The organism is Pseudoalteromonas sp. SG43-1 (assembly GCF_014164415.1).
Taxonomy (GTDB): Bacteria; Pseudomonadota; Gammaproteobacteria; order Enterobacterales; family Alteromonadaceae; genus Pseudoalteromonas; species Pseudoalteromonas distincta.
Genome location: NZ_JACJFD010000005.1, coordinates 1 through 115,343, shown reverse-complemented (window position 1 = coordinate 115,343; position 115,343 = coordinate 1). Strand labels below are relative to the sequence as shown.

Sequence of the window (115,343 nt, the reverse complement as noted above, 5' to 3'; positions counted from 1 at the left end):
ACCCGCCACTAAATCCATAGCACCTCCCATTCCTTTAATTAACTTCCCGGGGACCATGTAAGACGCAATATTACCATTCACATCTACTTCAAAGGCACCTAATACAGTTAAATCAACATGCCCGCCACGGATCATGGCAAACGACTCTGCACTATCAAAAATTGAGGCGCCGGTTGCCATAGTCACCGTTTGTTTGCCTGCATTGATTAAATCAGCATCAAGTTCATCTTCTGTTGGAAATTGCCCCATACCTAACAATCCGTTTTCTGATTGAAGCATCACTTCAATGCCTTCAGGCACATAGTTAGCAACAAGCGTCGGAATACCAATACCTAAGTTTACGTAGTATCCATCTTGTAGTTCTTGCGCAACACGCATTGCTAATTGTTCACGAGATAAAGCCATTGTTACACTCCTAAAACTTGTGAAGCACGAGTTGTGCGTTGTTCTATACGTTTTTCAAATGAACCTTTAATAACCCGATCCACATATATCCCAGGGGTATGAATTTCATCGGGATCTAATTGCCCTGCTTCAACAATTTCTTCAACTTCAACAACCGTAACTGTGCCAGCTGTTGCAACTAAAGGATTAAAATTACGTGCTGTTTTTCGATAAACTAAATTACCATATGTATCAGCTTTCCAAGCTTTAACAATGGCAAAATCACCTTTTATCGATTCTTCTAAGATGTAAGTTTTACCATTAAAGTTACGTTCTTCTTTTCCTTGTGCAACTGGAGTTCCATAACCCGTTGCGGTGAAAAAGGCAGGAATACCGGCACCACCGGCACGCATTTTTTCGGCTAATGTACCTTGAGGTGTCAATTCAACATCCAGTTCACCAGACATCATTTGTCGCTCAAACTCTGCATTTTCACCAACATAAGACGCAATGATCTTTTTGATTTGTCGTTTTTCTAGCAGCAACCCTAAACCAAAGTCATCAACACCACAGTTATTCGACACAAGCGTTAACCCCTTAGTACCTTTTTTTTGTATTTCCTTAATTAAATTCTCTGGTATACCGCATAAGCCAAAGCCACCAGCTAAAACGGTCATACCGTCTTCAAGTCCTTCAAGCGCTTGAGAATACGTAATTACTACTTTATTAAATCCAGCCATTGTTTAAGTCCAAATTAAGAATGTGTTTATTAGTTTGACAACAAAGCAAGATATAGTTAATTTTATAATTATGTTTTATTAATTAGTTTTTCTTATAAATGAATATAAAACAATTGAAGGCATTTACGCAGGTGGCTTCCAGCCTAAGCTTTGTAGAAGCCGCAGCTAAATTACACTTATCGCAACCCGCGCTTAGTTTAAGTATCAAAAATTTAGAAGAGAGCTTGGGCGGTAAATTATTAACTCGCACAACACGTACATTAGTACTCACCCAAGAAGGTAAAGCATTTTTACCTGTCGCTAAAAACTTATTAAACCAAATAGACGCAGCAGAACGAGAGATGAAAAAGCGATTTGCACTGGATCTTGGGCATACATCTATCGCAGCCATGCCCTCTTTTGCCAGTTCAATTTTGCCAAAAATAATTAAGCGTTTTCATACAAAGTACCCAAACATAAAACTCTCAGTGGACGATGTCTTATCTGATACGGTTATTGACTTGGTAAATGCTGACTTGGTGGAACTCGGTATTTCATTTGAGCCTAAACATAATGGTGACTTAGTATTTCATCCGCTGTATAACGATCAATTTATTGTGGTTTTACCTCAATTTCATCCGCTTGCTAAGTGCCATAGTATTAGTTGGTCGGAGCTACTAAAGTTTGAGTTAATTACTCTGCAAAGTCCCTCTTCTGTCAGAGGGCTAATTGAAGACACTCTCTCGCAGCATAACATTGCACTCAACCCTGCATTTGATGCGCACCAGTTAGCGACTGTTATAAGGATGGTGAGTAATGATTTAGGAGTGGCTGTTGTACCTGCACTTTGCAAAGAGCAAGCATTAGAAGCAGGCGTAATATGCAGAGAAATAAATTCCCCTATTATTGCAAGACGTGTAGGCGTTATTTCTAAACCTATCACGTCTTTATCTATCGCGGCTAAATCAATGCTTGAAACAATTAAGCTCTATTCATTGGAGTTAAGAGATTGAATTTAGGCCCATTGAATGTTCAAACAGGTGCCTTATTTGTATCATCACACTTTAAATCTCTTGCACCTTTACTTTTTAGTGCAGCGACCAGCGATGCAATTGCACAACAAATAGCAATTAGCACAAGCACAGCACTCAAAGAGTCCAATGTTTTTTGAAGTAAAGTTACAACAATAGGTGCTGTAAACTGACCTAAAAAGAACATACCCGTCCACATCCCAGTTCCTTTACCACGTACATTTTCAGGGAGTAGCTTTAATACCCATGTTAAAGTCGTTGGTAATAAAGAGCCAAAACCCAAGCAACCAATAAAAATAGCTATTGATGAAATTACAATTGAAGAAGACACTGCTGTTGCAAAGTAACCAAAGGCACTTAAACCAAAACCAACACATAATAAAAGTGGCCCTGAGATATGCTTAATTTTTCCGTAACAAAATGCACCTAATGCAACACCTATATTTGCTAAAGCTCCTATTCCGCCAATAATAGCAGGCGTCACTGCCTGACTAATCGACAGTACTTCACCTAGTTTTACAATCATAGAATAAAAAATAATACCAACAAATAGTGTTATAAATAATAGAGGCAGTACTTTTATTACAGGGAATCCCGTGAGTTGTTTGTCTTCATTTGCTCTTACTTTAGGTTCAAATAAGTTTAAAGCAACCAGCAAAGCAACAGGCAAGGCAAGTAAGTATAAAACAAATGGGCCTCTTGAACCCAATACTTCACCCAACATACCGCCAAGTGCAATGAGAAAAATAGCACTTAAGCTCACTGACGCTATTTGTATAGAAATCCATTTTTGTCTTTCTTTTCCTATGAAGTAGTCAGCAATTAATGCGGTAGCAATTGTCATAATAACCGCTTCTGTAATACCTAAAAAAATACGAGATACTATTATATGAGATAAACTTTCCAAGAAATAAGGTAATACCCCAACAGCGCTGTATATTAACAGAGCAAAAATAAGGAGCGACTTCCTGCCAAACTTATCAGAAAGAGAACCCGCAATTGGAGAGAATACAGCAACACAGAGTGCAGGAATAGTCATAGCAATAGGCACTAAAACCTCATAACCACTAATATGCTTAAACTCTTCAAGTAACATAGGCAGCACAGGAACAAGGGAGATGACTGCCATAACAGGCATAATAGCCGCTAAAATTAAAATAATACCGTGTTTAGTAGAAGCCACAGTGGGCGAGATAGTATTCATAAAAACTTCCTTTAATTATTGTGTGTTTTGCTTAGTGTGTTGTCGAGTCATTAAATACAAACCCGAAGGCTCCACTATGTGTTGAAAGTTTCCAATTGTAGAATTTAATATTTAGATAGAATGTATCACGTAAATAAATAGTTAATTGCAATTACCTTTTTTATCACCTTTCCTCGCTAGAGTGCCTAGTTCTCTCATGTATCTATGAAATAGGTAACTTCAATCATAAAAATCAATTAACTTGATATGCAGTTTTTACTTTATCTTTACTTTTGCGTTGCACACACATCGCAATCTCGTCACTTATATTAACAAGTGATTAGTAAAACGCTTTTACACACACAATTATAAGGATAGAACTATGAACAAATCGTATTTACGTTCATGTATTCTGACTGCATGTTTAGCACCTTTAGCTATTTCGGCTCAAACTGCCGAAAAAACTACAGAACCTAAAGCAGATAGTGGTATTGAGTTAATAACGGTTACAGCACTTAGAAAAACAGAAAGTTTACAAGATGTGGCTGTACCTATTGATGCCGCAACAGGTAAAGAACTATCACGCATCGGTGTTACCGATGCAACAGGGCTTAATAAAATATCACCTGCACTCAATGTTGTCTCTGGTGGCGGCTCTAATACTGTATTTTTTGTCAGAGGCGTTGGTAACTTTGCTGTAAATGCATACACAGATGCTGCTTTAGCATTTAACGTAGACGGTGTATTTTTAGGGCGCCCAACAGCCACAACGGCATCATTTTTAGATGTAGAACGTATAGAGGTTTTAAAGGGACCTCAGGGCACTCTTTATGGCCGAAATGCAACAGCGGGTGCGATCAATGTTATTTCAACAAAACCTGAACTTGGTGAGACATTTGGCAATATTTCTATTGGTGCTGCTAACTATGGAACAATAACAGCTTCTGGTGCTGTCAATTTACCAATAAGCGATGACTGGGCAGCTCGTTTTGCGATTGGCAAAACTAAAAATGACGGCTACAACGATGATGGTACAGCGGCAACAGATGATACCGCATTCCGCGCACGTTTATTTGGTGAGTTTTCAGAAGATGTAAACCTTACCGTCACTGCAGATTACTCAACAACAAAAGGCAATGGTAATTCACCTTCATTTGAAGGTAGTTACGGATTCCCACTCCAAGGAAGTAATAACCACCCAAAAAATATTCCAGGTTACAACTTCAATCCTGCTCCAGATAACGTATCAGCTCCTCATACAGGCCCAGGTACACCAGCTGCAGTTGAATACTACACAGGCCAAATAACCTCGCCAGCATTTACTTCTATCACTCCCCTATATGACCCTTATATAGACAACGAGTATATGGGGGTGTCGGCAGAGTTAAACGTTGCAACATCATTGGGTGATCTAACAATTATTCCGGCTTATAGAGAGAATACGGTTGACGTTTTATTTAATAATCCCGCTTTCCAAGCAGCTATTAATCAAGAAAATCACCAGCAATCTAGTTTAGAAGCTCGTTTCTCTACAACCGTAGGGGCGCTTGATTTAATTATGGGTGGCTTTTACTTTGATGAAAAAGTTGATGGTCTAGCCTCATTTAACCAATACAGCTTGCAATCAACGCAAGATATTGAAAACTCCAGTACAAAGTCAACCGCGTTTTTTGTTCATGGTAAATATCACATCTCTGATGATCTTAGACTCGTTGGTGCTGTGCGTTGGACCAAAGATAAAAAAGAATTTAAGGGACAAGCGGATGTATTTCTAAATTTATGTATTAGAGATTTACCAGCCTACCCTGGCGGACCAGAAATCCCTAATTGTGACGGTGCGCCAGTTATTCCTGTTGGTGCAACTGTTGCAGAAACAATTACATCTATTGATCCAGCGGATTTGCCAGAAGGAGCTCCTATAGCTAATCGAGGTCCTGTTCCGTATGGCCAAATTCCGTTGTTTCCTGGTGCGCCAGATAACCTGCGTGCAAACTTGCTTTTCATTAACCAAACACAAATTGACCGTGTTCAAGAAAATGACGAAATAACGTATCGAGCAGCAATAGAATACGATATTGCTGATAGTAATTTACTCTACACTAGTTACGAAACAGGCTATCGTTCAGGAGGGTTTAGTCCAACAGCAGGTCGTGAAGAGTTTTTACCTGAGTATATAAATGCATGGACATTTGGTTCTAAAAATAGATTTTTAGATAATTATTTACAAATCAATGCTGAGGCATTTATTTGGGATTATGAAGATCAACAGGCAAGTCACTTTGGTATTGATGGTAATGGTAATTCTGCATTCTTTACTGAAAATATAGGTCAATCAAGTATTAAAGGCGTTGAAGTTGATATTCTTTATCAACTGACTGAAGCAACACGAATCAAAGGTAATATTCAATACCTAAAAAATGAGATTGAAGAGTTTAGTTACCTTCAAAAAACGCCAGACGAAGCTGTAAATGTTGTGACTGGTTGTGACACAACGGTAATAAGCATGACTGATGGGGAGCCCACATATAATGTCAACTGTTCAGGTAAGGAAGGCAGAAACTCGCCATCACTTTCTTTAACTGCAAGTATTAACCATTACTTAGAGTTTAATAATGGTTATTCGGCATCGGTGTCTTTTGATGCTCGTTACCGCGACGAACGTTGGGTTGGCTTTGACTTCTTACCATCACAGCGTGCTGAAGATGTTATTACCTTAGACACTTCTATGCAATTATTTTCAGCAAATGATAAGTGGTCAATTCTCGCATATGTGAGAAACATAACTGACGAAGAGATAAAAGCAACATCACAGTTATTTGCAAATGGTGGCAACACCATGGTGTCAACCTATGAAAAACCAAGAACATACGGCATTACATTTAAATATGACTTCTATTAAGAGAGCACACACAATGAAAAAAAGTAGTATTTTATTTAATTTATTTCTATCTATAGGCTGTTTAGCATTTACGTTTAACGGTAACGCAAGCGAAACAAAAAATGAGTGGATAACTCTAGGTACGATGGCAGGCCCTATTCCTAATGCAAAACACTCTCAACCAGCTAATGCGATGCTTGTTAATGGTAATACCTATTTAGTAGATGCGGGTGATGGAACTGCAGGGCAATTAGCAAAAGCAGGACTTAATATAAAGGATGTGGATGCTATATTTTTAAGTCACCTTCACTTTGATCACACAGGTGGTTTGCCTGCAATTATTAGTTTAAGGTGGCAAACAAGTGCTAATAATGAGCTTGTTATATATGGCCCGCCAGGTACTCAGCAAACCGTTGATGGTATTTTTAAATACATGACTTACGGTGCATTAGGTCATTATGGTGTTCCTGGTCAAGTTCCAGCTCCTGCAAATAACAATATTAAAGTAATTGAGGTTCAAGATGGCTCAGATATTAAATTTGATGACTTTACTCTAAATGTAATTAGAAACACTCATTATAGCTGGCCAAAAGGCAGTGACGAATGGAACAAGTTTCAAGCTTTATCGTTTAAGTTTACACTGGATGATGGTTATACTGCTGTTTACACTGGTGACACGGGCCCTAGTAAGGCCGTAGAAAAACTCGCAAACGGCGTTGATTTATTAGTTAGTGAGATGATGGATATTGATCATACCGTTAATCAAATTAAGAAAACGAATCCTCGTATGCCAGAGAAAAAATTTAAAGGTATTCATAGGCACCTTTCAAAGCATCACTTATCTCCTCAGCAGGTCGGTGAGCTGGCTAAAGCAGCAGACGTAAAAAAACTCGTCATTACTCATATGGCGCCAGGGTTAGATACTCCAGAGGAAATCGACTTTTATACCAAGCAAGTGCAAGGTGAATACAAAGGGACGATATCAATAGCTCAAGATTTGAATCGGTATGAATTAAAGCACTGACCTAATTATATAAAACTATAAGTCGCCTATTAAGGCGACTTTTTTATAAGTTTTGTGCAGTAGAAATTACTTTTTCTCTTAACCACCGGTGTATAGGGTCGTTATCAAGTGTAGGGTGCCACATCATTGATTCAACTAAAAGGGGTGTATCAAAGGGAAATGAAACGACCTTTAAACCATGCTTTTGTGCGTGTATATTGGCAAACTTTTTGGGTAAAATAGCTACGCGTTGAGTCCCCTTCAAAGTATAAATCATAGTAGAAAAGTCATTTGTAATAATATCAACTTTTCGACTTCCTCCCATCGTCTCCGTTAACCATGTTTCAATACTTAAATGACTTGTTCGTGCAAAACCTACCGACACATGCCCCATACTGCCAACTTGTTCAGCTGAAATTACATCACCAGCAACTAACTTGTTATCCATATCGACTACACATGCAAGTTCATCAACCATAAGTAATGAACTAGGGTAACCACCAAGCATTACCGATTCCGGTGCTATAAATAAATCGGCTCCTCCTTTGGTAAGTATATTAACTTCATGCGAAAACGGCGATAAAAACTCAAACGTCAATAATGGAGCTAACGTAGCAAGCTCGGTTAAAATACTAGAAAACAGAACTTGAATAACATAATCCGATGCAACAATTTTGAAATGACGTTCACTTTTTAATGGATCATTAAATCGCTTACCAATAATCCCGCCTCTAATGGTTGTCAGTACTTCCGTAATTGGTACTTGAACTTCAAGCGCAAAAGGGGTCGGTTGCATAGTTTTACCAACTTGCACCAACAAGTCATCCTCGAAAAAGGCACGTGCTCTACCCAAAATACTGCTCATAGCAGACTGCGATAAATGCAGTCTCTTAGCGCTTTTGGTTATGTTTTTTTCTTCTAGTAAAACATCTAATGCAACCAGTAAATTTAAATCTAAATGCTCAAATCTCATAACATTGGTCCACTGCTGATTTTTAAATTTTGATTATTTTTAAGTATTAAAATTATTGATACAACCTATCTAAACATTCAATTTCATCAATTGCAAATGAAGTATTAATATGACTTAAACCAAAGTTTAACAACATCTGCGGACACACAATGAAATTTGCAACAATTAATAATTCAAAACCAGATGGTCAGCTTGTATTAGTCTCAAAGGATCTAACTGACTACGTAGACATTAGCGACCTAGCCGGCACGCTCCAAGAGGCACTAGATTTATGGCCTGCTATACAAGATAAGCTTTTACTTCGCTACGAGGCACTTAACGCACTTGAGCTAACAGGCATTAATAAAGTGTGTAACACTCAATTAATGGCCCCTTTACCACGTAGTTGGCAATGGTTAGACGGTTCACTTTTTTTAAATCATGGCGTGTTGATGCAGCAAGCATTTCATCTGGACCCAATCGAAGATGCTGATATTTATCCACTTGTTTATCAAGGTGCTGGCGATAGCTTTCTTAGCGCTAATGATAAAATTGCAGCTCCAAGTAACGAAGTTGGTCTTGATTTTGAGGGCGAATTTGGCGTGATGGTCGGTGACATCCCAATGGGGAGTAGTCCAGAGTTTGCACTTGAGAAAATACGTCTAATAGTCATGCTTAACGACATCAGCTATCGCGCACTCGGGCCAAGAGAAATGAAAACAGGTTTTGGCTTTGTACAAGCTAAAGGCCCTACCAGCTTCGCACCATTTGCTATTACCCCTGATGAGCTTGGTGAAAACTGGCGTAATGGTCGTATTTCACTGCCACTAGAAGTTTACCGTAACGACAAATGGTTTGGTGCGCCTGATGGCACAGAGATGTTTTTTGGTTTTCATGAATTAATTGCCCATGTCGCTAAAACTCGCCCTATTAAAGCGGGCACCGTGTTTGGCTCAGGTACTGTTTCTAACGCAGATATTAGTAAAGGACAAGCCTGTATCTCAGAGCTACGTGCTAAGGAAATGATTGCCACAGGCAAACCACAAACAGACTTTTTACAATCTGGCGAAACAGTTCATATGCGAGTACTAGATTCGCAGGGCAAGTCAATATTTGGAGATATAAAACAAGAAGCCATAATGGAGAATACACATGTTTAATCCATCACAATACACATTAATCGATTTATCGGTAACGCTTGAGAATAACCCCTATACCGATCCACCGCCATTATTACCAAAAATCGAGTATACCGACCACCAACAAGGTTGGCCAGAAATGTCATCAATGTTCCCTGGTTTAAAAAAAGATCAACTCCCAGGGAATGAATCGTGGGCGGCTGAACGTTTAGAGATCACCACTCATAGTGGCACTCACATGGACGCACCATGGCACTATGCCTCTACCACAGATGGTGGAAAACCAGCCTTTGGTATTGATGAGTTGCCCTTGGAGTGGTGTTTTCAACGCGGTGTTAAATTAGATTTTAGAGATTTCCCTGATGGTTATGTAATTACTGCCCTAGACGTTGAAAAAGAGCTAGCCCGAATTAATCACACCTTATCGCCGTTAGACATCGTTTTAGTCAATACCCGTGCAGGCTCTGTTTACGGTAAGCCTGGTTACCTTGATGCTGGTGTTGGTATGGGCCGCGAAGCCACCTTGTATCTTTTAGAGCGCGGTATAAAAGTTGTGGGTACCGACGCTTGGAGCTGGGATGCTCCTTTTAAATTCACTAAACAACGTTTCGAAGAAAGCGGCGACCCATCAATCATTTGGGAAGGCCATAAAGCGGGTCGCGACATTGGTTATGGGCAAATGGAAAAGCTAGCAAACTTAGCATCACTACCAAGTAGTGGTTTTTTAGTTTCATGTTTTCCTTACAAAATTAAACATGCCTCAGCAGGTTTTGTCAGAGCTGTCGCATTTCTAGAAAAGTAGTTGAGCACAACACATTAATTTATTAAGAGGTTATTATGTTTAAGTATTTCCCGACGAATTATGTATGGAATTTATCAGTAAATTTAGCTATCGAAATGGGCGCTCGCATTGGCGAAATCGAAGAAATGTGTGGCCCTTTACAAGAGGCTGCAAAATCACCAGATAAAGAAGGCGTTCAAGCATTTAGAGACACGTGGGCTAAAATGGCCGATAAACTATGTGGTCTTGCTGAAGAAGATCTAGAACGCGGCAGACTGCTTTCTGCAGGGTACAAATATAATCGCGCTGCAACCTACCTTATAACCTGTGAACGCATTCAAGCACATGGCGCCTCGGGAAGAACAGAGCTGTATAAACGTTCACTTTCGCTTTTTCAAAAATCAATCGAACTGGGTCACGAAAACTGTGAACGCGTGGAAATTCCTTATGAAGGCAAACACCTTAGTGCTCTTTATGTCAAAGCCAAAGGCGTTAAAGGCCCTGCCCCTATTCTTATACAAATAAACGGCCTAGATTCATCAAAGGAAATGAAATATCGCGTTGGTTTACCACAATGGTTAGCAGAACGTGGCGTTTCATCACTTGTTTTAGATCAACCAGGTACAGGTGAAGCGTTAAAGCTACAAGACTTCCATGCTCGTTTTGACACTGAGCATTGGGCAAGTGTTGTTGTTGATTGGTTAGAACAACATGATGAAGTAGATAGCAAGCTAATTGGCATGGAAGGTGTCTCTTTAGGTGGCTATTACTGCCCTCGTGCGGTAGCGAATGAACCGAGACTTGCCCTAGGCTGTGTATGGGGTGCAAACCACGATTGGCGTGACGTTCAAAAACGTCGCTTAGAAAAAGAAGGTGACTTCCCCGTACCTCATTACTGGGCACATGTGCAATGGGTTTGGGGTGCAAAAAATATGGATGATTTCATGGAAATTGCTGAAAACGTCCACCTTGATGGTCAAATTGAAAAAATTAAAGTGCCATTTTTAGTCACTCACGGCGCTAAAGATTCGCAAATTCCACTTAAATGGGCCGAGCGCACCTTTGAGCAACTAGTCAATAGCCCTAAGCGTGAGCTAAAAATCTTTACAGAACGAGAAGGTGGTGTACAGCACTCTAGCTTCGACAACAGTTCAAACGCGGGTCAGTACATAGCTGATTGGGTAGCTGAAACATTTAACGAATTAAAAAAACAATAAGGATCACACCATGAATATTATTGGCCCCGATACGCTTGTTTTTGGTGTTGAAGACACCGAGAGTTGTAAGCAGTTCGCACTAGATTATGGCTTAACACAAAAAACTGAAACACGATTTGTTGCTCTTGATGGCACAGGTATTGAGATTAAAAAAGCAGATGACAGCTCATTACCGAATCCTCTTGCTACTGGTTCAATGCTGCGTAAAACAATTTACGGTGTAAAAGATCAGCATACAATAGATGCTTTAAAAACAGAGCTTGAAAAAGACCGAACAGTAATAACTTTAGACGATGGCAGTATCGAATCTGTTGACGATTTAGGGTTTGTTATTGGTTTTCAAGTGACCATACGGCAATCGCTCGAGAATCTACCAGCAGAAAAAGTCAACGCGCCAGGGTGTGAAAACAACCGTGCTGTAAACAATATTGGTATTAATACAGACTTCAAGGCAAAGCCTCGTAGCCTTTCTCATGTTGTGTATTTTGTACCGGATGCCGTTAAAGCTGAAGCTTTTTACGCACAGCGTTTAGGCTTTATTACTACGGATCGTTTTACCCATGTAGGTCCTTTTATGCGCCCTGCCGGTACCAACGATCACCACACATTATTTTTTATAAATACCCCGCCACACATGCAAGGTATTGAGCATTTCACTTTTCATATGAGCGGACCAACAGAAGTTTCTCAGGCAGGTACTGCCTTAGTTAATAAAGGCTATCAAAGCTTTTGGGGGCCAGGTCGTCATATATTCGGATCAAACTGGTTTTGGTACTTCAAAAGTCCGTTTGGCTGCAACATTGAATATGATGCTGATATGGATTTACACGATGATGAATGGACTGCACGAGAAGCAATGCCGGGTGCTGATAATTCGCAAGCTTTCTTGCTTCAGTACCGCGAAAAGTGGGCACCAATGGGCCCACCTCCCGGTAAACCAGAGTAATCATGAGTAAAGTATTTATCGCCTATAAAAGCGATATTACAGAGGGTCAAGCTAAAGGCTTTGACCCTCTTAATCAAGGGCGCGACAGCCTCTTTATAGTTCATAAAAATGGGGAGTATTATGGCTATAAAGATATCTGTCCTCACTACGGTGATACCACATTACCTTGGAAAAAAGATAAATACTTAGATTCAAAAAGTGATCAAATAGTCTGTGCTGCTCACGGCGCTTTATTCGAAATTAGCACTGGTATTTGCACACAAGGGCCATGTAAAAATCAGGCCTTAACAAACATTGAATTAGATATTCACCAACACAATGAAATTTGGGTGGATATAACAACAATAAAGGAGTTCTAAAATGAACCCGTGTATTTCTAATGTATTAATAATTGGTGGTGGCTTCTCTGGTATGTCGGCAGCCATCGAACTTGAGAAAAAAAATATAGCTGTCGATTTGGTAGAAATTGATCCTAACTGGCGAGCAGAAGGGGCTGGGATCAGTTTAGGTGGAGCTACAATTCGAGCTTTTCAACAACTTGGAATTTTAGAAGAGTTTTTAGCAAAAGGCAGTGCCCATGAAGGGTTAGATATATATGCCCCACATGGTTTGCACCTGGCCCATATACCAACGCCATTAATGGCTAATGCTAATATTCCAAAAGCGGGCGCTATAATGCGACCAGCACTTGCACAAATTTTGGCAAATAAAACGAAACAAACCAATGCCAATGTTAGGCTTGGCTGTACATTTTCATCTATTGAACAAGACGAAAATGGGGCAACAGTAACCTTTACCGATGGCACAACAAAAACATATGACCTAATTATTGGTGCTGATGGCTTGTACTCAAAAGTACGACAAGTCACATTCCCTGAAGCTGAAAAGCCTAAATTTGTAGGCCAAGGTGTATGGCGAGCCGTACTGCCTCGCCTTGAAGGCATTGATAACACGGTAATGTGGGTAGGCGAACATATTAAAGTAGGGGTTAACCCTATGTCGAAAAACGAAATGTATATGTTTGTTACAGAGGATAAAATTGAAAATAATTATATTGAACCAAAAGACTTTTTACCTTTATTAAAAGCACTTGTAGCCAAATTTCCAGCACCGGTAGTACAAGAAATACATGCTCACCTAAATGAAAACTCTAAAATTGATTACCGACCACTTGAAGGGTTATTAGTTAAAGAAGCATGGCATAAAAACCGAATCGTACTTATTGGCGATGCAGTACATGCAACGACACCTCATTTAGCGTCGGGTGCATGTATAGGTATTGAAGACGCTATTGTACTGGCTGATGAACTAACTAAGCATGCTCAGTTAGAACACGCACTAACCGCTTTTAAAGAGCGTCGTTGGGAGCGTTGTAAGCTTGTTGTTGAAAACTCAGGTCGACTTGCTCAAATTGAAATAGAAGGAGGCGACAAAGCTGAGCATTCTGCAATTATGCGTGACTCCCATATTGCCTTAGCTAAAGCAATTTAACTTACCAGAACTTAGATTAAATAGGTTGTTAATATCCCTTCGCTGAAAATGAGTGACAGCGAGGGGGTATTATTTATATTATCTCTACTAATTATAAAAATAACGGACACCTTGCCATATCAAATGCAGAGATAAAAAGCTCAAAATAAGTCGTAATCCCTTTTTAAAATTAGATGTGGGAATCTTATTTAGTACATGTAAACCTATAAACGTTCCGAGCATACCACTGACAACCATACAAAAAATTAAAGGCAGCCAATTAAAAAATGCAAATCCAACAACACTAAAAACTCCCGCTTTTAATACATGCTGAAGTGCCATACAGCTTGAAAATGTTGCCGTAAATTTTAATTTTTCATACTCGTTTGTATACAAGTAACTGCTTACAATTGGGCCGCTAGCGCCAACAAATACAGAGAGAAAGGCAGTACTTAACCCTGCAATAAAGCGCACGCTTGGTGATGTGCCACTAAATTTAGGCTTTGGGCCCCACAACAAATAAAAAATAAATATTGCCAACACAATTTTCATCGGCTCAAGTGCTATTTGTGTTACTACAGTAGTCGATAGCACAGCACCAAACAGCCCTCCTACTGAAAAATAAGCCAACATATTCAGGTCAATGTATCTAAACGTTGCTATTGCTCGAGTCGCATTAGAGCCTAACTGAACAAGGCCATGAACGGGAATAACAATTGACATAGGCAGTATAGAGGCCATTGAAAGCAGTAGTAATAAGCCGCCTCCTGCGCCAAATGCGGCGGTAATAAATGATCCAAAAAAAGCGAATGCAATTAAAATCCCCGCATATAGCGGGGTGAGTAAATCATTTAGTAATAAGCTCAAAACGAAAAACCTTAATTGCTACATTTAAAACTCTTCGGTGTCTATTTCCGCTTGAGTTGCTTCAGGATAACGCGGACCACTAACTGAGAACGGTGAGAATAAAGCTGATAGTTGCGTTAACTGCTCTGCTGACAGTACAATTTTTTCAGCACTTACATTATCGGCTAAATGTGCATTATTCTGTGTGCCAGGGATAACATGAACATGCTCACCTTGATGAAGCACCCAGGCTAAACACAATTGAGCCAGTGTTAAATTTGTGCTTTGTGCGATAGATTTTAATGCACTTAACAATTGCTTGTTTTTGCTAAAATGAGGTTCATTAAAGCGTGGCATACCACGTCTAATATCACCTTCAACTAGTACCTCTAGACTGGTAACTTGCTCAGTTAAGAAGCCTCTCGCTAATGGTGAAAATGCAATAAAAGCAGCCCCTATATGCTTACATGTTTCGAGGACTGCAATTTCAGGATTACGTGTCCATAACGAATACTCTGATTGCACCGCTGCAATCGAATGAACATTATTTGCTCGCTTTATTGAGTCGGCTGATACCTCAGATAAGCCAATTGCTTTAATTTTTCCTTCACCAACTAAGCGCGAGAGCTCGCCAACACTCTCCTCAATCGGCACAGATTTATCCATACGATGTAAGTAATATAAATCTAGAACTTCTGTATTTAGACTAGTTAAAGACGCCTCTATTGTTGATCGAAGCGTTTGTGGACGCCCATCAATAACACGCTTGCCATTAACGCCCGCCATACCACATTTGCTCGCCAAAAAAATTTTATCTCGGTGTGGTGCTAAAGCTTTACCTAGTAGGGCTTCATTTTTACCAAATCCATACAAAGCGGCAGTATCAAAATGCTCAACACCTAAATCAATCGCTGCGTGTAATAAATTAATTGCAGCTTCATCTGAGGGAGGACTCCCATAGGCATGGCTCAAGTTCATACAGCCCAACCCAATTGGATTAACGCTATGACCATTAATTTTACGCTTATTCATACGTCCTCCTTTGCGATTAATTATTGATTATTTAATTGCTGCTCTAAGTCGTGAAGCACCCGATAACAATCAAGTACCTGCTCCACACTTGAATTAGGCTCGCGACCTTCTTTTATAGCAGTAAAAAACTCTCTATCTTGCAGCTCAATACCATTCATTGATACATCAACAGCGGAGACATCAATCGCATTTTCTTTGCCATCCACTAAATCATCATAGCGTGCTATGTATGTTCCTGTGTCACCAATATAGCGGAAAAATGTTCCTAAAGGCCCATCATTGTTAAACGATAATGATAAGGTACAAATTGCACCATTTTCAGCTAGTAATTGAATAGACATATCTAAAGCAATACCAAGCTCTGGGTGAATTGGTCCCTGAATAGCATTCGCTTTAACCACTTTAGCGCCTGCTTGATAAGCAAATAAATCAACAGTGTGCGCAGCGTGGTGCCATAAAAGGTGATCAGTCCACGACCGGGCCTCGCCTTTAGCATTGATATTTTTACGACGGAAAAAGTACGTTTGTACATCCATTTGCTGAATACTAAACTCATCAGCCGAAATTTTATTATTAACCCATTGATGTGATGGATTAAAGCGGCGAGTATGCCCAACCATACAGGTCAGCCCCGTGCGCTTTTGTACCTCAACTACTTTTAATGAATCTTCCCAGCTATCTGCTAATGGGATTTCAACTTGCACATGCTTACCCGCTTCCATACATTGGATAGATTGCGCAGCGTGTTGCTGAGTGGGTGTGCATAAAATCACTGCATCGGCATCAATTTTAAGCGCATCATTTAAGCTTATAAAAACCTGTGGAATGCCATACTCATCAGCCACTTTTTGAGTTTTTTCTAGCGTACGACCAACAAGTGCTACCACTTCAACACCCTCGATATTTTTAATACCGTCAAGGTGCTTAATTCCAAATGCGCCTGGTCCAACAACAATTACTTTCATAAAATTTCTCCAGGTTATTTATTTTCTAAAACAAGATGACCAACAGCAGTATTAGATGCGGGTACATGATAATGACGCTTCTTTAATTCAACCTCATCATTGAGCGCACCACGCATTACGAGCCACATAATAAGCTCAATGCCTTCAGAGCCAGCTAGGTTAATGTATTCAAGATGTGGTTTTAGGGCTAAGTTTTCAGCATCATCAACAATGTCATCTAAAAAAGCATTATCAAATTCTTTATTAATTAAACCTGCACGCGGTCCCTGTAATTGATGGCTCATGCCGCCCGTCCCCCAAATTTGTACATTCAGGTCTTCATCAAAACTTTCTACAGCTTTACGTAAGGCCTTACCTAAATTGTAACAACGCTGCCCAGATGGGGTTGGATAAAGCACTACATTTACTGCAATAGGAATAACTTTACACGGCCAATTTTCAGGCTGACCAAACATCAGTGATAACGGGACCGTTAAGCCATGATCAACATCTAAAGTATTGACGACAGTTAAGTCAAAATCGTCTTGAATAATAGATTGAGCAATATGTGAAGCAAATTCAGGATAGCCTTTTACATTTGGCACAGGACGTGGCCCCCATCCTTCATCGGCTGGCTTAAACTCTTCACCCGTTGCAATCGCAAAGGTAGGAACTAAATTAGAGTCAAACGCGGTTGCATGATCGTTATATACTAATAATACAACGTCTGGTTTTTGCTTTTTTATCCACTCTTTAGCGTAATCATAACCCTCAAATAATGGTTTCCAATACTCATTATCTGTTATGCCATTATCAATAGCAGCCCCAATAGCCGGAACATGTGATGTAGCAACACCTGCATTTATTTTGGCCATGATTAACTTCCTTTCTTTAATGTATTACTGCTGTCGGGTGCACGACCCCCTGATAGCATCATTTGCGCGTATTCATCTTGTGTCATCCCCGTCATCGTTGATGCTGCGGCTTGAAAACTAATACCGTCGCTAGAAAATATTTTTGCAAGAAAATAAATATTGCCGCCTAGGCTCATCATTCTGTTGTAATCACGTGCTATAACCGCTTCTTTTTGTGCTTCGCTCATTGGCCACTCATCAAGGTAGACTTTCTCACCTGCTTTAAATTTCTTCCGATTTGGCGCTTTCATCAACGACATGCAAAATTGATTTAAGTGAAAACCTAAACGCGCCATATCGGCGTCAAATATAATGGTACCTGGCACCTCTTTGTAAGGTTTATTAATAGCCATATGTATTCCTTATTTCGACCAATACAAACGCATTGGATTATCAATTAATAACTTTTTCTGTAATTCAGCAGTAGGTGCAAAAAGTGGAATCATGTCCACTAATTTACCATCGTCGGGCATGTGGCTTTTCATATTTGGGTGCGGCCAATCAGTGCCCCATAAAACACGATCAGGAAAACTTTCCACGACTTTACGCGCAAAAGGAACAACGTCTTGGTAGCCTTTATCAGGACCATCAGCAGAGATCCGTTCAGGGCAACTTACTTTAGACCACACATTTTCATTCTCACGCATAAACTGTAAAAACAACGCAAAGTTTTCGCCTTCAACAGGTTTAGTAACATCTGGGCGCCCCATATGGTCAACGACTAATGTCGTTGGCAAACTAGTGAAAAAATCATAAAGCTCGGGCAAATCTTGGCTTTCAAAATAGATAACAATGTGCCAATTACGTTTAACAATACGATCAGCTATACGTTTTAACGAGTCAAATGGCAAGGCATCAACTAGGCGCTTTACAAAATTAAAACGTACACCGCGTACACCTGCAGCATGTAATTTATCAAGCTCGGCTTCGCTAATATCTTCTTTAATAGTTGCAATACCACGTGCTAAACCATTTGATGCTAAAAGCGCATCTACCATCGCATTGTTGTCAGCTCCATGACAGGTTGCTTGCACAATAACATTTCGACTAAATCCTAAGTAATCGCGTAAATCCCAGAGCTGCTGTTTTGATGCATCGCACGGTGTGTATTTACGCTCGGGCGCAAAACCAAACTCATTGCCGGGGCCGAATACATGACAATGCGCATCAACCGCACCTTCGGGTAACTCAAAACCAGGTTTTGATGGCGATTGATGCCAATGAAGCCAATCGGCATCCATTATAAATTTACTCACAAACCCATCCCTTTTAATTTGACGTCCAAGCGTGGGTATACGCGACGCGCATTCTCTTCAAAAATCGCTTTTTTGTCTGCTGCCGATATTTCTAATGTGTCAATGTAACGTTTAGTATCATCAAAATAGTGTCCGGTTTGCGGATCAATACCACGCACAGCCCCAATCATTTCAGAGCCAAATAAAATATTTTTAGTATCAATAACGTCTACTAATAAATCTATGCCTGGTTGATGATAAACGCAGGTATCAAAATATACATTTTTCATAACATGCTCGTTAAGTGGTGGCTGCTTCATCATATCAGCCAATCCACGATAACGCCCCCAATGATAAGGCACCGCTCCACCACCATGGGGTATAATAAACCGTAAATCAGGAAACTCGTTAAACAAGTCACCTTGTAAAAATTGCATGAATGCGGTGGTATCAGCATTCATATAATGCGCACCCGTCGCATGAAAATTTGGATTACATGAGCCCGATACATGGATCATTGCAGGAACATCGAGCTCAACCATTTTTTCATAAAGTGGAAACCAACTCGGATCGGTTAACGGAGCTGAAGTCCAATGACCACCAGAAGGGTCAGGGTTTAAATTACAACCAACAAATCCTAATTCATTAACACAGCGCTCTAGCTCAGCAACTGAATTTTCAATTGGTACTCCCGGCGATTGTGGTAATTGGCACACTCCTATAAAACGCGTAGGGTATAAGTCAACAACTCGCGCTATTAAATCGTTACAGGCTGAGGTCCATTGTTTTGATACCTCCTCATTACCTACGTGATGAGCCATAGCCGATGCACGAGGTGAAAAAATAGTCATATCTAAGCCGCGTTCATCAAGTAATTTTAACTGATTTTTTTCAATACTTTCGCGAATTTCATCGTCCGAAATATAGGGAACGCCTGGAAGGGCTCTTCCCTCTTCAAATGCTTTAATTTGCGCTGTTCTAAAAAGCTGTAATGACTCTGGCGCTGTTGTGTAATGTCCGTGGCAGTCTATTATCATTGTGTGTCTCCTGCTGAGAGTATTATTGAAACTATCTTTTAGTAGTCGATCAAGCCATTGCTGAGCCGACCATTAATAAGCGCGCGGTTCTTAACAGCGCAGAACGATGTATTTTATAAGTGCTCAGTTGAGCGATACCTGATACCTGCATTTCAACAGTAAACTGACCCGTTGGATGCTCAACAACGATATCAAACTCCCCATCAATAAAGTTTTGGTTAGCATGCCTATAGGCTACTGTACCTTTTAAAACACATGCACTTGCTACGCTCACACTGCCTAACACCCCAATAGCCTCATGAACACGGTGGGGTATAAATGTTCGAGTGTTAATTACCCCACCATTTTTTGCAGGGCTTACTAAAGACATTTTTGGAATCGTTTTATTAGTTACATCCCCTAAATTCATCATCTTAGCCGCGATTAAACGAATAGCTTCAATCTTTTGCTTTAAATCGGTATTATCTTCGAGTGAATTAGGCGACTCATCACCCACTAAACCAAACTCGCTAGCATCTAAAATAACCACCGGCATGCCGTTATCAATACAGGTTATTGAATACCCATTAATTTCATCTATGGCATTACCCGTAGGAAAAAGTGCACCACAATTGGCACCCGCTATATCTAGAAAGTCGAGCGTGATAGGCGCTGCTGAACCTGGTACACCGTCGATTACGGCATCCCCTTTATAGCTTACTTTGCCATTAGGAGTTTGAACGCGTGCAACAGCTGAGGCTGCAGTATTTAGCATATGAATTCGTACATCGGTTGTTTTTTCTTTTGCATTCACTAAGCCCTGCTCAATTGCAAATGGCGCAACACCGGCGAGTAAATTGCCACAATTTTGTGTATCACTCACCACCGCTTTATCAACTACAACTTGTAAAAAAAGGTAATCCACATCAGTATTTGCTCGCATTGATTTTTCAACAATAGCCACTTTACTGGTGAGAGGATGCGCACCACCTAAACCATCAATTTGCCTTGTGTCAGGCGACCCCATTATGTGTAACAGTAATTCATCGCGCTTTGAGGAATCACTCGGAAGATCACTGGCTAAAAAATAAAGCCCTTTAGAGGTACCACCGCGCATAATTGAGCAAGGAATAGCCGCGTGCATTTACTTATCCTCACTTTGCTTTATATAAGTTAAGCCTTTAGCTGCTAAACGCTCGCGCATAGCATATATATCCAAACCTAACTCACCCGAAGCTAAACGCTTTCGCTTGTCTTCTTCGTTAGCAACACGTTTCAGGACTTTTTCATGAACCTCTTCACCACGACTTTGTTCAACAACAACAACGCCGTCATCATCAGCAACAATGATGTCTCCAGGTTTTATATAAGCCCCTGCGCACACAACTGGCACATTGACATTTGCAATGGTTTCTTTAACTGTACCTTGCGCATAAACATCTTTAGACCAAACCGGGAAGCCCATTTCAGTCAGTGTTGCGATATCGCGTACGCCACCATCAATAATTAAACCTTTAACGCCTCGCGCTTGTAATGAAGTTGCCAACAAGTCACCAAAAAAACCGTCAATACACCCGCTCGTAGGTGTAACAACAAGTACATCACCTGGCTGACATTGCTCTACAGCTACATGAATCATCCAGTTGTCGCCAGGAGCCACTTCACATGTTACTGCACTGCCAGCAATACGAGCAGAGCGATAAATAGGCTTCATATAGCTGGCTAATAAGCCAACGCGACCTTGTGCCTCATGTACCGTTGCAACTTCAGCATTTTGGTATTTTTCTAATATCTCTTTATTAGGGCGCGCTATATCTGTAATACACACAGCCATACTATTTACCTTATTTATAATTAAACGCTATTGATGCAATGAGTATATTGAAGTCAGCTATATAAAGAACTTTAAAAAGCTGTCAAAGGACATTAGTTTTTTCTATAGTGGTAGTAATCAAATATTAATGTGTGAGTTAAATAAAAATGAATTTTAACAATAGACATTTGTTAAGCGCCTTGTATATAAGGAACTTAATGTCGTTAAGCAAGGCAGCTAATACTGTTCACTTAACCCAGTCGGCACTCACCCAAGGCATTAAAAAACTTGAAAACGAACTTAATCAAGTCCTATTTATTCGGACCCACTCGGGGATGACACCGACGCCAAGCGGTATATTTTTTCTAAATCGGGTTGAACGTGCATTTGAGTATTTGGATGAATTTTCGAGGGTTATTTTTAATAATAAACATAAACAAGATGCCTTTAATCGCTCTGTCACTTCAAAGCAATTAGTAGCACTCATACACTTAGTACAAATGAAAAACTACACCGCTGCAGCCAATAAACTTAATTTGTCGCAACCCACCTTACACCGCAGCATCAAAGATTTAGAGCAACTATGTAAAAAGGAGCTAGCAGTGCGCTCTCCCACGGGCATTGAACCCACGTGGACGGCAAACTTGCTAAATCGTTTTGCAAAGCTGTTTTTCTCTGAATTACGCCAAGGTATTTATGAAATGAGGGAGTTTAATGGACAAATGGATGGTGCTCTAAAAGTAGGTAGCTTACCATTGGCACGCTCAGCTATTGTGCCATTGAGTATTATTGCTTTAAATAATGAATTTCCTGATGCCCAGCTAAGTATTATAGATGGTCCATACCAAGAGCAGCTAGCTAACTTACTTCATGGTGAAATTGACATCATTGTCGGTGCATTACGCATCCCTGCTCAACATAATGATATTGAACAAATTCCATTATTTAAAGATCAACTTTGTGTTGTAGTAAATGCTCAACACCCTTTGGCAAGCCGCCAAACAATATCAACAAAAGAGCTCCAACAACTTGATTGGGTAGCACCTAACAAAAGCACACCCGCGTGGCAGGTTTTTAGTAACATATTTGTTAGCCGAGGTTTACCACCACCAAGCCATGTAATAGAGTGCAGCTCGCAAGTTGCTGCGCGCGGTATTTTATTAAACAGTTCTCGAGCGGCCTTGTTACCAGCCAAGCAAGTTGAAATAGAAGTACAAACAGGAATATTAGCTATCTGCCCGATGACACTGCCCGATACTGACCGTAGTATAGGACTGACGATACGAAAAGACTGGCAGCCTACCCAAATGCAATCGCGTTTTTTAACAATAATTAAAAACAATACGCGCATGCTTTAATCGAGCTAGTTAATATTCGACTGTTGCTTGAATAATGTTGGGGTTGTATTAGTGGCTAACTTAAAAAAACGGCAAAAATACGCGCTATCTTTAAATCCTAAATGAAGCGCTATTTCGTCGATTGTTTGTGTAGTATAGATTAAACGTCGCTTTGCCTCAGTGATCAGACGTTGATGAGTAATTGCTTTGGGAGAATCATTTAATAAACTTTTACAAATACGGTTTAACTTTGAAGTAGATATATGTAGCTTCTCAGCGTAGTCAGGAATAGTCATATGTGAGGTATAATTTAGCTCAATTAAGCTTCTAAAATTAACGACTATTTCTGTTTCTCGACTGCGGGCGTTACTTGCCAAAAGAGTAGTGTTTTTTTGCCTAAAAATATTTAATAATATCAATTTTAGCAATTGCTCAACGGCAATAGGCGCACCTAATTCATTATAATTAATTTCATACATTAGCAGCTCTATGTAGTGCTTTAAATGCACTAAACGTGCTGCATTTTCAAACTCAACCGTTAATGGCTTTAATAACAATTGATTCAGGCTAGTCTCACCATAATTGCTTACTAAAAAACAGTCGTCTATTGAAATTACAAAGCCTTGTGTGCGTGGTTTAAAATGAAAGCCATGTACAACACCAGCCGGAATAATTACCCCCCAATCCCCATTCAGTTGATACTCTCTTTCATCTAACCTCGCAGCCCAAGAGTTATTAAAAACAATTACAATTTGAACTAACTTATTATGACGATGTGGTGATATCTCCCATTTAAGCTCACTGCTTCGATAAGCTATATCTTCAACATGAACAGCACCTGGCTCTTGGCGAATAAACGGCTCTCCGTATAGGTCATAAAATGGAATTTTTTTATTCATCTGCACGTGTACTCAAATTAACTTTGACTCAAAAGTACAACAGATGACATCAATTGTGAATGGTTTAAACATTAACTAATCAGCAATATAAAAGAACACGATGTTTTCAACGAGTATAAAAATGCAATCATTAAAAACTAAAATAGCAATCATTGGCGCTGGGCCCTCTGGATTGTTACTCGGTCAACTTCTAGCTAAAAAGGGGATCGATAACATAATTATAGAGCGCGCATCAGGCGAATATATTTTAGGTCGTATTCGTGCAGGTATTTTAGAACAAGGATTAGTGAGTCTACTAGCAGAAGCTGGTGTAGATGAGCGAATGAAAAAGGAAGGCCACATTCACGATGGCTTTGAAATAGCACATTATGGTCAACGTCATCGAATCGATATAAAGGCACTTACAAATGGCAGCACCGTTATGTGTTACGGGCAAACAGAAGTTACCCGTGATTTAATGCAAGCGCGCCAAAACATAGGGGCAACGACTTATTATGAGTCTAGTGATGTTGCCATTCATGAGCAAAGTTCAAACTCCCCATTTGTAACGTTTACACAAAATGGTATTGAATATAAATTAGACTGTGATTATATTGCTGGATGCGATGGCTTTCATGGCGTTTCTCGACAATCTATCCCTAAAGAAAAACGTAACGAATTTGAACGTATTTATCCTTTTGGCTGGCTTGGGTTACTTAGCGATACTCCCCCCGTTGCTGATGAGCTTATTTACTGTAAAACTAAACGAGGCTTTGCTTTAGCTAGTATGCGCTCTTCAACCCGTTCACGTTATTATTTACAGGTGCCATTAACTGATAAAATTGAAGATTGGTCTGATGATGAATTTTGGACTGAGCTTAAAAAACGCTTACCTGAAGACGTAGCTGAGATGCTGATTACCGGCCCCAGCATTGAAAAAAGTATTGCCCCTCTGCGTAGCTTTGTATGTGAACCAATGCAAGATGGACGCTTATTTTTAGTTGGCGATGCCGCTCACATTGTACCACCTACAGGCGCTAAAGGTCTTAATCTGGCAGCATCTGATGTATCCACCCTCAGCAAATTGCTAGATAAGACATACAATGGTGAGGAACCTGATGCGGTAGCCAAATACTCCGAAATAGCATTAAAAAGAGTATGGCACGCCGAGCGATTCTCATGGTGGATGTCAAACATGCTGCATGAATACGATGATGACAACATGAATGAAAACGAGACTAAAACGCTTGAACGATTCATGGCATCCGACCTTGATTTTCATCTAAATTATGAAGAAGGTAAAAAAGTAATAGCAATCCAATATGTGGGAATGCCATACGAGAAAATTTAAACAAGTTCCCTTAAAATAATAAGCTCATATGATATTAGTAACATGGGCTTTATTTATTAATATATAGGATTAGTTAACTAACTTAGTTATATCGTTTAAAAGCTTAACTATCTGATCGTTTTTGATAGCTTACCAAAACTGATTAAATTCAATAATTTCATTCTTTATCGCTGAAAGTAGTGGCAAATTTTGAGTAAAATAAGGTGATGGGTTGCCATATGTAACAAATTTAACCCAAACAACATACATTTCAGTGGCAACATTTTATCTGGAGGTGATTTGCTGCTGAAATTTAACTTTCACAGAATCAAAACAATTGAATTCAAATTGTATAATATGCCTCCTAAACTTTTCCTTTTAAGCTATAAGCTATGTATTTGAATCGTTAAGGCCATGTCTGCTACCCAATAAATACGGCTTACCTAGCTACAATTTTACTGAATCAATGAAATTTTTCGTAATAATTAAAAAGTAAACAGCAACGCTTTGGTCAGGGTTTGCGCCTTGATTTAATGCTATTGTGTGGTATTTGAGTTTAATTTAAATGGCACATATGCAGCTTTAGCATACTGAATCAGCCTAACAGACGGACCAAATGGTTAATACATTAAAATCTAATATCATGCTTAAAATGCACTAAACATGCTTTGTTTAATTTTTTAATAAACACATATCAACACGCTCTAAAAATATAAATTTTAGTTATGAAAATTTAATATTTATGCCAATAAAAGCCCGTATATATACGGGCTCTATAAATGTTTATTGGCTAATTAGATTGGTTATCTCATTTAAGCGATTCTCAAGTGGGTCTTGTTTTACCTCACTTCCGTTCTCGTTAAATTCAATTATTCTATTATCTTTAGCATTGTAATTAGGCCAAGCAATGCCTTGCTTAGGTGACGGGTTGCTGTATTTAGCAAACCTTACCCATGCAGCGTGCATTGCACTGGCAATTTTAAAATCGTTTTGCGATGTTAACGGATTTTGCGCAAGAGTATTAAATACAAAAGGTATTTCAGTGGCATGGTATGCGCCATCAACTTTGCCTTTTAAGTGGCTAGGGACGTAATTAAAACGATAAAGCCATGTAGGCTGTTCACTCATACTCGCTTTGCTTGCAATATAGCGCGCAGGTTCTACAAAACGCTTATCACCGAATATCATAGAGCCTAGCAGTGGATAATTTAACTCCCCATTTTTAGCTAGCACAAATGGCGCATACGCTCTAGTAAACTGAGCTTTATTGTTCACTGATTCGAGCGTTTCTGTGGCTATTGCAATAGCACCTTTCGGATTGTAGTCTTTTAAAAATCCCCACTTAAAATCCGTACTGCCAATAAAAAGTGGAACTTTTGTTTGTAGAGCTTGAGCAAACCCCTCCTCGTCACTTGTTAATACAATAGATGAGTCAATCATAGGCCCGCTGTAAGTAGGCGTATTTGCGTTCATCATATTCAAACCGCTCAATACCTTTTCTGCAGGTAAAGCACGTAGTTTTGCGAGTGCTTTTATATCATTGGTATTAATTCCCACACTTCTAGCAAATTGAATGCCAGCATCCTCAGTTGAAGGGTTACCTTTAGTGCCTTTTTTATTTAAGTATACGACCGTCTCTGTCGAATCACTTCTACCACCCCCTGATTGCACAATCGCTTTGTGAAAAAGCCCTTTAGATTGGGGCAATAACATATGAAAATTCACCGAGCGACCACCAGCTGACTCACCAAAAAGTGTTACATTATCAGCGTCTCCACCAAAATGGGTAATGTTATTTTTAACCCATTTTAGGGCCGCGATTTGATCCATTAAGCCGTAATTTCCAAGCGGTGTATTTTTGCTTTGTTCACTCAACCCAGGATGAGCAAAGAAACCAAAACGCCCTAACCTGTAGTTAAAACTAACAAATACAACGCCCGATTAGGCAAACGACTGACCACTATAAATAGCCGCTGACGAACCACCATTGACAAAGCCTCCACCGTGTATCCACACCATAACTGGGCGCTTTTGAGTGATATCTTGTGCTGGTGCCCATATATTTAAGTAAAGGCAGTCTTCACTCAATGAGCCTTTTAGGGGCGCCGAATCACCAGGAAATGTGGTTTGCATACAGTCAGGGGCATATTGAGTTGCATCAAGCACGTCTCGCCACTGAGTCGCACTTTTAGGTCCCTGCCAGCGTAAATTAGCAATAGGTGCTTGTGCATAAGGGATCCCCAAAAATTTATTAACTGGCATTTTTGTATCTAGTACAGACACCCTTTTAACAAGCCCTAATTGTGTTTTTGCAATCACATTATGTGTGGCTTTTGCTTGCTCATTAAGTTCAGCTGAGTCTTGCCCGTTCGCACAAATACTTATGCTCATAAACATTGCAATGATAAAGCGAATTCGTTTTAAGGTATTCATATTAAATTCCTGAATTAAGCAGGTTGCCTTATTAAGCAATTGCTTATTGATTAATGCAGCCACATGAAAAAGCCGCATTATATAAGTATTACTAACTTGGGTATCTCACACTGAAATAAAAAGAGCACTACTCTGTAGAGCAGGTTTAATTCGCTTTGTATTGGGTTAGCTGAATGTTCAGCTTTTATATCAACTTCGGCTATGTCCATGAGCGGTTATTACTAATTTTTTGTATGGAATCAAGATTTTGCTACTTTGGTTTTCTTGTAAAGGCCAACTTATATGTATTCTTTTTTAACCTTTAATGGAGTCCCGTAATGTGGGTAATGCTCGGCGAGATATTTCCAAATAGCATGAGAGGATTAGGCTTAGGAGTTGCAGGGCTTGCTCAATGGCTGGCTAATTTTTTAGTCACTATCACCTTTCCCATATTGCTAGCCGCTGGAGGGCTTGTACTCGCATATTCGCTCTATGCATTTTTCGCATTAATATCGGTGCTTTTTGTTATTTACTTAGTAACAGAAACCAAAGGAACGAAACTAGAAAACGTGTAACTTTATCGTCCTAAATAGCTAAATTTAGGACGATAATTTTTTAGTGCCTACCCAACTAATCTATAACCTACCGCAGGCTCAGTTAAGATATGAATAGGGCTTGCAGGGTTTACTTCAAGCTTTTGTCTTAGTTGCGCTACATGTACACGAATATACTCAGGTCTATTAATGTATTGCTCCCCCCATACCTGACTTAAAATAGCATTATGAGTAAGCACTTTATCTTTATTTTGAAATAACATAAGCAAAATTTTATATTCTTTATTAGTGAGCTTTACATCGCTACTGTTAAGCGTAACTGTGTGCTTATGCGGATCTATAATGATGCTACCGCATTGCAGTGCCAAACTCGGCTGTGTATTTACTCTTAGTAGCACACGCATTCTTGCCAGAAGTTCGTTTGCACTAAAAGGTTTGGTTATATAATCGTTTGCCCCATTATCAAGGGCTGTAACCTTTTCCACCTCGCCATCGCGAGCCGAAAGCACTAATATTGGTATTTGGCTCCATTGTCGTACTTCAAGTAACCAAGCTTGTCCATCCATATCAAGCAATCCCAAATCAAGTAACACTAAGTCAAAGCTTTGCACACTCATTAATGAAAAACCATCAAGCCCTTTCGCACTAATTGATACGTTATAGCCACTGGCACCTAGTAATGTTTTTAAAAAACTTTGCAATGCAGGTGAGTCTTCTAGCACCAATACATTAATCATTCTTTGCACTCCAGCTAAGTATTGCTGTGGCTACTTGGGTCAGCTCATCAATAGCTAATACAAATTCGCCTTGATGAAACTGAGCAACTACATCGCAAATTACGCTACCAAGCCCAACTCCTTCATCCGAACTGCTTGGATGAGTAACTATGAGATTGCTTACGGCTATTTTATAGTGTGTTATATTAGCAATTCGCTCAGTATTAAAGTCCACTGTCGCCGCTCCATCACCGTAACGTGCCGCGTTTTCGAATATATTCGCAAGCGCGATTTCTAAAAGTGTTATATCACCTATACAACAAGTAGCTTTATCAAAGACTAACACTAAGTTAAAACCACTTAATTGCTGCTGCCTGCGTGCTTTAGCCTCAGTAACAAGTGTATGTACGTTGATAGCTTGCCATGCTAGCTGCTCTCCTATTTTATTTACCCGGCTAAGCTCCATCACTTTGTTAAAATGCTGATTTAAGATTTCACTTTGCTCATAAATATTTTTTGCTTGTTCTGTAATTGATGCCTTACTCAGCTCAATATTTTCGTCAGCTAACATACTCGATGAGCCCATAATAGTAGCTAAAGGCGTGCGTAGATCATGAGATAAACTACGCAGCAATGCGTTTTTAGCACGTTCTAACTCTGCTTGTACTTTCATCGATGCAGACTGGTTTCTAAGATTTGAGTTTTCGTGGACCTGAAACAACAAAGACAGTGCCGTATCTATAAATGCACGGTTTTCAGGACTAAGTTTGGCATCTGAAATAAAGCCGCCCCATTGTGTGTTTTGTTCGATATTGAAGTACTCTCCATTATCCATTGTATTATTGTTCCAACGAAGTGTAATACCTAGATGGTTTTTAATCGATGTTGTAAATACTTGGCGCTGAGCGTTTATATCATCAAGCCCATTAAGCGCCTTAGCTAACTCATATAAACATCGTGTATTACTGGCATGTAACTGGGTATCACGAACGTTTTTACTTAGCTCGCCCGCCAATTTGCTTATCATCAAGCCAACTATAAGCATGACAGTAAAAGTGACTAAGTATTCAATTTTTTCGATATGAAATGTAAAATACGGCAGTACAAAAAACCAGTCGGTACATGCCACACTAACTAACGTTGTAATCCCCGCTAAGGCGGCATTTTGACGCACCGCAACCCATGCCACCCAAAGTAATTGCAACATCACAATGTCGGTGGTCGTTAGCCACTCTCGAACTGGAAAAATAGCCAGCACAATAAAAATAGGCGCAATTGTTGTTAATAAAAGCGGCTTAAGCCATTTATTAATACCCATTTGTGCACTCCCATAAAATTCTCTTTTTATAGGTTACTGCTTTTTAATACGTTGTGTATAAAGTTTTTATAAAGATTTTTGGCTGTAGTGTTAAATGTTTATAAAGCTTAATTGATATGGGGTGACTCTTTTCTAAAATTCCATAGTCTTTGCTATGTCGTATTTTTTAAATAGGAACGCACATGGCACAGTTTGCAGTAATTGGATTAGGTAGTTTTGGTGTTACCGCCTCGCTTGAGCTTGCTAATCAGGGGCATCACGTTTGCGCAGCCGATATAAGCGAAAGCACCATTAACACGTTTGCTAATCAGTTAAATTACACTGTCATTTTAGATGCTAGTGATGAAACACAGCTTGCTCGACTCGACTTAACCAGCTGCCAAGCTGTATTAGTTGCAATTGGTGAAAACATAGAAGCGAGTATTTTATGCGTGCTGCATTTAAAAAACCTTGGTGTTAAACAAATATGGGTTAAGGCGTGCTCTAAAAGTCACCATCAAATTTTAAGTAAACTTGGCGTATCCCGTATTATTCACCCCGAAGAAGAAATGGGTATCAGAGTAGCACATGCACTTAACTACCCTATGGTTAACCAGTATTTTGCGCTTACACAATCTACATTTATTGTTGAGCTTGCCATAGATTTACATTTATCAGGGCGCAATATTGGCTGGCTTTTAAAAGACCGTAACTCAGATATAAAACCGCTCACCTTACGCCGAGATGATAATTTTAATACAGACCTAACACTCGACACCGAGTTACGCCATGGTGATAGCCTTGTATTACTGGGCTCTAAACATTACCTAACAAAACTCACCAAACGGTTTAAAGCTTTATGATCAACTGGCAAGCACACGTACTTCCAAAGCAATTTAATCGCCGTTTAAAAAATTTCAAAAGGCCTGTTAACCCCCCTTTAATTTTAACTGCTGGTTTTTTTGCTCTCATTATTTTAGGCACTTGCTTATTACTATTACCTTTTGCAAGTGTTGAATCGCTTAGCTTTATTCAAGCTTTTTTTACTGCATCCTCTGCGGTTACAGTTACAGGCTTAGTTGTTATTGATACAGGTACTGCGCTAACCACATTTGGGCAATGTGTTGTTATGGTACTTATTCAAATTGGAGGAATCGGCTTTATGACCGTAGCCGTTATTTCATTTTTAAGTATTGGTAAAAACTTAGGATTAAAACAACGTTTACTTGCAAGCCAAGCATTCGATACAAGCGATTTAAATGGAGTGATCCATGTAGCTAGATGTGTAATAACTTACTCGCTAATAATTCAGACTATAGCATTTTGCTTACTTTTTATTAGCTGGGTAGATGACTATGGTATTGCGGGTAGCGCCTATCAAAGTCTATTTTATACTATTTCGGCTTTTAACAATGCCGGGTTTGCACTCGACAGTAATAGCTTAATGGCTTTTAAAAGTGATGTATCTGTTAATCTTATTATCAGTGCATTATTTATAATCGGTGGCTTAGGGTTTACCGTTTTAATAGATATATATCAACAACGTCGCTGGCATAAATTAGCAACTAATACACGTATTGTATTAATTGCAAGTGCTGTAATAAATTGCGGTGCATTTTTGCTTATTTTTTTATTTGAATATTCAAATCCAGCCACACTTGCCAACCTACCTATTAGCGAGCAAATAATTACTGCTTGGTTTCAAGCAGTTACACCACGTACTGCAGGCTTTAATACTTTACCTATTAGCCAGCTCAGTTCCGACTCGACATTGCTTACATTGTTATTAATGGTAATAGGTGGCGGTTCGGTAAGTACAGCAAGCGGCATTAAAATAGGAACTTTTGTTATTTTACTACTTGCTATGTATAGTTATTTACGTCAAAAACCACAGGTAACCATATTCAACAGAGAGCTAAGCGACAAACTTGTGATAAAAGCATTGAGTGTTGTAATTTTATACTTATTTACGGCTTTTTTAAGCATCATGATTATGAGTAAAATCGAGCAAGCGTCTCTTTTAGATATTACTTTTGAAGTAATTTCGGCATTGAGCACTGTAGGGCTATCTCGTGATTTTACTAGTAATTTAAGTATGCCAAGCCAGCTAATAATAATTTTACTTATGCTGATTGGCAGAGTAGGTCCACTGACATTTGCTTATTGTTTTGCAAAACCTAAATTACAACCTCTTAAATTTGCTAAAGCAACCATACAAATAGGGTAACTATTATTAAGGCCACTTAGCCTGCATAATTTATGTAAGGTATTATTGCGGTGCAAGTTAGAAAATTAATGACTCCTAAATATAACTTTATCTATTAGGGGTCTTTTATAGAAAAATAAAAATGAATATAAGCACTCTTTTTCATTGTAGGTATGAAAATAAATAAAATAAGCGCCAAACCATTACAATAGTTTTGGCGCTTATTAAAGGGGTAATATTTACCCTTTCATTTGTTCAAGCTCTTTGCCTTTGGTTTCGTGTAAAAACTTAAATACAAATATTTTTCATGATGTTGATATTGCCCCTGAAGGCAAAACACTACAAGAAAGCCTCGATTACGTAACGCACATAACTAACATTATCTAAAAAGAAATGCAGCGCACTGGTGTAAAGCCACTGTGGGGTACTGCTAACTTGTTCTCAAACAAACGTTTTTGTGCCGGTGGTGCAACAAACCCTAATCCTAATACGTATGCATATGCAGCAGCGCAAGTTAAACATGCAATGGAAATTACGCATCGTTTAGGCGGCGAAAACTACGTACTTTGGGGTGGTCGTGAAGGTTACGACACACTACTAAATACAGATCTTGCGCAAGAAAGCGAGCAGTACGCACGCTTTTTGAAAATGGTTGTAGAACACAAGAAAAAAATTGGTTTTAAAGGCACATTATTAATTGAGCCAAAACCACAAGAGCCAACTAAGCACCAGTACGATTACGATTACGATTACGATACAGCAACGGTTGCAGGCTTTTTACACAAGCACGGCTTACAAGACAAAATTAAAGTAAACATTGAAGCAAACCACGCAACACTTGCAGGTCATAGCTTCCACCACGAAATTGCCGTTGCTTGCGCTAAAGGTATTATGGGTAGTATTGATGCTAACCGTGGTGATATGCAAAACGGATGGGATACAGATCAATTCCCTAACGATGTAGCTGAGTGCACACTTGTCGTTTACGAAATTATAAAGAATGGCGGTTTTACAACCGGTGGCTTTAACTTTGATACTAAACTTCGTCGTCAATCGTGTGAACGCGATGATTTATTCATCGGTCACATTGGTGGTATGGATACGATGGCAAAAGCATTACTCAATGCAGCAGCAATGATTGAAGGCGGCGAGCTTTCTGACTTTGTAGAAAAACGTTACGCAGGCTGGAAAGGAGACCTAGGCCAAAGCATTTTAAAAGGTGAACAATCACTTGAGAGCCTTGCTACGTTAGTACACGAAAACGACATCTATCCTAAGCAAGTTTCTGGCCGACAAGAGCTGCTTGAGAATATTGTTATCCGCTACGTATAAGGACATCGTCTCGGTTTTAAAGCCGAGGCGTACATCATTATGAACTTGTTAGAACAACTCAAAAGTAACCACGGTCGTTGCCGACAGTGGCGATGTAGAGTCAATCAAAGCCCTACAACCGGTTGATGCAACAACCAATCCTTCGTTAATTTTACAAGCTGCAAAATTACCTCAATATAAACACTTAAATACGTTTTTCACATATATGTAATTGTTATATCTGATAGTTTTTAAATTGCTCCCACACAGCCTCTGCTACAGGTCCCAACACTTCTCCCCTTTTCTTAATAATGTAATATTTTAGAGGCGTTATATTTTGCACATCACTAAGTGACAGCATTTTCAGAGTATTATTTGCAATACCTTCATCAGCTAAATAACCTGGTAATTTGCCCCAACCCATTGCACTTTCGATAAGCATTTTTTTAGTTGGAAAGTCATTTACATACCATCGTCGCTGACCTTGCTGTACACCCCACTCTATGTTTTTTGAACCAGTGCCTGAGTCCTGCACAATTATTTGGTATTCGTTCAACAAATCAGTGGCTTGCCTTAGGTTTGGATTTCGCTTTAACAACAAAGGGGAAGCTACATTGATTAATGAGCCGCTATTTAACAAATGCTTTTCAGTTTTCTCTTCTTGTGCAGAAAATTCCATTGTTGGTGTTATACACAGATCGGCACAGCCATCAAGTAAGGCTTCAATTGCACCTGTTATGTACTCTTGCCTGATTATTATTTGAGTTTCAGGGAACTGATTTTGCATATTTTTTAGTAATGGTAAAATACCTTTTAAATTAAATGATGCTTCAATTGCAATCGTTATACTTACCTCGTTCCCCTGTGCTATGTGGTGTGCAACTTGTTTAAGTTGTGCTGCATCATCTAGCAATTTCATAGCCTTATGAAACATAGTTTTTCCTGCACTGGTAAGCTCTAACCGATAACCATTACGACTAAATAAGGCAAAGTTAAGGGTATTTTCTAGTTGCTTAATACCTTGGCTTATAGCTGGTTGAGTTTTGTGTAAAAGAGCACTTGCTTCACTCAATGATCCAACCTGAGCAACAGTAACAAACATACTAAGCTGTTCTAATTTCATAATTTACGCCAAACATGTAAAGCTAAAGTTTATATCTTATAAAAAAACATTCAATATTAATTAATAAGAACTGTGATTATTCTAACGTCAAAAGCTAAGCATCTGCTTAAATCACTCTTATTAAAGTTGGGAATAACATGAGCACAAAAGTAAAAAGAATTTTTATGTATACATCACTAGGATTAACAACACTTGCCTTTATAGCTGCAGGCTCTGCAAAACTAGCAGGAGTTGAGCAAATGCACTTATCTTTTGCACTCATGGGTTTACCTGCTTGGTTTGGCTATTTTATTGGTGCAAGTGAACTTGCAGGTGCTGTTGCTATTTGGATAAAAAAACTAAGCATTATAGCTGCAAGTGGTTTGTTAGTTATTATGGCTGGTGCAACATTTTTTCATGTAGTTTACGACAGTGTTGCCAATGCAATACCTGCCGTTATTTTATGTGCTTTTTTAATTAATATTATAATTAACCGAGTCAATGATATAAACGCCTAGGATAGTAAGTAACCTAGAGCTATTTTAAATACAATGAATAACGATATATTCGCCTCTATCGTTATTCAAACCCTCATTTACAAAATGACTAATGCTTTCGCATCTCTCATTTAGGATAAAGATAACAAACTCGATCTCTAAACAAACAAAGGCTAAGGTTGTTTTATCCATTAAATTTTAATTTTGAGTTCATAACCTGTATTTAATAATTAAATAAACGGCGTACTAAAGTTTATTACTTGGGCTTTTAATATGCCTAATTAACTAAGGTGTAAAATATGAAAAAAACATTTTTAGGCATTTTCTCGATTACAGTAATAACTTACTTACTGAGCGGCTGCACAACATCAAATAACGGTAATATTACAAAATTGAGTGAAGATAAAATAAGTACTAGATTAAATAAATTACCTTCCTCGCTAACCTCTAGTGATTTGTTCAATACCACTGTTCTTGAACCCACTCAGCTATTTGATAACCTTTATTTTGTAGGATATATCAGCGTAGACACTTTTGTTATCACTACAACTGAGGGCATTATTTTAATCGATACCATGTGGACTCCGCACGATGCCAAACATGTGATTGTTCCTGGACTAAAAGAGTTAGGCTTAAATCCTGAAGATATTAAATACGTAATAGTTACTCACGGCCACAGCGACCATTATGGCGGCGCTCACTACTTTGAATCACATTATGGCGCTAAAATTTTAATGAGAAAAAATGAGTGGGACTACATCCATAATCCAAATGCACCTGTATTAACTGATCCTTTCGGTAACTTTTCTACCGAAATACCATTACCTAGCACTTACACCCAAGTTATCGATGGCGAAAAAATAAGTTTAGGTAAAACTAATTTAACTGTACTTGCTACACCAGGACATACGCCTGGTGGGTTGTCTTTGATAATACCTGTTACAGATAATGGCATACCTCATACAGTTGCACTTTGGGGAGGTACCGGTTTACCGGATACTAAAGAAGCAAATCAAACTTATTTGCACTCTTTAAATTATTTTCAAAAAATTGCAAACAAAAACGATGTTGATGGAAGTATCTCAAACCACCCGTTTTCACATGATCTAATTAATCAAATTAATACATTAAAAAATCGTAAATCTGATCAACGAAACCCCGTGATAACCGGTAATAAGGCATTTAATGAGTACATAGACGATGTATTGCGAAATAACGTTCAAAAGAAACTTTCGTCATTTGAGTCAAACTAATATAGCTTTTCACGCACCGGCGTTATCGTGCTAATGTATTTATAATGACGGTATATGTCGCTTTAAAGCGATACTCATTACTAATATAAAAGCATAGTGCACTTCTTTTTATGAAACCCCACATTTGATAGTCTGTATAAAAATACAGACTATCAAATGTGGGGTTAATTACTTTTAGTTTGGTTTATTGTTCTACCAAAATGACCGATACGTCGTCTGCATGAAAATCAGCAGTCAGTTCGTTTGACTCCACATAAAGTAAAGCCGCACTTTCCTCGGTTGTTATTGAATGGGTATAAGTGCCCGAAAGCTTTACCCAATCGCCTGCAACTACGTTTGTAACAGTGGTTAGCTCGAGGTATTCAGTGCTCGCATGCTCAATTTGCAGTGTAAGTTTAATTCCTGGCGATACCGCTGTGTTATCGTCAGATAACTTAACCCACGCAGATACATTATAGGTTTTGCCCGCTGTGAGCTTGGGTTGTTTCAAGTGAAATAGTAGCACTGACTCGTGATTGCCATGAATCAAGACCGGCTTCAAAGTCACCATTAGTTAGCAGCTCTGCGTGTTGTTAAAAGTACGACCGGTGTTGAAAACCTTTATTTAGATCAGTTAGGTGCGTTTGGTAACGTTGACCGCTACCCTGCTAGACGTATTATAACCATTGTTTACTATTCGCTCGTACGCTTTGAAGAAACCAATCTTGTGAGCGGCGACAATGCTTTAGAATGTGAATGGTTTGATGTAAATAACGTTCTCCCTTTAATGTTTGACCACGCCGACATTTTAAAAAGTGGCTTAGATTACTTACACTATAAAGTAAGGCACGAGCCGATTGGTTTTAGCCTGCTCCCTGAAAAGTTTACCTTGCTTGAGCTACAAGGAATTTACGAGTCGATTTTAAATAAATCACTCGATAAGCCTAACTTTAGACGTAAGTTCCAAAAAATGAACTTACTAATAAACTGCAAAGAAAAACAAACCAACGTAGCTCACCGAGCTGCTACTTTGTACCGTTTTGATATAAACGTATACGAAAAACTAAGAGAGTTTGGTTTTACATTTGAGTTTTAAATAAGCAAATGCATAATTAAATTAATGTTTGGTCTTTAAGGCCAAATAACATATTGCTAATATATATGTGATGTTTATAATTCGTCCGCATTATTAATATAAACTAATCAAAAGGAGCTTTTTTCTTGAAACTTACGCCGCCCTAGGCAACCACTCCCTTTTTTCATCAGCACGTTACGTGCAACCTTAATCGCCGCCTGCGCGAGAATCACTGTTATTTAAATAAAATACTCCCCTATACTTTGGGAAACTAACTAATTAGGTTTATTACATGTTTGATCACGTAAAAAGAGATTGGCTCTCTAATGTTCGTGGCGATGTGCTTGCTGGTATTGTTGTGGCGCTTGCCCTAATACCTGAAGCGATTGCCTTTTCTATTATTGCCGGTGTTGATCCAAAAGTAGGTTTATACGCCTCATTTTGTATTGCGGTTATTATTGCCTTTGTAGGCGGACGTCCTGGCATGATATCGGCGGCTACCGGTGCAATGGCACTGTTAATGGTAACGCTGGTTAAAGATCATGGTCTGGAATACTTACTGGTTGCTACCTTACTCACTGGTGTACTACAAATATTTGCAGGCTTTTTAAAGCTCGGTGAATTAATGCGCTTTGTATCGCGCTCTGTTGTAACAGGGTTTGTAAATGCGCTGGCGATTTTAATATTTATGGCGCAGTTACCTGAGCTGACTAATGTTACTTGGCATGTTTATGCGATGACCGCAGCGGGCTTAGGTATTATTTACTTATTTCCGTATATTCCAACTATTGGCAAAATACTTCCCTCTCCTTTAGTGTGTATTGTTGTTATTACACTGGTTTCAATATTTTTGGGTCTTGATATAAGAACCGTTGGCGACATGGGCGAACTACCAGACACTCTACCTATATTCTTATGGCCCGATGTCCCCCTAACACTCGAAACACTGCAAATTGTTTTACCGTATTCAATTGGTCTTGCTGTTGTGGGCTTACTTGAGTCAATGATGACCGCCACTATTGTTGATGACTTAACTGATACAACGAGCGATCGTAATAAAGAATGTAAGGGCCAAGGTATTGCTAATATTGGCGCAGGCTTATTTGGTGGTATGGCGGGTTGCGCTATGATTGGGCAATCAATTATTAATGTTAAATCGGGTGGTCGCGGCAGGCTTTCTACCTTTATTGCAGGCTCATTTTTAATCATCATGGTGGTGTTTTTAGATGAATGGCTGCAGTTAATTCCTATGGCAGCCTTAGTTGCGGTAATGATTATGGTATCGATTGGTACGTTTTCGTGGACATCTGTTAAGGATTTAAAAAAGAACCCGCTTTCATCAAATGTAGTGATGATTTCCACCGTTATTGTGGTTGTTGCCACGCATAACCTAGCCATTGGCGTTTTAGTTGGTGTGTTGTTAGCTACGTTGTTTTTTGCCAATAAAATTGGTCGCTTTATGGTGGTTAAAACCAAGCATGATGAAAGCAACGATAAAATAACCTATGAAGTCGTTGGCCAAGTATTTTTTGCCTCAGCTGAGCAATTTATTGCATCGTTCGATTTTAAAAATGCGGTTTCTAACGTGGTAATTGATTTAACCCATGCACATTTTTGGGATATAACTGGTGTATCGTCACTCGACAAGGTGGTTATTAAATTTAGGCGTGAAGGCGCAACGGTTAGTATTATTGGTATGAATAGCGCAACCGAAACTGTAATTGATAAATTTGGTGTGCATAACAACCCTGAAGAAGTCGAAAAACTACTTGGCGGACATTAAGGAGAATGCAATGACTAAAATAATTACCTATGTAGATGGCTCAGCCATTACTAAAAATGTAACCGATGCTGCTATTTGGGCTTCAAAAAAGCTAAATAAACCAATTAGCTTTGTGCATACAATTGAAAAAACGCAGCAAACTAATATCGGCGACTACTCTGGTAGTATTGGGCTTGGTGCACAGTCAACACTTCTTGATGAAATGACTAAGCTTGACGAACAACGCTGCAAAGTAAGTTTAAAAATGGCTGACGAATTATTAAATTCAGTAAGTGAGCATGCTAAATCGGCAGGTGTTACTAATTTTGAACTAATTAAGCGCCACGGTGATTTGCTCGATACCGTTATAGACTTAAAAGACGATACACGCCTTATTGTTATTGGCCAAAATGGTGCTGGACATAGTAATAGCTTCGCGGTGCTGGGCTCACATATAGAAACCTTAGTGCGCAATGCAACACAACCTATTTTGCTTATTCCTGAAACATTTAAACAACCTAAATCATTTATGATTGCGTACGACGGCCGCGAAACAGCCGACAAAGCGCTACAACAAGTGATTGATGGCGGCTTGTTACATGGTTTGCATTGTCATTTAGTGAGTATTAAAAATAACGAAAAAGACCTTGAAGAAAAATTTGTTAACGCACAGCACAAGCTTATCAGTATGGACTTTGAAGTGTCGGCAAGCTTTTTAGAGGGCAATATTTTTGACTCGTTAATGCAATATAAAGAACAAAATAATGTAGAACTAATTGTAATGGGTGCATTTGGGCACTCTAAACTAAGGCAGTTTTTTGTGGGCAGTAACACCATTAAAATGCTCGAGAACAGCGATGTGCCTGTGGTTATTTTAAAATAAATTTAATAACCTGCACCAAAAAGCCTAAAATCACTTAACTGATTTTAGGCTTTTTTGTTTTTGGCTTAGCTTCAAACTTTTCAAATAAAAACTGAATAAACGACGTAACCTTTTGAGCCACAAACTTTCTATGCTGCTCTGGCATAAATGAGCGCACGCCACGTTTGCTAAATGTTTCCATTATTTCTCGTTTACCGAGTTTGTCTTGTATTGCCAGCTCGCCTTCGTGAAAAGGGGAAGTATCTATTGAGTTTGTGTTTATCATTTTGCTTGTAATTCGTGTGCGTATTTCATGGGCTAAATTTAACCCAATACTCAATGAATGATAATGGGTGTTTTATTGACTGATAATGCACAAAACAATGACAATACTTGCACCCTCTTAGTGCCAGACGCGCACCAACATATGTCAAAACGGGTTTTTCATTCACTCTAAAAAAACATTAAATACTATTTAAACAACAACTTAAAAAACTGGCTATGTTTTTGCAAACACTCTATTAACAAGCCAGTTTTATTTACGGCAAAAATTTAGGTTGTTGGCACTATAGCTATTAGCAACCATCGGCAAAGAAGCCCGCACACAATTATGCTTAATGCGTATTTGTGGCGGGCTTTTTTGTTATTTGTATTTAAACCGTCACTTTAAGGAATGCCATATGCAAACCTCGCAAAAAATACTCATTATTGGTAATGGTATGGTCGGACACCACTTTGTTGAGCAAATGCGCCAAAGCGATGCCAACGCAGACATTACTGTACTTTGCGGAGAAGCAAATCTTGCATACGATCGCGTGTACTTATCAAGTGTATTTGATGGCAAAACAGCCGCCGATTTAGCACTAACAACTCACGACAACTACAAACAACTTAATATTAATGTGCATACCAGCCAGTGGGTTGAAGGCATTGATAGAACAGCAAAAATAGTAACCACGCTAACTGGTGAGCAATACCCGTACGATAAGCTTATATTGGCAACAGGTTCATTTCCATTTGTGCCGCCTATAAAAGGTAACGACCAACCTCATTGTTTGGTGTATCGTACATTAGAAGATTTAGAACAAATAAAAGCCAGTGCCGCTGTAAGTAAAAGCGGTGTTGTTATCGGCGGTGGTTTATTGGGGCTTGAAGCCGCTAACGCCATTAAGCAACTGGGGCTTGATACCCACGTAGTTGAATTTGCACCGCAGCTTATGGCTGTTCAGCTCGACGGGCAAGGCGGTACGCTACTAAAAAATAAAATAGAAAAACTTGGCGTAACGGTACATACATCAAAGGCGACCAGCGAAATAGTAAAAGGCGAAACGAGTCGCTTTAGATTAAATTTTTCAGACGAAACATTTTTAGAAACAGACCTAATTTTATTCTCTGCCGGTATTCGCCCGTATGATCAGCTAGGTAAAATTGCTGATTTAGAGCTTGGTGAACGCGGCGGTATTATTATTAATAACCAATGCCAAACGTCAGATCCTGATATTTTAGCCATTGGTGAATGTGCCCTGTGGGACAAAAAATTATTTGGTTTAGTTGCACCGGGTTACAACATGGCGCGCGTTGCAGCGAGTCAATTAAGTGGTGGCGAGCTTGAGTTTTTAGGTGCTGACATGAGCACAAAGCTTAAGTTGTTAGGCGTAGAAGTAGGCTCAATTGGCGACGCTCACGCAAAAACGCCAGACTGTAAAGAACTTATATATCAAGATGCTATTCGCGGCTGTTATAAAAAAATCATACTAAGTGAAAAAGGCGATAAATTACTGGGCGCTGTACTTGTTGGCGATACCAGCGATTACGATACTTTATTACAGTACATGCTTAACGACATGGACTTACCAGAAAACCCTGAGTGTTTAATTTTACCAGACAGCGGCGGCGCGCCGTCGTTATCGGGCAGTGCCCTACCCGACACCGCCACTATTTGTTCGTGTCACAATGTGAGTAAAGGCGACATTGTGGGTGCAATTGATGGCGGCTCATGCGATTTAGCCTCGGTAAAATCATGCACTAAAGCAGCAAGCGGCTGTGGTGGTTGTGCGGCATTATTAAAATCAGTTGTTGATAACGAATTAGCAAGTCGTGGAGTTGAAGTAAACAACCATGTATGTGAGCACTTTGCGTATTCACGCCAAGAACTACTGCACATGGTAAAAGTAGAAAGCATTAAAAGCTTTGATGACTTACTAACTAAACACGGTAGCGGTCATGGCTGTGAAATATGTAAACCTGCCATTGCCTCTATTTTAGCTTCAACATGGAACGACTTCATTTTAGAGCCCGCTCATGTTGGTTTGCAAGACACTAACGATACGTACCTAGCAAATATGCAAAAAGATGGTTCGTACTCTGTGGTACCACGTATTGCTGGCGGCGAAATAACACCCGACAAACTCATTGTAATTGGACAAGTAGCCAAAGACTTTAACCTGTACTGCAAAGTCACTGGTGGTCAGCGTATCGATTTATTTGGTGCGCGTTTAGAAGAGCTTCCTGTTATTTGGGAGCGACTTATAGAAGCCGGATTTGAGACCGGTCATGCCTATGGTAAGTCTCTTAGAACTGTTAAATCGTGTGTGGGTAGTACGTGGTGTCGTTATGGTGTGCAAGATAGCGTTGGACACGCAATAGAAATTGAAAACCGCTACAAAGGGTTACGCGCACCGCATAAATTTAAAATGGCGGTATCGGGTTGTACCCGCGAATGCGCCGAAGCACAAAGTAAAGATATTGGCATTATAGCCACCGAAAATGGCTGGAACTTATACGTGTGTGGTAATGGCGGTATGCGCCCTCGCCATGCTGATTTATTTGCGACCGATTTAGACACGCCAACACTAATTAAATACATTGACCGCGTAATTATGTTTTACATTAAAACGGCTGACAAATTGCAGCGTACGTCGGTATGGATGGAAAACCTTGAAGGCGGTTTAGACTACCTTAAAAGCGTAGTAATTGACGACAGCTTAGGCATTTGCGACGAGCTAGAAGCGCAAATGGAATTAATTACACAAACCTATGCGTGTGAATGGAAAAAAGCGATTGAAAGCCCAGATGCTGCCAAACGATTCCGCCAGTTTGTTAATAGCCCCGAAACCGACGACAACATTTTGTTTGTGCAAGAGCGTAACCAAATTCGCCCTGCTACAGAAGCCGAAAAACGTGAGCAACGTAATACACAAAACCGTATTCCAGTAATGGAAGTTGAACAGGAGCAAGCTGATGTCTTGGCATAATATTGGAACAATCGACAACCTAGTCGCTAATAGCGGCGTATGCGCATTAGTTAATAATCAGCAAGTGGCTATTTTTTACATTCCACAAAATCCAACGGCTGTGTTTGCCATTAGCAACTACGACCCGATTGGCAAAGCCAATGTATTGTCGCGTGGCATTATTGGCTCAGTCGACAATAAATTAGTTGTCGCATCGCCTTTATATAAGCAACACTTTTGCCTAGAAACAGGCGAATGTTTAGAAGCAGAAGCAATACACCTACCGGTTTTTAATGCAAAAATTGAAGACGGCAGTGTATTTATAAGCGCTGAACCAAAAGTTACAACAGCAGTGGCTTAAGGGAATAGTATGAGTGTACTGTCTTATTTTTCGGGTATTGAAAACGTGTGGCTAAATAAGCTTGTTACTAAGCTAACAAGCTCAAATAGTCGCAGCGTCAAAAGCGGCAACGTTTATATAATTGGTGCGGGCCCAGGAGACGCAGAGCTAATTACAGTAAAAGCGCAGCGTTTAATTAATACCGCCGATGTTGTTTTATACGATTGGTTAGTAAGCGATGATTTATTAAAAACGCTTCCTAAAAAAGCACAGCGAGTATTTGTAGGTAAACGTGCGGGTAAACATTCGATGACCCAAGCTAACATTTGCGAACTACTGGTTAAATACGCACAACAAGGCTTAAACGTAGTGCGTTTAAAAGGCGGCGATCCGAGTATATTTGCACGTATTAACGAAGAAGCCGATGCGCTAACTAAGCATAATATTAATTTTGCTATTGTTCCGGGTGTGACAACGGCTTGTGCTACGTCCGCTTATACGGGTATTCCGCTCACTGCACGCGATGTAGCGCGTAGTGTTACATTTTTAACAGCGCAGTTTGCCGATCCTAACAAGCAACCTCATTGGCAAAATTACGCGTTTATGCCTGCAAACAACAACCCCACTTTAGTGGTTTATATGGGGCTTTCGCGCTTACAAACGCTAAGCTGCGGTTTGCAATCAGTGGGCTGGCCAAGTAATACACCCATCGCACTAATAGAGAATGCCACTACTACTAAGCAAAAAGTAATTACCAGTACGCTTGAGAAAATAGTAAATGAGCATGCTAAACACAACCTTCAAGGCCCTACCCTAATTATGATTGGTGAAGTAATAAATCATAAAATGGCTATTAGTCCTGAGTTACTAAACAGTGTAAATGTTAACGCATGACGTAAAATGAATAATGCACTTTTCGCGCTTACTACCTCCCCAGGAGTAGGCGCTTTTTTTGTTTTTAATTTGGGTTCAAGTTGTGTGCAATAACATACTTAAATGCACCAAATAAGTTAAAAGTAATGGCAAGTTAAATTATAGAAACACAGTGACAAATAAAAATAATACTTTAAGCAATTGTATTAGCTTGATTTTAAATTCAATGATGAAATTTATTAATGATTGGAACAGTGGTTGCACTTTAAAAACAAAAAAGTGTGGAATAATACCAATGGCGACAAGCAACCCTCTCACAAAACAGTTTTTATTAGCGGCTAAGTATCAAGAAATACACGCGCTAAAGCAATTACAAAACAGTTGTGCCTCGCTTACTAAGTTAGGCGATTTTGTACATCAGTTACAAAAAGAACGTGCAATGAGTAATATCTTTTTGGCCTCAAATCGCGAGCGATTTAAAACCCAATTACAAGAACAAATCCCTTTAAGCAGCAGCGCACAAACTGCATTTTATGATTCTCTTAAACAAACATTTATAAACGACAACGCCGATACTGGTCATACTCGGTTATTTAATTTAATTACCTATAGCCTGCAAACACTTGACGCATTGCCCGAACTACGCAATCAAATAGCACAACAAAACATTAGTGCAGTGCATGCTACGCAGTCATTCACTCAGTTAATTGCTAGTTTACTCAATATTATTTTAGAGGCAGCAGATGGCGCAAGCGATCCTAAAATAACGCGTTTGTTAGTCGCATTTTTCAATTTTATGCAAGGTAAAGAGTACGCAGGACAAGAGCGCGCCTGTGGTGCACAAGCATTTGCAGCGAGTAAATTTACCACTGAGCAAAAACAACAACTCGCGCATTTTGAACAAGAGCAAAACCACAGCTTTGACTTTTTTAATGAGTACGCCGATGCGCACCTTTTAAAATGCTTTGCCACGTTAACAACACATCAGGTTAATAATCAGGTAGAGCAACTTAGAAGTTTACTGCAAAAACTCGATGACGAGAATGCTCAACCGCTCTCGCAACTAAGCGAAGTATGGTACGAAGTAACCACTACGCGCATAGATATAATGCACAAAATTGAACAAAATATAGCAGATCAATTAATTGATACTGCAGCAATGCAAATAGCCTGTGCTCAACGTAGTTTAAATACAAATAAGCAAGTACTTAACAATATGGCAGAGCAACACATAGCCCCTACTTTTGGCCAATTAGCCATTAAGCAACCAGAGCCAGAAGTAAACCAAAATATAGCGGCCGATAAGCTCAACAGTAATAAAACTATGTATGATTTAATTATCGAGCAAAGCCAGCATATAAAACAAATAAACCAAGCGTTACTTGATGCTAAAAAAGTTATTAGTGAGCAAAAGGTAATTCACCAAGCCAAGTACATACTTATTGAGCAGTTAAAGCTCACCGAAGAGCAAGCCCATAAACAGCTACAAAAACAAGCAATGGATACGCATAAAACCTTATTTAGCGTAGCGCAAACAATTGTACAAATGAGCGATTAAATATGCTGTTTTTACTTGGGCATGTTGATCTTTAGTAATACCACTACCCTAAATAATAGTTATTTATTAAGTTACAAATTTCACACCCAGATTGAGTTTTGCCTTATTTTGAAATTGATTCATAACCTGCTGACTATCATAAGGTAAAACCCTAATTTGAAGTCTATTAATAATGCAAATTATTCAACGCATTTAAAATAATCAACTACAATAAGTTAATCATTTGTTACACCTCATTTTAATGAGGTATATTTAATACTGTTGTAGGAGTTTGAATGCCCAATGTAGAAAGTTATATAGAAGGTGTATCATTAATAGATGAGCAACAATTAACAACTTCTCTTGATAATGACATTCAAACAAACATAGAAAACATTGCTGAGCTAATTTTAAACATTTTTGATGCGAGCTCATTTTCTATTGTTGCTAATCTGCCTCAACGTGCTGTCGAGCTATATAAATCAGGTTCAGAAATAACAGTAGCTAAAGAACAACTACCTAATGACGTTTTTAGTGAATCGATTATCGAGTCTAACCCTAAAATATTCAGAGTTATATCGCCTATCATTTTGCCCTCAGGTCTTAAGTTTGGATGGTTGATATTCGAGCGAGCAAGTGATTCACTACTTACAGAAAAAGAAAAATCGATTTTAAATAGTTTACAAAAAAACTTTGTAAATCAGTTAGTCCAACGTAAAAACTTATTAGATAAAATAAACAGTGCTAAGTTTAACTCAACAATTTGCGAGCAAAACAAGAAAGACGAAACTGAAAAAGATCGCTTAATTAAAAAATTACAAAAAATGAGCGATGAACTTGATGAATTTACCAGTATTGCTTCACACGATCTCAAGTCGCCATTAAATGCTATAAAACGTTTATTAGAATGGGTTTATGATGATTGCAAAGATTTACTCCCCCAGGAGCACCTAGAAAACTTTCAGCTTGTGCTCAGCCGGGCTAATAGAATGCAAGTACTGCTAGAAGATTTACTAAGTTACTCGAGAATAAATAGCTGTGATTCAACTCGTGCAAACATATCTTTAGAAAGTCTTTATCAAGATATAGAACAAATTTTAGAAGTTCCACAAACTGTCACTGTAGATATACACGCCAATAACGAAGTACTCGATATACCACTGATCCCTTTTAAAACTGTTTTTCAAAACCTTATTAGTAATGCAATAAAACATAACAATAAAGAGCACTCGGTTATCGACATTTCACTTATCCCCTCTAATCAATATTACATTATTGAAATAAAAGATAATGGTCCAGGAATTAACCCTAAATATTTTTCACTCATATTTAAGTTATTTCAGACATTACAATCTCGAGATGACGTTGAAGGGAGCGGCATCGGACTCTGTATTGCCAATAAGCTCATTATCAATTATGGGGGCAAAATTGAAGTAGCCTCCGATGGAAAGCTTGGCAGTACATTTACTATTTATTGGCCCAAAGTTTAACTATGAAATTATCAATTATAAACGAGCATAGTTTAGCTGCTCTTAGAAGGAACTTATGAATATTTTAATTGTTGATGATGACTTAGTTGATCGCAAATTAATTAAAAAAATGCTTATTTCTGATGGCTCTCATCATCATGACATTACCGAAGTAACGTGCGTATCCGAGGGCTTGAAAGTCATTGAAGACACGCACTTTGATATAATACTACTCGATTATAATATGCCTAAAGAAGATGGCATTGAAATGCTAATTGAAATGCGTGCAAAGCCTAAACTCGGTAACACCGCAATTATCATGATTAGCTCCTCAGAGAACTCAGCTTTGGCTATTGAGTGTATAGAAGCAGGCGCTCAAGACTTTTTACCAAAAGGTGATATAACGAGGGATAGTTTAAATAAAGCGCTTATATATGCCAAAAAACGCTTCGAGGCAGAACAACGTATGCACAACAGTTATCTTGCTGTAAAGCATATGGCAGAACGGGATCAGCTTACTGGTTTGTCTAATCGATATCATTTTGAAGAAATACTAAAAGTAATGATAGCTAACAATAAACGTGCTAAAAACTGCGTGGCGTTACTTGCTTTAGATTTAGATAACTTCAAAAATATTAATGATACGCTTGGCCATAGTGTCGGCGACGAAATTTTAATACAAACAGTAGAAAGGATTCATAGTTGCCTGAGGCAAAATGAAGGATTTGCACGCTTAGGAGGCGATGAATTTGCAGTTATAATAGGTGGAATTTGCAATATTAATCAAATAGGTATGATAGCAAATAGAATTTTAGCAGAAGTTTCTAAACCCTTTTTGCATGAAGGCAGAACTTTAAATTGCAGTGTTAGCATTGGAAGTGCCATATACCCAAATGATGCTACTGAATCTCATGAACTGCTAAAATGTGCTGACATTGCAATGTATCGCTCAAAGCAAAGTGGTAAAAGTAGAATTAGCTTTTACAAAGAGCAATATCAGTACGAATTTAGTCGCCGAGTAGATATTCAAAATAGTATAAAAGAGCATATAGAGGAAAAAAACTTTAGGCTATTTTATCAACCTGTTTATTGTTCAAAAACACAAATAATGACAGGTGTCGAAGCCCTTATCCGTTGGCCAGGTACAACCATTCATTATACTCCTGATGAATTTATTCCTATTGCTGAAGAGTGCCGATTAATAGCCCCTCTTGGAAAATGGATAATTGCGAGCGCTTTAGAGCAGTTATCTTTATGGCAGCAAAGCTATGAAACTCCCTTAACACTATCTATCAATATTTCACCTATTCAGCTACAAAAAGAGATTTTAGAGAGCTATTTATTAGAGACAGTCAAAACATACAACTTAAAAACCAACAGTATTATTCTTGAAATAACAGAAACAGCTTTTATGGAAAATAGTAAAGAAGTGATTGAGATATTAACTTCTTTGTCTAACAAGGGATTTAGGATTGCTTTGGACGATTTTGGTATGGGGTACTCATCCATATCTCATCTAATATCTTACCCTATTGATATAGTAAAATTAGACAAAAGCATGCAGTCGTTGGATGGAGAAAATAATAAGCGATTAAAAATAATCGAGAGTTTATCTTTAATGCTAAAAAAATTAGATTTTTTTGTGGTAGCTGAAGGAATCGAAACGAAAGCCCAACATCAGCTATGTAAAAAACTAAACATAGACTACTTGCAAGGTTTTCTATTTTCAAAACCTATGCCTGCAAACGAGATTAACTTGATACTCGATGGCTATTGTAAAAAATCATCCTTAAATAAATAGGTTATTTTGAGCCTCTGTAAAATTGAAGCTTAAATCAGACACCTATATAACTTTAAGCTAAAAACCTTTGGTTTGAGCCACATACTCAAACTAAAGGCTCTTCAATTGGCACAGCCTAATAGGTTAAAACTTAAAATACATGCACATCAGCTGTATTTATCTAAATGCTGACCAATAACAGCCATGACTTTTTCTTTTAACTCTGCTGCCTGAAAACTTCCTTTTACAAGGTAACCTTTTACAAAGTCGTGTGACATTATAATCTTTTTTTCTTCTTCTCTTTCAGATGAGCTAAACATCATAACTACACACGAGCTTATCTCTATCATTTTTCTGAGTTTAGAGAACTTCTCTAAAAATTGAATGCCATTAACTTTTGGCATATTAATGTCTAAAAATATAAGAATTGGAGGAAATCCATCAGGGTACTTTATTCTATTAGATTCATAATTTTCTAAAAATTCTAATGCTTCTTGACCATCTTTTTTTTCAAAAATTGTAAGATCTAACTTGGCTTCTTTTATTAGCCTTTTAAGAATATACCGGTCAACTTCGTTGTCATCGACAATTAATATAGGGGGTTTAATTTTTGTCATATTAGCTTATCCAATGGTATTACTATTTTAAATGTTGTGCCTTTATCAGAGCTTTGCAGTGATATTTCACCGTTTAAGTACTCAATATGTTTTTTAACCAACGCCATCCCTAAACCAGAGCCCGTACTCGTCTGTGCATGAAATCGCTTAAACATATCAAACACTTCACCTTGATGCTTTTGTGGTATTCCCATTCCGTTATCTGTAACAGTAATAAAAAACGTCTCTTGCTCATTGAAAATATCACAGCGGAGATAAGGGGAGTCTTTATTTCTGTCGTAATACTTCAACCCGTTTGAAATTAAGTTTTCAATAATTTGAGCAAAACGCGCTTTTTCTGACTTTATAGGTACTGATAGATTAATTGTTGTCTCGAGCTTACAAGGGTTGTCTTTCATAAGCCAAGTGAGTCGCTCTTTCATATCAATAATCAACTGATTAAAATCAATTACATATCTATCTTCACTACCAATTTCAGCTTTAGCTAATAGTAAAATATCAACAACAAGTGTCTCTAACTTTTCCATTTGTTGATAGATAACCAATGCATTTCGACTTGCCTCTTCAGTATCTCCTGCTTTTATATCTTCAATAACAAAATGCGCTAGGGATTTAGCCCCTGACAACGGTGATTTCAGGTCATGAGAAGCTCGATAAGCAAACTGTGCAAGTTCGTCATTTGCTTGCTGCAGGGAGGCTGTTTGGCTATTTATAATCTCTTTGAGTTCAATACTGTTTTCAATATTTAAAAGATCATTTTTAATCCGCTGCCTGGCCGCGATAACGAGTGCTTTTAATTCACCCGACGTTTTTATATCAAGCTCATCATCTAGGTTAATATTGCTTTCGGGTTTACTTGATAAGAGCAGGGTAAGATTTCGAATAGAGCTGGATATAGTACGAGAAAGGTAACTTATAAAAATAATATTAAAAAAAGATATGACGATAACAAGTGGAATTAACGTCATTAGTATAAACGATACTGTTTTTCTGATTGGTTCTTCAAACATCTCAGAGTGTTTGTTAAAGCTGACAAGTGCAGCATTAAGGTTTAGTAAAAAATCAGCTCTACTGAGCTCACCTTTTTCATACTGAGTAACTGACAGTAGTGTTTTATCCGCAATTTCTATATCTTTTTCACAAATTGTTAAAGTTTGCTCTGTGTTAATAAATTTCATAACAGCATAATTTAATGGATTTATTTCTTCAATACAGTCAATTGGTTGCTGCCTAATTAACAATATATCTGACTCAATGGTATTTATATCTATGGGGAGATCATTTTCTATTTTTTTAACTGACTTAGTAAGTTGATGAGTATATTTTAAGTGAAGAAAATTAAGTTGGTGAAACTTGGCCCCTTTAGCTATTTCAAAAGCTGAGTAAACAGTAATACTTACCTCTGCAGCTGTTAAAATCACAATAAGCATCAGTTTTCTGGAGATATTCATATACGACACCTATTTTAGCTACTAACCCAACAGTTTTTTAATAACACTATAATAATTATAGTATTTATCACATTAGGCATAGCAGGTTTTATCTTTTTTACTAGCTTCTCTATAAATAACAATTTACGCTTAACTTAGTTCATTTTTAATACAAAGCTTCTTTTTAATTTTAGTTTGCCACTCAAGAGCAAGCTCCGGCAATTCGAGTGCTGCTAATAATACACTTTCATAATCTGGATATTTTTTATCAAAAAAAGCCTGGAACAGTTTTTTTACTGATATGTCGTGCGAGGCTTTCTTCTCGATAACAACACTATCACCCGTTTTTGCAACGCCCTGCTCTAGTACCCTAAAATACACGCCAGTGCAGTAATGCTGCGTAAACAGTTTAAGGCTGTTTTTATTATTAAGGGCGATAGCTAATTTAAAACAAGGCACACGAGGCTGGCTTACTTCAAGTAATGCAGTACCAATTCGAATATGGTCACCTATGTGTATATTCGCTTCATCAAGGTCAGAAATCGTGAAGTTTTCGCCAAAGGCACCTACTGCCAAATCATCATTCTCGAGGGTTTGTTTCCAATAATCATAATGATTGTGCGAAAACGCGTAAACCGCTTTATCAACCCCGCCGTGATTAACTAAATCAGCTTGCTCATCCCCTATAATATTTAGCTTTTCAATAACAACAGGTTCGTTAGTTGGCGTTTTGAATATTCCCGTTTTCACCTCTTTACCATTATGAATAAGAGTTTTAATTTTAGAGATATTAGTCGAGATGATTTTCATTGCGATACCAACGGATGAGGAAGTAAAGATTAATTATGCAGGTTTTAAAATTATTATAAATAAATTTAAGCAAAAAATGACCGCTTAAGACTAAGCAGTCATTTAACAATATACAGTTTTTATTATTCTGCTTGTTTTAAAAAATACGTTTCGGCCAGTCCGTTATGTATTCCAGCTAAGTCTATTTGTATTTCATCGATAAAGTCATGCAACAGACCATTTTTAAGTACTCGTACGTCTTTATTTTCTAACTCAACAATTGCATCATCAATTGATTTAATAATTTCTGTTGAGTTTGGCAAAGGTAAAACCAATGCTTTTAATTCATTCATACAAAATAAAATAGATCGTGGGAATACTTTGCTGTGCATCACAAATTCTATTACATCAGCACGCTGTACTCTAACGCCCATTTCTTGGCGATACATTTGATAAGCACTTAACGAACGCAATAAACTGATCCACTGAATATTATCAAACGGCTTCACTTCTTCTTCATTAGTAATTAACGTAGCAGAGCGAATATCTAAAATTCGCGATGTCATATCTGCTCGCTCTATAATCGAACCAAAGCGGATAAAAACATAGCCCTGATCATGATTAATTGTGGCATCTAACGCCCCAAATATTTGATGGGCTGAATCTATAATCTTTTTTAAATAATCAAAACGTCCGCGCTTTGTTATCCCTTCTTTTTGATTATCTTTTACATAATAATAAAGAGAGTTAATTTCTTCCCATACATCTCGCGGTATTACATCGCGAATTGTACGCGCGCTTTCTCGTGCCGAAGTAATAGAGTTTAAAATTGACGAGCTGTTATCACTACCAACAAGTAAATACCTTAATGCTTTTTGTTCAGTAAAATCAGTATGGTTTTCTGAATACGCTTTACGCACACCAATAATATCAATTAATGGCTCCCAGCCGGTACATACGCCTTTGGGTAAGTCCATCATCAGTAAATTGTTAACGTTGATTAAACGAGCCACATTTTCCGCGCGCTCAATGTATCGAGATACCCAATATAAAGTTTCGCCTACTCTTGATAACATATTATTTAGCCTCTTCGTCAACAATCCAAGTATCTTTACTGCCACCACCTTGTGATGAATTAACCACCAAAGAGCCTTTAACCATAGCAACACGCGTTAATCCACCAGTGGTAACTTGCGTATCTTTACCTGATGATAAAATAAACGGTCTTAAATCGGTATGTCGACCATCTGGTTTATTACCATCAAATGTTGGTACTGTTGATAAATCTAATGTTGGTTGAGCTACCCAATTTCGTGGGTCCGCTTTAATTTGAGCAATACACGCTTCTTGTTCTTTTTTAGTCGATTTAGGACCAATTAATAATCCATATCCGCCAGATTCATTTGCAGGTTTAACAACAAGCTTATCGATATTTTTAATCACATGGTCGCATTCTTTCGGATCTAAACATTTGAACGTTGGGACATTAGCAAGTTTAGCTTCCTCGCCTAAGTAGTACTTAATCATCTCAGGTACATAGGCGTAAACTACTTTGTCATCAGCAACACCTGCGCCTGGTGCATTAACTAAAGCCACATTACCTTTAGACCAAGCACGCATTAATCCAGGAACGCCAAGTTGGGATTCTGGTAAAAAGGCTTCTGGGTCTAAAAATAAATCATCTATACGACGATAAATAACATCAACTCGTTGTAGCCCTGTGATTGTTCTCATGTATACACAGTCATCTTTTTCAACAACTAAATCGCGCCCTTCTACCAGTTCGCAACCCATTTCTTGGGCAAGGTAACAATGCTCAAAATAAGCGGAGTTAAATACCCCAGGAGTAAGTACCACGACTTCTGGTTTATCTTGTGGACGAGGCGACATTGCCGCTAGCATATCAAATAATTGTGAAGGGTAATCATCAACAGGTAAAATCGATACTTGCTCAAATAATTCAGGGAATACACGCTTCATTACAGAGCGATTTTCAAGCATATAAGATACACCAGAAGGAACACGCAGGTTATCCTCAAGCACATACATTGTACCGCTACCATCGCGTACTAAATCTGAGCCACAAATATGCGCCCATATCTTATTTGGCGGGTTTATTCCCACGCATTGCTCGCGAAAGTTAACTGATTTTTCTAGTAACCCTTTTGGAAAAACACCATCTTTTATTATTTTTTGGTCGTGGTATAAATCATCTATAAAAAGGTTTAGCGCTTCAACACGTTGCTTTAAACCAACCTCTACGCTTTGCCATTCTTTTTTACCAATAGTTCGAGGAATAATATCAAACGGCCAGGCTCTATCAATCATATTACCTTCGTTGTAAACCGTGAAAGTAATACCCATTTCTTTAATTGCTAAATCAGCAACCGCTCTGGCTTTTACTAATTCTTCTGCTGATAAATTAGCAAAAAATTGTGCTAATTGTGTTCCATGCGATCTAACGTTTCCTTGTGCATCAATTAATTCATCAAAGAAACCTTTTGTTTGGTACGCTTTCCAATCAATTTTCATACACTCTTTCACCTTATCCATCATCATATATGACGTAGTTAAACTGCTATTCCATTCGAATCATATCAACCGCTACATCAAGCAATTGACTACCGCCACCAAATACCACTCCTTTTAAAGGAGTTACGTCAGAAAAGTCTCGCCCTACGGCTAGAGTAATATGCTGATCGCGTGGTAAAACATTATTTGTTGGATCAAAATCAACCCAGCCAAAGTTTGGCACAAATACCGCAAACCATGCATGAGTTGCATCTGCACCTTCTAGCTTTTCTTCGCCTTCTGGCGGCATGGTTTCTATGTACCCACTTACGTATCGACCTGCTAACCCTACGCTACGTAAGCATGCAAGCGCAAAGTGTGCAAAGTCTTGGCAAACGCCCCTTTTTTGTGCAAAAACAGTGCTCAAAGGCGTACTAATTGTTGTAAAACCAGGATCATAATGAAATTCATGAAAAATCCGTGCCATTAAATCTTTGCATGCAGAAATTATATTTTTGTGTGCATCAAACGAAATTAATGCGTATTCCTTAATTCCTTTATCTATTGGAATAAGTTGTGAAGGTAGTACAAATTCAGACGTTTTTAATAATTCTGCCGTATTTGGTTTAACCAATAAATCACGTACTTTTCGCCAAGTAATATCAACACTCTCTAAATTGCTATTAGCGCCGACTAACAGTTCTACCTCGCTGATCATCGTTACTTTAAGTTTTTTATGCTGTATTGCTATTTCAAACGCTGTTACCTGATTATTAAAATAATCAGTAAATGTTTGTAAGTAAGTCGGAGTAGGTTCAATTTCTATACGACTACTGTGGCATATTTGCCCGCGATTCGTTTTTGGCGTTAATCGCGCTTGGTTTTGACACAAACTAACAAAGTCTGAATAGTTGTATGTAGTCGAGTGCTTTATTTTATATTTCACGATTGAGCTTGCTCAATATTAGTCCAGTTCAATTTATTTGCCGTTTGGGTATGAGAAAAATACTGTAGTAATAATACATCACAAAATGTATCTAAGTTCATACGCGTATTATGGTTAAATTCGATTAACTGGTTACGTTGTCTATTTTCACTTTTTTGTAGGTAATCTTTCTCAGTTACATAACAACTTGTTTTAGATAGTAAAATTGCTTTTTCGTGTGCCGCAATTACACCTTGTCTGCGTTTTGTGGGTAAATGCTTACACAACTTATTAATTTCCTCTAACTGAAATAATAAAGAACGTGGGTATTCAGCATCTAAAAGTAATAGCTCAAGTCCTGTACCAATGGTTTGATACATTCTGTATCGGCGCTTATGCGTAACTAAACTAACTTGGCAACTTAGTACTGCTTCAAGTAAGCCAAGCTCTTCGGGCTCGTCTAACTCTTTGGTTAATAAAGCCGCACTTAATGATGTTATTTGTAAGCTACGCTCTACTCTTCTGCCCATTTCGAGTAAAAACCAGCCATTACTATTTGGCATACAATCTGTAATCGAGCCATTAAAAGCCATAATTGAGCCTATAACTCTATCTAGGCTGCTTTGCATTGCACGCGTTGGAATATTAATATTTACATTTTTAAATACTTTAATTTGCTCATTAATATCATCAATTATTCGGCGGCTATCATGAGATAGTAATTCTTGAATTTGCACCGACGCATTAGCAATGTACTTTAATGTATTAATAATACTGCCAGCGCATTGCTCGTCTGCAAGGAGTTGAAAAGCAGTTTCTTTAGACAGATTTACATCAATGCCATCTAGTTTTAAATCAGGTTCTATATAGGGATAAACAATATATTGCGACCTAATGGCATTAGAAAGCCGTGCAACTATACTTTTTCGTATTGAATCTGGGTAAACAGAAAATTCGGTGTACTTGTCTATAAAAATACGCAATATACGTATGGTATTTTCGCAGCGTTCTAAGTATCGGCCCAACCAAAAAAGGTGCTCAGCCGTACGGCTCGAAATAACCCCTTCGAGTAGCGTTACATCCATTCTTTTTCTAATTGGCACCGGTGGATTATGCTCGCCTAAATCAACTCTATCGGCTGTATTTATCCATGTATCTTTGATCCGACCAGATATTCTCGGGTTGTTACTTTTTTCGTTCGAAAAACACAGTGCTGAAGGAAGTACTTCTACGCCATTTTCAGTGGTTAATGCATAGCATCTAAACACCACTGGCTTGGAGATTAATTGCCCGTCATGCCAAAATGGTGCACTGCTAAAAGAAGGTTTTTCTTGGAAAAAGTAATTATCGGGTTCTTTGCTAATAAGTAGCTTTATTTCTTGCTCGTCTAACACTCCATCTAACTTGAGTGTAGGGTCTATAGCAGATAGTAGTTCGAGGTTATTCCAATCAACGGCTTGCGCTTCTTTTACACTTAAATAATTTGGCTCACCTAACAACAGGGGTTGTTTTAAAATTTGCTGCGATAACTTTTCTAAGTTGCACTTTATTGAAGGTGACGAGAGCACACCGCTACCAAACGGGTTTAAAACCTTAACCGACCCTTGTCGAACCGATTGTAATAAGCCCGGAATACCATGAAGTGAATATTCAGTTTGCTCTAAAGAGTCAATACAACGATCAGAAACCCAGCGTAAAATGACATTAATTTTACCCAAGCCTTGTAACGATTTTAAACAAACGTCACCACCACGTACGGTTAAGTCGGCGCTTTGTACTAATGTATAGCCAAAGTAGGTAGATAGGAATGCATGCTCGTTGTAGTTAGGGTCATCAATTCCTTGGGTAAGGATTACAATGCGTGGGTCATCCATATAGTGGGTATATTCGTTAATACCCTCTTGGAATAAATTTAAAAATTCTTTAATTTGCTGAACATTACATTCTGCAAATTCTTCAGCCATTACACGCCTTGCAATAATACGGCTTTTAATTAATAGCCCTAAGCCCAGCGGGCACTGGCAATGATCGCTTAATACTTTAAATTCGCCTGTTGGCGTGCGGTAAACATCTAATGCTGTAAAAAAAAGTGTTAATTCGTTACTAGGTAAACTAAAACCTTCGCGTAAGTAATTAGGGTCTTGAAAAAGCTGCTTTGCAGGAATATGGCCATCAACTAATAGAGTTTGGTCACCGTAAATATCTTGCTGAATTTTATTTAATAAAAGGGTTCTTTGTTTTATTCCCTCTTCGAGCAAGGTCCAATCAGCTTTTGATAACATAAAAGGCAACGGGTCGAAGTGCCATTGCTTATTACTTTCATTTTTAATATTGCCATTTTGTAGTAATTGGCTAATTTCTGTAGCGCGGCTACTAACATCATCTGCTGTTAGGCTAGCTAAACGCTTAAATAAAGTATCCCAATGTTCTGGGTTTAAACCACTGTGGTTTGCTAGTTCATCATGTCCATGTGATTTATCAAGGTATAAAGACAACCACTCAGGCAATTCCGGCATCGCGTTATTGTTAATATACAAGCTGAAATTGCTCCAATTTATAGTAAATAGCCGTGTTCATAATGATGCTTTAAAAATATTTAGTCATTCCACTTTAAATAATTTCAAAGTGGAATGACACAACTATCAATTATTATTTAAAGTTAGGCTGCCTGCGTAAATCCAAGGTATTTGGATAATCAGGATTACTACTTTCTTCATCAGGTACCACGTATTCACTTGCGCTTTGCGCCGACTGAAAACTATGCGTAACCGCCGATGGGCTCCAGCTTGGTTCTGCTGATGCAAGTAACGATGGTGTATGCCCATGCTCCCAAAATCTTGCGACTCTGCGCCCTTCTGCTTCAAATGCATTAACCGGTAGCGTTTCAGGATTACGACCCCCAGCATGGCTCACATGATATACAAAGCCTCCAACTGAACGTCCTTCCCACGTATCGATTAAATCAAAAACTAATGGTGCATGTACGCCAATAGTTGGGTGAAGCGCTGTAGGTGGTTGCCAAGCTCGGTATCGTATACCCGCGACCATTTCATCTTTTGCTTTACCTTTAACCGGTTTAAGCGGCACTCTTCGACCATTACACGTTACAACATAGCGGTCGCTCATTGTTCCTTGTACTTTTATCTGTACTCTTTCTAATGACGAATCTACATAGCGCGCCGTACCCGACGCACTCGCCTCTTCGCCCAGTACATGCCAAGGCTCGATTGCGGTTCTAAGCTCAAGTGTAACGTTATCAAGTTCTCGCGTACCACACACCGGAAATCTAAATTCAAAAAATGGATTTAACCAACTTAACTGAAATTGAAAACCTGCCTGTTGTAAATCGCGGCTTACTTCAGCTAAATCGTTTTCTACATATTGTGGCAATAAAAACTTATCGTGTAACTCAGTACCCCAACGTATTAATGGCTTGTGGTAAGGTTTTTTCCAAAACCAAGCAAGTAAAGTACGCAACAGCAGCATTTGCACTAAGCTCATTTGTGAATGCGGAGGCATTTCAAAGCCTCTAAATTCTACAATCCCTAAACGACCTGTGGCTGAGTCGGGTGAATAGAGCTTATCTATACAAAACTCTGCTCTGTGCGTATTACCCGTTAAATCCACTAATAAATTACGAAGTAGCCTATCAACTAACCAAGGTTCAGGCACCTCACCTTCGGGCATATGCGAAAAGGCAATTTCTAGCTCGTATAAAACTTCATCACGGGCTTCATCCACTCGCGGTGCTTGGCTTGTAGGACCAATAAAAAGCCCCGAAAATAAATACGATAAACCAGGATGATGCTGCCAATAGGTAATAAAACTTCTTAAAATATCGGGTCTGCGTAAAAATGGGCTTTGCTCAGGTGTTTCGCCACCCAGCGTTACGTGGTTACCACCACCAGTACCAGTATGACGACCATCTGCCATAAACTTATCGGTACCTAATCGGCATTCTTTTGCTAAACCATATAGCGTTGTAGTTCGACTGACTAATTGATCCCACGATGTTGAAGGATGAATATTTACTTCAATAACACCTGGATCTGGCGTTACAGCGTATTTTTCTACGCGGCTATCTTTAGGTGGGCTATAGCCTTCAATAACAAGCGGTATTTTAAGTGCTTTAGCCACACTTTCTATACTACTTATTAAACCCATGTAATGTTCAAAATGACTTGTTGGTGGCATAAATATGTATAAACGCCCCTCTCTCACTTCCATTACAAGGGCAGTTTTAACCATTTCTTTGCCAATAAAGCCTTTTTTAAGCTTTTTAGCTTTGCCAAAGTTTTCAGGAATATCAAACGGGTCGCGGTCAATAATATTGCCGCTCCATTCAAGGCTATCTAAGGGCAAGCGATACCCCATTGGGGATTCACCAGGTAATAAGAAACAATTGCCTCGTTTAAACTCCCACGTACACGACTGCCAGCAGTTTTTGCTATCGTTCCATTTTAAAGGTAGAACATAGCCAACAGGCTTTTCTATGCCTTTATCCATTTTAGCTAAAAAGCCTTTTCGGCTCATTGCATGGAGAAGTTCTGGTTGATCTGGCTTTATTTCGGTAGGTAATGAGGCTTCTTGCCACATGTGATATAAAATATCTTCATAAGCCGTAGTAAGTGCCTTGGTTTCAAGACCAAGTGAGTCACACAGTTTATCAGCAAACTTTTTAGTATCGGTATGATCAAATTTATAATCTTTATTAGGATCGGCTAATAGTGCAGCATCTTGCCATAAAGGCTCACCATCTTTGCGCCAATAACATGCGTATTGCCAACGTGGTAATGGCTCACCCGGATACCATTTACCTTGTCCGTAATGAGTAAAGCCACCTTTTGTGTATACTTTATTCATTTCTACAAATAAATTTTGAGCTAATATTCTTTTTTCTTTACCATCGGCATCAGTATTCCACTGAGGATGTTCCATATCGTCAATAGAAATAAACGTAGGTTCGCCGCCCATGGTTAAATGTATGTTTTCTTCATTGTAAACATTGTCAACGTGCTGACCTAAACGGTTAATTGCCGCCCACTGCGCCTCAGAATATGGCTTAGTAACACGTGGGTCTTCGTGTACACGCGTTACTTTATTATAAAAGCTAAACTCAGATTTACAGTCATCTATACCGCCGGTTACCGGCGCTGCCGAGCTTGGCTCTGGCGTACACGCCAATGGAATATGACCTTCACCAGCAAATAAACCCGAGGTAGGATCAAGCCCTATCCAACCTGCACCCGGAATATACACCTCGGTCCATGCATGCAAATCGGTAAAATCTTCTTCTGGACCGCTTGGGCCATCTAGTGATTTTTGATCTGAGGTTAGCTGTACTAGGTAACCCGATACAAATCGAGATGCCAACCCTAAATGACGAAACAATTGTACTAATAACCAAGCAGAATCACGACACGAACCTGTTTTTTTACTTATTGTTTCGTTCGGTGTTTGTACGCCAGGTTCTAAACGAATGCCATAACCAACTAACTCATAAATAGCTTGATTAACAGCGACTAAAAAATCAACGCTTCTAAGCGGCTCTTTAGGGTTTAAAGATTCAATTAATTCTTTAAATTTTGGACTGGCTTTGCGTTTTTTTAAATAAGGAGAGAGTTCTGACTTTGAAATAGCATCGTAAACAAACGGGAAGTTTTCGGCGTAATCTTCTAAAAAGAAATCAAAAGGATTAATAACCGTTAGTTCGGCGACCAAATCAACTGTAAAACTAAATTCGGTAGTTGGCTTGTTAAACACCACCCTCGCTTGGTAATTACCAAAAGGGTCTTGTTGCCAATTTATATAATGATCTTCTGGAACTATTTTTAAAGAATAACTTTTAATTTTTGTACGGCTATGTGGCGCTGGACGTAATCGGAATATATGCGGCCCCATATTAACTGACCGGTCGTATTTATACTGAGTATGGTGCGAAATCCCAACTGTAATTGTCATCTATTAATTCCCCTTTAATAATGTATGGCCACAATATAACGCTGAAAATATTATTTGGACTAATTCACTTGTGCAATTTTTATACCAAAAGACTTGCTTAAGTAGTACTGTTCATCCACTCGCGGCTCTTGCACAAAGCAACGTTATGCATAAAGGTTTTGACCTAATTAATAGGAAAAACACACCTATTCAATAAATAGTAAACTTAGTGTAATTTAAACCATCGATTTTAGATTATTAATGGTGCAGAAAACGCACCAAAATAGTGCTTCAAAATAACTTACAATTAAAGCTAATTAATTTAAAATATTGAAATAAAACAAATATATTTAGATTTTTTAAAATACTCACTGCGTTATTTATACCGCTAAACTGATATAATTAAAAGGATTTATTTAGAGTTTAAAAATCATTCAAAGTAATTATTAAATAGTAAGAAATAGTTCACGATAAAGCTGCTGTTAAAGTAAGTAACGGTGCTATACTAGATCGATTTTTAACCGCTTACGTTACAGTAAAACTAACGATCTCGATGACATAAAACAAGCAACTTTAATACATAGATGCTTACTTTAAAGATTAGTTTTGCAGTGGTGTGTTTTAATTTCAAACAAAACAGAACACGTCCAATTTGAAAAACCAGCACACCTCACTAACCTGTTAATTTTTCATTATCATCAAAGCTAAAGGTAATGCAGCACTAGGGCGTGTTGTTCTTTGGTGGTTGAATTTGCAGCAGTGTGTTTGGTATTTAAGCAAGGCAGAGTCTATGATGTGTGGTTGTTCCCCATACATAGGCGATAACGCAGCATAAATGCCAAACATGCGCTGCCCCTGGGTTCTTTCTAGGGACGATTGACTCTTTGTTGCTCGGTTTTTACTTAGCCCACTAGGTTACAAACCTCGCGCCGCGATTAAATCGCCCCTAGATTGAACAAATTTCAATCCCAAAAATCAACACGCCCTAGCGTATTTAAGATTTTTTAAATCAACCCAATCTACCTAATAGGATATTCTCTTATGCAAAAGCTAACAGATGTCGGTGAAAACTTAGTTAATGGTATAGCATCTCGTTATAACCTCAGTCACGATGCAGTAATTCACATGTTAGTTAGCGTTAATAACGGCGGTTGCTCAATGGCACAGTTTAATTGCCCAGAACTTGGTGGTTCTGGTCAATGGATGCGTGGCGGAATGACAATGGTTGGCGACATGTTTAACAACGGTTTAAAATCAACCGTTGATAACTTGTGCAACGAACTTGCTAATATATTGAGCAATAACCAAATATTTCCGGTTATTCCTGTAGGATCGCCTGGCAGCAATCAGTGGTGGCCAGGTAATCTAGGCAGCCCATTTAGCAGTGGTGCGCAAAATAATATTCGCTACGCTATATTCCCTAATCGCTTAGCCGTTGAATTAAATGGACAAGTGAGCGTATACGACACGTTAGATCATAATATTGGTGGTGTAAGCCAACAGCAAGGCAATAATACCTCTCTTACATTTAACAGTCAGTGGGGGACAATTAATGTAAATACCCTGCCATTAATTTCAGGGCAAACGCCAACGCCTCCAGAACCACAAAAAGATTTTACGCAGCAAGTAACGCAGCCGAATTTTGCATCGTCAACACCAAACCAAGTTGAAGCACCGGCTAATAATACTGTGGGGCAATACTCGGTAGACGAAACACTTCAAATTATTGAAAAGTTAGCACAACTTCGCGACTCTAATGCGTTGAGTGATGATGAATTTAATATTAAAAAGTCTGAACTTTTAAAAAGGATTTAACCACTATCCTCCAATAGCATAGCGCTAAGTAAAAGTGGTTTATACGGTCTCTTTTTTATTCGGTAACATATGAAAACATTTAAATGTAATTGCACAGATCAACTTATTTTATTTTTTGAAAGCAGCCATTGTTTGGCTTGCGGCAGAACCGTGGGTATTGATGATGAGTTCGACCAAGTTGAACCCTATGAAATTGATGAGCAATCGGGGTTATTTTACAAAGCAGAAGCGCCTGACGTTTTTTATAAAAAATGTGATAACAACGCTCAGTATCACGTATGCAATGGTATGGTTAATTTAGACACATTTATACCTGTTGCCGATAAAGACGAAGTGCTGTGTTTTTCGTGCCGCTTTAATGAAACGGTGCCCGATTTAAGTATTGTTGAACATATTCCATTATGGAAAAAAATGGAGACAGCAAAACGTCGCGCTTTGTATACATTAAAATCATTATCACTCCCTTTAAATACCACGATTCAAGAACCTGAAAGCGGATTAAGCTTCGATTTTATAGCAGACCGTAACGTAAGCGATCACTTTGTAAGCCCTATTATAGGTCAAGACGTTGTATTTACAGGACACGATTGCGGGCATATCACTATAAACCTAGCTGAAGCAGACGACGTAGCACGCTCTCAAGCTAAAATAGCGATGGGTGAGCGTTACCGTACTTTACTTGGTCATTTTCGCCATGAACTTGGTCATTATTATTTTGATCAACTAATCGCAAATTCATCAAAAAAACATGCTTTATGTAAGCAATATTTTGGTGATGACGAATTAGATTACCAGCAAGCGCTCGATACTCATTACAAGCAAGGCGCGCCAGCTAACTGGCATGAAACCTTTATTAGTGAATACGCTACTATGCACCCTTATGAAGACTGGGCAGAAACATGGGCGCATTACATGCATATTATCGATACTTTAGAAACAGCCAAAAACTTTTCAATTACAGGCTCAACAACGGGTAATGAGTTTGAATTAGATGAAGCAGACGAGCTTCGATTGCCACAAAGTGCTTATTACTTTAATTCACAAACATCGATTGATGCTATTTTAGATACTTGGATGGAATTTTCGATCATTCTAAATTCACTAAATCGCAGCATGGGACTTGCCGATGCCTACCCATTTGTACTTACTCAAGCGGTGCGAACTAAGTTATCTTTCATCCATCATGCCATTCATAACAGGCTCAATTTAATGCCTGATTTACTAACATAAGAAGTAATTAATTGAGTAAGATAGTTTACTGTTTTACTCAGTAAACTATTAAAATAACTGCTAAAGAGACAGAAAACATTAGGGCGTGTTGATCTTTTCAAAGACTATATTCTATTAGTTTTAAATTTAGAATTTTGGGTGCTATAAGCGACAATAAAATAATCACGATATGTAAATGCCCCTAAAACACTTCACTGTAAAATGAGTAAGGCTTAACGTTCCAACTAAGGCAAAAAGTAAATATAGAACGGCTGTAAAAAATGGCTAATAGTAAGAGCGTATAAATTTAATCACTCGTTCTTAATAAGAAACTGAACAATATTTATAAGTCGCTAATAAATAATAAAGTTAAAATTAAAAACACTACAAAAATGGGAGTAAGTATATAAAAAAGAATATTTGATATGATTTTGTGTTCTTCTCTGAAGCTAAGCAAGCTATTGTACTGCGCCCTAAAAAATGGAAAAGTAAAAAAAGATCTAAAAATAAACCATAACACTAAGCTGCAGTGCAATTTTATTTCAAACCAAAACTGTTCTGGCTCAATATTTATAGAGTGACCAGCAGTGCTTTTTCCACCTATAGACCAGCCTGTTATGAGCTCTAACATAATAGCTAAAATTAATAGAGCCGCTACCCAAAGTGCAGCGGGCTCTAATGACTCTCTTTTTGAGATAAATTTTGAACGCATCTTTATTCACACATTACATTTATAACTACTTTTGCCACTTGCCCAGCGCTTGTTTGTCGCTTTGTTTAAACTCAACCCAGTTTGATGAGTCTTTAAAGTGCTCTTTTTTCCAAAACGTGGCGTGGTTTTTTAAATAATCCATTATAAATTGTGCGCCTTCGAACGCGGCTTGGCGATGGCGGGACGTTACGCCTACAAATACAATTTGCTCGCCAAGTGCTAAGTAACCAACGCGGTGAATAATGCATATTCGCGCCAGTTGCCAGCGAGTTTGAGCTTGCTCTGCAATAGATTGAAGCAGTTGCTCGGTCATACCAGGGTAGTGTTCAAGCTCAAGTGCAATAACATTATCGCCACTGCTGAACTCTCTTACCAAACCTGTAAAGGTGACAACAGCGCCATCGCTTTTATTATTACTACAAAGCGTATTGTGCTCGTCACCTACATTAAAATCATCGGTTTGTACTTGAATATGTATGCTCATTAGCCACCTGTAACCGGCGGGAAAAAGGCAAGCTCATCCCCTGCTTTCACTATTTCGTCGCTTGATGACATAGTTTGGTTAAGCGCTGCAAGTAGCTCACGCTCCTCCAGCCACGGTTGCCAGTGCGGGTATTGGCTCACTAATCTTAATTTAAGCTCTGAAATAGTAAGCGGCTGCGTAATCTCAAGACTTAATTTGCTGCACTTTAACCGCTCTTTTAGTTGCCCAAAAAACAATAACTCTACTTTCCCGGCGCTAGATATTGCATCGTTTGGATTAATCGCGTTGCCAACTACCATTTTTGCCCCCTGCTTTTTGAGTAACGCGCATGCCGCTAATTTCCATTAGTGGGTCGGCTGCTTTACACATATCAAACAAAGTAAGGCTAGCCACAGATACCGCTGTTAACGCTTCCATTTCAACCCCCGTTTTACCGGCAAGTTTGCAGTAGCTGGTTATTTTAATTTGGCTATTTGCTTCATCAAGTTCAAAATCAACAGCGACTTTACTAAGTGCAAGCGGATGACAAAGCGGAATTAAATCAGCGCATTTTTTAGCGCCTTGAATACCTGCAATGCGTGCCACGCCTAACACATCACCCTTTTTGTTTTGATTAAGCATTACTTGTTCAAAGGCAAGCTTACTCATGCTAATAAATGCTTCAGCCGAGGCATCGCGCAAGGTTACGTCTTTGAGCGATACATCAACCATATTCGCTTGGCCGTTTTCGTCAACATGGCTCAACATACTATTGCTCACGCGATTCACACTTTTTACCAATGGTAATGTGCGGTACAAAGTTACACGGTTTATGCATTGAGTTAAGTTGATCTTTTATTATGCCTGTCCACGCTGTTTTACATGCGCCTGTAGAGCCTGGCATACAAAAAATAACCGTGTTGTTTGCAAGTCCCGCAAGTGCACGAGATTGAATAGTAGAGTTACCAATTTCGCCGTACGATATGTGCCTAAATAGCTCCCCAAAACCGTCTACGCTTTTATCAAACAGCGGGGCAAATGCCTCTGGTGTTGAATCGCGCTCAGTAAAACCTGTACCGCCAGTCACTAAAATAGCATGAATGGTGTCATCGGCTATCCACTGCGATGCCACTGCACGCATTTGGTAAACGTCATCTTTAACTATGTCTTTATCAGCTAAGTGATGGCCAGCTTCAGTTAGCGCTTTAATTAAGTAATGACCAGAAGTATCGGTAATCGCATCGCGTGTATCGCTTACCGTCATTACGGCAATGTTTAATGCTATTTGTGACTCAGTTGTGTGACTCATAATGTTCTTCTTAATTGATTAATGCTTTGGTCAAAATACTCATTTACAGCTTTAAATTGCGCCGGTGTATTGGTGTTTATTAATGCATGCGTTTTATTACATAAAAGCGTTTGCACACCAATGCTTTGGGTAAACTGTTTTATTGATTTATGACTGTTAGCGTTTGTGAGTATGTGTTTTAAATGATTTTTTACACTGCTTGTATTACGAATATACAGCGGTAGTGGTTCATTTTCAAAGTGCCAAGCATGTATTTGTGACTGATTTAATTGATTGCTCACACTTTGTACGTTATTTGACTGAGAAGCCAGCACAATTATGCTTAACAAACTACTCGTAAGTAGAGGCATATCTACCGCAGTAATAAGTAAGTCGTGCTCTGTGGCTATTAATGTGGAATAAATTCCGCCAAGGGGTCCACTATTTGGGTATATATCTTTAACGTACTTTTCTGAGGGATAATCGCTCGGTGAATAATGGTTCAATGACTTGACTGGATTTTTAACGTTGCGGCTTATTAGTATGTTTTTAGCGCCTACGTCTTTTAATAAATCACACGCATTGTGCAATAGCGTTTTATTTTTTAAAACTAAATCGGCTTTGTCTGTGCCCATTCTTGATGACTTACCACCAGCAAGCACAACGCCTGTAAAATCTCGCTTAACTTTCATATTAGATTTTATATTAGCTTCCATATTAGCCGCCTAACATGGCTAAGTGAGTTGTCGCACCTGTTAAGCGTTTATCCAGCTCATGGCTTATTTCTTTATTGCCCATAGCGGCTCGAATTGCCTTTACGGTCGCTGCAGTATCGTCCTCGTTGAGTAGTTCGCGTAAATCTATACCTTGCTCTGCAAATAAACATAAGTGTAATTTACCCAGTGCTGACACCCTTAAGCGATTACAACTTTTACAAAAGTCTTTACCGTACGGCATTATTAAACCAATACGACCATCGTAATCAGGATGACAAAATTCCTCAGCGGGTCCGTTTAATTTTCCCCTAACGACTTGTAACCAACCTTGGTCGAGTAATTGGGCTTTAACTGTTTGTCCACTTAAGTGGTTTTCTTCAAAAAAGGTTGCGCCGTCACCTGTTTCCATTAGTTCTATAAAGCGCACCGTAACTTTGTGGTGTTTTACCCACGCTAAAAAATCCTTCAATTGGTTTTTATTAAACTGCTTGGCAAGCACCGCATTTATTTTTATATCTTTTATTCCCAGCTCTACCGCGCGTTCAATTCCTTTTAAAATAAGGTTAAGTTTGTCGTGCCCTGTTATGAGTTTAAACATACTCGGATTTAAACTATCAATACTGACGTTGAGCGCATCAAGCCCTGCTTCTGCAAATTCATCAATTTTCTTTAATAAATTAAAGCCGTTGGTAGTAATGGCTACTTTTTCTATGCCGGGCGTGTTTTTACAAAGCTTTATAATATCGGTTACGTCGTTTCGTAAGCATGGTTCGCCACCTGTAATACGCACTTTTTTAGTACCTAGTTCTGCAAACGCATTTACAAGCGTGCTAATTTCATTTTTATTTAAAAAATTACGCGGCGTATCGCACTGATACCCGTTTGGTAAACAATAACTACAACTAAAATTACATACATCGGTTATTGAGAGGCGCAAATAGTTAAACTGCCGACCAAATTGATCATTAAGCATATGCTTCCTTTTATCTTTACATTACAACCGCAACATCAATGCTGCTAGAACTTGCTTTGTAATGTTGTTTTATTAATTGGCTTAATTGCGTTTTACACGAACCACAGTTCGTTCCACATTTAAGTTCCGTCCCCAATTGCTCTACCGTGTTTGCACCTTTTTTAATGGCGTTTATAATTGGCTGCTCTCTTACTTTAAAGCAGCTACACACTTGCATACCTTGGGTAAATTCTTCATCGGGGGTTGCATAAAGCAAAGACTGTAACTGTGTAAACGTTAGGAGTGGCTCTGCAAATAAATGGTTTATCCACTCAAGTGATATTTCTTTTTGCTCATTAGAAATAACACCAACAAACGCTAATTGATCGTTTTGAATACACTGCACATGCATAGCTTTTGCCGTATTCATAGCCGACCACTGCCCTTGTAAACCAGTTAAGGTTTGGCAGTAATACAGTAAATCACTTTGTGGTTCATTAAGCGCCAACTGATAATTAAAGCAATTACTTGCATTAACTTTGAGCCAAAAATCACTTTTTATAACAAGTTCGTTTTTAGCAAACAGCTGCATATATTGCGCATACGGTGCTTTAACTATATTAACAGCGCCGTGTTTACACTCAGCCTGACCAGATAGTGGGTCAACTACCGATTGATACAGCCCGCTTACTGTTGCTGATGATGCAAATTGCTTGTTCCAATGAATAGGCATAAAGCATTCGCCTTTTCGCACGGCATCGGTTACTTTTGCATGCGCGGTAACCTGCCCTGTTTGGGCAATCGCACTAATTAAATCGTTTTGTTTAATTGCTAATTTACTGGCATCAAGCGGATTAATTTCAATATACGGGCGTGTAATATGCGATGAAAGCGCGGTACTTTTACCGGTGCGGCTCATGGTATGCCATTGGTCGCGTATACGACCCGAGTTCATTACAAACGGATAATCACTTGATGTTTGTTGCACCGGTAATTGCGGCGTTATAGGTATAAAGCGTGCTTTTTTATCAGCGGTGCTAAATTGGTTATCTGTAAAAACCTGACCATTTTTATAAGGCTGATTTTTAACAACCGGCCACATAATGGGTTTTAAATTATCGTACTGGCTTTTTGTGAGCCCAACTAAACCAGAAAGATTTAGTAATCGGCTGCCGTTATTTTCAAAGCCGGTTAATTGTGCCCATTCTTCAAAAATGCCACTTGGGTCTATAAAATCAAATCCTTCAAAGCCCATTTTTTTAGCAACGTCGCACATAATTTGCCAATCGTTTTTAGCACCCGAATAAGGCGCTACTAACGGTCGTTGCCTTGATATTCTGCGTTCTGAATTAGTCACAGTGCCGTTTTTTTCACCCCAACCGGTTGATGGAAAAGCAACATCGGCGAATTTTAACGTATCACTTTTTGCAATACAGTCAGATACAACCACCAACTCGCAGGTCTCTAATGCCTTTTTAATAGCGGCGTTATTAGGCAAGCTCACCATTGGGTTTGTTGCCATTATCCACACTGCTTTTATTTTGCCTGCGGCTATTTCATCAAACATATCAATGGCATTGCTGCCTACTTTTTTAGCAATAGTTGGCGAGAGCCAAAAACGTTGTACAAGTGATTGATGCGCTTCGTTTTCAATATCTAAATGCGCCGCTAACTGATTAGCCAAACCACCTACTTCGCGCCCGCCCATCGCATTGGGTTGTCCAGTAATCGAAAACGGACCGCTACCTGGCTTAAGTAATTTACCTGAGGCTAAATGCGCATTAATAATGGCGTTGCATTTATCTACACCCGAGCTTGATTGATTTATACCCATTGAGTAAAAGCTAATCGCACTTCGGCTTTTAGCAAATAGCGTGTAAAACTCAGTGACTTGCTCAATTGTTATATCGCAAAAGTCGCTAACTGCCTGGCAGCTCCATTTTTGTGCCTCTTGCAGTGCGCTTTCAAAGCCGTTTGTGTGCTGAGCAATAAATTGCGTATCGAGGTGGTTATGCTCATTTAAATAATTAAGCAAGCCGTTATAAAGGGCGGCGTCACTCCCTGGTTTTATATTTAAAAATGTGTCGGCAAGCTCAGCAGTGTCGGTTTTTCGCGGGTCAATAACCACCACTTTCATATTTGGATTAAGCTGCTTTGCACGTTCCATTCGCTGATACAAAACCGGATGAGTCCACGCTGCATTAGAGCCAATTAAAATAAGTAGCTCAGTTTGCTCTAAATCCTCGTAGGTACACGGCACTACGTCTTCACCAAAAGCGCGTTTATAACCTGCCACAGCAGATGACATACACAGGCGCGAATTTGTATCAATATTGCCTGAGCCTATGTAGCCTTTCATTAATTTATTAGCAATGTAGTAATCTTCTGTAAGCAATTGCCCCGATACATAAAATGCCACAGCATCGGGTCCGTGCTTTTGTATTATGTCGTTAAATTTATTGGCAACATGGTCGGTGGCTTCATCCCACGTAACGGCTTGGTTATTAATCAGAGGCGACGTTAAGCGATTATCACTGCCTGTTGTGTCGAGCAAATGCGTGCCTTTTACACATAAACGACCAAAGTTTGCGGGATGCTCTCGCATGCCTTCAAGCTTGGTTGGCACATTATTAAAAAGTGAAATATCAACACCGCACCCTACACCACAGTAAGCACATGTTGTTTGTTTTAAACTGGTTTTATTTATAGTTGGTGACGTGTTTGCGGTTGTCATACTGCTCTCTTTTAGTGTGCCTTAATTTATGCAGGCTGTTTTACAGGCTCATTAAGGGTAACTACGTTAATAGTGTTACTTGCCTTAGCGAGCGCGCTGTTTATTACATTTTGAACGAGCTTTTCACACCCTCCACAGCCTGTACTGGCTTTGGTGCTTTGCTGCACACTTGCCAAATCTATGCAGCCTTTAGCGACTGTTTGTTCAATGGTGTGTTTAGTTACTTTATGACAAGCGCAAATAATGGCGTCATCAGGCAAGTCATCGGCGCTTAGCTCTGCTATGTCGCCGGCAAGGGGCATAATGAGCGCTTCGGGAGCGGTGGTAAGTTCAATGTCGTTTAAATGATATTGCAGCAAATTGTCGTAATCGCTGGTATCGCCAACAAGTACCGCGCCAATCAGCTTATTACTTTGTGAGTTAGTGACTATTTTTTTATAAATACCATTGGCTTGGTCTTCAAAGTAATAGCTTATTGCGCCTTCGCTGCGTGCATGTGCATCGCCAATAGAGCCTACTTCAACACCCATTAATTTAAGCTTGGTGCTCATATCGGCACCATTAAATTCATCGGCTTTATTGTCTAAGCCAGTACTTTGCAAAGTACCTTGCTGCGTATCTTGTAAAATATGCCCAACTGCTATTTTAGCCATGGCGTAACCGGGTGCCACTAAGCCAAAAATAAAATTATTCCACAGTGCACATTCACCAATAGCGTATATGTTTTTATCACTCGTTTGGCAGTGGTTATTAATTACAATACCGCCGCGCTCGCCTAACTCTAAATTAAACTCGCGGGCTAAATTATCATAAGGGCGAATACCCGCCGAAAATACAATCATGTCTGTTTCAAGGGTTTTGCCACCTTTAAAACACATTTTATAACGGCAACTTTCGCCTTCTACGATTTCCTCAGTTGCTACCGCTGTATGTACAGTAACGCCCAAATCCGTAATTTTGTTTTTTAGTAACCGACCGCCACCAGCATCAACTTGTACACCCATAAGTTGCGGTGCAAATTCTATTACGTGAGTATGTAAACCCAATTGCTTTAATGCGTTTGCAGCTTCAAGCCCCAGTAAACCGCCACCAATTACCACGCCTACTTTGCTGCCGTGGGCTGAATTTTTTATTGCGTGTAAATCGTTAATGGTGCGATAAACAAGGCAATGCTCGCGATCTTTACCCGGTATAGGCGGTACAAATGGGAATGAACCTGTAGCAAGCACAAGTTTGTCGTATTCAAACAATTCCCCTTTAGCGGTCGTTACAGTTTGCGTATCACGATTTATATCAACCACTTTAGAATGAGTATGAAAGCGTACTTGCCAATCGTCATAGGTTTTATTACATGTAAGTGCGAGGTCGTCTGCGGTTTTGCCTTTAAAAAAAGAGGATAGTTGTACACGGTCATACGCTAAACGGTCTTCACCGCTAAGTACCGTAATTTCAAATTGCTCATCAGCTTGATTTTGAGAAACTAGCTGCTGCACAAAATGGTGCCCGACCATTCCGTTTCCTACCACTACAACACGCTGCTTGCTTAACATTCACCCACCTTAAAGTGATACCTATTTTAGTAATTGACTAAAATTGAAATCGAATAATTTGTTATAGGATTGTTATAGCAATATGCAAGCCAAATATATAAGCATTTAATATCAGTAAGTTGCCTACTTTGGTGCAGAGGTGTAAAGCATAAAGCCCCACAAGATGGTGCAATTGCACCATCTTGTGTCGCTATAAATTACAAGAGGATACTAGAAGATAGTGAGGGTTAAAATTTAGCACTCATCCATACCCATAATTTTTGAGTATCGACTTTATTAGCAGCAGTATCCCCCGCTGAGTAATCGGCGTATTTAACACCCACTGCGTATTGTTTGTTAATAGGTTTAACGTATTGTACGTTTAGCTCACTGCCTAAATCGTCAACCCCATTTGATTGCTCATTGGCATCAAAACTGTGATAAGCCACCAGCCATTTTCCGTCAAACGCTTTACCGTTTAAGCTTATGTAAGTGTCGTCCAAACCTTGTGTGGGTGTATTTAAAAACGTATCTGTCCAACCATTAAATTTATGTAACGTGGCAAGCGGTGTTGCAAACCCGTAATCGCCATTATCAGAGCCAAGTGACTCTATGCCAACTTTTAATGTTACTGTTTTTATGCCCAACCCATTTAAATCGACAGCGCCTTCAAGTGCATAGTAATCGGCATCAAAATCACTCACGCTTGTTGAAGCAGACTGCGTTGCATACTCCGCTTTGTAATAAAATTTTATGTCGTTTAGGGTTTTATTACCGTTAAAAGAAACGCCATAAGTATCTAAACTGTCGTCTTGTAGTGCATCGTCACTTAATAAGTAACTGTATAAAACCACTTTACCGTAGTCTGTTTTAAAGCTTGCATTAATTAAATGATCGGACGATTTAATGTCTTTATCGTCAGCAAATATGCGGTTACGCTTATTTAAATAACTGTACTGTAAATTTATGTTATTAAATGCGTAATTAATAGTCGCGGCATCAAAGGTTTGTCTGTCTTGGCGCCAACCTACGTGCCCAACAAAACGCTGCCCATCAAGAGCTATTATTTGGCGCCCTACTTTTAGCGATAGACCATCGCGGGCATATTTAACAAAGCCTTGGTCTATCTCAGTGTTTTCTGGGTCTGCAATAACAGAATAATTAGTGTTTTTCCCCACTGTATTGTTGTAATCATCTACGCCCAATAGGCTGCGAGTGTCTTCTACTTCAATAAGTGCTGAAAAACCATTCACCTCGTCTGTTTGATGCGTTAAGCGGGTTCTAAGTGTTAAGCCGCTTGCATCTTTTAGAGCATTTTCTTGATCAACGCTTTCAAAACGCAGTCTAAAATCAAGATCAGTTTGCGCAGCTTGGCTTATTAAAGGCGCAGTGAAGCAACCCAGTATAAAAATAATAGGTAAGTTGTTCTTGTAATTAAGCATTTTGGTTCTCTAAGTTTTAATTATTAATACACATACCAAAGCAATAAATAAACACAGCGAAATACATTTCCACACCATAACTGGATCGCGTTTCATTATTGAACTTTTATTAGCGGTACTTTCTAAATAAGGATTAGGTTTGTTGATATCGTTTATAAACTCAGAAAAAGCTTGGTATCTGAGCTCAGGTTTAGGGGCAAGCGCCTTCATAAGGGCTTGATCTAACCAAAACGGAATATCGGCTCTGTATTTACGAATACTTGTGTAATGCCAATGGCTGTAATCTTTTGGCGCTACGTGGTTAAGTGGCAGTGGTTTATAAGGCAATTTTGAGCACAATAACTCATATGCAATCACGCCAAGTGAAAACAAATCACTTTTAAAATCGGCGTGCATAGTAATAAGTGTTTCGGGTGCGGTGTAGTCGGCAGTGCCTTGCGGGCAATCATCCGCAATTTGTTTAACCGACTCGTCCATAGCCGCAACACTTACTGTGCCGTAATCTATTAGCGTTACTTTACCGTGCGCATCTATCATTACATTATCGAGTTTTAAATCACGATGTACCATATCGAGTCGCTGAAACGCCCTTAGTGCATGTACTATTTGTTCAATAATACTGCGTACTTGGGTTATTTCTGGGTGCGGCACGTCGTGCTTCCAATCACTGAGTGTTTGCCCGTCCATGTACTCACAAATATGATACAAAAAACGACTCTGCGATTGCGTACTTAGCACTTTCATCACGTTTAAATGGTTTATGCGTTGCCCTACCCAGCCTTCTCTTATAAAGCCTTGAAGGTAGTGCACATCGTCTTCAAAATTAACCGAAGGTGCTTTTAAAACCACTGGCGGTAAATCGGGCGCTTGTTGCACTAAATAAATGTGCGAGCGACTACTGGCATGCAATTTACGAATAACCGTGTAGTCATCAATTTTTTGCCCAACATTAAGCGCAGGTGGAATTTTGCGACGAGTTAGCGAATGGTAAAGTTCATCTAACTTTTGCTCAGCAATGTTTTCTACTTTTACCAGTAAACAACTTACGTTGTCGTCACTGCCTCGCGCTAATGCAAGTTCGGTAATTGCTTTAGCTGCATTTTCTAAATTAGTGTACTCGTTAATTAATTTAGCTATATCACTACTTGGGAGCACATCGTGTACGCCATCGCAGGTTAATATATAAATATCGTCTGCTTTTAGGTCAACCTCGTATACATCTATTTCTTGATGAAGTTGCGCGCCAAGAGCACGCGTTAGCGTATCGTTTACTTTGTGATCCCGTGTTATTGCCTCTATTTTATTTCCTCGCAAGCGAGTAATACGCGTATCACCTAAGTGGAATATATAACCCGTTGCCGACTTTAAAATAAGTGCTGTAAAAGTCGTCATCCAATCGGCTTGACGCTGACCTAAGTGATTGTAATTAACCGATTGCGAATAAAGCCACTGATTTAAACTTGCTAACACCTTCGACACTGACTTTTTAACCGCCCAACTTTCGGGGGTATTTAAATACTCATTTATAAAATGAGTAACCGAAAGTTGAGACGCTTGTTTAGCATTTTTTGCTGATGAACACCCATCGGCTAAGCAGGCAATAACGCCTTTAGACTCTTTTTCTTGCGCTTTGGTATTGAGAGCTGCAAACGCATCTTGGTTTTCTGCTTTTAACCCTTTAGCACTGTGCCCGCCAAATGTAACGTTGAGTTCATTTTTTAGCGATTTAGCGTGGAGTGTTTCATCAAACATAGTCAATAATGCCTTAAGTCACTGAAATAAGTTCAACGGTGCCGTCTTCATTTACTTCGGTAATATGGCCATCTGGTTCTCTCATAAAAAACAGTGCAGCTAGACCAAGTAATGCACTACCCGCAATAATGAAAAAGAAAGTTTGATAATCAACAAGTGACAATGCCGTTAAGTACACTACTGCACCTACATTACCGTAAGCACCTGTCATTCCAGCTATTTGCCCAGTTAAACGACGCTTAATTAGCGGTACTGCGGCAAATACAGCGCCTTCACCAGCTTGCACAAAGAACGAACACGCCATAGCCGCAACAACTGCAAGCCATAAAGGCCAAGATGCATCAACCAAGCCCATTACAAAATAACCAACAGCAAGACCCGTTGTAAGTACAATAAGGGTAATACGGCGACCTAATTTATCTGAAATCCAACCGCCACCTGGGCGAGATGCTAAGTTCATAAATGCATAAGCTGAGGCTAAAATACCCGCGTACACCATATCAAGCGCAAACACATCCATAAAAAATAGCGGTAACATAGATACAACTGCAAGCTCAGAACCAAAAGTTGTAAAATATAAAATATTTAAAACAGCCACTTGCTTAAATTCATAACGATGAGACTCAGGTACAGGCTCTTTAAAAATATGACCATTTACGTCAAAGGTTTTATACACTTCGTAAATATAAAGCAGAACTAAAAAAGCATACACGGCAAGTACAAAGTTAGCCGAAATTAGGTTAGCACCGGTTGGTGAAAGCTTCCAAGTAAGTAATGCTAGTGCACCATACATAGGGATTTTCATAATAAGAAGTAATACAAAGTCGCCTTTACTGGTTACTTCCATTGCGCCTACTTTTTTAGGCTTAAAGTATGTACCGCCTTTTGGTGTATCGGTTACATTTAAGTACCAAATAATACCAAATATAACGCTTAATACACCCGTTAAACCTACTGCGTAACGCCAACCATCTTCGCCACCAAACATAAGTGCAATAATTGGCAATAACATAGCCGCTGCTGCTGAACCAAAGTTACCCCAGCCGCCATAAATACCTTCTGCTATGCCCAGCTCGTTAGCAGGAAACCATTCACTCACCATACGAATGCCCACAACAAAGCCAGCACCAATAAAGCCTAGCGCAAAACGCGCTATAGCGGCTTGTTCAAATGTGGTTGCCATAGCAAACATAAAACACGGAATACTACAGGTAATAAGTAGCGCGGTATAAACAATCCGGGGACCAAATTTATCGGTCAGCATACCCACCACAACACGGGCAGGAATAGTTAACGCTACATTTAAAATTAGTAATGTTTTAACTTGTGCCATGGTAATACCAAGCGAGCCCGCAATTGCACCCAATAAAGGAGCATGGTTAAACCATACAAAAAATGACACAAAAAAGACCATCCAACTTAGATGTAATACTTTCATTTTTCCTTTAAAGGATATTAAGTTAAATCCAGAACTCGGTTGCATGTTTATTTCCTCGTAAACGTATTATTGTTTTATAAATGCCCCACTCTTTTATATGAGTAGCAGCCCAAACTTTGTTAAATTTTAGTTAACCCAATAGAGCAATTACTGAGCCACTAATTAAAAACCATATATTTCAGTTGGTTATATGCATTTATTATTTTAATGCGTTATAGTTGCACTATATGAGTGAGGGGGTATGGGCTGTTACAGTGCAAATAAAAAGCGTTACTACTTGCTCTAGGATTTAACAAATTGGTATTGTTCAAAAAAAGTATGAGATGTTTAAAAATGCAAAAAGCACCGTTAACGTACCTACAGCAACTACGCTATTCTCGGCACATTATGCTGCCGCAGCTCGATATAGACGGACAAGAGAAGCTATGGCAATCGCATGCATTAATTGTTGGTGTGGGTGGGCTTGGATGTGCGGTAAGTCAATATTTAGCGGCATCAGGCGTTGGCACGCTCACCTTAATTGATAACGATGAAATAGACGTGACCAACCTGCAAAGGCAGATACTGTATAAAGAAAGTGATATTGGTAGCTCAAAATGCAGTGCTGCAAAAAAACAGCTTAACGCACTTAATAGTGAAATAGACATAAACACCATTGAGGCATTTTTTGATGTAAATACCTCTACAGAACAGCTATTTAATAACATTGATATAGTGATTGATTGCTCAGATAATCTAGCAACGCGCAACGCACTTAATAGCACTTGTTTTAAAGCTAAAGTTCCACTTGTGTCTGGCTCTGCAATACGTATGGAAGGACAAGTCGCGTGTTTTACTATGGATGAAAATAGCCATTGTTATGGTTGTTTATCGCAATTTTTTAGTGAACAAACACAAAGCTGCTCCGAATCTGGTGTGCTTTCTCCTATTGTGGGGCTAATAGGCAGTATTCAGGCAACTGAAGCGCTAAAAATGCTTGCTGGTTTGCCAAGTGGCTTAAGCGAGCACTTATTGCTGGTGGATGGTTTAAGCATGGAATTTAATCGTTTTAAAATAGCTAAAAACAGTCAATGTGCAGTGTGCAGCATTTAGTTATTCTAGATTACTGATTGTTGTATAAAGCACATCGCCCACTTTAAAGTCGTTTTTATCCCACACTCGTCTTGAAGCCAAGCAATACAAAGTTTGCCCATCTACATTAAGCGTTAACTGCCACTTATTATTAATAAGCTCAGCTTGAGTTAATACCGACCTTAAAACATTACTGTGCGTTGTTTGCTCAGGCTTTAACGCACTAAACGACATTTGATCACTTTCTATAATTAGCTTATTACTGTTATCGACAAGTGCAGGGAGCACAAAAAGCGGCTGCTCACTTTGCTGTAATTGCAGTTGATATAGCCCGTAGTCTTCATCAAATTTGACCACATCGTAATTAATTAAGCTCAGCGGTGTTTGCCTATCGTTTGCATAGATAGCTTTTGCAACGTGTGGACTTGCACCTTGGTTTATCACCTTACCTTTATCAAGCTGAATAAGGATATCGCAGCAAAATAGCAGCTCTTTTAATGAGTGACTTACTATTATAAATTTAATATTAAACTTAACGGCTAACTCATTGAGTTTAGTGAGCGTTTTAAAACGCAATGACCAATCAAGCGCACTAAAAGGCTCATCAAGCATTATAAATTTTTGACCGGCAAGCAAAGTGCGCGCAAATACTACACGCTGGCGCTCGCCACCCGATAAGCTTTGTACATCACGATTTAGTAAATCTTGTAATTCAAGTGTTTTAACAACGTATTGAAGCGTTAAGCTGGTTTGCTTATTTTCGCAGTGTTTTTGTGTAAACGCTAAATTACCTGCCACATCTAAATGAGGAAACAACGGGCACGATTGCAACTGAAGCGTTATACCGCGTTTATCACTTGGCAACTCATGCACTGGCTGATTATTAATATGAACACTTTTTGCAGGCTCTAAACCACTAATACAACGCAGTAATGTTGACTTACCAGAGCCTGAAGGACCGTAAACACCCAATACATTAAACGACTCAAGCTCAAGGTTTATATCTAAATCAAAATTATTGAGTGCTTTAAAAAGGCTTAACTTAATCATGTTATTGCTTAACCCCTACAATGCTTTTATTAAACTTAAATAACAGCACTAAACAGGCAAACGAAATAGCCAGTAAAATAAGTGAAAGCTGATGCGCCGCCGTATAATTTAACGATTCAACATGGTCATAAAGCGCAATAGACACCACCTGTGTTTGCCCCTGAATATTACCGCCAATCATTAATACCAAACCAAATTCACCCAATGTATGCGCAAAGCCTAAAGCAAATGCGCTACCAATACTGGGTTTTAAAAGCGGAATAATTAAATGCACAAAGCGTTTAAATGGGCTTAATCCAAGCGCAATGGCAGCTTCGTTATAGGTTTGATTAATATGCTTAAACCCAGCCACAAGCGGCTGCATTACAAAAGGCAGCGAATAAAAAAGCGAGCCAATAACCACGCCCTGAAAACTAAACGCAAGCTGCGTACCCGTTAGCCAAAACCAAAACTGCCCAAAAGCGTGATCAGGCGAAAACAAAACAAGTAAATAAAACCCTAACAACGTAGGCGGTAGCACTAAAGGCATTGCAATTAATGCCTCTAAAAATGGTTTAAATTTACCGTTATAGCCAGCGAGCTTGTAAGCCAGAGGAATACAAAAAATAAGAAGAAGTACTGCGGTTATAAAGGCAAGTTTTATAGTTAACCACAGCGCGGTTAAATCACTTTGAAGCATTGTTGTCCTTTATTCTGTAACCTAATTCAATTAACTGCTGCTGCGTAGCTTCTGCCATTAAAAATTGCATAAGTTGCTTAGCGCTAGCATGTTTTTTAGTCGAGCTAATAATAACGCCTTGTTGAATTATATCGGGATATTGATTGGTAGGCAGCACGGTATAATCTAAATATTTTTGATCTTGCGTGTTACGGTAAGCCGCCTTTAGGGATGAAACAGCCACCAGCCCTACTCCTACATTACCACTTTGCACAAACTGAAACGCATGCGTAATATTATTCCCGTACACATAATTTATTGGTTTTTTAAAATGGTTATTCGCGTAGTGCTCTGAGGCACGTCCGTATGGTGAAAAACGCGGATTAGCAATGGCTACTTTATCATTTACTTTTTCAGCTTTGGGTTGCCACAAAGCAAGTTCGCCTAACGCGTAAGTGATCAAACTACTTTGCTCGGCATAACCTTCTTTAATAAGCGATTGCGGGCGAAAATCGTCGGCCGATAAAAACACATCAAATGGCGCGCCATGTACTATTTGCGAATATAAAACACCGCTAGAAGCGGCTGATATTTTCACGTCAACATTAGGTAATGGGGATTTTTTCAGTAGGGTTTCCAATACAGTTTTAAAATTACTCGCTACGGCTACATGCAGCGTTTCTTTTGCGTTTACGCTGCACGAAAGCATGCATATCACACACAAAAAATAACCCAACCATGTATTGTAAAGCTTTGACATTATAAGTATTGTTTCAAAATAAAATGATTTAAGTAAGCAATATATATGAACGATGTTTGCAATGCACCCGGTTTATTACCAATTGAAACTGCAATACAAAATATACTTGGCACAATAACGCCTGTTAAAGACGTTGAAACCATTTCTATAATGCAAAGTGTTGATCGCGTTTTAGCAAGCGATGTTAAGTCAACTATAAACGTACCCGCTCATAACAACTCAGCAATGGATGGCTATGCGCTGTGTATTTCAGATAAAAGCTTAACCTACACACAAGTAGGCAGCGTGTTTGCAGGTCAAGTTTTTGAAGGAACACTTACCCCAGGGCAATGCGTAAGAATAATGACCGGCGCCGCCATTGCACCTGGCGCTAACGGCGTTGTAATGCAAGAAAACGCCTCGGTTGATGGCGATAAAATTACGTTTACTGCGCAACCTGAGCTAAATGAAAACGTGCGTTTTGCTGGCGAAGATATTGCTATAGAAGACGTTATTTTAAAAGCAGGCGATAAATTAAAAGCCGTTGATGTGGGATTACTGGCATCTTTAGGAATTGCGAATATAGATGTGGTAAGAACCCTAAATATAGCCGTACTTTCTACAGGCGATGAGCTAATTGAACCTGGTCAGCCTCTTAAGCAAGGCGCTATTTTTGAAAGTAACCGCGCTGTTATTATTAGTGCGCTGCAACAAAAAAATATCGACGTGATCGATTTAGGAATAATCCCTGATGACAAAGAACTCATCACCAATGCATTTTTAAAAGCGAATGAACTTGCCGATGCCGTAATAAGCTCAGGCGGCGTATCGGTTGGAGAAGCCGACTTTACTAAAGAAGTGCTCAACGAAATTGGTGAAATTCACTTTTGGAAAATAGCCATGAAACCAGGCAAACCTTTTGCCTTTGGTAAACTAAGTAACAGTTACTTTTTTGGCTTGCCAGGTAACCCTGTATCGGCCGCTGTTACATTTAATCAGTTAGTAGAGCCTGCACTGCAAAAACTGTCGGGTCTTGGTGAAGTAAACCCTAAAATGCGCTTTAACGCTGTTACTACATCCGTTATTAAAAAGCGCCCTGGCAGAGCCGACTTTCAACGCGGTACTGCAACAATTAACGAACAAGGTGACTTGATGGTTGCCCCGTTTAATAAACAGGGCTCGGGTGTACTTTCGTCGCTTAGTAAAGCTAACTGCTTAATTGTAGTGCCAGCACAAAGCGGCAATATCGAAAAAGGCGCAACAGTAAGTATTGAGTTGCTATAAAGTATTGAGGTGTTATAAAGCCTAACATGCTACAGCTAACTGTATAATTTAGCTGTAGCGCTACTCTAATTTAAAATATTTTTATGTTTAGAGTTTGGATTAAACAGTTTAACTTTTCGCTACGTCCTACAAACTCTTCTTTGCTCAACCTATTAACACACTTCAGCGCATTTTTAGTCGCAAAGTATCTATCATAACTTAGGCTTCTTTCGCATTTAACACTATACGTTGAGGGCCAAGAGCCACCGGCACCCGTTGCTATGCCAACAACGTTACATGTAGCATCTATATACTGCTCCCATGCTTTTATTTGCGCTTTAACTGCATCTACTTGGTAATCATCAGTTAGTTGCGGGTAGATCTCATCCATCATTTTACTGATTTTAGTTTTGTATCTATTGCCCTCTAAATTATAAGTATTGCCCGTGTGCATTGCACCGCCTTCTGGCCAATCATCAGTACTTTGTGCAAATGCGCCAAATGATGAAATAGCAAAAGCAAACCCAATAATAATTTTATTCATTTTAAATCCCTTTAATACCAATCTGCTTATATATGGGGTCTATTTAACGTTAAGAAAATTACGCTAGAACTAGGCAAAAATTTTTGTATCTAGTTGTTCTAAATAAAAAATTTTTAACGACGTTATAGTGCAATTTAATTCGTTAAATTGATCAAAGATTTATGCAGGTTGGTATAATAGTTAGACCAGATACCTGTAAAAAACGCCTATAAAAAATGCCGCTAAGCTTAACTGAGCGGCATTATATTATTCAATAAGCTTTTAAAGAGGCCTATTAAAAACCAAATATTTTTAAATCAAAAAACTTAGTCGCCACTGTATTTATAAATATTACAGCTAGAATGACAGGAATAAACGTTGAAAGTGAAAAGTTAACGTACTTTTCCATCAAGCTTCCCGCATAATTAGGCGAACCTAAGCTTAGCTCTTGTGTTAAGCGTGCTTTTTTCCAGCGGTACATTACAAACAAACACACCATTAAGCCATTAAGCGGTAAAATTGTGTCGTAAAATACATCAACAATAATATCAAAAAAGCTCTTACTAACGCCGCCATAACTGGTGAAAGATGTAAGGCTGTCAATCATACCAAACGACATTGTACATAAAATAGTAAGTACACCGGTTGAAAGTGTAAGGATGCCCAGTGCTTTTTTACGGCTAATACCTTTACGGTCGCTTAGTGTTGCTGTCGGTACTTCCACTATTGAAACAAGTGAAGTAATCGCTGCAAAAAATACTAATAAGAAGAATGAGAACGCAACAATAGACGCACCTACATAACCAATATCATTTTGCAGTGCTAATAATATTTTAGGTAGGTATACAAAAATCATTGATACGGACGAATCAGAAAGTGCTGATGGGTCTGTATTTGGGTCAAAGCTAAATATCGCTGGCAACACCATTAGCCCCGCTACAAACGCAACGAGTGAGTCAGTAATAGCGACCATTTTAGCACTGCTTACAATGTCATCTTTTTTAGAAATGTACGACGCGTAAGTCATTAATATACCCATACCCAGCGATAGCGAGAAAAACGCTTGGCTTAATGCGCCATTTAAGACACTTGCATTCATTTTAGAAAAATCAGGAATAATATAGTATTTAACACCGGCCATTGCGTTATCAAGCGTTAATACATAAGTAACTAGAGCTAGTAGCATAACTAATAAAGCGGGCATTAAAAATTTGGCGGCTTTTTCTATGCCTTGTTTAACACCACCTAACAAAATTAAGTTCACCATAATAACCACAACAGCCATATAACCAAACACAGTGTAACTATTAATAAAAACACCAAAGTGGCCAGGATCTGCAAGTAAATCTAAATTACCGAGGCCTGTTTGCGTTAAATAACCAAAGATCCAAACCGTAATCACCATATAAAATACAGCAATCATAAATGGTGTAAGCACCGCAAAAAACCCAGCTAACTTCCATTTTTTATCGTTATTAGATAATAGTTTGTACGAACCAAGTGGATCTTTTTGAGCGTTACGACCCATTGCCATTTCAGCCATCATGACTGGTAAACAAATGAATATGACAAATAAAGCGTAAATTAATAAGAATGCGCCACCACCATTTTTAGTAGCAGAAACCGGAAAACCAACTAAATTACCAATACCAACAGCTGAACCGGCCGCTGCCATTATGAATCCAAGGCGGGAACTAAATCGTTCTCTATTTTCGCTCATGCATAAAACCTTTTTATTATTTTGTATATTTCAGCGACTCTACCAGTGTTACACAGAGATTTTCAAGCAATTACAGCTTAAAAATAAAATCGAAGTGTAAACCTGTGTAAATACGCTTTTAATTCACCAATTTTCAACGCTGTGGTAGTATTGCGTTAATCAAATTTAACAATTTTTATGAGATTCCTTATGTTGTACATGATTCACTCAACAGACGTTGAAAACAGCTTAGAGCTTAGAAAAGCAGCACGCCCGGCACATTTAGCACGCCTTAGTGAGCTTGATTCACAAAACCGTCTACTTACCGCCGGTCCATTACCGGCAGTCGATAGTGAAGATCCTCAAGAAGCAGGTTTTACCGGTTCATTAGTGGTTGCTGAATTTGAATCAATTGAAGCAGCTCGAGAGTGGGCAGCAGCAGACCCTTACGTTGCCGCTGGCATCTATGAAAATACAATTGTTAAACCTTTTAAAAAGGTATTTCCTGCTTAAAAAGTATTAAACCCTAGAGCGTGCGTTGCACTGTAATTCAGGGTTTGTTCACAGGTTTTTAATTAAAATTACCAGGATAAAAACGAATTTACCGTTTTTACTTGAATTTTAGTAACTTAGTTAATTAAACTAAGTGAGTCTGGTCTAGGAGTTTTCCATTATGCGCGTATTATTAAGCCTCGGTTTTATTGCTTGTGTTAGCTTAGCTAACTTTAGTCAAGCAGCAACCGCCACCCAAGCATCTCATGCTGAGGTGGACAAAAAGAAAGCCGTAATACTCGCAAAGAAAACAATTGGCGGTAAGACCTTAAAAATTACCGAAAAAACAGATTTTTATACCGTACGAATACTCAAATCTGACGGCCACGTCGTTGATTTACATATTAATAAAAAAACCGGCGAAGTGAAAAAGGATTAAAAATGCGAATTTTAGTTATAGAAGACGATTTACATTTAGCAGATAACCTACGTAATGCCTTAGAAAAAGAACGTTACAGCGTGGATTTATGCCACGATGGTGAAGCAGGTCTTTTCCACATTACAGAATACCCGCTTGATATGGCCGTAGTTGATTTAGGTTTACCTAAAATAGACGGTATTGAGCTAATTAATAAAGCACGAGCACAAGGCATTACAATCCCTATTTTAATCTTAACCGCGCGCGATCGCTGGCAAGATAAAGTAGAAGGTTTAGATGCAGGTGCCGATGACTACCTTACTAAGCCATTTCATGTTGAAGAGCTTATTGCCCGTTGTAATGCATTAATTCGTCGCAGTGCTGGTAAAGCAAATCCAGAAATGACTGCAGGTCCAATTAAAATCCATACACGTTCACAACAAGTATGGGTTGATGACAAAGAACTTAGCCTGACAGCTTACGAATATAAAGTACTTGAATACTTAATGGTAAATCCGCAAAAAGTAATTTCTAAATCAGAACTGACTGAGCACATTTACGACCAAGATTTCGACCTTGATTCAAACGTAATTGAAGTATTTGTACTACGTTTGCGTAAAAAGCTTGACCCTGAAGGCGTACTAAACCCAGTAGAAACACTACGTGGGCGTGGTTACAGGCTTAAAAGCCAGTGGTAATACCGCAAATATCGTTAAAAATAAGGCAAGGATTTATCCTTGTCTTTGTTTTATTAGTCGCGCTCCCTATCTTATTTTATTCAATTGGCAAAGCGTATTACGCTTCACTTGTTGATGCGACTGAAAAAACTCTCGAAGCACAGCTTTACTCGCTAATATCTGAAGTCGACTTTACTGAGCATGGTATTATTATGCCCAGCACTATTTTAGCGCCTGAGTTAAACAGATTAAATTCAGATACCTACGCTATGATTTACCGCGATGATGATCCTGTTTGGAACTCAGAATCGGCTGTAAACTTAAACTATGTACCTCAACAAATAGAAACCAAAGCCGGTGCTGCCGATTTCAGGCGCGTGGAGTATAATAACACCGCGTACTGGCAACTTAGCCTGACTGTAATTTTAAATAACATAGATCAATCAGAACAAGCTCGCTTTATATTAGTTAAACGTAACGACGCTCTACTTCGTTTAATGGATGGCTTTAAGCAAACCCTTGTAGATTGGATGTTTATCATGGGGATTGCAATCGCAGGCCTGATGGCGATTGGTTTCATTTGGAGCGCTCGCCCACTCCAACGACTCGATAAAGAAATAAAAGCGATTGAATCAGGCGATATTCAAGAAATTAAAGGCCTCTACCCAGTAGAGCTGCAAACAATAAAAGCAGATCTAAACTTGCTACTTGAGTCGCAACAACGCCAAAAAGAACGCTATAGAGCCTCATTGAGCGATCTTGCTCATGCACTCAAAACGCCGCTTGCTGTATTAAAATCAAGTCCATTGGCAAACGATGCCGATGCACAAGAACAACTCGACCGCATTAATGTGATGATCGAGCACCAATTAAAACGTGCTGCAACGGGCGCATCAGACACGTGGAAAAAACAAACCCCTATTAAGCCAGTACTCGATTCAATACTCAGTGCTATGGCAAAAGTATATCGTGATAAAGATATTATTTTTAGCTGCACTGTAACCGAAAAAGATTATTTTTTAGGCGATCAAACAGATTTAATGGAATTACTCGGTAACTTGATTGATAACGCCTGTAAAGCGTGTCGCTCACAAGTAGCAATACAAGTTATTCAAAGCAAAACTTTATGTATTGGAATTAGCGATGATGGTCCTGGCGTGCCAGAGGACAAACGTGAATCCCTACTTACACGGGGTACTCGTCTGGATACATACGAAAGCGGACACGGCGTAGGGATGGCAATTGTATCTGACTTGGTTAAGTCCTATCGCGGTACACTTACCATTACAGAAGCTGATAACTTAGGCGGCGCTCAATTTATTTTAGAGTTTAATTACAATGACAAAAAGTAACTATTTATTAAAACTAACTGCCATTGTGTTATTAGCTTCAAGCCAATACAGCTTTGCAGATGAAGCATGTACTTTAGCCGCTAAAGCAACAACCGATGAAGCTAAGCGATATATTCAATGCCTAGATAGCCAAATTGATAAAGCAAAACAAGCACAAGGCAGTTGGATACAAAAGCGTAAATATGAGCTAACTAAGTCACAAGAAAGCACAGGCAATACGCAAGTGCTGCCGTTATTTATGCGCAGCATTAAAAATAATGAAAAGTACCTTGAGAGCGCCTGCCAATGGCGTTACTTAATAAAACTTCCTAATGCGACAACCGCAGCCATTAGCTATAAACTGTGTGAAATTGAGCTTATAAATCAATTTACAGAATCACTAAAACACCCATTTTGACGTAACTTAAGCACACTAAACTAGTTACGTTTCTTTACTCACTCCCTATAGCTTACTTGACAATTTATTCATACCAAAACAAACTACCTACTAGTAGATTGCTAAAAACTAATGGATAAACAGATGACCAAACCAGTAATTATTATAGGTGGCGGACTTGCTGGTTTATACAGTGCGTATAAATTACAACTACTTAATATTGAGTACTTATTATTAGAAGCTAAATCGCAATTAGGTGGCCGAATTTTTGCCGCGCAATCACCAATAAATAACGATGTTAGTTTTGATTTGGGTCCTACGTGGATATTTCCCCACCAACCAAAAATTCAAGCGCTAATAAAGTCACTCAACTTAAGTATATTTGAGCAATACCATAAAGGTGATGTGTTATATCAAGCACCTAACTTCAAACAACTTCAACAAATTGCAGGTGCTGGAGATATGCAACTATTTAGACTCAAACACAGCATGAATACCTTAATAACTGCCTTATATGAGAAACTTAATCCTGATTCAATATTATTAGAACATCATGTCACTGAGCTTAAAAAAGGTGATAATAACTGGCTAATTACGGTTAATCACTTAGGCAATATAAAGCACTTTACTACTGGCAAATTAATTTCAGCAATTCCTCCTCGTATGGTTACAACGCATTTAACACCTGAACTATGGGCGACTCCAACACTCATAAACCGCCTTAGCAGCGTACCTACATGGATGGCAGGACAAGCCAAGTTTATAGCTACTTTTGAACATGCATTTTGGCGTGATAAAAACTTATCTGGGCAAAGCTTTAGCCGCGTAGGCCCTATGGTCGAGATTCACGATGCCAGTGCTGAGGATAGTAATTACGCCGCATTATTTGGCTTTATAGGTGTGCCCTACTTATCACGAAACCAAGTAACTCAAGAGCAATTAATTCAAGCCTGTGCCCAACAGCTCAGCTACTTTTATGGTAAGGATGCTGAAAAGGCAACCGGATACTTTATTAAAGACTGGGCAGAGGATAAATTTGTAGCTAATAAAGACGATCAAACTCAGCCTTCACAGCACCCAGAATTTGATTTTTCAAACTTGGAAGAGCAATTAAGTAACCTTAATATTCATTTTGTAGCGAGTGAGTTTGCAAAACAAGAAGCAGGATATTTAGAAGGCGCAATATACGCAGTGGATGACGCTATTAAATCGTTTATTAATTAATAGCCCTGTATTTATTGATAACTTAACCATCAAGGGTTTTAATTTTACAGCCCTTGATGGTTATAAATGTTAGTTATTTTTAGTAACGTCTTCACCACTGCCCAATAAAGTGGCAACCCACTTGCCTTCTGCACTGGCTTCTAGGGCTATTTTTACAATCATTGTTAATGGTACAGATAAAAGCATACCCACAGTACCTAATAACCAGCCCCAAAATATTAATGATAAAAACACCACTAACGTTGAAAGACCCAGCCCTTTACCCAAAAATTTAGGCTCTACAATATTACCCATTACCGTATTTATTGTTAAATATCCTGCAGCAACAAGTCCTGCCACTAATGGGCCTTGAGTAATAAGGGCAAGTAATACAGCTGGTACAGCCGCAATAATTGAACCTATATTTGGAATGTAATTGAACATAAATGCCAACACGCCCCAAAGCACAAAGTAGTCAACGTCTAAAATCCATAAGTAAAACGCAGCAATAATACCCGTCCCTAAACTTACTAGCGTTTTAATTGCCAAGTATGAATTAATAGATTCTAAAAAGCGGTCAATTTGCTTCATTTTACTATCAGGGTCTTCAAGTGCCATATGTATTTTCTTGCTCAGCATTGGCCCTTCAAACAGCATAAAAACAACCGTTAAAATAATTAAAAACATGTTTGCCATTACGCCACCTAACCCAGTGAGCATATTAGTGGCCACATCAACCATTTTGCCAGGGTCGAACATATTAATTAACTGATCTTTATTGATCAGTATGTTGTATTGAGATGCTAAATCGACCAGCCACACAAACTCTTCTTTAAGTTGTGTTTTATACTCAGGAAGCTGCTGAGAAAAGTCGTTGATAGATTGCCCTACAAGCCCGCCAAGGCTTACCCCTAAGCCAACTATAATCAGCACGACCAACATAACTGCAATGCCTTTAGGAATTTTGTAGCGCGCAAAAAACTTGATAAGCGGGTTACAAATAATGGCAATAAATGCCGCCAAAATAAACGGAATAATAATTACACTCGCGGCTTTTATTCCAGCGAGGACCACTACTAAGGAAGCAAAAACTATTAAGCTTTTATTTACTCCAGTTAAACTTGCCAATTTATTAATCCTTTTATTAACTATATCGTCCCAGTGTAAGGCAAAAGGTAATTAAATGAAATAATTACGAAGTGATCATAAAAGCCTGTTTTACGTATAAATTTGCAAAGCTGTTTGCTAGTGAGTATGTTTTTTAATCACTTGCTTCTATTTTATTGTAAGGATGAATAATGCATATATTTATAACTGGCGCGACCGGATTAATTGGTAAGCACTTATGCCCTTTTTTACTTCATCATAATACTGTTACTGTACTTAGCCGCAATCCAACTAAAGCAAACGTATTATTAGGCCACAAAGTTAAAGCCGTAAGTGACATTAGTGATGTTGACTTTAACACTGTTGATATCGTTATTAATCTCGCTGGCGAGCCGATTGTAAATAAACGCTGGAGCGACAAACAAAAGCAAATAATACGAAACAGTCGTATTGATATTACACAGCAAATTAGTCAAGCGATTAAAGCCTGTAGTATACCCCCGCATACTTTTATATCTGGCAGTGCAATTGGTTTTTATGGTCGACAAAATAGTAATCCTATTGATGAAACTTTTGAACGCCCACACGATGAATTTAGCCACCAGCTTTGTAAAGACTGGGAAAATGCAGCACTACTCGCCCAATCAGAACAAACCAGAGTATGCCTTTTGCGAACGGGTATTGTTTTAGCTAAAAAAGGAGGTGCACTTGGAAAAATGTTACCTGCTTTTAAATTATGCCTGGGTGGCCCGATTGGTAATGGCGAGCAAGGCATGTCGTGGATACACATCGACGATATGATTCAGCTAATACTCTTTATTATTAAACACCCAGAAATATCAGGCCCTGTTAACGCAACAGCACCCAACCCTGTAAGCAATGCTCAATTTAGTAAAAGCTTAGGCGAGGCGCTCTCTCGACCTGCATTTATCACTATGCCAACCCCAGTACTTAAACTATTAATGGGTGAAATGTCAGACTTACTAACAACGGGGCAATTTGTAATCCCTAAAAAGGCACTCGTTAACAATTATCGTTTTCATCATCCTGATATAAAATCGGCTTTAGAGAGCTTGGTTTAGCGGGCGTTAATATTCGTTCAGTTAAAATCCCTTTCAAATTAGATATATGGGTAAATTACTACTTTTTACCCATATTGACCTTTAAACATTAATACATAATAATCAGCAAGTTTTCCACACCAACCACGCCTATCTTTAATAAAAGAGAATCTTAAATGCTACACCTGCCTACTGTGATCAGTCTCTCTTTTATTCTTAACGTATTAATAGGCTTGTTTTTTTTATCCGTACATAACTTTAAAAAACAAACATCATTTTTATTATTTGGCCTAGCATGCATTACCTTTGCATTTGCCGAGTTACTTGCCTGTTTAAAGTTAGTAATAGACGCGCCTTTTATTACACACTATTTGGCTGATATTTTTATATTACTAAGTCCATTATTAATTATTATTGGGTTAAATAAATATAAGCACAGTAAGGCACTAAACTTAAAACCTCTTTATTGTCTCCTTGGATTAACGGGGGTTGCTTTATTACCCATATATTCAGACCCTGCAGGGCAAATGCTGACAAGCTTAATTATTTCGGTTTTATACCTATATTCCGCATATATTATTAAGCAGATGAACTTTGTAGCCACTTTGCAAAAAAAAGCGCTGATAGTTTGTTTTTCAATTCACAGCATTTTAATGCTCATACAAACAACACTATTGGCAATATCTATTTTTAGTATTAATTCGCCAAACTACATAGAGCCACTGCAACTTATCTTAAGTAGTCATTTAATTTTGGCCACTTGTAGCGCACTAATATTGCCATACCTGCTGGCTTCTAATACAGAGCATACACTTTCAAGCCTTGCTAACACCGATACTTTAAGCCAATTACTTAATCGCCGTGGCTTTTTTACAAAAAGTAAAGAAGCACTAAGTGATCCTAAAAATATAGACAAAAATGTGTCTGTTATTTTGCTCGATATTGATTTTTTTAAACGTGTAAACGATCAGTTTGGTCACGAAGCGGGCGACCACGCAATTAAGTGGATATCTCACTTTATTAAAGAGCAATTTTTAAATGTAGGTATTAGTGCCAGAATTGGCGGAGAAGAATTTGCCATTTTACTACCTGATTACACCCTTGGTGCAGCAAAAAGTGATGCTGAGCTATTAAGAAAGAATATAAGCACTCAAGCTTTTTATCATGAAAATCAGCATATAAAACTTTCCGTAAGCGCTGGGGTAAGTAATGCAATTAATGGGAATGCAACTATAAAAGAACTGCTCGCTTATGCCGATAAACGCCTTTACTTAGCTAAAGAAACTGGCCGAGACAAAGTAGTAACCTTTGATGAAAAAAACTTACTCACGAAAAGTTAATTGCTTTTAAGTGACTTATAAGCGCATTAAAAACAACTATATTTAAACTACCATATTTTATCTAGCTAACATCTATCCATAAAAAAAGCCCTTCATTAGAAGGGCTTTGGTATACACACAATAGAGTTAATAAACTACTTACAAGACAGCGTAGCCTCGTCCGCTTTATTTGGTACAAACTGAATATTAGCTACAGAAATTGATGCTTTACCATTGCTGTGTAAGCTAAATGGGCTTGTTAGGCTTGCAAAATTAACACCCTTATCAGCAAAACAACCTAAATCGATTGATACTGACTGCCATTTATTTTCAATAGTTTTATCAACTACGTTTGCTAAATCAATGCTTGCACCACACTCACCAGAACAAGTCATAGCAAGGGCTACATCGCTCGTTAGTGCCTCGTTTAATTTAATATCAAAGCTAATCACACTGTTTGCTTCGACGTAGGCAATGGTATCTTCTGCAAAGCTTGTTACTATTTCAGCACTAGCTTTTTCTGCACCGCTGAAGTTAAATTGGCGCGCGTCTTCTTGTACTGTTTTGTCCTCAGTACGGTATTTAATTGCACCAAATTCATGGGTACTACTCGATACATCTAAAAGCTCATCGCCCGATTTTAACAATAAGCGCCATGGTGCTACAGGTGCACCAACAAGTATATCCATACTCGTAAGCCCTGAGTTATCAAGTTTAGAGTCTTCATCAAGGTCGTCAGCTAGCACGTTTTTATCGCCATACGTTAAACCAAAACCATAAGGAAGTAATGGATCGTAATTTTCATCGCCTCTATTAACCGCAGTTTGTACCGCCGATTTAGGCCAAGAAAACGATAGCTTACCTTTAAAGTTATTTTGGATGGTGCCGTCTGCCGCTTTTAATAACACATCAGCAATACCCGCACCTTCTGTACCTGGTAACCATGCAGCTACAAACGCATCAGATGCGTTAAGTTCGCTGTTCACCCACATAGGGCGACCAGAAATAAACACAGATATAACAGGGATGCCTTGCTCTTTTAACGAGCTTAAAAGTGCTAATGACTTTTTATTTCCGCGCTCAAACTCAAGGTTATCTTTATCGCCGTGCCCTTCTGCGTAAGGTTCTTCACCAAATACAACAATGGCAACATCAGGACGCTGTTCAAACGTACCATCAGCACTTAAAGTAACACTTCCACCTGCTGCAGATATTTGCTCTTCAAGCCCTTTGTAAATTGACGTTGCTCCTGGGAAATCTGCATTTTTATTATTAGTCCCTTGCCACGTAATACTCCAACCACCCGACTGTTTACCTATGTTATCGGCACCATCACCTGCAACAAGCACGCGTTGATTAGCTGCGATAGGTAATAGGTTATTTTTATTTTTAAGTAATACAAGCGATTCGCGCACAGCTTGGCGTGCTACTTCGCGATGCGCTTGCGCGCCAATAAGCTCTGTTTTACCCGAGTACAAACGCTTAGCCGGACTTGGTTTTTCAAATAACCCAGCGCGTAACTTAACGCGTAAAATACGTGCAACCGCATCATCAATGCGGCTCATACTTATTTTACCTGCTTTTACTTGTGCAATTGTATTTTCATATAGCGGCTTCCACGCGCCTGTTGGCACCATAAAAATATCAAGGCCAGCATTTACCGCTTCTGGGCAGCTTTCGTTAGTACAGCCTTTAATTTGCCCATGGCCGTTCCAATCACCCACTACAAAACCATCAAAACCCATACGTGTTTTTAATACATCTGTAAGTAAGTATTTATTGCCGTGATTTTTAACGCCATTCCAGCTATTAAAAGACGCCATAACAGATTGACTACCCGCCGACAAACCACCTACGTAACCTTGGGCATGAATATCAAATAGCGATTGCTCGCTGTCTATATTATTTCCCTGATCATCTCCATCAACGGTGCCGCCATCGCCTATAAAGTGCTTAACCGTGCTAATAACGCGCTTATCACTTAAAAAGTCGCCATCGGCTTTACCTTGCAATCCATTTACAATCGCTGCTGAGTAATCGTGAACAATTTTTGGATCTTCAGAATAGCCTTCGTACGTTCTGCCCCAACGGTCGTCTCGTACTACTGCTACAGTGGGTGCAAATACCCAATCTATCCCCGTAGCCATTACTTCTACTGCGGTAATAGACGCTATTTGCTCTATTAAATCTGGGTTATTAGCTGCGCCTAAACCAATGTTATGTGGAAAAAGTGTCGCGCCAATTACGTTATTATGCCCATGTACTGCATCGGTGCCCCACATAGTTGGAATTTTGCTGCCGTCCACTGAGTCATCAATAGATGCTTGATACATTTTTTCTGCAAGTGCAACCCAATCCTCTGGCGTTGCATGCTTATCGCCATTAGGAAAAGCACCACCGCCATTGAGGTAAGAGCCAAAACCATATTTACGCATGTCTTCAACGGTAATATCACGAATTTCTGGTTGAATCATTTGCGCTACTTTTTGCTCAAGCGTCATATTTTCTAAAAACGTGACAATTCGAGCTTCAATAGCTGGGTCTTTTTTCACTGCAATTGAAAGCTTTGGCCAAATTTTCTCAAGCTTTGATTGCGCTTCAACATTTACTTTTTCAACATTGCTTTCGTTAGTACATCCGCTTAGTGCAGTAACACTTCCTACTAACGTTGCAATTGCTAATGCATTAAGTTTAAAAGTCGTTTTCATTATGATGGCTCCTTCACTAATACTGGTTTGCTGCCTCGTAGGCCGTAAAAAACAATAAATATGTAACATAAAATAGGTAAAACATACGAAAGTTGAACACCCACACTATCAGCAAGCGCACCTTGTAAAAGTGGCACTATTGCACCACCTACAATCGCCAAACACAAAATACCAGAGCCTTGAGCGGTATGCTTACCAAGTCCATTTAACGCTAAACTAAAAATAGTTGGGAACATAATCGAATTGAATAAACCAACCAATAGTATTGACCACATTGCTAATTGACCCGACGTGCTCATGGCAATAATGACTAAAATAATAGCCATGGTTGCGTTAAAGCCAAGTACTTTACCTGCGGGTAGTTTTTGCATTACAGCAGCACCAATAAAACGTCCAACCATAGCACCACCAAAATAATAAGTGATGTAATGAGCTGCAACATTATCTTTTAGCCCTGCTATATTTTCTTGTGCTAAAAAGCTTACTAAAAAGCTACCAATTGCCACCTCGGCGCCTACATACATAAATATACCCACAGCACCTAATACAAGATGGCGATACTGCCAAGCACTGCCTTCAATTGCCTCTGATTTTTCGGCTTCTGCTTTTTGCTCGCTCATAATGTCTGGTAATTTAAGCCAAGCAAAAATACCGGCTAGTAAAATAAGCATTGCAGCTAAAAGGAGGTAAGGAAGTTGAACTGACTCTGCATTTTGAGCCGGTGTTAAAAAGGCTTCTGACGCTGAGTCTAGAATTAACAGAGCACCAAATGATGGCGCAACAGTGGTACCTAATGCATTAAAAGCTTGGGTAAGCGTAAGTCGAGATGACGCAGTTTTTGGTGAGCCCAACAAACTTACGTAAGGATTAGCAGATACTTGCAATAACGTTATGCCGCTGGCAAGTACAAATAAAGCGAATAAAAATACAGAGTAACTATGTAAAGACGCTGCTGGGTAAAATAAGATACACCCTACTGCCGCAATTAAAAGACCAACCACGATTCCTTTTTTATAACCAAGCTTTTTAACAATGTATCCACTAGGGAGTGACATTAAAAAGTAAGCGCCAAAAAAGCAAAACTGCACAAGCATTGCTTGAACATAAGTTAAATCGAAAACCGCTTTTAAATGCGGAATCAAAATATCATTTAAGCAGGTAATAAAACCCCACATAAAAAATAGTGAAGTTAAAGATGTAAGTGCAAAACCATAGTTTTTATCTTGGTGGTTTTGCGACTGTGTGTGTGATGTCAGTGGTGCTGAACTAGCCATGTGCTCTCCGCAATTTATTATTATAAATTGATCTTCAGTAAGTAATTAATACAAACCCCGCTAAGGCGCAGTATTAAAGAGTTGACCTGAAGATTAATTAACATTAATCTAAAAATGTAAGCGCTTTCACGGCTAATTAAATACGAACATGTTACATATTTCAACAACTTTTATTTTTAATAATGTTTTGTAACCGCTGAAAGTCAGTAAAAATAGGCGCTAAGCGTGCAATTAAGTTCTCAAAAAGGTTTGTAACCAATGACAAAAATATCATTACCATTTAATTCACCTCTATTAACAAAAGACTTTGTTTATGGTGTAGCAACAGCATCATTTCAGATAGAGGGCGGGTATGAGCATCGCTTACCGTGTATTTGGGATACCTTTTGTAGTACTGCAGGTAAAATTGCTGATAATTCACATGGTCATATTGCCTGCGATCATTACAACAATTGGCAACAAGACATAGATTTAATAGAGTCTCTAGGTGTTGATGCTTACAGGCTTTCTATTTCATGGCCTCGCGTTATGACTCAAGACGGAAAGTTAAATCCTGTAGGCGTTAAGTTTTATACTGATATTTTAGATGAGCTAAAACGAAAAAATATAAAAGCCTTTGTTACTTTGTATCACTGGGATTTACCGCAACACCTTGAAGATGAAGGCGGCTGGCTTAACAGAAAAACAGCTTATGCATTTGAGCAGTACGTAGAACTAATTACTAACGCATTTGGAACACGAGTGTATTCTTACGCTACATTAAACGAACCCTTTTGCAGCGCATTTTTGGGTTACGAAATTGGCATACATGCCCCAGGTCTAGTAGGCAAGCAGTATGGTAAAAAAGCAGCTCATCACTTATTACTCGCTCATGGTCTGGCTATGAACGTGCTAAATAAAACATCGCCTGATACTCAAAACGGCATTGTGCTTAACTTTACACCCGCCTACCCGCTTACAGATACTCAACAAGACATAGACAGTGCAAAATACGCTGATGACTATTTAAATCAGTGGTACATGAAACCAATAATGGACGGTAAATACCCTGATATAATTAACCAACTACCTGAGGATCATTTACCAGAAATACACCCAGGTGATATGGAATTAATTTCTCAGCCAATTGATTACTTAGGTATTAACTTTTATACCCGCCAAGTTTATAAAGCGCACCCTGCTGACATTTATGAGCCTATTTCACCTACGGGCCCGCTAACTGATATGGGGTGGGAAATTTACCCGCAATCGTTCACCGACTTGCTCGTATCGCTTAATAAAACATACACCTTACCGCCTATTTATATAACCGAAAATGGTGCAGCAATGCCCGATACGTATAATAATGGTGCAGTTAACGACTTAGACCGTTTAAGTTATTATAATACTCATTTAAACGCGGTTCATAATGCAATTGAACAAGGTGTTGTTATACATGGCTACTTTGCTTGGAGTCTAATGGATAACTTTGAATGGGCTGAAGGCTATTTAAAACGTTTTGGTATTGTGTATGTAGATTATAAAACCCAGCAACGCACTATTAAAAAAAGTGGCTTAGCTTATAAAGAACTCATCTCTAAAAGATAAGAGCATACCCATAACTAAAAACAAGTATAAAGCGGGATAAATAATCATGGTCAGTGTAAAAGAAAAAATAGCGTATGGCTTAGGCGACACCGCCAGTAATATCATTTTTCAAACAGTTATGATGTTTTTAATGCTGTACTACACAGACGTAGTGGGTTTATCACCCGCTGTTGTCGGTACTATGTTTTTAGCAGTACGTATTTTTGATGCCGTAACCGACCCATTAATGGGCAACCTTGCTGACAAAACACATACGCGCTGGGGGCACTTTCGCCCCTACCTACTTTGGCTTTCACTTCCTTTTGCCATTATTAGTATTTTAGCGTTTACTACGCCTGATTTAGAAGGCACCGATAAAATAATTTATGCCTTTACTACTTACACACTACTTATGGTGGCTTACACCGCTATCAATATTCCTTATTGTGCATTGGGCGGTGTACTTACTGCAGATGTAAAAGAGCGCGTGACTATTCAGTCTTACCGGTTTGTATTTGGTATGTTAGGCGGCGTAATAGTAGCGGGTTGTACTATGCCAATGGTTGAGTACTTTGGCCAAGGCGATGCTGCTAAGGGCTATCAATACACCATGACTGCAATGAGCATTTTAGGCTTTGTACTTTTTTTACTTTGTTTTTTAGGCACAAAAGAGCGTATACAACAGCCAAAAGAGCAAAACATTCCTTTTGCCCAAAGTATTAAAGCATTAATTAAAAACGATCAATGGCGAACACTTTGCTTAGCTGCGTTTTTTTTACTTACCGGTCAAGTATTAAGGCTTACGCTTGCTGTTTACTACGTAAAATACTATTTAGGTCGAGACGATCTAATCACCTTATTTATGACACTAGGCGTTGCAGCAAGCATGCTAGGGTGTGCTTTAGCTCAACCACTTGCAAAGCGCTTTTGTAAAATAAAAGCCTATATAAGCTTACAAGTTATTGCTGCCGCTATTTGTGGTTTTAGCTACTTTATTAGTAAAGATCAATTAGTACTCGCATTTACTGCCTTTATTTTATGGAAGTTCTTTTTAGATATGGCAACCCCTTTGTTGTGGGCCAAAATGGCCGACACCATAGATTACGGGCATGAAAAAACAGGTGTACGCATTACGGGTTTAGTTTATTCAGGCGTCATATTTTTTATTAAAATGGGCGTGGCGGTAGGCGGCGCAATTGCAGGCTGGTTGTTATCTTTTTACAGTTATCAGGCCGATGCAGTACAAACTCTTGATACCCAACACGGTATTTTACTGTCATTCACTGTACTACCTGCTTTTGGCTCATTATTTGTTGCCTACATAATGAAAAAATATACACTGACTAATCAGGTTGTTGAAAATATTCAATCTAAACTAACAGCTAGTTAAGATATATACTCTAAGGTATTATTTAGCCGAAGTAGTTAAGGATAAGCGAGTGAACAAATAACATGGCAACAATTTATCAAGTCTCAGAGCTTGCGGGCGTATCGTTAGCCACCGTTTCTCGCGTGATGAACAAAAATACCCGTGTAAGCGATAAAACTAAACAAAAAGTGCTTGATGCTATGGCGCAGCTTGGCTACAAGCCTAATTCAATAGCGCAATCTTTAGCCTCTAACTGTACTAACAGTGTCGGTATTTTAGTGTCTGAGTTACATGGTCCTTTCTTTGCCCAAATGATGGCAGGTATTGAATCAGAGCTTCGTGCTGCGGGTAAACACGTTATTATTACCACCGGACACAGTGAAGAAGACAAAGAACAAGAAGGCATTGAGTTTTTAATTAGCAGACGCTGCGATGCCATTATTTTGCACGTTGAAGCCGTCTCAGACGACTACCTAATAAAATTAAGCCAAGGCTCTACACCCGTTTATTTAATGAGCCGTTACGTAGAGCAACTAAAAGACAACTGTATCAGCCTAGATAATCAATTAGGTGGTTACCTAGCCACTAAATCGATATTAAATCAAGGCCATACACAAATAGCGTATATTGCAGGCCCGCAGTTTAAAGCCGATGCATTTAATAGACTTGAAGGTCACAAACAAGCACTCACAGAGGCTGGTGTTAAATTTGATCCTACGCTTTATTATATTGGCGACTTTAACGAAACTGGCGGTAGTAAAGGCTTAAAACATTTTATTGATGAAAAACTTAGCTTTACTGCACTGGTATGCGCCAATGACGAAATGGCTTCCGGTGCCATGAAGTATGCACGAGAGCACGGTTATAACTTACCAATTGATTTATCGATTGTTGGATTTGATAACGTTATTTTTGCAAACTACCTATACCCTACACTCACGACCATAGATAATCCGGTCGGGAAAATGGGCGAAATGGCAGCTAAATTAGTGCTTAAAGACGTATATCAAAATAAAAACCTCGTTATAAATCGCTTTTTTGAACCTACTTTAATGCAGCGCGATTCATCAGCACCACTTATTAAATAAAAACCAAAGACTAAAAAAGAGTACTGATTTTGGTACAAAAAAAGCGGCTAAATGCCGCTTTTTGTATGTGAGCTACTTAACAATCCAAGGCGTTACTTTAATAACGTTCGATATATCGCCAAGCACTGCGCTATCATCTTCCCAGCTATCTTCAACTGCAAAATAACACACTGACTTTTCACACGTTATGCTCTTATCATCAAATTGCATTGGGCTTTTAAATGTAACTGCTACGCCCTTTTGCTCTGGTAATAAAAACCACATTAATTTACTTACAAAAAAGCCCGATAAATCAGTTAACAGCTCATCAAGTTCTTCGTTAATGGTATATAACGACTGCTTTGAAAATGTTAAATCTTCAAGTTCGTTTGCTTCTATTTGAAGTTTTAATTGGCAATCATGATCTGGATTTTGTGGCTGCACCACAATGACGGCTTTATCTGTATCAAGTTGCTTATCGAACGGTAATAATAGCTGTGCTTTATCGGTGAAGTTAAGCGGGTACTCGTTTCTTTCAGTTAAAATAGTGCCGCTTTTAATGGCACACGCTTCATTAGTTGCTATATCACTTATATAAAAATTAACTCGCGCATATTGGAAGTCGCCTTTGTTAACAACTTTTAATCGGTCATAAAAACCGTCATACGACATAACAAATTCTCTTGCATTAACATTAAATGCACTCATGCCCAGCAGCACTAACGCAATGGCGTTGGTGCAATTAAAAATGTATTTATTCATCAAAGTAGGCTCTATTTTGGCTAATCATCGTGTTTAGCTCTTCTATATACGCTTCACCGCGCTCAGAGTAAGACATTAAACCATGTGTAAGTTCAGTCGCTAAAATTGGTTTTTGCTCAAGACGTAAGTTTTCACGTATTGCGCGCAAATCTTTATAAGCAGGATGCGTATTTATGTTTTTAAAATAAGAGTTTATAGCAGCTCTTACCGATTTAAACGCAGCAACTTCGTGTGCAGCTCCAGTATTACGGCGTTTTGGTACCATGCCACAACCTTTTGTGTAACACCACTGACCAAAAAAGTTAAGGCCAATACGTGCAAAACGCGATGTGCCCCACGCCGATTCATTTGCAGCTTGCATAAGCGCTAATTCTTTAGGGATTATATCAACACGGCGTAGTGCTTGCGTAAGTATTAGCGTATCAATGGTGGTTGGTAAGCCGTACGACTTTAATATTGCTGCAATATCTTTGCTTTGCTTTTTTTCTAAAGGTAATTCGTTTTGTAGCATCATGCGTGCTATTTCAAGCTTAGCGCGTTGCTGTAATATTTTTTTGTTTTCGGCTTCAACGTGCGGACGAATAAAGCTAAAAAATGCATGTTTTTTTTCTTTAACATCACTAAATTCTGAAAACTTTGGCAGTTTTACATTATGTAATGGTTTTTCTTTTTTCTTCACTTTTTTTGGTTGTTCTGACGTTTGTTCATCTAGTTCAACATCATCATTTTGTATAAACGGATATGCAAGCGCCCATACAAAAAACACGGTTAGTAAAAGCTTAAAAATCGTTTTTAACATGTATTCTCTCTTTGAAACAACAACTATGCATGGTTAATACACAAGCATACGAAGGCGCATTATACCTAAGCCACTTTATAAACGCGAATAACTGGGATTTGATGACCTTTTACGGTTGAATTTTCAGCAGTGGATTTGGGTTTTAGATAAAACAGAGCCTATGTAGTGCATTTGTTCATTCGCAATTTATAAGTCCATGGGTATACTGAGCAAAGTTTAATAATATTAACTATGTGTGAGTAAGCAGTATGGATAAACAATGGCAAAGCCGAATAATAGAGCAATATAAACATCGTCCTAACGATAACCGCTCGCCGTGGCAGGTCGACCGTTCGCGTATTATTCATGCCGCAGCATTTAGGCGTTTGCAAGCTAAAACCCAAATTATGGGTATTGGCCTAAACGATTTTTACCGCACTCGCCTTACCCACTCTTTAGAAGTATCGCAAATTGGTACCGGCATATTGCGCCATTTAAAAGCGCAACATAGCGACTTTACGCACTTTCCATCAACTGGACTGCTAGAAACACTGTGTTTGGCGCACGATATTGGCCATCCGCCTTTTGGTCATGGTGGTGAAATAGCGCTAAATTACATGATGCGCGATCACGGTGGTTTTGAAGGTAACGCACAAACACTGCGCATAGTTGCAAAACTTGAGCCCTATAGTAATGGGCACGGTATGAACCTAACTCGTCGTACTTTATTAGGTTTTATAAAATACCCCGCGTTTATTAATACGCTTTGGCATACCATTCCCGATGCCACAACCGGTCGTGCATTTATAAAAGCAGATGATTGGCGCCCTGCCAAAGGGTTATACAACGACGATGCAGCCATATTCAATTGGATAGTAGAACCACTGAGTCAAAACGATAAAACATTGCTAGGTAACCATGCCGCTATTGATAAGTACCGCGCTAAAACAACGTATAAATCGCTCGACAGCGCCATAATGGAACATGCCGACGATATAGCATACGCGGTACATGACTTAGAAGATGCCATTGCAACCCACGTACTCACATTAGACGATTGGCAAACCCATGCTCTGCCCCATTTAAAAGCACTAAACTTTGACTGGCTAAACGCCATGCTTGAATCGCTGACCCAGCGCTTGTTTTCAAAAAATGATTATGAGCGAAAAGATGCCATAGGTGAGCTGGTTAATACCTTTATTATTCATATACATTTGGATATTCAAAACGATAACTTTGAATGCCCTATTTTAAAGTACACCGCTAAATTAGATGCCCAATACGACAGTGTATTGCAAATACTTAAGCATTTTGTGTTTCAACGTTTAATACGTGACCCCGAAATGCAGCAAATAGAATTTAAAGGTCAAAATTTGCTAATAGAGTTATTTACCGCTTTTGCTAGCGATCCGCTGCGTTTATTGCCCGAAACAACACAAGCACAATACATAGAAGCGCAAAAGCAAAACCAAGGGATGCGTATAATTTGCGATTATTTGAGTGGAATGACCGACGAGTACGCCTATAAAACATACCAACGATTGTTTTCACCTATGCAGTAGCTAACTGCTAACTGCTAACATTGAAAAGGCCGAGTAAATTTAATTTACTCGGCCTTTTTGCTCAGCTATTAAAGTTAGCTATTTTGTTAAAGCGCTTTTATAACGACTCTACGCCCATGTTGTATAACGTAAAACCAAATATATCAGCGTACTGCTCAATTGTTTTACTCGTTGGTGTACCTGCACCATGCCCAGCATTGGTTTCTATGCGAATAAGCATTGGATTATTACCCGTTTGCTTTGCTTGAAGCTCAGCGGCAAACTTAAACGAATGCGAAGGAACAACTCGGTCATCATGATCGCCAGTTGTGATCATAGTCGCTGGATACTCAACACCTGCTTTTACATTATGAAGTGGTGAGTAACCTTTAATGTATTCAAACATTTCTTTGCTTTGCTCACTGGTGCCGTAGTCGTATGCCCAGCCAGCGCCGGCAGTAAATGTATGGTAGCGCAGCATATCAAGTACACCTACTGCAGGTAGAGCAACTTGGAATAGGTCTGGGCGCTGCGTCATCACTGCGCCAACTAACAAACCACCGTTAGAGCCACCGCGAAGTGCTAAGCGCTTTTTAGACGTGTACTTTTTATCTTTTAAATACTCAGCTGCGGCAATAAAATCGTCAAACACATTTTGCTTTTGCAATTTAGTGCCTGCATTGTGCCAGTCTTTACCGTACTCACCACCACCGCGAATATTAGCGACGGCGTATACGCCACCTTGCTCAAGCCATACTGCATTAACGGGGCTGAAGCTTGGCGTTAAACTAATATTAAAACCACCGTAACCGTATAAAATTGTAGGGTTTGATCCATCAAGCTTAATGCCTGTTTTATAGGTAATTACCATCGGTATTTTAGTGCCGTCTTTTGATGTGTAAAACACTTGCTCAGACGTGTAATCATCACTATTAAAATCAATAGCCGACTTACGATAAACACCCGATTCACCCGTAGCTACATCAAACGTATAAGTAGTACCTGGTGTTTTGTAGTTAGTGAACGAATAATAAAGCGTTGTTTGATCTTTTTTACCGCCAAAACCACGTGCTGTACCCACGCCTGGCAATGTAATTTCGCGAATTAGCTCGCCTTTTTTGTTGTACTGTTTTACCTGCGAAATCGCGTCAACCATGTAGTTGGCAAAAAAGGTATCGCCGCCTTTTGTAAGATTTAGTACGTTTTTGGTTTCAGGAATTAAATCAACCCAATTTTCAGGGCTTGGGTTACTTGCATCAACCGTCACTACTTTTTTGTTTGGTGCATTAAGGTTAGTAACTAAAAACAGCTTGCTGCCTTTGTTATCAATAACTGATGTATCTGAATCAGTATTTCCTACAACCGTTACAAACTCACTGTTTTTATTTGTTAAGTCCTTTATAAACAGCTTATTGCCTGAAGTAGACGTACTAGCTGAAATAAGTAAGTAGCGGCCGTCATGAGTTACATCAGCGCCTACATAGCGATGCTTTTGTTCATCAGTTTCACCAAATACAACACTATCTGCAGATTGTGCAGTACCTAGCTTATGGTAATACGCTTTATGCTGATCTGTTTTAGCCGACAGCTCACTGCCTTTAGGTTTTTCGTAACTTGAATAATAAAAGCCCTCGTTACCTAACCAATCAATGCCACTAAATTTAACGTCAACAAGCGCTTCTTCAACTTGCTCTTTAGTATGTGCATCAATAACTATAATTTTACGCCAGTCGCTGCCACCTTCAGATATTTGATACGCGAGCAATGAACCATCTTTTGAAAACGATAAACCCGACATAGACGTCGTACCATCTTCACTAAACTTGTTTGGGTCTAAAAATACTTCTACGTCGCCGCCATCTTTACTACGGTACAAAACATATTGATTTTGCAGGCCATCGTTTTTATAAAAATAGGTGTAATCGCCTTCAGTAAAAGGAGGGCCTATTTTTTCGTAGTTCATTAGTTTTTCAAGGCGCTGCTTTAACTTATCGCGATAAGGTATTTGTTCTAAATAAGAAAACGTTAAATTGTTTTGCGTTTTAACCCAATCGGCAGTTTCGCTGCTCATATCATCTTCAAGCCAACGATATGGGTCACTAACGGTTTCTTCAAAGTAGGTATCTACTACATCGCCTTTTTTTGTTTCTGGGTATATAACTGCGTTAACTTGCTTCATAGGTGCTTTTACTTCTTCTTGAGTTACCGTATTAGTTGGCTCTGAACAGCCGCTAAGCGCTACAATTACAGCACACGCTAGAGTATGTTTAAACATCCCGAGTTCCATTCTTATTTATTAATAGTGCGCCTAAGCTATTAACTTTTAGCCCTTTTGTCTATATAGATGCGTTAAGCGCCATTTATCGCTGTAAACAAATGTAAACTTACGCTTTAATAGCATTACCCTCATTAAAATAAAAAACAATAAAAGAGCACACTATGCAAAGTACAAACCCCACGTTTAAAAGCTTTAAAGCCTTCTACCCTTATTATTTAAAAGAGCATCGCAACGTGATTTGCCGCCGCTTACATTTTATAGGAAGCACCCTCGTTCTTGTTGTAATCGCAATAGCATTATTAAAACAACACTACAGTTTATTGTGGCTATTACCTGTTATTGGATATGGGTTTGCGTGGGTCGGGCATTTCTTTTTTGAAAAAAACCGCCCTGCTACTTTTAAACACCCTTTTTACAGTTTGTGGGGAGATTGGGTAATGTTTAAAGACATGCTTATTGGAAAAATTAAATTTTAACACTATTTCTAGCACTCTTTTTTATACCAATTACTTATAAAAACAAAATTACTTCATGCTTTAAAGTATAGGTTCTAATAAGTAGTACATAATTTATAATACACCCATTAAATGTTAATTTAGTTAACATTTAATGGGTGTATTTTTATTTTATATTTTTAAAAATATTTATAGCTCAACAGTTGTTTATTGCCAGCCCAATAAAAATGGCTTCCTACAAATAATTAGTTAAATCTACCAACCTCATCTTACCAGTTAATTAAACGTTAAATTTAATTTTTAAATATAATTCATTATCCATCAATTACTTAGCAATCACCTTCGCTATATAACTAAAACAATGGTCATTATAAAAAACAACCAAATGTAATTATAAAAAACCTTAAATTAATTGAATGTTATTCAATTGACTGACTTTGTTAATTAAGTATATGTTCAAGGTAACAAAGAGGTTTAATCTTTATCTTTTTGTAAAAAACTAAAATAATTCAATGGGTATGGGGAAATACAGCATGAATAGAAAACCGTTATTAAAATTACAGCAGTCGGTACCACAAATATTACTCGCCATGAGTGCATCAGCTGCACTAGTTGGTTCGCTCTCAGTAAATGCTGCAGAGCAAGAAACCAAAGCAGAAGAAAACATCGAACAAATAAGCGTAATTGGCTCTCGCCGATTAGGCCGTACAGTAGAAGACAGCGCAGTACCCATCGATATAATTGGTGCAGATGCACTTAAAAATTCAGGCTTTACTGAAACGAATGCCCTACTTAGCAATTTATTACCTAGCTTTAACTTCCCGCAAGCATCACTTACTGATGGTAGCGACCATGTACGCCCTGCTCAACTTCGTGGTTTAGCACCTGATCACACTTTAGTGCTTGTTAATGGTAAACGCCGCCACAGTAATGCATTACTTAACTTAAATGGCTCAACGGGTCGTGGTTCATCATCAGTTGATTTAAATGCTATTCCAGCAAATGCTATCGACCGCATTGAAGTATTACGTGATGGTGCAGCAGCCCAATATGGCTCTGATGCTATAGCCGGTGTTATTAATATTGTGCTTAAAAGTGCCAGCAGCGGTGGTTCAGTTGCGGCTATATATGGTGCTAACGTAACCGAAATGGACGGTGTACCACAGCTTGAGTCTGTATCTGAAGGCAGTGATGGTAATTTAGCCTTTACTGAAGGGGGCGATCGCTCTTTAACAGACGGCCAAACACTAACGCTGCAAGGTAATATGGGTTTTGAACTTGGCGATAATGGCTTTTTAAACATTTCAACAGAATACCGCGACCGCCATTCAACTAACCGCTCTGACTACGATAATCGTGAAAACTACGCACGATTAGATGATGGCTCTCTCGACCCACGTGAACTTACCGTAAATCGATATAACCATAACTTTGGTAATGGCGATGTAGAAGACTTTTCAGTGTTTTATAACGCAGGTTACCAGTTAACAAATGAGGTCGATTTATATTCGTTTGGCTCTTACAGCAAACGCGAAGGCGAAGGCGGTGGTTTTTATCGCCGTGCAAGCGATAGCCGTAATATAGAAGAAGTTTATCCTGATGGCTTTTTACCTGTTATCACCTCAGACATAGATGACTTTTCACTGGCACTTGGCGCTAAAGGTTTTGTAAGTGAATGGAATTACGATGTATCGGCCGTATATGGTCAAGATGCATTTGAGTTTGGTGTAATAAATAGTTTAAATACCTCATACGGCCCGACTAGCCAAACAAGCTTTGATGCAGGAACACTTACTTACGATCAACTTACCTTAAACGTTGATTTTAGTCGCGAAGTAGACGTCAGCTTTTTAGAAAGCTCGGTAAGTGTAGCTGTAGGTGCTGAGTATCGCCGCGAAGGATACCAAATAGATGCAGGCGAAGAAGCTTCATATGCACAAGGCACATTTGGCCCAGGAGGCGCAGTAACCGACCCAGTTGATGGCCCATTTGGCGCAGCGGGCGCACAAGTATTCCCAGGGTTTACACCCGAATCAGAGGGCGATAATAGCCGCCATAACGTGAGCTTATACATAGACCTTGAAACCTACCTAACCGACGATTGGAATTTAGCGGTTGCCGCCCGTTATGAAGATTACTCAGACTTTGGCGATACACTTAACGGTAAAGTTGCGACTCGTTATTCATTAACTGAAGACTTAGCGCTGCGCGCCTCTGTATCAACTGGTTTTAGAGCACCTTCTTTGCAGCAACAATACTTTACCTCAGTGGCCACTGTATTTGTTGATGGCGAACCAACCGAAACCGGTACGTTCGCACCAAGCAGCGATGTAGCAAAAGCACTGGGCTCACCTGGTCTTGATGCTGAAGAAGCAACAAACTACGGCGTTGGTTTTACATGGTCTACCGACTTTAATTTCAGCTTGTCGGTTGATTACTACCAAATATTAATTGATGACCGTATTGTGTTATCAAACAACTTATCGGGCGATGCTATTGCCGATTTACTTCAAGGCACAGGTGCTAATCAAGGTCGTTTCTTCTTAAATGCAATTGACAGTAAAACCCGTGGTGTGGATGTGGTTGCCTCTTATAATGTAGCAACTGATGGTTATGGCGATTTAGCCTTTAACCTAGGTTACAACTACGGTAAAAATGAAGTAACAAATATTATCGACCCACCAGCAGAGCTGCAAGGTGCAGGGTTCGATCAAGACAACCTGTTCTCAGGCACTGAGCTGCGTCGTTTTGAAGTAAGCACACCGCGTAATAAGTACAACTTAAGCGCAACATGGACTAACGACGACATACGCACCACGCTTAGAACAACGCGTTACGGTGAAACTCAAGATCCATCATCAACGGCAGAGCTAAATGAAGTACTAAAACCAAAATGGATCACTGATTTAGACGTAGCTTATGCACTTACCAATAACGTATCGTTAAGCTTGGGAGCGAATAACATTTTTGATATTTACCCAGACGCAACACGCGAAAATGTTGACGAAGTAAGCACTTTCTCACGCTTGTTCGCATACTCAAGCTTTTCACCGTATGGATTTAACGGACGCTACGTGTACGGCAAAATAGAAATGAAGTTTTAATAAGCACAGCTTAAAGTAACCAAACACACAAAAGCCACCGATTAGGTGGCTTTTTAATGCGAGTTACTATTAAATCTATTACTAAATCTATTATTAAATCTATTATTAGATTTTAGTTAACCAGCCGTGCTTATCTTCACTTTTACCCCATTGAATATCGTTCAATGCTTGGCGAAGGCGCGCAGTAGTTGGGCCTGGCTCGCCAGTACCTACTTTGTATTCTTTATCGTTATGAATAAACGTACCCACAGCAGTTAGTACAGCTGCAGTGCCCGAAAGCGCGGCTTCAGTACCTGGTTTAGCAGCACGCTCTAGTAGCTCAGTAACGCTAAAGTTACGTTCGCTTACCGTCATACCTAAATCTTTTGCAATGGTTAAAATACTATTACGCGTTACACCATGTAAAAACGTGCTATCAAGCGCTTTAGTAATAATTTCGTTGCCATCAATAAGTATAAAGTTAGCAGCACCGGTTTCTTGTACGTCGCCACCTGGGCAAAATAAAATTTGATCTGCTTGATACTTAGTTCGTGCAGCACTAATAGGTGCTAAAGCACTGGCGTAGTTACCACCACTTTTTACCATTCCCATGTGCGGGGCGCAGCGCATGCCATCTTCTTCAAGCAGTACACGCAGTGCAGTTGCACCACCGGCAAAGTAATCTCCTACTGGCGATAGTAACGTGTACAAAAGCGAGCTCATTGATGGCGCTGCCGCTTTACCAATTGCAGCCTCAGTTCCAATGTGCGTTGGACGAATATACATAGAGCCCGGCGGTAATGGCGTTTCATCTGCGTATTCGCGCATAATATCGATAATCATCGTTTTTAGCATATCGCTGTCAAAACTCGGTAAGCTTAATAGCGCTGAGCTTTGTTGCATGCGTGCAATGTTTGCATCCATTCTAAAAAGATAAACAGAACCATCTTCATGGCGAAAGGCCTTTAAGCCTTCAAAACATGTACTTGAATAATGAAGAACGTGCGCACCAGCATGAAGTTCAAGTTTATCGGAAGGGACAATTGAGCTTTCGCTCCATTTATTATCAGAAAAACGAGCTTGAATCATCTGCGGCATAAACACGGTACCAAATGCGGCCATTTTAATCTCTCTTGTGTGGTCTATTTTCCTCCATTGTATGACAATCACACGCTATTTAACCATAGCTAAAGTAAGGCTTTTTTAATTAACTATAAGAAATTTTTGCAAGTGCTGTTTACTAATCAACCGCATTGGGTGCTATAAACAAAAAATCGGCTAATGCAGTTGCACTAGCCGATTCTTAAAGGTAAATAATTTACTTGAACGAATATCTAATAATACGTTTTAGCACCGAAGTATACTGTTTAAAAAAGCTACCTGTATGGTAATCAATACCGTGTTTTTTCAAAACGGCTTGTACTTGAGGTGCAACTTCTTGATAGCGCGAAGACGGCATATCAGGAAATAAGTGATGCTCTATTTGGCAGCTCAAATGCCCCGTTAAAACATGAAACCAATGCGACCCTTTAATATTAGACGAGCCTAGTACTTGGCGATAATACCACTGTCCTTGCGTTTCGTGTACGCAGTCTTCTTGCTTAAAAGTTTGCGTTTCTTCAGTAAAGTGACCACAAAATATTATGGTCGACGTCCATAAATTACGGATTAAGTTTGCTACTAAATTACCCGCCAATACCCATAAAAATAAAGGGCCTGCAAGTAACGGAAATATCACATAATCTTTAATTAACTGGCGAGCACCTTTACTAAAGAAGCGTTGCTTTAATGTAGAGTGTGATACAAGCCCTTCGCGGTTTTCTTTCTTTTTACCAATAAAAACACGCTCTGCAGCTAGCTCGTGATACGACACGCCCCACTGAAATAACACACTTAAATTAATATATGTAAAAAACTGCCATACATTTTTAAAGCGCCATTTAAAATCATCGCTTAAACGCAACAAGCCATAACCAAAGTCTCTGTCTTTACCAATAATATTAGTATACGTATGGTGTTCAAAGTTATGAACGCGGTGCCAACTTTGTCCATCGCACGCTATGTCCCACTCATAATGTTGTGAGTTAAGTTGCTTGTCGTTCATCCAATCGTATTGACCATGCATTACATTGTGGCCAATTTCCATATTGTCTAAAATTTTAGCAAGCGCTAATAGCAGCACGCCTGCAACCCACAATAGTGGCTGAATAAAACCAAGCATAAGCAAAATTCGCCCGCTCCATTCACACACTCGCTGTTTGCGCACAACAGAGCGAATATAGTCAGCATCTTGTTGGCCAACTTTGCCAAGGGTGTCCATTTTAATGGCATCTAGCTCGCTTGCGAGCATGTCGTAGTTAATGTTTTTCATAATTGTAACTCCAAATCACTAACAGGTTGGCTTACGCAAAGTTGTATTAATTGCTCGCCGTTGTCACTCAATTCACCTGTTTTTAAATTACGTACCACGCCTGACTTTTTAATACATTGGCATTGATGGCAAATACCAATACCGCAACCGCGTTTAACGGGGAGCCTTTTTTCTTCAAACTGAGTCAGTAAAACATCGTTGCCCGATACAACATGGGCACTGGCGTTAATTTTCACATTAAATTGGCTGTCGTCGTTTAAGCTAGGCAGCGCCAAACCAAATGCTTCTTGGTAGTAATTTAGCTTATGCGTTTTAGCAAAATCGCTCACCGTCTGCATAAATGCAGCAGGGCCACAGCAGTATATGTCTGGATTTTCCCACGGCTTAATATTGCTGGTTATATCGTTTGATTGCTCACGCGTTAATAATAAAAACGAAAAATGCTCAAATTGCGCTGCCAACTCACTTAGCTCATCAACACATTGATGCTCAGTGGCTTTTGCGTAATACACTAACGACACTTTTTGCGTAGTTTGGCTTAAGTAATCATCAAGCATAGCCAGCATAGGTGTTATACCCGAGCCGCCTGCAATAAAAGTGGCTGGCGTGTGTGTGTTTTTAAACACAAAGTCGCCGCTTGGCGCAGAAATATTGCACCACAACCCCGCTTTTAATGCACTGCTGAGTAAGCCTGTAAAGTGCCCTTGCGCATTTGTTTTGATTAGTAAGCGCACCAAACCTGTATTTTTAAATTGCTGAGCGCTTGAGGCCACGGTAAAAACGCGTGTTAATAATCGCCCATTAATTTCAAGCGTTAAACTTATATGCTGCCCTGACGTATGCGCCTGCCATTGTTTGCTTGGCTTAAGTTGCACACTTAAAAAACCGCCATCAAGTACAGCTGTACTAACTACTTGCGCTCTAAACTGCCCTGCACGCCAAGCAGGTTTAAACACCTGCATTACGGGCTCTATGTAGCCTGCAAAACTTTGATGGTGTAAAAACCATTTTGAAAATTGGTTTAATACTTGAGTCATCATGGTTAAATCTCTATCAAATCTTAATTACTTTGAACTTACACGTGTACGCCCAAACTTCAGCGCACAAGTGTACGCTCAAATTTTAAGTTTTCAACCCCAATAGAGTAATTATTCAATTTTTTTATTAGCGCTAATTGCTAAAACAATTTCCTGTGAAGAGGTAATTTTATAAATAGAAGTGTGTATTTTTCATTCAACTCAACACTTAACAAATTTATTTATGCCATGATAAGGTTATGTAAGATTGGATTAATTTTGGAAGCCATAATGATAAATTTAATGTCACATAACACACTCCCTAAACTAATAAGTGCAGGCCTAGCCATTGCTATATTTGCTACTAACGCACCCGCGCATGCAAAAAGCGATTACGTAAAAAACTATAAAGAACTCGATACTTTAGCGCTTAGCGTTAACGCAATAACAGCGGTAGAAGGTGTGGTTATACCTTGGGCTATTGAGCCTTTAGCTAATGGTGATTTATTAATATCTGAGCGCAGTGGGACGTTATTTTTATTACCTAAAAATACCACTACGTTAACTAAAGTCTCTGGGCTGCCCGACATTGACGCTAATGGCCAAGGTGGATTGCTTGATTTATCACTACACACCGATAGTAAGCAAAACCAATGGCTGTACTTTAGTTACTCAAGTAGTGAGGGCAAAGGAAGCGGCAGTAACACCGCCTTAATGCGCGCTAAGCTAAGTGACGATCATACGCAGTTGTCTGATCAGCAATTGCTGTACAAAGGCGAGCATAATAGTACCAAAGGCCAGCACTATGGCAGTCGTATTGTGTTTGATGATGAAGGTTATGTTTATTTTTCAATTGGCGATCGCGGCTCGCGCGACATAAACCCGCAAGATCTCACGCGGGACGGCGGTAAAATTTATCGCTTACACGAAAATGGTAATATCCCAAGTGATAATCCGTTTGTTAAACAAAAAAATGCAAAACATGCGGTATGGTCTTATGGACACCGTAATCCACAAGGCATGTGGTTTGATAATCAAAATAATATTTTATGGTCTCACGAACACGGGCCACGCGGCGGCGATGAGCTTAATATAATAAAAAAAGGCGCTAACTACGGATGGCCTTTAGTAAGTTATGGCGTTAACTACAGCGGTACCAAGTTTACAGACCTTAAAGAAAAAGACGGCATGCAATCGCCCGTATTACATTGGACCCCTTCAATTGCCCCCTCCGATATGTTGTATGTAACGAGTGATAAATACCCAAAGCTTAAAGGTAAGCTATTACTAGCATCAATGAAATTTGCATTCATTAGCGCACTAGAACTCTCAAAGGGCAAGGTTGTTAAGCAATATAAAATACTCGATGGAGTTGGCAGAGTACGCAGCTTAGCCCAAGGCAGTGATGGTTTTATTTATTTAGGTATTGATGGCCAAGGTATTAAACGCCTAGAGCCAGAAACGTAAGCACTAAAACTAGCACACAGTATGCAAAATTACACCGTGTTTACTTTGCGCTTTTAAAGCGCAAAGTAAACATTTTCACCAAACAAAGAACTATTAAGCCAATTAATGCGTACACTAAATACATATAATTTAATAAATTAAGAGAATACTAATGTTTTCATTTTTAAAGCCTGATCCTGTAAAAAAACTGCGTAAAGAATACGACGTAAAACTAGAGCAAGGCATGCAGGCACAAAGAAAAGGCGACATTAAAAGCTTTGCCATGTTAAGTGCAGAAGCCGAAAAAATCTGGAGTGAAATAGAAACTCTAGAGGCTAAAAAAGCCAAATAATACCAATCGTGTTAAGTTATTAGACATTTATAGCGACGGATAAATAGAGTGATAACAAGGCATAAATTTCGACATGTAGTTATTCTACATGAGAAATTTATAATGTCGTTAACGCTTTATTTAGCACGCTAGAAAGGCTAAATATTTAAGTCGATTGGTATAAACATCGTGTCTGCCCTGTTTTAAAAGAAGGAAGACGCGTTTAGTAAATAGCTCATAAGCTCGTTTTTACAACTTCCACCATCCGTAAACCACCTTTTATAATATGCTTACACAAACAAGTGTACTTAAAGCGGTTACTTACGTTATTGCAGCCGTTTTTTAGTAACTATTAAATGATTTAAAATCGGATTTGGTTTTCATTTTAAATATTTAATTGCTGTATTTATGTACCGCGCTGGCGTTTTTCCTCATAAGTCTAAAAACGAGGACGTTTTCCTCTTTTCTGCATATTATTAAAAGAACAGCCCGACTTAAAGTTTAATACTCGCAATGTGTTACAGGATTTGTTATTAATATTAAAAATAATTAAGAGGACATACTTTGCTCACAAAAAGAGGAAAGTGTCCTCTGATAAAGCTGTTGAACTAAGCCGCTACGCGGAGATCCTATTCTGACCATTTGAGCCACACTTACCTTGAGGTTATCCCATATTTGGAGGTAAGTAATGAATACACTCATTGAACAAGTCAAAACTGAAA

Annotated in this window: 96 protein-coding genes and 4 pseudogenes (1 of these 100 running past the window's edge); 47 read left to right on the top strand and 53 right to left on the bottom strand. The window is 39.0% G+C overall.

The features are described from left to right. Nucleotides 1–405 carry the 5' portion of a 3-oxoacid CoA-transferase subunit B gene (locus H5159_RS06205; RefSeq protein ID WP_182779996.1) on the bottom strand. Its footprint begins 267 nt before the window's first position, so 405 of the gene's 672 nt are visible here — the first part of the coding sequence; the start codon lies at nt 403–405; its stop codon lies off the left edge, out of view. Nucleotides 406–407: 2 nt separating this feature from the next. Beyond that, nucleotides 408–1,124 (bottom strand): CoA transferase subunit A, encoded by a 717-nt coding sequence (locus H5159_RS06200; RefSeq protein ID WP_182779994.1) that lies wholly within the window; start codon nt 1,122–1,124, stop codon nt 408–410. A 98-nt stretch (nt 1,125–1,222) separates the two neighbouring features. Between H5159_RS06200 and H5159_RS06195 the strand changes: the two genes are divergently transcribed. Then, on the top strand, nt 1,223–2,116 hold the full coding sequence (locus H5159_RS06195; RefSeq protein WP_154902996.1) for a LysR family transcriptional regulator: 894 nt from the start codon (nt 1,223–1,225) through the stop codon (nt 2,114–2,116). 19 nt (nt 2,117–2,135) lie between these two features. Here H5159_RS06195 and H5159_RS06190 read toward each other — a convergent pair whose 3' ends face one another. Then, entirely contained in the window at nt 2,136–3,338 is a 1,203-nt protein-coding gene (locus H5159_RS06190; protein ID WP_182779993.1) for an MFS transporter, read from the bottom strand. Nucleotides 3,339–3,699: 361 nt separating this feature from the next. Between H5159_RS06190 and H5159_RS06185 the strand changes: the two genes are divergently transcribed. Together H5159_RS06185 and H5159_RS06180 are read left to right on the top strand one after the other, a co-directional pair. Beyond that, nucleotides 3,700–6,216 carry a TonB-dependent receptor gene (locus H5159_RS06185; RefSeq protein WP_182779991.1) on the top strand — a complete coding sequence of 839 codons (2,517 nt, stop codon included), beginning with the start codon at nt 3,700–3,702 and terminating at the stop codon, nt 6,214–6,216. A 13-nt stretch (nt 6,217–6,229) separates the two neighbouring features. Beyond that, on the top strand, nt 6,230–7,219 hold the full coding sequence (locus H5159_RS06180; protein ID WP_182721106.1) for an MBL fold metallo-hydrolase: 990 nt from the start codon (nt 6,230–6,232) through the stop codon (nt 7,217–7,219). Nucleotides 7,220–7,262: 43 nt separating this feature from the next. Here H5159_RS06180 and H5159_RS06175 read toward each other — a convergent pair whose 3' ends face one another. Then, nucleotides 7,263–8,171, bottom strand: coding sequence for a LysR family transcriptional regulator (locus H5159_RS06175; protein ID WP_182779989.1), 909 nt, complete (start codon nt 8,169–8,171; stop codon nt 7,263–7,265). Between the two features lie 149 nt (nt 8,172–8,320). Between H5159_RS06175 and H5159_RS06170 the strand changes: the two genes are divergently transcribed. From H5159_RS06170 to H5159_RS06145, 6 genes are read left to right on the top strand one after another with little or no spacing between them, the layout of a single operon-like run. Further along, a complete protein-coding gene (locus H5159_RS06170) occupies nt 8,321–9,310 on the top strand; it encodes a fumarylacetoacetate hydrolase family protein (protein ID WP_182716392.1) in 990 nt (329 codons plus the stop codon). Then, nucleotides 9,303–10,091 carry a cyclase family protein gene (locus H5159_RS06165; protein ID WP_154902990.1) on the top strand — a complete coding sequence of 263 codons (789 nt, stop codon included), beginning with the start codon at nt 9,303–9,305 and terminating at the stop codon, nt 10,089–10,091. The genes H5159_RS06170 and H5159_RS06165 overlap by 8 nt, the downstream gene beginning before the upstream one ends. Nucleotides 10,092–10,126: 35 nt before the next feature. Then, nucleotides 10,127–11,287: a S9 family peptidase gene (locus H5159_RS06160; RefSeq protein WP_154902989.1), complete on the top strand. Its 1,161-nt coding sequence runs from the start codon at nt 10,127–10,129 to the stop codon at nt 11,285–11,287. A 10-nt stretch (nt 11,288–11,297) separates the two neighbouring features. After that, nucleotides 11,298–12,233, top strand: coding sequence for a VOC family protein (locus H5159_RS06155; protein WP_182711661.1), 936 nt, complete (start codon nt 11,298–11,300; stop codon nt 12,231–12,233). Nucleotides 12,234–12,235: 2 nt separating this feature from the next. Continuing rightward, on the top strand, nt 12,236–12,592 hold the full coding sequence (locus H5159_RS06150) for a Rieske (2Fe-2S) protein (RefSeq protein WP_182695759.1): 357 nt from the start codon (nt 12,236–12,238) through the stop codon (nt 12,590–12,592). Nucleotide 12,593: 1 nt separating this feature from the next. Next, entirely contained in the window at nt 12,594–13,724 is a 1,131-nt protein-coding gene (locus H5159_RS06145) for an FAD-dependent oxidoreductase (RefSeq protein WP_182681167.1), read from the top strand. An 87-nt stretch (nt 13,725–13,811) separates the two neighbouring features. Here the strand turns inward: H5159_RS06145 and H5159_RS06140 are convergent, their stop codons facing one another. Genes H5159_RS06140 through H5159_RS06100 form a run of 9 tightly spaced genes read right to left on the bottom strand, consistent with a single transcriptional unit; the run spans nt 13,812 to nt 21,524 of the window. Next, complete coding sequence (locus tag H5159_RS06140; protein ID WP_182753480.1) at nt 13,812–14,570, bottom strand: sulfite exporter TauE/SafE family protein; 759 nt, start codon at nt 14,568–14,570, stop codon at nt 13,812–13,814. A gap of 24 nt (nt 14,571–14,594) precedes the next feature. Then, on the bottom strand, nt 14,595–15,581 hold the full coding sequence (locus H5159_RS06135) for an aldo/keto reductase (protein ID WP_182681165.1): 987 nt from the start codon (nt 15,579–15,581) through the stop codon (nt 14,595–14,597). Nucleotides 15,582–15,601: 20 nt separating this feature from the next. Further along, on the bottom strand, nt 15,602–16,546 hold the full coding sequence (locus H5159_RS06130; protein WP_182779987.1) for a Gfo/Idh/MocA family oxidoreductase: 945 nt from the start codon (nt 16,544–16,546) through the stop codon (nt 15,602–15,604). A 14-nt stretch (nt 16,547–16,560) separates the two neighbouring features. Next, nucleotides 16,561–17,400, bottom strand: a complete 840-nt coding sequence (locus H5159_RS06125) for a class III extradiol dioxygenase subunit beta (RefSeq protein WP_182720881.1) — start codon at nt 17,398–17,400, stop codon at nt 16,561–16,563. 2 nt (nt 17,401–17,402) lie between these two features. After that, the gene (gene ligA, locus H5159_RS06120; protein ID WP_154903787.1) at nt 17,403–17,792 is read right to left on the bottom strand and encodes a protocatechuate 4,5-dioxygenase subunit alpha; all 390 of its coding nucleotides are present in this window, start codon (nt 17,790–17,792) and stop codon (nt 17,403–17,405) included. 9 nt (nt 17,793–17,801) lie between these two features. Then, nucleotides 17,802–18,695 carry an amidohydrolase family protein gene (locus tag H5159_RS06115; RefSeq protein WP_310742390.1) on the bottom strand — a complete coding sequence of 298 codons (894 nt, stop codon included), beginning with the start codon at nt 18,693–18,695 and terminating at the stop codon, nt 17,802–17,804. Further along, nucleotides 18,692–19,711, bottom strand: coding sequence for an amidohydrolase family protein (locus tag H5159_RS06110; RefSeq protein WP_182779985.1), 1,020 nt, complete (start codon nt 19,709–19,711; stop codon nt 18,692–18,694). Before H5159_RS06110 ends, H5159_RS06115 begins: the two co-directional genes overlap by 4 nt. Before the next feature lie 49 nt (nt 19,712–19,760). Continuing rightward, nucleotides 19,761–20,834 (bottom strand): 4-oxalomesaconate tautomerase, encoded by a 1,074-nt coding sequence (locus tag H5159_RS06105; protein WP_182720883.1) that lies wholly within the window; start codon nt 20,832–20,834, stop codon nt 19,761–19,763. Then, nucleotides 20,835–21,524: a 4-carboxy-4-hydroxy-2-oxoadipate aldolase/oxaloacetate decarboxylase gene (locus H5159_RS06100; protein ID WP_154903784.1), complete on the bottom strand. Its 690-nt coding sequence runs from the start codon at nt 21,522–21,524 to the stop codon at nt 20,835–20,837. Between the two features lie 197 nt (nt 21,525–21,721). Here H5159_RS06100 and H5159_RS06095 point away from each other — a divergent pair, with 197 nt between their 5' ends. Beyond that, on the top strand, nt 21,722–22,861 hold the full coding sequence (locus H5159_RS06095) for a LysR family transcriptional regulator (protein ID WP_259399094.1): 1,140 nt from the start codon (nt 21,722–21,724) through the stop codon (nt 22,859–22,861). A gap of 5 nt (nt 22,862–22,866) precedes the next feature. Here the strand turns inward: H5159_RS06095 and H5159_RS06090 are convergent, their stop codons facing one another. Continuing rightward, nucleotides 22,867–23,739, bottom strand: coding sequence for a helix-turn-helix domain-containing protein (locus H5159_RS06090; RefSeq protein ID WP_182779982.1), 873 nt, complete (start codon nt 23,737–23,739; stop codon nt 22,867–22,869). Between the two features lie 121 nt (nt 23,740–23,860). Between H5159_RS06090 and pobA the strand changes: the two genes are divergently transcribed. Next, nucleotides 23,861–25,069 (top strand): 4-hydroxybenzoate 3-monooxygenase, encoded by a 1,209-nt coding sequence (gene pobA / locus H5159_RS06085; RefSeq protein ID WP_182711651.1) that lies wholly within the window; start codon nt 23,861–23,863, stop codon nt 25,067–25,069. A 762-nt stretch (nt 25,070–25,831) separates the two neighbouring features. On the opposite strand, the pseudogene H5159_RS06080 reads toward pobA, so the two are convergent. Continuing rightward, a pseudogene (locus H5159_RS06080) lies at nt 25,832–27,439 on the bottom strand (carboxylesterase/lipase family protein). A 305-nt stretch (nt 27,440–27,744) separates the two neighbouring features. Between H5159_RS06080 and H5159_RS06070 the strand changes: the two are divergent. Then, nucleotides 27,745–28,035: pseudogene (locus H5159_RS06070) on the top strand (MFS transporter); the annotation flags it as partial. 47 nt (nt 28,036–28,082) lie between these two features. Here the strand turns inward: H5159_RS06070 and H5159_RS06065 are convergent. Further along, a complete protein-coding gene (locus H5159_RS06065; RefSeq protein WP_182779978.1) occupies nt 28,083–28,751 on the bottom strand; it encodes a response regulator in 669 nt (222 codons plus the stop codon). Then, nucleotides 28,744–30,048, bottom strand: a complete 1,305-nt coding sequence (locus H5159_RS06060; RefSeq protein WP_182779976.1) for a DUF4118 domain-containing protein — start codon at nt 30,046–30,048, stop codon at nt 28,744–28,746. Before H5159_RS06060 ends, H5159_RS06065 begins: the two co-directional genes overlap by 8 nt. A 182-nt stretch (nt 30,049–30,230) precedes the next feature. Here H5159_RS06060 and H5159_RS06055 point away from each other — a divergent pair, with 182 nt between their 5' ends. The 4 genes and pseudogenes from H5159_RS06055 to H5159_RS06040 form a co-directional block, all read left to right on the top strand. Beyond that, complete coding sequence (locus H5159_RS06055) at nt 30,231–30,890, top strand: TrkA family potassium uptake protein (protein WP_182672167.1); 660 nt, start codon at nt 30,231–30,233, stop codon at nt 30,888–30,890. Continuing rightward, on the top strand, nt 30,887–32,254 hold the full coding sequence (locus tag H5159_RS06050; protein WP_182779974.1) for a TrkH family potassium uptake protein: 1,368 nt from the start codon (nt 30,887–30,889) through the stop codon (nt 32,252–32,254). The genes H5159_RS06055 and H5159_RS06050 overlap by 4 nt, the downstream gene beginning before the upstream one ends. Before the next feature lie 282 nt (nt 32,255–32,536). Further along, nucleotides 32,537–33,565, top strand: a pseudogene (locus H5159_RS06045) (xylose isomerase); the annotation flags it as partial. Nucleotides 33,566–33,601: 36 nt separating this feature from the next. Further along, nucleotides 33,602–33,752: pseudogene (locus H5159_RS06040) on the top strand (transaldolase family protein); the annotation flags it as partial. 27 nt (nt 33,753–33,779) lie between these two features. Here H5159_RS06040 and H5159_RS06035 read toward each other — a convergent pair. Then, nucleotides 33,780–34,667 (bottom strand): LysR family transcriptional regulator, encoded by an 888-nt coding sequence (locus H5159_RS06035; protein WP_182779972.1) that lies wholly within the window; start codon nt 34,665–34,667, stop codon nt 33,780–33,782. A 164-nt stretch (nt 34,668–34,831) separates the two neighbouring features. On the opposite strand from H5159_RS06035, the gene H5159_RS06030 reads away from it, so the two are divergent. Together H5159_RS06030 and H5159_RS06025 are read left to right on the top strand one after the other, a co-directional pair. Beyond that, the gene (locus H5159_RS06030; protein ID WP_240915869.1) at nt 34,832–35,164 is read left to right on the top strand and encodes a DoxX family protein; all 333 of its coding nucleotides are present in this window, start codon (nt 34,832–34,834) and stop codon (nt 35,162–35,164) included. 278 nt (nt 35,165–35,442) lie between these two features. Continuing rightward, nucleotides 35,443–36,396: an MBL fold metallo-hydrolase gene (locus H5159_RS06025; protein WP_182779970.1), complete on the top strand. Its 954-nt coding sequence runs from the start codon at nt 35,443–35,445 to the stop codon at nt 36,394–36,396. Nucleotides 36,397–36,580: 184 nt separating this feature from the next. Here H5159_RS06025 and H5159_RS06020 read toward each other — a convergent pair whose 3' ends face one another. Beyond that, a complete protein-coding gene (locus H5159_RS06020) occupies nt 36,581–36,937 on the bottom strand; it encodes a carbohydrate binding domain-containing protein (protein WP_259399093.1) in 357 nt (118 codons plus the stop codon). Between the two features lie 165 nt (nt 36,938–37,102). On the opposite strand from H5159_RS06020, the gene H5159_RS21025 reads away from it, so the two are divergent. From H5159_RS21025 to H5159_RS06005, 3 genes are all read left to right on the top strand, one after another. Further along, nucleotides 37,103–37,471: an NrtR DNA-binding winged helix domain-containing protein gene (locus H5159_RS21025; RefSeq protein ID WP_310742389.1), complete on the top strand. Its 369-nt coding sequence runs from the start codon at nt 37,103–37,105 to the stop codon at nt 37,469–37,471. 271 nt (nt 37,472–37,742) lie between these two features. Then, entirely contained in the window at nt 37,743–39,233 is a 1,491-nt protein-coding gene (locus H5159_RS06010; RefSeq protein ID WP_182695775.1) for a SulP family inorganic anion transporter, read from the top strand. A gap of 10 nt (nt 39,234–39,243) precedes the next feature. Continuing rightward, on the top strand, nt 39,244–40,095 hold the full coding sequence (locus tag H5159_RS06005; protein ID WP_024596346.1) for a universal stress protein: 852 nt from the start codon (nt 39,244–39,246) through the stop codon (nt 40,093–40,095). Between the two features lie 34 nt (nt 40,096–40,129). Here the strand turns inward: H5159_RS06005 and H5159_RS21020 are convergent, their stop codons facing one another. Further along, nucleotides 40,130–40,360, bottom strand: coding sequence for a hypothetical protein (locus H5159_RS21020; protein WP_259399092.1), 231 nt, complete (start codon nt 40,358–40,360; stop codon nt 40,130–40,132). A gap of 394 nt (nt 40,361–40,754) precedes the next feature. Between H5159_RS21020 and nirB the strand changes: the two genes are divergently transcribed. The 6 genes from nirB to H5159_RS05965 all read left to right on the top strand — a co-directional run bounded on the left by nirB (nt 40,755) and on the right by H5159_RS05965 (nt 49,327). Next, complete coding sequence (gene nirB / locus H5159_RS05990) at nt 40,755–43,328, top strand: nitrite reductase large subunit NirB (protein WP_182779968.1); 2,574 nt, start codon at nt 40,755–40,757, stop codon at nt 43,326–43,328. Then, nucleotides 43,315–43,668 (top strand): nitrite reductase small subunit NirD, encoded by a 354-nt coding sequence (gene nirD / locus H5159_RS05985; RefSeq protein WP_182693842.1) that lies wholly within the window; start codon nt 43,315–43,317, stop codon nt 43,666–43,668. The genes nirB and nirD overlap by 14 nt, the downstream gene beginning before the upstream one ends. 9 nt (nt 43,669–43,677) lie before the next feature. Beyond that, entirely contained in the window at nt 43,678–44,541 is an 864-nt protein-coding gene (gene cobA, locus H5159_RS05980) for a uroporphyrinogen-III C-methyltransferase (protein WP_182779966.1), read from the top strand. 274 nt (nt 44,542–44,815) lie between these two features. Next, nucleotides 44,816–46,078 (top strand): nitrate- and nitrite sensing domain-containing protein, encoded by a 1,263-nt coding sequence (locus tag H5159_RS05975; protein WP_024606321.1) that lies wholly within the window; start codon nt 44,816–44,818, stop codon nt 46,076–46,078. A gap of 275 nt (nt 46,079–46,353) precedes the next feature. Next, entirely contained in the window at nt 46,354–47,547 is a 1,194-nt protein-coding gene (locus H5159_RS05970) for an ATP-binding protein (protein ID WP_182779965.1), read from the top strand. Between the two features lie 55 nt (nt 47,548–47,602). Beyond that, nucleotides 47,603–49,327 carry a GGDEF domain-containing response regulator gene (locus H5159_RS05965; RefSeq protein ID WP_182779962.1) on the top strand — a complete coding sequence of 575 codons (1,725 nt, stop codon included), beginning with the start codon at nt 47,603–47,605 and terminating at the stop codon, nt 49,325–49,327. Between the two features lie 146 nt (nt 49,328–49,473). Here H5159_RS05965 and H5159_RS05960 read toward each other — a convergent pair whose 3' ends face one another. The 8 genes from H5159_RS05960 to H5159_RS05925 form a co-directional block, all read right to left on the bottom strand. Next, nucleotides 49,474–49,923 carry a response regulator gene (locus H5159_RS05960; RefSeq protein ID WP_024596059.1) on the bottom strand — a complete coding sequence of 150 codons (450 nt, stop codon included), beginning with the start codon at nt 49,921–49,923 and terminating at the stop codon, nt 49,474–49,476. Then, nucleotides 49,920–51,374, bottom strand: coding sequence for an ATP-binding protein (locus H5159_RS05955; RefSeq protein WP_182779960.1), 1,455 nt, complete (start codon nt 51,372–51,374; stop codon nt 49,920–49,922). Before H5159_RS05955 ends, H5159_RS05960 begins: the two co-directional genes overlap by 4 nt. A 129-nt stretch (nt 51,375–51,503) precedes the next feature. Next, nucleotides 51,504–52,163 (bottom strand): MOSC domain-containing protein, encoded by a 660-nt coding sequence (locus H5159_RS05950; protein ID WP_024604871.1) that lies wholly within the window; start codon nt 52,161–52,163, stop codon nt 51,504–51,506. Between the two features lie 122 nt (nt 52,164–52,285). Next, on the bottom strand, nt 52,286–53,218 hold the full coding sequence (locus H5159_RS05945; protein WP_007585221.1) for an alpha-E domain-containing protein: 933 nt from the start codon (nt 53,216–53,218) through the stop codon (nt 52,286–52,288). A gap of 1 nt (nt 53,219) precedes the next feature. Further along, nucleotides 53,220–54,674, bottom strand: coding sequence for a circularly permuted type 2 ATP-grasp protein (locus H5159_RS05940; protein WP_024604870.1), 1,455 nt, complete (start codon nt 54,672–54,674; stop codon nt 53,220–53,222). 46 nt (nt 54,675–54,720) lie between these two features. Beyond that, complete coding sequence (locus H5159_RS05935; protein WP_182695782.1) at nt 54,721–55,599, bottom strand: transglutaminase family protein; 879 nt, start codon at nt 55,597–55,599, stop codon at nt 54,721–54,723. Next, nucleotides 55,596–58,115, bottom strand: coding sequence for a circularly permuted type 2 ATP-grasp protein (locus tag H5159_RS05930; RefSeq protein WP_182779958.1), 2,520 nt, complete (start codon nt 58,113–58,115; stop codon nt 55,596–55,598). The genes H5159_RS05935 and H5159_RS05930 overlap by 4 nt, the downstream gene beginning before the upstream one ends. Before the next feature lie 112 nt (nt 58,116–58,227). Continuing rightward, complete coding sequence (locus tag H5159_RS05925) at nt 58,228–61,539, bottom strand: DUF2126 domain-containing protein (RefSeq protein WP_182779956.1); 3,312 nt, start codon at nt 61,537–61,539, stop codon at nt 58,228–58,230. A gap of 1,020 nt (nt 61,540–62,559) precedes the next feature. Here H5159_RS05925 and H5159_RS05920 point away from each other — a divergent pair. Together H5159_RS05920 and H5159_RS05915 are read left to right on the top strand one after the other, a co-directional pair. Then, nucleotides 62,560–63,333, top strand: a complete 774-nt coding sequence (locus tag H5159_RS05920; RefSeq protein ID WP_182716372.1) for an SHOCT domain-containing protein — start codon at nt 62,560–62,562, stop codon at nt 63,331–63,333. A 69-nt stretch (nt 63,334–63,402) separates the two neighbouring features. Next, on the top strand, nt 63,403–64,563 hold the full coding sequence (locus H5159_RS05915) for a putative zinc-binding metallopeptidase (protein WP_182779954.1): 1,161 nt from the start codon (nt 63,403–63,405) through the stop codon (nt 64,561–64,563). Nucleotides 64,564–65,279: 716 nt separating this feature from the next. Here the strand turns inward: H5159_RS05915 and moaE are convergent. The 11 genes from moaE to H5159_RS05860 all read right to left on the bottom strand — a co-directional run bounded on the left by moaE (nt 65,280) and on the right by H5159_RS05860 (nt 77,613). Next, nucleotides 65,280–65,738: a molybdopterin synthase catalytic subunit MoaE gene (gene moaE / locus H5159_RS05910; RefSeq protein ID WP_182779952.1), complete on the bottom strand. Its 459-nt coding sequence runs from the start codon at nt 65,736–65,738 to the stop codon at nt 65,280–65,282. Beyond that, on the bottom strand, nt 65,738–66,037 hold the full coding sequence (locus H5159_RS05905; RefSeq protein WP_039488090.1) for a MoaD/ThiS family protein: 300 nt from the start codon (nt 66,035–66,037) through the stop codon (nt 65,738–65,740). The genes moaE and H5159_RS05905 overlap by 1 nt, the downstream gene beginning before the upstream one ends. Continuing rightward, nucleotides 66,015–66,485, bottom strand: coding sequence for a cyclic pyranopterin monophosphate synthase MoaC (moaC, locus tag H5159_RS05900; protein ID WP_007375236.1), 471 nt, complete (start codon nt 66,483–66,485; stop codon nt 66,015–66,017). Before moaC ends, H5159_RS05905 begins: the two co-directional genes overlap by 23 nt. Nucleotide 66,486: 1 nt before the next feature. Then, complete coding sequence (moaB, locus tag H5159_RS05895) at nt 66,487–67,026, bottom strand: molybdenum cofactor biosynthesis protein B (protein ID WP_182695790.1); 540 nt, start codon at nt 67,024–67,026, stop codon at nt 66,487–66,489. Continuing rightward, on the bottom strand, nt 67,023–67,697 hold the full coding sequence (locus H5159_RS05890) for a molybdenum cofactor guanylyltransferase (RefSeq protein ID WP_409072606.1): 675 nt from the start codon (nt 67,695–67,697) through the stop codon (nt 67,023–67,025). The genes moaB and H5159_RS05890 overlap by 4 nt, the downstream gene beginning before the upstream one ends. Before the next feature lie 25 nt (nt 67,698–67,722). Next, nucleotides 67,723–68,694: a GTP 3',8-cyclase MoaA gene (gene moaA, locus H5159_RS05885; RefSeq protein ID WP_182779948.1), complete on the bottom strand. Its 972-nt coding sequence runs from the start codon at nt 68,692–68,694 to the stop codon at nt 67,723–67,725. 16 nt (nt 68,695–68,710) lie between these two features. Continuing rightward, nucleotides 68,711–71,407: a nitrate reductase gene (locus tag H5159_RS05880; RefSeq protein ID WP_182779947.1), complete on the bottom strand. Its 2,697-nt coding sequence runs from the start codon at nt 71,405–71,407 to the stop codon at nt 68,711–68,713. 26 nt (nt 71,408–71,433) lie between these two features. Next, a complete protein-coding gene (locus tag H5159_RS05875) occupies nt 71,434–72,957 on the bottom strand; it encodes an FAD-dependent oxidoreductase (RefSeq protein WP_182779946.1) in 1,524 nt (507 codons plus the stop codon). 227 nt (nt 72,958–73,184) lie between these two features. Continuing rightward, entirely contained in the window at nt 73,185–74,378 is a 1,194-nt protein-coding gene (locus H5159_RS05870; RefSeq protein ID WP_024603792.1) for an alginate export family protein, read from the bottom strand. 9 nt (nt 74,379–74,387) lie between these two features. Continuing rightward, nucleotides 74,388–76,130 (bottom strand): bifunctional protein-serine/threonine kinase/phosphatase, encoded by a 1,743-nt coding sequence (locus tag H5159_RS05865; RefSeq protein WP_182779945.1) that lies wholly within the window; start codon nt 76,128–76,130, stop codon nt 74,388–74,390. A 13-nt stretch (nt 76,131–76,143) separates the two neighbouring features. Next, a complete protein-coding gene (locus H5159_RS05860; protein ID WP_024603790.1) occupies nt 76,144–77,613 on the bottom strand; it encodes a NarK family nitrate/nitrite MFS transporter in 1,470 nt (489 codons plus the stop codon). Nucleotides 77,614–77,901: 288 nt separating this feature from the next. On the opposite strand from H5159_RS05860, the gene moeB reads away from it, so the two are divergent. Continuing rightward, nucleotides 77,902–78,660, top strand: coding sequence for a molybdopterin-synthase adenylyltransferase MoeB (moeB, locus tag H5159_RS05855; RefSeq protein ID WP_182716363.1), 759 nt, complete (start codon nt 77,902–77,904; stop codon nt 78,658–78,660). Here moeB and H5159_RS05850 read toward each other — a convergent pair whose 3' ends face one another. The 3 genes from H5159_RS05850 to modA are packed head-to-tail and all read right to left on the bottom strand — an operon-like array spanning nt 78,661 to nt 81,056. Continuing rightward, nucleotides 78,661–79,689, bottom strand: coding sequence for an ATP-binding cassette domain-containing protein (locus tag H5159_RS05850; protein ID WP_182779944.1), 1,029 nt, complete (start codon nt 79,687–79,689; stop codon nt 78,661–78,663). A 1-nt stretch (nt 79,690) separates the two neighbouring features. After that, complete coding sequence (modB, locus tag H5159_RS05845) at nt 79,691–80,368, bottom strand: molybdate ABC transporter permease subunit (protein WP_007375247.1); 678 nt, start codon at nt 80,366–80,368, stop codon at nt 79,691–79,693. Beyond that, the gene (gene modA / locus H5159_RS05840; RefSeq protein ID WP_259395917.1) at nt 80,355–81,056 is read right to left on the bottom strand and encodes a molybdate ABC transporter substrate-binding protein; all 702 of its coding nucleotides are present in this window, start codon (nt 81,054–81,056) and stop codon (nt 80,355–80,357) included. Before modA ends, modB begins: the two co-directional genes overlap by 14 nt. A 96-nt stretch (nt 81,057–81,152) precedes the next feature. Here modA and glp point away from each other — a divergent pair, with 96 nt between their 5' ends. After that, nucleotides 81,153–82,370 (top strand): gephyrin-like molybdotransferase Glp, encoded by a 1,218-nt coding sequence (gene glp / locus H5159_RS05835; RefSeq protein WP_182779943.1) that lies wholly within the window; start codon nt 81,153–81,155, stop codon nt 82,368–82,370. A gap of 70 nt (nt 82,371–82,440) precedes the next feature. On the opposite strand, the gene H5159_RS05830 is transcribed toward glp, so the two are convergent. Together H5159_RS05830 and H5159_RS05825 are read right to left on the bottom strand one after the other, a co-directional pair. Continuing rightward, on the bottom strand, nt 82,441–82,893 hold the full coding sequence (locus tag H5159_RS05830) for a hypothetical protein (RefSeq protein ID WP_024599117.1): 453 nt from the start codon (nt 82,891–82,893) through the stop codon (nt 82,441–82,443). A 274-nt stretch (nt 82,894–83,167) separates the two neighbouring features. Beyond that, entirely contained in the window at nt 83,168–84,592 is a 1,425-nt protein-coding gene (locus H5159_RS05825) for a sodium-dependent transporter (RefSeq protein WP_024606454.1), read from the bottom strand. Nucleotides 84,593–84,781: 189 nt separating this feature from the next. On the opposite strand from H5159_RS05825, the gene H5159_RS05820 reads away from it, so the two are divergent. From H5159_RS05820 to H5159_RS05795, 6 genes are all read left to right on the top strand, one after another. After that, entirely contained in the window at nt 84,782–85,084 is a 303-nt protein-coding gene (locus H5159_RS05820) for a YciI family protein (RefSeq protein ID WP_024599115.1), read from the top strand. Nucleotides 85,085–85,244: 160 nt separating this feature from the next. Beyond that, the gene (locus H5159_RS05815; protein ID WP_024594903.1) at nt 85,245–85,502 is read left to right on the top strand and encodes a PepSY domain-containing protein; all 258 of its coding nucleotides are present in this window, start codon (nt 85,245–85,247) and stop codon (nt 85,500–85,502) included. A gap of 2 nt (nt 85,503–85,504) precedes the next feature. Continuing rightward, nucleotides 85,505–86,179, top strand: a complete 675-nt coding sequence (locus tag H5159_RS05810; protein WP_007375447.1) for a response regulator transcription factor — start codon at nt 85,505–85,507, stop codon at nt 86,177–86,179. Then, a complete protein-coding gene (locus H5159_RS05805; RefSeq protein ID WP_024606453.1) occupies nt 86,173–87,510 on the top strand; it encodes an ATP-binding protein in 1,338 nt (445 codons plus the stop codon). The genes H5159_RS05810 and H5159_RS05805 overlap by 7 nt, the downstream gene beginning before the upstream one ends. Further along, on the top strand, nt 87,497–87,907 hold the full coding sequence (locus tag H5159_RS05800; protein ID WP_024595418.1) for a hypothetical protein: 411 nt from the start codon (nt 87,497–87,499) through the stop codon (nt 87,905–87,907). Before H5159_RS05805 ends, H5159_RS05800 begins: the two co-directional genes overlap by 14 nt. A 123-nt stretch (nt 87,908–88,030) precedes the next feature. Continuing rightward, nucleotides 88,031–89,110: an FAD-dependent oxidoreductase gene (locus tag H5159_RS05795; protein ID WP_182779942.1), complete on the top strand. Its 1,080-nt coding sequence runs from the start codon at nt 88,031–88,033 to the stop codon at nt 89,108–89,110. Nucleotides 89,111–89,179: 69 nt separating this feature from the next. Here H5159_RS05795 and H5159_RS05790 read toward each other — a convergent pair whose 3' ends face one another. Then, the gene (locus tag H5159_RS05790) at nt 89,180–90,217 is read right to left on the bottom strand and encodes an AI-2E family transporter (protein ID WP_024595420.1); all 1,038 of its coding nucleotides are present in this window, start codon (nt 90,215–90,217) and stop codon (nt 89,180–89,182) included. Between the two features lie 170 nt (nt 90,218–90,387). Between H5159_RS05790 and H5159_RS05785 the strand changes: the two genes are divergently transcribed. Beyond that, nucleotides 90,388–91,278: a TIGR01777 family oxidoreductase gene (locus tag H5159_RS05785; protein ID WP_182692544.1), complete on the top strand. Its 891-nt coding sequence runs from the start codon at nt 90,388–90,390 to the stop codon at nt 91,276–91,278. 155 nt (nt 91,279–91,433) lie between these two features. Further along, on the top strand, nt 91,434–92,597 hold the full coding sequence (locus H5159_RS05780; RefSeq protein WP_182692543.1) for a GGDEF domain-containing protein: 1,164 nt from the start codon (nt 91,434–91,436) through the stop codon (nt 92,595–92,597). A 134-nt stretch (nt 92,598–92,731) separates the two neighbouring features. Here the strand turns inward: H5159_RS05780 and H5159_RS05775 are convergent, their stop codons facing one another. Continuing rightward, the gene (locus tag H5159_RS05775; RefSeq protein ID WP_182779941.1) at nt 92,732–95,284 is read right to left on the bottom strand and encodes an exo 1,3/1,4-beta-D-glucan glucohydrolase; all 2,553 of its coding nucleotides are present in this window, start codon (nt 95,282–95,284) and stop codon (nt 92,732–92,734) included. Then, on the bottom strand, nt 95,284–96,558 hold the full coding sequence (locus H5159_RS05770; protein WP_182779939.1) for a sugar MFS transporter: 1,275 nt from the start codon (nt 96,556–96,558) through the stop codon (nt 95,284–95,286). Before H5159_RS05770 ends, H5159_RS05775 begins: the two co-directional genes overlap by 1 nt. A 258-nt stretch (nt 96,559–96,816) precedes the next feature. On the opposite strand from H5159_RS05770, the gene H5159_RS05765 reads away from it, so the two are divergent. From H5159_RS05765 to H5159_RS05755, 3 genes are all read left to right on the top strand, one after another. Next, nucleotides 96,817–98,145 carry a GH1 family beta-glucosidase gene (locus tag H5159_RS05765; RefSeq protein ID WP_182779937.1) on the top strand — a complete coding sequence of 443 codons (1,329 nt, stop codon included), beginning with the start codon at nt 96,817–96,819 and terminating at the stop codon, nt 98,143–98,145. 46 nt (nt 98,146–98,191) lie between these two features. Continuing rightward, nucleotides 98,192–99,514, top strand: coding sequence for a glycoside-pentoside-hexuronide (GPH):cation symporter (locus tag H5159_RS05760; RefSeq protein WP_024606445.1), 1,323 nt, complete (start codon nt 98,192–98,194; stop codon nt 99,512–99,514). Between the two features lie 62 nt (nt 99,515–99,576). Continuing rightward, nucleotides 99,577–100,581 (top strand): LacI family DNA-binding transcriptional regulator, encoded by a 1,005-nt coding sequence (locus H5159_RS05755; RefSeq protein WP_010552528.1) that lies wholly within the window; start codon nt 99,577–99,579, stop codon nt 100,579–100,581. A gap of 72 nt (nt 100,582–100,653) precedes the next feature. Here the strand turns inward: H5159_RS05755 and H5159_RS05750 are convergent, their stop codons facing one another. Both H5159_RS05750 and H5159_RS05745 read right to left on the bottom strand, forming a co-directional pair. After that, nucleotides 100,654–101,322, bottom strand: a complete 669-nt coding sequence (locus H5159_RS05750; RefSeq protein ID WP_024606444.1) for a DUF2987 domain-containing protein — start codon at nt 101,320–101,322, stop codon at nt 100,654–100,656. Then, entirely contained in the window at nt 101,315–102,121 is an 807-nt protein-coding gene (locus tag H5159_RS05745) for a glucosaminidase domain-containing protein (RefSeq protein WP_024606443.1), read from the bottom strand. The genes H5159_RS05750 and H5159_RS05745 overlap by 8 nt, the downstream gene beginning before the upstream one ends. A 248-nt stretch (nt 102,122–102,369) precedes the next feature. Between H5159_RS05745 and H5159_RS05740 the strand changes: the two genes are divergently transcribed. Beyond that, the gene (locus tag H5159_RS05740) at nt 102,370–103,662 is read left to right on the top strand and encodes an anti-phage deoxyguanosine triphosphatase (RefSeq protein ID WP_024595429.1); all 1,293 of its coding nucleotides are present in this window, start codon (nt 102,370–102,372) and stop codon (nt 103,660–103,662) included. Between the two features lie 97 nt (nt 103,663–103,759). Here the strand turns inward: H5159_RS05740 and H5159_RS05735 are convergent, their stop codons facing one another. Further along, on the bottom strand, nt 103,760–105,916 hold the full coding sequence (locus tag H5159_RS05735) for a prolyl oligopeptidase family protein (RefSeq protein WP_182779935.1): 2,157 nt from the start codon (nt 105,914–105,916) through the stop codon (nt 103,760–103,762). A 164-nt stretch (nt 105,917–106,080) separates the two neighbouring features. Here H5159_RS05735 and H5159_RS05730 point away from each other — a divergent pair, with 164 nt between their 5' ends. Together H5159_RS05730 and H5159_RS05725 are read left to right on the top strand one after the other, a co-directional pair. Further along, a complete protein-coding gene (locus H5159_RS05730; RefSeq protein WP_182779933.1) occupies nt 106,081–106,395 on the top strand; it encodes a DUF962 domain-containing protein in 315 nt (104 codons plus the stop codon). A 512-nt stretch (nt 106,396–106,907) separates the two neighbouring features. Beyond that, complete coding sequence (locus H5159_RS05725; RefSeq protein WP_182779931.1) at nt 106,908–109,478, top strand: TonB-dependent siderophore receptor; 2,571 nt, start codon at nt 106,908–106,910, stop codon at nt 109,476–109,478. Nucleotides 109,479–109,583: 105 nt separating this feature from the next. Here H5159_RS05725 and H5159_RS05720 read toward each other — a convergent pair whose 3' ends face one another. From H5159_RS05720 to H5159_RS05710, 3 genes are all read right to left on the bottom strand, one after another. Further along, complete coding sequence (locus H5159_RS05720; RefSeq protein ID WP_257983256.1) at nt 109,584–110,585, bottom strand: branched-chain amino acid aminotransferase; 1,002 nt, start codon at nt 110,583–110,585, stop codon at nt 109,584–109,586. Nucleotides 110,586–110,775: 190 nt separating this feature from the next. Continuing rightward, nucleotides 110,776–111,828: an acyl-CoA desaturase gene (locus H5159_RS05715; protein ID WP_182779929.1), complete on the bottom strand. Its 1,053-nt coding sequence runs from the start codon at nt 111,826–111,828 to the stop codon at nt 110,776–110,778. Then, the gene (locus H5159_RS05710; protein WP_182779927.1) at nt 111,825–112,868 is read right to left on the bottom strand and encodes a flavin reductase family protein; all 1,044 of its coding nucleotides are present in this window, start codon (nt 112,866–112,868) and stop codon (nt 111,825–111,827) included. Before H5159_RS05710 ends, H5159_RS05715 begins: the two co-directional genes overlap by 4 nt. Before the next feature lie 267 nt (nt 112,869–113,135). Between H5159_RS05710 and H5159_RS05705 the strand changes: the two genes are divergently transcribed. Then, nucleotides 113,136–114,311: a PQQ-dependent sugar dehydrogenase gene (locus H5159_RS05705; RefSeq protein WP_182693961.1), complete on the top strand. Its 1,176-nt coding sequence runs from the start codon at nt 113,136–113,138 to the stop codon at nt 114,309–114,311. A gap of 151 nt (nt 114,312–114,462) precedes the next feature. After that, nucleotides 114,463–114,642: a DUF6435 family protein gene (locus H5159_RS05700; protein WP_007375469.1), complete on the top strand. Its 180-nt coding sequence runs from the start codon at nt 114,463–114,465 to the stop codon at nt 114,640–114,642. Nucleotides 114,643–115,343: the final 701 nt, after the last annotated feature.

What these genes read in the sequence shown, in the direction of transcription:
- H5159_RS06150 (WP_182695759.1), top strand. Translation starts at nt 12,236, where the DNA reads ATGAGTAAAGTATTTATCGCCTATAAAAGCGATATTACAGAGGGTCAA.
- H5159_RS06025 (WP_182779970.1), top strand. Translation starts at nt 35,443, where the DNA reads ATGAAAAAAACATTTTTAGGCATTTTCTCGATTACAGTAATAACTTAC.
- H5159_RS05740 (WP_024595429.1), top strand. Translation starts at nt 102,370, where the DNA reads ATGGATAAACAATGGCAAAGCCGAATAATAGAGCAATATAAACATCGT.
- nirD (WP_182693842.1), top strand. Translation starts at nt 43,315, where the DNA reads ATGTCTTGGCATAATATTGGAACAATCGACAACCTAGTCGCTAATAGC.
- H5159_RS05870 (WP_024603792.1), bottom strand. Translation starts at nt 74,378, where the DNA reads ATGCTTAATTACAAGAACAACTTACCTATTATTTTTATACTGGGTTGC.
- H5159_RS05800 (WP_024595418.1), top strand. Translation starts at nt 87,497, where the DNA reads ATGACAAAAAGTAACTATTTATTAAAACTAACTGCCATTGTGTTATTA.
- H5159_RS05735 (WP_182779935.1), bottom strand. Translation starts at nt 105,916, where the DNA reads ATGTTTAAACATACTCTAGCGTGTGCTGTAATTGTAGCGCTTAGCGGC.
- H5159_RS06185 (WP_182779991.1), top strand. Translation starts at nt 3,700, where the DNA reads ATGAACAAATCGTATTTACGTTCATGTATTCTGACTGCATGTTTAGCA.
- H5159_RS06195 (WP_154902996.1), top strand. Translation starts at nt 1,223, where the DNA reads ATGAATATAAAACAATTGAAGGCATTTACGCAGGTGGCTTCCAGCCTA.
- moaE (WP_182779952.1), bottom strand. Translation starts at nt 65,738, where the DNA reads ATGAGCATACATATTCAAGTACAAACCGATGATTTTAATGTAGGTGAC.
- H5159_RS05945 (WP_007585221.1), bottom strand. Translation starts at nt 53,218, where the DNA reads ATGTTATCAAGAGTAGGCGAAACTTTATATTGGGTATCTCGATACATT.
- H5159_RS05880 (WP_182779947.1), bottom strand. Translation starts at nt 71,407, where the DNA reads ATGACAACCGCAAACACGTCACCAACTATAAATAAAACCAGTTTAAAA.
- H5159_RS05825 (WP_024606454.1), bottom strand. Translation starts at nt 84,592, where the DNA reads ATGAGCGAAAATAGAGAACGATTTAGTTCCCGCCTTGGATTCATAATG.
- H5159_RS06035 (WP_182779972.1), bottom strand. Translation starts at nt 34,667, where the DNA reads ATGAAATTAGAACAGCTTAGTATGTTTGTTACTGTTGCTCAGGTTGGA.
- H5159_RS06005 (WP_024596346.1), top strand. Translation starts at nt 39,244, where the DNA reads ATGACTAAAATAATTACCTATGTAGATGGCTCAGCCATTACTAAAAAT.
- H5159_RS06170 (WP_182716392.1), top strand. Translation starts at nt 8,321, where the DNA reads ATGAAATTTGCAACAATTAATAATTCAAAACCAGATGGTCAGCTTGTA.
- H5159_RS05920 (WP_182716372.1), top strand. Translation starts at nt 62,560, where the DNA reads ATGCAAAAGCTAACAGATGTCGGTGAAAACTTAGTTAATGGTATAGCA.
- moaC (WP_007375236.1), bottom strand. Translation starts at nt 66,485, where the DNA reads ATGTTGAGCCATGTTGACGAAAACGGCCAAGCGAATATGGTTGATGTA.
- H5159_RS05830 (WP_024599117.1), bottom strand. Translation starts at nt 82,893, where the DNA reads ATGAATAAAATTATTATTGGGTTTGCTTTTGCTATTTCATCATTTGGC.
- H5159_RS05810 (WP_007375447.1), top strand. Translation starts at nt 85,505, where the DNA reads ATGCGAATTTTAGTTATAGAAGACGATTTACATTTAGCAGATAACCTA.
- H5159_RS06160 (WP_154902989.1), top strand. Translation starts at nt 10,127, where the DNA reads ATGTTTAAGTATTTCCCGACGAATTATGTATGGAATTTATCAGTAAAT.
- H5159_RS05860 (WP_024603790.1), bottom strand. Translation starts at nt 77,613, where the DNA reads ATGCAACCGAGTTCTGGATTTAACTTAATATCCTTTAAAGGAAAAATG.
- H5159_RS05915 (WP_182779954.1), top strand. Translation starts at nt 63,403, where the DNA reads ATGAAAACATTTAAATGTAATTGCACAGATCAACTTATTTTATTTTTT.
- H5159_RS06095 (WP_259399094.1), top strand. Translation starts at nt 21,722, where the DNA reads ATGTCGTTAAGCAAGGCAGCTAATACTGTTCACTTAACCCAGTCGGCA.
- H5159_RS05750 (WP_024606444.1), bottom strand. Translation starts at nt 101,322, where the DNA reads ATGAATAAATACATTTTTAATTGCACCAACGCCATTGCGTTAGTGCTG.
- moeB (WP_182716363.1), top strand. Translation starts at nt 77,902, where the DNA reads ATGCAAAAAGCACCGTTAACGTACCTACAGCAACTACGCTATTCTCGG.
- H5159_RS06010 (WP_182695775.1), top strand. Translation starts at nt 37,743, where the DNA reads ATGTTTGATCACGTAAAAAGAGATTGGCTCTCTAATGTTCGTGGCGAT.
- glp (WP_182779943.1), top strand. Translation starts at nt 81,153, where the DNA reads ATGAACGATGTTTGCAATGCACCCGGTTTATTACCAATTGAAACTGCA.
- moaA (WP_182779948.1), bottom strand. Translation starts at nt 68,694, where the DNA reads ATGCTTAATGATCAATTTGGTCGGCAGTTTAACTATTTGCGCCTCTCA.
- H5159_RS05865 (WP_182779945.1), bottom strand. Translation starts at nt 76,130, where the DNA reads ATGTTTGATGAAACACTCCACGCTAAATCGCTAAAAAATGAACTCAAC.
- H5159_RS05925 (WP_182779956.1), bottom strand. Translation starts at nt 61,539, where the DNA reads ATGACAATTACAGTTGGGATTTCGCACCATACTCAGTATAAATACGAC.
- pobA (WP_182711651.1), top strand. Translation starts at nt 23,861, where the DNA reads ATGCAATCATTAAAAACTAAAATAGCAATCATTGGCGCTGGGCCCTCT.
- H5159_RS05820 (WP_024599115.1), top strand. Translation starts at nt 84,782, where the DNA reads ATGTTGTACATGATTCACTCAACAGACGTTGAAAACAGCTTAGAGCTT.
- H5159_RS06165 (WP_154902990.1), top strand. Translation starts at nt 9,303, where the DNA reads ATGTTTAATCCATCACAATACACATTAATCGATTTATCGGTAACGCTT.
- H5159_RS05890 (WP_409072606.1), bottom strand. Translation starts at nt 67,697, where the DNA reads ATGAAAGTTAAGCGAGATTTTACAGGCGTTGTGCTTGCTGGTGGTAAG.
- H5159_RS06105 (WP_182720883.1), bottom strand. Translation starts at nt 20,834, where the DNA reads ATGCACGCGGCTATTCCTTGCTCAATTATGCGCGGTGGTACCTCTAAA.
- H5159_RS05905 (WP_039488090.1), bottom strand. Translation starts at nt 66,037, where the DNA reads ATGGTAGTTGGCAACGCGATTAATCCAAACGATGCAATATCTAGCGCC.
- modB (WP_007375247.1), bottom strand. Translation starts at nt 80,368, where the DNA reads ATGCTTCAAAGTGATTTAACCGCGCTGTGGTTAACTATAAAACTTGCC.
- nirB (WP_182779968.1), top strand. Translation starts at nt 40,755, where the DNA reads ATGCAAACCTCGCAAAAAATACTCATTATTGGTAATGGTATGGTCGGA.
- ligA (WP_154903787.1), bottom strand. Translation starts at nt 17,792, where the DNA reads ATGGCTATTAATAAACCTTACAAAGAGGTGCCAGGTACCATTATATTT.
- H5159_RS05950 (WP_024604871.1), bottom strand. Translation starts at nt 52,163, where the DNA reads ATGAAAATCATCTCGACTAATATCTCTAAAATTAAAACTCTTATTCAT.
- H5159_RS05725 (WP_182779931.1), top strand. Translation starts at nt 106,908, where the DNA reads ATGAATAGAAAACCGTTATTAAAATTACAGCAGTCGGTACCACAAATA.
- H5159_RS06060 (WP_182779976.1), bottom strand. Translation starts at nt 30,048, where the DNA reads ATGGGTATTAATAAATGGCTTAAGCCGCTTTTATTAACAACAATTGCG.
- H5159_RS06200 (WP_182779994.1), bottom strand. Translation starts at nt 1,124, where the DNA reads ATGGCTGGATTTAATAAAGTAGTAATTACGTATTCTCAAGCGCTTGAA.
- H5159_RS06135 (WP_182681165.1), bottom strand. Translation starts at nt 15,581, where the DNA reads ATGAATAAGCGTAAAATTAATGGTCATAGCGTTAATCCAATTGGGTTG.
- H5159_RS06065 (WP_182779978.1), bottom strand. Translation starts at nt 28,751, where the DNA reads ATGATTAATGTATTGGTGCTAGAAGACTCACCTGCATTGCAAAGTTTT.
- modA (WP_259395917.1), bottom strand. Translation starts at nt 81,056, where the DNA reads ATGCTTTCGTGCAGCGTAAACGCAAAAGAAACGCTGCATGTAGCCGTA.
- H5159_RS06145 (WP_182681167.1), top strand. Translation starts at nt 12,594, where the DNA reads ATGAACCCGTGTATTTCTAATGTATTAATAATTGGTGGTGGCTTCTCT.
- H5159_RS05955 (WP_182779960.1), bottom strand. Translation starts at nt 51,374, where the DNA reads ATGAATATCTCCAGAAAACTGATGCTTATTGTGATTTTAACAGCTGCA.
- H5159_RS05795 (WP_182779942.1), top strand. Translation starts at nt 88,031, where the DNA reads ATGACCAAACCAGTAATTATTATAGGTGGCGGACTTGCTGGTTTATAC.
- H5159_RS05730 (WP_182779933.1), top strand. Translation starts at nt 106,081, where the DNA reads ATGCAAAGTACAAACCCCACGTTTAAAAGCTTTAAAGCCTTCTACCCT.
- H5159_RS06055 (WP_182672167.1), top strand. Translation starts at nt 30,231, where the DNA reads ATGGCACAGTTTGCAGTAATTGGATTAGGTAGTTTTGGTGTTACCGCC.
- cobA (WP_182779966.1), top strand. Translation starts at nt 43,678, where the DNA reads ATGAGTGTACTGTCTTATTTTTCGGGTATTGAAAACGTGTGGCTAAAT.
- H5159_RS05700 (WP_007375469.1), top strand. Translation starts at nt 114,463, where the DNA reads ATGTTTTCATTTTTAAAGCCTGATCCTGTAAAAAAACTGCGTAAAGAA.
- H5159_RS05975 (WP_024606321.1), top strand. Translation starts at nt 44,816, where the DNA reads ATGGCGACAAGCAACCCTCTCACAAAACAGTTTTTATTAGCGGCTAAG.
- H5159_RS06175 (WP_182779989.1), bottom strand. Translation starts at nt 8,171, where the DNA reads ATGAGATTTGAGCATTTAGATTTAAATTTACTGGTTGCATTAGATGTT.
- H5159_RS05705 (WP_182693961.1), top strand. Translation starts at nt 113,136, where the DNA reads ATGATAAATTTAATGTCACATAACACACTCCCTAAACTAATAAGTGCA.
- H5159_RS06130 (WP_182779987.1), bottom strand. Translation starts at nt 16,546, where the DNA reads ATGAAAGTAATTGTTGTTGGACCAGGCGCATTTGGAATTAAGCACCTT.
- H5159_RS05775 (WP_182779941.1), bottom strand. Translation starts at nt 95,284, where the DNA reads ATGAAAACGACTTTTAAACTTAATGCATTAGCAATTGCAACGTTAGTA.
- H5159_RS06190 (WP_182779993.1), bottom strand. Translation starts at nt 3,338, where the DNA reads ATGAATACTATCTCGCCCACTGTGGCTTCTACTAAACACGGTATTATT.
- H5159_RS05760 (WP_024606445.1), top strand. Translation starts at nt 98,192, where the DNA reads ATGGTCAGTGTAAAAGAAAAAATAGCGTATGGCTTAGGCGACACCGCC.
- H5159_RS05755 (WP_010552528.1), top strand. Translation starts at nt 99,577, where the DNA reads ATGGCAACAATTTATCAAGTCTCAGAGCTTGCGGGCGTATCGTTAGCC.
- H5159_RS05965 (WP_182779962.1), top strand. Translation starts at nt 47,603, where the DNA reads ATGAATATTTTAATTGTTGATGATGACTTAGTTGATCGCAAATTAATT.
- H5159_RS05850 (WP_182779944.1), bottom strand. Translation starts at nt 79,689, where the DNA reads ATGATTAAGTTAAGCCTTTTTAAAGCACTCAATAATTTTGATTTAGAT.
- H5159_RS05710 (WP_182779927.1), bottom strand. Translation starts at nt 112,868, where the DNA reads ATGATGACTCAAGTATTAAACCAATTTTCAAAATGGTTTTTACACCAT.
- H5159_RS05770 (WP_182779939.1), bottom strand. Translation starts at nt 96,558, where the DNA reads ATGGCTAGTTCAGCACCACTGACATCACACACACAGTCGCAAAACCAC.
- H5159_RS06180 (WP_182721106.1), top strand. Translation starts at nt 6,230, where the DNA reads ATGAAAAAAAGTAGTATTTTATTTAATTTATTTCTATCTATAGGCTGT.
- H5159_RS06090 (WP_182779982.1), bottom strand. Translation starts at nt 23,739, where the DNA reads ATGAATAAAAAAATTCCATTTTATGACCTATACGGAGAGCCGTTTATT.
- H5159_RS05780 (WP_182692543.1), top strand. Translation starts at nt 91,434, where the DNA reads ATGCTACACCTGCCTACTGTGATCAGTCTCTCTTTTATTCTTAACGTA.
- H5159_RS05785 (WP_182692544.1), top strand. Translation starts at nt 90,388, where the DNA reads ATGCATATATTTATAACTGGCGCGACCGGATTAATTGGTAAGCACTTA.
- H5159_RS06155 (WP_182711661.1), top strand. Translation starts at nt 11,298, where the DNA reads ATGAATATTATTGGCCCCGATACGCTTGTTTTTGGTGTTGAAGACACC.
- H5159_RS05970 (WP_182779965.1), top strand. Translation starts at nt 46,354, where the DNA reads ATGCCCAATGTAGAAAGTTATATAGAAGGTGTATCATTAATAGATGAG.
- H5159_RS05875 (WP_182779946.1), bottom strand. Translation starts at nt 72,957, where the DNA reads ATGTTAAGCAAGCAGCGTGTTGTAGTGGTAGGAAACGGAATGGTCGGG.
- H5159_RS05765 (WP_182779937.1), top strand. Translation starts at nt 96,817, where the DNA reads ATGACAAAAATATCATTACCATTTAATTCACCTCTATTAACAAAAGAC.
- H5159_RS05940 (WP_024604870.1), bottom strand. Translation starts at nt 54,674, where the DNA reads ATGAAAATTGATTGGAAAGCGTACCAAACAAAAGGTTTCTTTGATGAA.
- H5159_RS06030 (WP_240915869.1), top strand. Translation starts at nt 34,832, where the DNA reads ATGTATACATCACTAGGATTAACAACACTTGCCTTTATAGCTGCAGGC.
- H5159_RS05815 (WP_024594903.1), top strand. Translation starts at nt 85,245, where the DNA reads ATGCGCGTATTATTAAGCCTCGGTTTTATTGCTTGTGTTAGCTTAGCT.
- H5159_RS06100 (WP_154903784.1), bottom strand. Translation starts at nt 21,524, where the DNA reads ATGGCTGTGTGTATTACAGATATAGCGCGCCCTAATAAAGAGATATTA.
- H5159_RS05745 (WP_024606443.1), bottom strand. Translation starts at nt 102,121, where the DNA reads ATGTTAAAAACGATTTTTAAGCTTTTACTAACCGTGTTTTTTGTATGG.
- H5159_RS21020 (WP_259399092.1), bottom strand. Translation starts at nt 40,360, where the DNA reads ATGATAAACACAAACTCAATAGATACTTCCCCTTTTCACGAAGGCGAG.
- H5159_RS06125 (WP_182720881.1), bottom strand. Translation starts at nt 17,400, where the DNA reads ATGGCCAAAATAAATGCAGGTGTTGCTACATCACATGTTCCGGCTATT.
- moaB (WP_182695790.1), bottom strand. Translation starts at nt 67,026, where the DNA reads ATGAGTCACACAACTGAGTCACAAATAGCATTAAACATTGCCGTAATG.
- H5159_RS05715 (WP_182779929.1), bottom strand. Translation starts at nt 111,828, where the DNA reads ATGAAAAACATTAACTACGACATGCTCGCAAGCGAGCTAGATGCCATT.
- H5159_RS06050 (WP_182779974.1), top strand. Translation starts at nt 30,887, where the DNA reads ATGATCAACTGGCAAGCACACGTACTTCCAAAGCAATTTAATCGCCGT.
- H5159_RS06110 (WP_182779985.1), bottom strand. Translation starts at nt 19,711, where the DNA reads ATGATAATAGACTGCCACGGACATTACACAACAGCGCCAGAGTCATTA.
- H5159_RS05960 (WP_024596059.1), bottom strand. Translation starts at nt 49,923, where the DNA reads ATGACAAAAATTAAACCCCCTATATTAATTGTCGATGACAACGAAGTT.